87 protein-coding genes and 5 pseudogenes are annotated in these 109,863 nt (G+C 62.1%); 11 read left to right on the plus strand and 81 right to left on the minus strand.

From position 1 onward, the window contains the following. Nucleotides 1-332, plus strand: a 332-nt coding sequence (locus E4Q23_RS13200; RefSeq protein WP_169067061.1) for a transposase, incomplete at its 5' end; no start/stop codon positions are given. A gap of 111 nt (nt 333-443) precedes the next feature. On the opposite strand, the gene E4Q23_RS13205 is transcribed toward E4Q23_RS13200, so the two are convergent. The 11 genes and pseudogenes from E4Q23_RS13205 to E4Q23_RS13250 form a co-directional block, all read right to left on the minus strand. Further along, nucleotides 444-1,631, minus strand: coding sequence for a TIGR03088 family PEP-CTERM/XrtA system glycosyltransferase (locus E4Q23_RS13205; protein WP_169067062.1), 1,188 nt, complete (start codon nt 1,629-1,631; stop codon nt 444-446). Further along, on the minus strand, nt 1,628-3,181 hold the full coding sequence (xrtA, locus tag E4Q23_RS13210; RefSeq protein WP_169067063.1) for an exosortase A: 1,554 nt from the start codon (nt 3,179-3,181) through the stop codon (nt 1,628-1,630). The genes E4Q23_RS13205 and xrtA overlap by 4 nt, the downstream gene beginning before the upstream one ends. Nucleotides 3,182-3,303: 122 nt before the next feature. Then, a complete protein-coding gene (locus tag E4Q23_RS13215) occupies nt 3,304-4,389 on the minus strand; it encodes a FemAB family XrtA/PEP-CTERM system-associated protein (protein ID WP_169067064.1) in 1,086 nt (361 codons plus the stop codon). Continuing rightward, on the minus strand, nt 4,389-5,252 hold the full coding sequence (locus E4Q23_RS13220; RefSeq protein ID WP_169067065.1) for an XrtA system polysaccharide deacetylase: 864 nt from the start codon (nt 5,250-5,252) through the stop codon (nt 4,389-4,391). Before E4Q23_RS13220 ends, E4Q23_RS13215 begins: the two co-directional genes overlap by 1 nt. A 193-nt stretch (nt 5,253-5,445) precedes the next feature. Beyond that, nucleotides 5,446-5,793 (minus strand): annotated as a pseudogene (locus E4Q23_RS13225) (UDP-N-acetylglucosamine 2-epimerase); the annotation flags it as partial. Nucleotides 5,794-5,804: 11 nt separating this feature from the next. Next, a complete protein-coding gene (locus E4Q23_RS13230) occupies nt 5,805-6,899 on the minus strand; it encodes an XrtA/PEP-CTERM system-associated ATPase (protein ID WP_169067066.1) in 1,095 nt (364 codons plus the stop codon). Between the two features lie 9 nt (nt 6,900-6,908). Continuing rightward, the gene (locus tag E4Q23_RS13235; protein WP_169067067.1) at nt 6,909-8,528 is read right to left on the minus strand and encodes a TIGR03016 family PEP-CTERM system-associated outer membrane protein; all 1,620 of its coding nucleotides are present in this window, start codon (nt 8,526-8,528) and stop codon (nt 6,909-6,911) included. Next, on the minus strand, nt 8,509-9,480 hold the full coding sequence (locus tag E4Q23_RS13240) for an XrtA-associated tyrosine autokinase (RefSeq protein ID WP_169067068.1): 972 nt from the start codon (nt 9,478-9,480) through the stop codon (nt 8,509-8,511). Before E4Q23_RS13240 ends, E4Q23_RS13235 begins: the two co-directional genes overlap by 20 nt. Beyond that, nucleotides 9,467-10,474, minus strand: a complete 1,008-nt coding sequence (locus tag E4Q23_RS24870; RefSeq protein ID WP_336511686.1) for a GNVR domain-containing protein — start codon at nt 10,472-10,474, stop codon at nt 9,467-9,469. The genes E4Q23_RS13240 and E4Q23_RS24870 overlap by 14 nt, the downstream gene beginning before the upstream one ends. Continuing rightward, the gene (locus E4Q23_RS24875) at nt 10,374-11,054 is read right to left on the minus strand and encodes a Wzz/FepE/Etk N-terminal domain-containing protein (protein WP_336511687.1); all 681 of its coding nucleotides are present in this window, start codon (nt 11,052-11,054) and stop codon (nt 10,374-10,376) included. Before E4Q23_RS24875 ends, E4Q23_RS24870 begins: the two co-directional genes overlap by 101 nt. A gap of 112 nt (nt 11,055-11,166) precedes the next feature. After that, nucleotides 11,167-11,799 (minus strand): XrtA/PEP-CTERM system exopolysaccharide export protein, encoded by a 633-nt coding sequence (locus E4Q23_RS13250; protein WP_169067069.1) that lies wholly within the window; start codon nt 11,797-11,799, stop codon nt 11,167-11,169. 893 nt (nt 11,800-12,692) lie between these two features. Between E4Q23_RS13250 and E4Q23_RS13255 the strand changes: the two genes are divergently transcribed. Continuing rightward, nucleotides 12,693-13,526, plus strand: a complete 834-nt coding sequence (locus tag E4Q23_RS13255) for a CheR family methyltransferase (RefSeq protein ID WP_248595436.1) — start codon at nt 12,693-12,695, stop codon at nt 13,524-13,526. A 175-nt stretch (nt 13,527-13,701) separates the two neighbouring features. On the opposite strand, the gene E4Q23_RS13260 is transcribed toward E4Q23_RS13255, so the two are convergent. The 11 genes and pseudogenes from E4Q23_RS13260 to E4Q23_RS13305 all read right to left on the minus strand — a co-directional run bounded on the left by E4Q23_RS13260 (nt 13,702) and on the right by E4Q23_RS13305 (nt 27,439). Further along, nucleotides 13,702-14,469, minus strand: coding sequence for a 3',5'-cyclic-nucleotide phosphodiesterase (locus E4Q23_RS13260; protein WP_169067070.1), 768 nt, complete (start codon nt 14,467-14,469; stop codon nt 13,702-13,704). A 94-nt stretch (nt 14,470-14,563) separates the two neighbouring features. Continuing rightward, nucleotides 14,564-15,253, minus strand: a complete 690-nt coding sequence (locus E4Q23_RS13265; RefSeq protein WP_169067071.1) for an FHA domain-containing protein — start codon at nt 15,251-15,253, stop codon at nt 14,564-14,566. Nucleotides 15,254-15,267: 14 nt separating this feature from the next. Continuing rightward, a complete protein-coding gene (locus E4Q23_RS13270; protein ID WP_169067135.1) occupies nt 15,268-16,068 on the minus strand; it encodes a Stp1/IreP family PP2C-type Ser/Thr phosphatase in 801 nt (266 codons plus the stop codon). 149 nt (nt 16,069-16,217) lie between these two features. Continuing rightward, nucleotides 16,218-16,880, minus strand: a complete 663-nt coding sequence (locus tag E4Q23_RS13275; RefSeq protein WP_336511688.1) for an ornithine cyclodeaminase family protein — start codon at nt 16,878-16,880, stop codon at nt 16,218-16,220. Further along, on the minus strand, nt 16,877-17,176 hold the full coding sequence (locus E4Q23_RS24880; RefSeq protein ID WP_336511689.1) for a hypothetical protein: 300 nt from the start codon (nt 17,174-17,176) through the stop codon (nt 16,877-16,879). The genes E4Q23_RS13275 and E4Q23_RS24880 overlap by 4 nt, the downstream gene beginning before the upstream one ends. Before the next feature lie 208 nt (nt 17,177-17,384). After that, on the minus strand, nt 17,385-18,278 hold the full coding sequence (sucD, locus tag E4Q23_RS13280; RefSeq protein WP_169067072.1) for a succinate--CoA ligase subunit alpha: 894 nt from the start codon (nt 18,276-18,278) through the stop codon (nt 17,385-17,387). Between the two features lie 9 nt (nt 18,279-18,287). Then, nucleotides 18,288-19,449: pseudogene (sucC, locus tag E4Q23_RS13285) on the minus strand (ADP-forming succinate--CoA ligase subunit beta). An 84-nt stretch (nt 19,450-19,533) separates the two neighbouring features. Continuing rightward, entirely contained in the window at nt 19,534-20,085 is a 552-nt protein-coding gene (locus E4Q23_RS13290; RefSeq protein WP_169067073.1) for a DUF2889 domain-containing protein, read from the minus strand. A gap of 194 nt (nt 20,086-20,279) precedes the next feature. Further along, nucleotides 20,280-24,953: an NAD-glutamate dehydrogenase gene (locus tag E4Q23_RS13295; RefSeq protein ID WP_248595437.1), complete on the minus strand. Its 4,674-nt coding sequence runs from the start codon at nt 24,951-24,953 to the stop codon at nt 20,280-20,282. A 435-nt stretch (nt 24,954-25,388) separates the two neighbouring features. Continuing rightward, nucleotides 25,389-26,459 (minus strand): asparaginase, encoded by a 1,071-nt coding sequence (locus E4Q23_RS13300; RefSeq protein WP_169067074.1) that lies wholly within the window; start codon nt 26,457-26,459, stop codon nt 25,389-25,391. Between the two features lie 56 nt (nt 26,460-26,515). After that, on the minus strand, nt 26,516-27,439 hold the full coding sequence (locus E4Q23_RS13305; protein ID WP_248595438.1) for a glutamate/aspartate ABC transporter substrate-binding protein: 924 nt from the start codon (nt 27,437-27,439) through the stop codon (nt 26,516-26,518). A 318-nt stretch (nt 27,440-27,757) separates the two neighbouring features. Between E4Q23_RS13305 and E4Q23_RS13310 the strand changes: the two genes are divergently transcribed. Beyond that, nucleotides 27,758-29,803, plus strand: coding sequence for a M61 family metallopeptidase (locus tag E4Q23_RS13310; RefSeq protein WP_169067075.1), 2,046 nt, complete (start codon nt 27,758-27,760; stop codon nt 29,801-29,803). Further along, entirely contained in the window at nt 29,790-30,428 is a 639-nt protein-coding gene (pdxH, locus tag E4Q23_RS13315) for a pyridoxamine 5'-phosphate oxidase (protein WP_169067076.1), read from the plus strand. Before E4Q23_RS13310 ends, pdxH begins: the two co-directional genes overlap by 14 nt. A 93-nt stretch (nt 30,429-30,521) precedes the next feature. Here the strand turns inward: pdxH and E4Q23_RS13320 are convergent, their stop codons facing one another. From E4Q23_RS13320 to ompA, 8 genes are all read right to left on the minus strand, one after another. Then, complete coding sequence (locus E4Q23_RS13320; protein WP_169067077.1) at nt 30,522-30,917, minus strand: hypothetical protein; 396 nt, start codon at nt 30,915-30,917, stop codon at nt 30,522-30,524. A 238-nt stretch (nt 30,918-31,155) separates the two neighbouring features. Further along, the gene (tsaA, locus tag E4Q23_RS13325; protein WP_169067078.1) at nt 31,156-31,866 is read right to left on the minus strand and encodes a tRNA (N6-threonylcarbamoyladenosine(37)-N6)-methyltransferase TrmO; all 711 of its coding nucleotides are present in this window, start codon (nt 31,864-31,866) and stop codon (nt 31,156-31,158) included. Between the two features lie 88 nt (nt 31,867-31,954). Continuing rightward, nucleotides 31,955-32,329 carry a sirohydrochlorin chelatase gene (locus E4Q23_RS13330; RefSeq protein WP_169067079.1) on the minus strand — a complete coding sequence of 125 codons (375 nt, stop codon included), beginning with the start codon at nt 32,327-32,329 and terminating at the stop codon, nt 31,955-31,957. Between the two features lie 38 nt (nt 32,330-32,367). Further along, nucleotides 32,368-33,024, minus strand: coding sequence for an HAD-IA family hydrolase (locus tag E4Q23_RS13335; protein ID WP_169067080.1), 657 nt, complete (start codon nt 33,022-33,024; stop codon nt 32,368-32,370). After that, the gene (ubiG, locus tag E4Q23_RS13340; protein ID WP_169067081.1) at nt 33,017-33,715 is read right to left on the minus strand and encodes a bifunctional 2-polyprenyl-6-hydroxyphenol methylase/3-demethylubiquinol 3-O-methyltransferase UbiG; all 699 of its coding nucleotides are present in this window, start codon (nt 33,713-33,715) and stop codon (nt 33,017-33,019) included. Before ubiG ends, E4Q23_RS13335 begins: the two co-directional genes overlap by 8 nt. 143 nt (nt 33,716-33,858) lie before the next feature. Beyond that, on the minus strand, nt 33,859-34,527 hold the full coding sequence (locus tag E4Q23_RS13345) for an OmpA family protein (RefSeq protein WP_169067082.1): 669 nt from the start codon (nt 34,525-34,527) through the stop codon (nt 33,859-33,861). 76 nt (nt 34,528-34,603) lie between these two features. Further along, nucleotides 34,604-35,917 (minus strand): TRZ/ATZ family hydrolase, encoded by a 1,314-nt coding sequence (locus E4Q23_RS13350; RefSeq protein ID WP_169067083.1) that lies wholly within the window; start codon nt 35,915-35,917, stop codon nt 34,604-34,606. A gap of 83 nt (nt 35,918-36,000) precedes the next feature. Further along, complete coding sequence (gene ompA / locus E4Q23_RS13355) at nt 36,001-36,651, minus strand: outer membrane protein OmpA (RefSeq protein WP_169067084.1); 651 nt, start codon at nt 36,649-36,651, stop codon at nt 36,001-36,003. A 374-nt stretch (nt 36,652-37,025) separates the two neighbouring features. Between ompA and E4Q23_RS13360 the strand changes: the two genes are divergently transcribed. Next, entirely contained in the window at nt 37,026-37,466 is a 441-nt protein-coding gene (locus E4Q23_RS13360) for an SIR2 family NAD-dependent protein deacylase (protein WP_169067085.1), read from the plus strand. Here the strand turns inward: E4Q23_RS13360 and E4Q23_RS13365 are convergent. From E4Q23_RS13365 to E4Q23_RS13420, 12 genes are all read right to left on the minus strand, one after another. Beyond that, entirely contained in the window at nt 37,450-37,683 is a 234-nt protein-coding gene (locus E4Q23_RS13365) for a DUF1272 domain-containing protein (protein ID WP_169067086.1), read from the minus strand. The two genes, E4Q23_RS13360 and E4Q23_RS13365, sit on opposite strands and share 17 nt — an antisense overlap. Further along, a complete protein-coding gene (locus tag E4Q23_RS13370; protein ID WP_169067087.1) occupies nt 37,676-38,260 on the minus strand; it encodes a cysteine hydrolase family protein in 585 nt (194 codons plus the stop codon). Before E4Q23_RS13370 ends, E4Q23_RS13365 begins: the two co-directional genes overlap by 8 nt. A gap of 254 nt (nt 38,261-38,514) precedes the next feature. Continuing rightward, nucleotides 38,515-38,832 (minus strand): pyrimidine/purine nucleoside phosphorylase, encoded by a 318-nt coding sequence (locus E4Q23_RS13375; protein WP_169067088.1) that lies wholly within the window; start codon nt 38,830-38,832, stop codon nt 38,515-38,517. Beyond that, nucleotides 38,829-39,038, minus strand: coding sequence for a DUF2788 domain-containing protein (locus E4Q23_RS13380; RefSeq protein ID WP_169067089.1), 210 nt, complete (start codon nt 39,036-39,038; stop codon nt 38,829-38,831). Before E4Q23_RS13380 ends, E4Q23_RS13375 begins: the two co-directional genes overlap by 4 nt. Before the next feature lie 18 nt (nt 39,039-39,056). After that, entirely contained in the window at nt 39,057-40,286 is a 1,230-nt protein-coding gene (locus E4Q23_RS13385; protein WP_169067090.1) for an argininosuccinate synthase, read from the minus strand. 66 nt (nt 40,287-40,352) lie between these two features. Then, entirely contained in the window at nt 40,353-41,288 is a 936-nt protein-coding gene (gene argF / locus E4Q23_RS13390) for an ornithine carbamoyltransferase (protein WP_169067091.1), read from the minus strand. Nucleotides 41,289-41,300: 12 nt separating this feature from the next. After that, entirely contained in the window at nt 41,301-42,473 is a 1,173-nt protein-coding gene (locus E4Q23_RS13395; RefSeq protein ID WP_169067092.1) for an aspartate aminotransferase family protein, read from the minus strand. Nucleotides 42,474-42,817: 344 nt separating this feature from the next. Continuing rightward, nucleotides 42,818-43,618: a formylglycine-generating enzyme family protein gene (locus tag E4Q23_RS13400; protein WP_169067093.1), complete on the minus strand. Its 801-nt coding sequence runs from the start codon at nt 43,616-43,618 to the stop codon at nt 42,818-42,820. A 103-nt stretch (nt 43,619-43,721) separates the two neighbouring features. Continuing rightward, nucleotides 43,722-46,496, minus strand: coding sequence for a formylglycine-generating enzyme family protein (locus E4Q23_RS13405; protein WP_169067094.1), 2,775 nt, complete (start codon nt 46,494-46,496; stop codon nt 43,722-43,724). Then, nucleotides 46,493-47,554: an AAA family ATPase gene (locus tag E4Q23_RS13410; RefSeq protein WP_169067095.1), complete on the minus strand. Its 1,062-nt coding sequence runs from the start codon at nt 47,552-47,554 to the stop codon at nt 46,493-46,495. Before E4Q23_RS13410 ends, E4Q23_RS13405 begins: the two co-directional genes overlap by 4 nt. A gap of 35 nt (nt 47,555-47,589) precedes the next feature. Continuing rightward, the gene (locus E4Q23_RS13415) at nt 47,590-48,951 is read right to left on the minus strand and encodes a TIR domain-containing protein (protein WP_169067096.1); all 1,362 of its coding nucleotides are present in this window, start codon (nt 48,949-48,951) and stop codon (nt 47,590-47,592) included. Between the two features lie 42 nt (nt 48,952-48,993). Beyond that, the gene (locus tag E4Q23_RS13420; RefSeq protein ID WP_169067097.1) at nt 48,994-49,776 is read right to left on the minus strand and encodes a zf-TFIIB domain-containing protein; all 783 of its coding nucleotides are present in this window, start codon (nt 49,774-49,776) and stop codon (nt 48,994-48,996) included. A 530-nt stretch (nt 49,777-50,306) separates the two neighbouring features. On the opposite strand from E4Q23_RS13420, the gene E4Q23_RS13425 reads away from it, so the two are divergent. Continuing rightward, nucleotides 50,307-51,524 (plus strand): S8 family peptidase, encoded by a 1,218-nt coding sequence (locus tag E4Q23_RS13425; RefSeq protein WP_169067098.1) that lies wholly within the window; start codon nt 50,307-50,309, stop codon nt 51,522-51,524. 193 nt (nt 51,525-51,717) lie between these two features. Here E4Q23_RS13425 and E4Q23_RS13430 read toward each other — a convergent pair whose 3' ends face one another. The 28 genes and pseudogenes from E4Q23_RS13430 to gabT form a co-directional block, all read right to left on the minus strand. Continuing rightward, entirely contained in the window at nt 51,718-52,125 is a 408-nt protein-coding gene (locus tag E4Q23_RS13430) for a hypothetical protein (RefSeq protein ID WP_169067099.1), read from the minus strand. A 222-nt stretch (nt 52,126-52,347) separates the two neighbouring features. Then, entirely contained in the window at nt 52,348-52,581 is a 234-nt protein-coding gene (locus tag E4Q23_RS13435) for a DUF3567 family protein (RefSeq protein ID WP_169067100.1), read from the minus strand. A 41-nt stretch (nt 52,582-52,622) separates the two neighbouring features. After that, nucleotides 52,623-55,205 (minus strand): ATP-dependent chaperone ClpB, encoded by a 2,583-nt coding sequence (gene clpB, locus E4Q23_RS13440; RefSeq protein WP_169067101.1) that lies wholly within the window; start codon nt 55,203-55,205, stop codon nt 52,623-52,625. Nucleotides 55,206-55,446: 241 nt separating this feature from the next. Beyond that, nucleotides 55,447-55,911: a molybdopterin synthase catalytic subunit MoaE gene (gene moaE, locus E4Q23_RS13445; RefSeq protein WP_169067138.1), complete on the minus strand. Its 465-nt coding sequence runs from the start codon at nt 55,909-55,911 to the stop codon at nt 55,447-55,449. Nucleotide 55,912: 1 nt separating this feature from the next. After that, a complete protein-coding gene (gene moaD, locus E4Q23_RS13450) occupies nt 55,913-56,164 on the minus strand; it encodes a molybdopterin converting factor subunit 1 (RefSeq protein WP_169067102.1) in 252 nt (83 codons plus the stop codon). 31 nt (nt 56,165-56,195) lie between these two features. Then, nucleotides 56,196-57,401 (minus strand): gephyrin-like molybdotransferase Glp, encoded by a 1,206-nt coding sequence (glp, locus tag E4Q23_RS13455; RefSeq protein ID WP_169067103.1) that lies wholly within the window; start codon nt 57,399-57,401, stop codon nt 56,196-56,198. Between the two features lie 323 nt (nt 57,402-57,724). Next, a pseudogene (mobB, locus tag E4Q23_RS23910) lies at nt 57,725-58,225 on the minus strand (molybdopterin-guanine dinucleotide biosynthesis protein B); the annotation flags it as partial. Then, entirely contained in the window at nt 58,222-59,601 is a 1,380-nt protein-coding gene (locus tag E4Q23_RS13465; protein ID WP_248595440.1) for a tubulin--tyrosine ligase family protein, read from the minus strand. The gene E4Q23_RS13465 and the pseudogene mobB, both read right to left, overlap by 4 nt. 5 nt (nt 59,602-59,606) lie before the next feature. Beyond that, a complete protein-coding gene (locus tag E4Q23_RS13470; RefSeq protein ID WP_169067105.1) occupies nt 59,607-61,553 on the minus strand; it encodes an ATP-dependent DNA helicase in 1,947 nt (648 codons plus the stop codon). A gap of 89 nt (nt 61,554-61,642) precedes the next feature. After that, on the minus strand, nt 61,643-62,503 hold the full coding sequence (locus E4Q23_RS13475) for a S1C family serine protease (protein WP_169067106.1): 861 nt from the start codon (nt 62,501-62,503) through the stop codon (nt 61,643-61,645). 156 nt (nt 62,504-62,659) lie between these two features. After that, a complete protein-coding gene (locus E4Q23_RS13480; RefSeq protein WP_248595443.1) occupies nt 62,660-63,589 on the minus strand; it encodes a transglycosylase SLT domain-containing protein in 930 nt (309 codons plus the stop codon). After that, nucleotides 63,589-64,647: an SDR family oxidoreductase gene (locus E4Q23_RS13485; protein WP_169067107.1), complete on the minus strand. Its 1,059-nt coding sequence runs from the start codon at nt 64,645-64,647 to the stop codon at nt 63,589-63,591. The genes E4Q23_RS13480 and E4Q23_RS13485 overlap by 1 nt, the downstream gene beginning before the upstream one ends. Next, on the minus strand, nt 64,647-65,927 hold the full coding sequence (locus tag E4Q23_RS13490) for a nucleotide sugar dehydrogenase (protein ID WP_169067108.1): 1,281 nt from the start codon (nt 65,925-65,927) through the stop codon (nt 64,647-64,649). Before E4Q23_RS13490 ends, E4Q23_RS13485 begins: the two co-directional genes overlap by 1 nt. Before the next feature lie 45 nt (nt 65,928-65,972). Further along, nucleotides 65,973-68,771 (minus strand): XrtA/PEP-CTERM system TPR-repeat protein PrsT, encoded by a 2,799-nt coding sequence (gene prsT, locus E4Q23_RS13495; protein ID WP_169067109.1) that lies wholly within the window; start codon nt 68,769-68,771, stop codon nt 65,973-65,975. A 37-nt stretch (nt 68,772-68,808) separates the two neighbouring features. Continuing rightward, a complete protein-coding gene (gene prsR, locus E4Q23_RS13500) occupies nt 68,809-70,167 on the minus strand; it encodes a PEP-CTERM-box response regulator transcription factor (RefSeq protein ID WP_169067110.1) in 1,359 nt (452 codons plus the stop codon). Next, nucleotides 70,164-72,278, minus strand: coding sequence for an XrtA/PEP-CTERM system histidine kinase PrsK (gene prsK / locus E4Q23_RS13505; RefSeq protein WP_169067111.1), 2,115 nt, complete (start codon nt 72,276-72,278; stop codon nt 70,164-70,166). The genes prsR and prsK overlap by 4 nt, the downstream gene beginning before the upstream one ends. Before the next feature lie 61 nt (nt 72,279-72,339). Continuing rightward, nucleotides 72,340-73,722: a TIGR03013 family XrtA/PEP-CTERM system glycosyltransferase gene (locus E4Q23_RS13510; RefSeq protein WP_169067112.1), complete on the minus strand. Its 1,383-nt coding sequence runs from the start codon at nt 73,720-73,722 to the stop codon at nt 72,340-72,342. 299 nt (nt 73,723-74,021) lie between these two features. Further along, the gene (locus tag E4Q23_RS13515) at nt 74,022-76,025 is read right to left on the minus strand and encodes a hypothetical protein (protein ID WP_169067113.1); all 2,004 of its coding nucleotides are present in this window, start codon (nt 76,023-76,025) and stop codon (nt 74,022-74,024) included. Between the two features lie 126 nt (nt 76,026-76,151). Continuing rightward, a complete protein-coding gene (locus tag E4Q23_RS13520; protein WP_169067114.1) occupies nt 76,152-78,755 on the minus strand; it encodes a TRAP transporter permease in 2,604 nt (867 codons plus the stop codon). A gap of 120 nt (nt 78,756-78,875) precedes the next feature. Continuing rightward, a complete protein-coding gene (locus tag E4Q23_RS13525) occupies nt 78,876-79,841 on the minus strand; it encodes a TAXI family TRAP transporter solute-binding subunit (RefSeq protein ID WP_169067115.1) in 966 nt (321 codons plus the stop codon). A 302-nt stretch (nt 79,842-80,143) separates the two neighbouring features. After that, a complete protein-coding gene (locus tag E4Q23_RS13530; RefSeq protein WP_169067116.1) occupies nt 80,144-80,932 on the minus strand; it encodes an enoyl-CoA hydratase-related protein in 789 nt (262 codons plus the stop codon). Then, nucleotides 80,929-83,118: an acetate--CoA ligase family protein gene (locus E4Q23_RS13535; protein WP_169067117.1), complete on the minus strand. Its 2,190-nt coding sequence runs from the start codon at nt 83,116-83,118 to the stop codon at nt 80,929-80,931. The genes E4Q23_RS13530 and E4Q23_RS13535 overlap by 4 nt, the downstream gene beginning before the upstream one ends. A gap of 1 nt (nt 83,119) precedes the next feature. After that, on the minus strand, nt 83,120-83,902 hold the full coding sequence (locus E4Q23_RS13540) for an enoyl-CoA hydratase/isomerase family protein (protein ID WP_169067118.1): 783 nt from the start codon (nt 83,900-83,902) through the stop codon (nt 83,120-83,122). A gap of 78 nt (nt 83,903-83,980) precedes the next feature. Beyond that, nucleotides 83,981-86,747: pseudogene (locus tag E4Q23_RS25235) on the minus strand (aminotransferase class I/II-fold pyridoxal phosphate-dependent enzyme). A gap of 38 nt (nt 86,748-86,785) precedes the next feature. Next, nucleotides 86,786-87,790 (minus strand): C45 family autoproteolytic acyltransferase/hydolase, encoded by a 1,005-nt coding sequence (locus E4Q23_RS13550; RefSeq protein ID WP_169067119.1) that lies wholly within the window; start codon nt 87,788-87,790, stop codon nt 86,786-86,788. 16 nt (nt 87,791-87,806) lie between these two features. Continuing rightward, nucleotides 87,807-89,276 carry a biotin carboxylase gene (locus E4Q23_RS13555; protein WP_169067120.1) on the minus strand — a complete coding sequence of 490 codons (1,470 nt, stop codon included), beginning with the start codon at nt 89,274-89,276 and terminating at the stop codon, nt 87,807-87,809. A 262-nt stretch (nt 89,277-89,538) separates the two neighbouring features. Next, nucleotides 89,539-90,537, minus strand: a complete 999-nt coding sequence (locus E4Q23_RS13560) for a carbon-nitrogen hydrolase family protein (RefSeq protein ID WP_169067121.1) — start codon at nt 90,535-90,537, stop codon at nt 89,539-89,541. 186 nt (nt 90,538-90,723) lie between these two features. Next, a complete protein-coding gene (gabT, locus tag E4Q23_RS13565; protein ID WP_248595441.1) occupies nt 90,724-92,031 on the minus strand; it encodes a 4-aminobutyrate--2-oxoglutarate transaminase in 1,308 nt (435 codons plus the stop codon). A gap of 394 nt (nt 92,032-92,425) precedes the next feature. Between gabT and E4Q23_RS13570 the strand changes: the two genes are divergently transcribed. Further along, a complete protein-coding gene (locus E4Q23_RS13570; protein WP_169067122.1) occupies nt 92,426-93,934 on the plus strand; it encodes a PLP-dependent aminotransferase family protein in 1,509 nt (502 codons plus the stop codon). Nucleotides 93,935-94,270: 336 nt separating this feature from the next. Here E4Q23_RS13570 and E4Q23_RS13575 read toward each other — a convergent pair whose 3' ends face one another. From E4Q23_RS13575 to E4Q23_RS13585, 3 genes are read right to left on the minus strand one after another with little or no spacing between them, the layout of a single operon-like run. Then, entirely contained in the window at nt 94,271-95,539 is a 1,269-nt protein-coding gene (locus E4Q23_RS13575) for an ATP-binding protein (protein ID WP_169067123.1), read from the minus strand. 2 nt (nt 95,540-95,541) lie between these two features. Next, nucleotides 95,542-98,400, minus strand: a complete 2,859-nt coding sequence (locus tag E4Q23_RS13580; protein WP_169067142.1) for a TrlF family AAA-like ATPase — start codon at nt 98,398-98,400, stop codon at nt 95,542-95,544. After that, nucleotides 98,397-98,588 (minus strand): hypothetical protein, encoded by a 192-nt coding sequence (locus E4Q23_RS13585; protein WP_169067124.1) that lies wholly within the window; start codon nt 98,586-98,588, stop codon nt 98,397-98,399. Before E4Q23_RS13585 ends, E4Q23_RS13580 begins: the two co-directional genes overlap by 4 nt. Nucleotides 98,589-98,946: 358 nt before the next feature. Here E4Q23_RS13585 and E4Q23_RS13590 point away from each other — a divergent pair, with 358 nt between their 5' ends. The 3 genes from E4Q23_RS13590 to E4Q23_RS13600 are packed head-to-tail and all read left to right on the plus strand — an operon-like array spanning nt 98,947 to nt 100,450. Next, nucleotides 98,947-99,408 carry an NfeD family protein gene (locus E4Q23_RS13590; protein ID WP_169067125.1) on the plus strand — a complete coding sequence of 154 codons (462 nt, stop codon included), beginning with the start codon at nt 98,947-98,949 and terminating at the stop codon, nt 99,406-99,408. Nucleotides 99,409-99,416: 8 nt separating this feature from the next. Further along, on the plus strand, nt 99,417-100,286 hold the full coding sequence (locus E4Q23_RS13595; RefSeq protein WP_169067143.1) for an SPFH domain-containing protein: 870 nt from the start codon (nt 99,417-99,419) through the stop codon (nt 100,284-100,286). A 23-nt stretch (nt 100,287-100,309) separates the two neighbouring features. Further along, nucleotides 100,310-100,450 carry a hypothetical protein gene (locus E4Q23_RS13600; RefSeq protein ID WP_169067126.1) on the plus strand — a complete coding sequence of 47 codons (141 nt, stop codon included), beginning with the start codon at nt 100,310-100,312 and terminating at the stop codon, nt 100,448-100,450. Between the two features lie 264 nt (nt 100,451-100,714). On the opposite strand, the gene E4Q23_RS13605 is transcribed toward E4Q23_RS13600, so the two are convergent. From E4Q23_RS13605 to E4Q23_RS13620, 4 genes are all read right to left on the minus strand, one after another. After that, entirely contained in the window at nt 100,715-101,245 is a 531-nt protein-coding gene (locus E4Q23_RS13605) for a PEP-CTERM sorting domain-containing protein (RefSeq protein ID WP_169067127.1), read from the minus strand. A gap of 76 nt (nt 101,246-101,321) precedes the next feature. After that, nucleotides 101,322-102,116, minus strand: coding sequence for a hypothetical protein (locus E4Q23_RS13610; RefSeq protein WP_169067128.1), 795 nt, complete (start codon nt 102,114-102,116; stop codon nt 101,322-101,324). 868 nt (nt 102,117-102,984) lie between these two features. Continuing rightward, nucleotides 102,985-104,019: a phytanoyl-CoA dioxygenase family protein gene (locus tag E4Q23_RS13615; protein WP_169067129.1), complete on the minus strand. Its 1,035-nt coding sequence runs from the start codon at nt 104,017-104,019 to the stop codon at nt 102,985-102,987. Nucleotides 104,020-104,137: 118 nt separating this feature from the next. Next, complete coding sequence (locus E4Q23_RS13620) at nt 104,138-104,596, minus strand: HIT family protein (RefSeq protein ID WP_169067130.1); 459 nt, start codon at nt 104,594-104,596, stop codon at nt 104,138-104,140. 324 nt (nt 104,597-104,920) lie between these two features. On the opposite strand from E4Q23_RS13620, the gene E4Q23_RS13625 reads away from it, so the two are divergent. After that, entirely contained in the window at nt 104,921-105,889 is a 969-nt protein-coding gene (locus E4Q23_RS13625) for a patatin-like phospholipase family protein (RefSeq protein WP_169067131.1), read from the plus strand. Between the two features lie 23 nt (nt 105,890-105,912). Here the strand turns inward: E4Q23_RS13625 and E4Q23_RS13630 are convergent, their stop codons facing one another. From E4Q23_RS13630 to E4Q23_RS13645, 4 genes and pseudogenes are all read right to left on the minus strand, one after another. Then, nucleotides 105,913-106,824 (minus strand): DMT family transporter, encoded by a 912-nt coding sequence (locus E4Q23_RS13630; RefSeq protein ID WP_169067132.1) that lies wholly within the window; start codon nt 106,822-106,824, stop codon nt 105,913-105,915. A 311-nt stretch (nt 106,825-107,135) separates the two neighbouring features. Continuing rightward, entirely contained in the window at nt 107,136-108,647 is a 1,512-nt protein-coding gene (locus E4Q23_RS13635; protein ID WP_169067133.1) for an NAD(P)H-hydrate dehydratase, read from the minus strand. Nucleotides 108,648-108,994: 347 nt separating this feature from the next. Then, nucleotides 108,995-109,576, minus strand: a pseudogene (locus tag E4Q23_RS13640) (histone deacetylase family protein); the annotation flags it as partial. Nucleotides 109,577-109,579: 3 nt separating this feature from the next. After that, on the minus strand, nt 109,580-109,863 hold a 284-nt coding region (locus E4Q23_RS13645), incomplete at its 5' end, for a transposase (RefSeq protein WP_211203757.1).

Below are 109,863 nucleotides of genomic sequence, written 5' to 3' on the forward strand. Positions count from 1 at the left end.
CGCACCGAGCGGAAGGTCGAAAACAGCAGGACGAAGACCAGGCCAAGTGCGACGAGCACCACCCGGGCTGGCGGGAGCGCCACAGTGAGCCGGCGTCGTTGCCTGAGGGTGCCACACCCGTGCAGACCATGTCCCATCGGCTGAAGACCAAGGAAGGGCGAGCGCGTTACGCGCTACGCAAGCAGACCATCGAACCGGTGTTCGGGATCATCAAGTCGGTGATGGGATTTCGCCGCTTCTCACTGCGCGGTTTGAAGAAGGTCACCGGTGAGTGGACGCTGGTTTGCATGGCATGGAATTTGAAGCGCTTGGCCGTATTGCGTCCACAGTAGGAAAAATGAGGGGGAAACCCTCGGAAAAGCCGGCAAATCAAGGAAATCCGACTTTTTTTATTCCGCATAGTGAAATTCGCGGACTTGACCGGAGTCAAGTCCGACAGGCTGCTAGGGGTGAATCAAAGCCTTGCGGCCGGCCTTGCCGGCATTCACGCTCAGTAGTTGGTCGTAGAGACCCTGGTAACGCCCGCTCATCGCTTGCAGGCTGAAGTGCTGCTCGACCCTGGCCCGCCCCGCCGCCCCGGCGGCACGCGCCTGCTGCGGATCGTTCGCGTAACGGGCTATCTGCTGCGCCATCGCCGCTGGATCGGAAACCGCCACCAGTTCGCCCGAGCGGCCGGCTTCGATCAACTCGGCGTTGCCACCGACATCCGTCGCGATCACCGGCAGACCACTGGCCATCGCTTCGAGGATGGTGTTGGAGATGCCTTCGGCCAGCGAGGGCAGTACGAAACAGTCCAGACCACGCAGTATTTCGGGAATATCGTCACGCTGTCCCGGCAACCACGCCAAACCGGCTACGCCGGCCTCTGCGAGCATCGCCTGCGCGCGCGCGCGCAGCGGGCCGTCACCGATCATCACCAGTCGCAGACGGCTACGCAGCTCGGGAAACTCCGCCAGCACCCGGATGAAAGCCTGCGCCAATGTCGTCTGATCCTTGACCAGTTGCATACGCCCTACACTACCGACCAGCCAGCAGTCCGCATCGGTAAACGGGCAGCCGGCAATCGCCTGGCGTGAGCTGAGCGGATAGAAATGCTGCCCGTCGACGCCGTTATAAATCTGCGCAACACGGGTCGGCGACATACCGACCCGGCAAGTCAGATAATCTTCAAGATCACGCGACAGCGCTATGTAACGGCTGACGAACGGACTATAAAAGCGGCGCAGCCACTGGTTTTTCCGGTTCGAACCATCGAGGTCGCCCACATCACGACCATGCTCACCGTGGATACGCACGGGCACGCCAGCCGCCCAGGCCGGGATGGCGACTTCCAGTGCGGCCAGGTTGCGAGTGTGCACAATGGCCGGGCGCAAACGACGCAACAGTCGCCACAAGCGCGGATAGATCCAGAGCGCATGACCAGGCGGCTTTCCCAACGCAATGAAGCTGACGTCGTCACGAACGATGCGGCGCTTGAAGTCGGTGATCTCGGTCAGTGAAATGACCGCGTGACGATAAGCGGCGCGCGGCATGTGGTTGATCAGATTGACCACTCCGTTCTCGAGACCACCCACGTCAAAGCGGAACACCACATGGACCACCAGCGGACGCCGGTCCGCAGCGACCGTCATTGACCGTCCAGCGTCTGCCGCAGCGCGGCATTGATGGCTGGTCCGGCGGTACGCACGAAGTCTTCAAGTAGCGCCTCCCCGCTACCGCCGCCATCCAGCGGCGTGTAGAGGACGATCAGCGCCGAATCATCGCCTTTGCCGCTCAGGCGCGACAGCGCCATATAGGCTTTGGCCATGACCTCGCTGGCAGTCCAGCGCCCGTTGACCCAGTACCACTGCCAAACCAGCATCCGTAGCGGCGGCTGTCCGCGCAACACGACCGTGCGCACCTTGATTTCCTGTTCGTCAAACAGAATCGCGCGAGTTCCGCCAGCCACTTTCGCCCACAGCGGATCGTTGTTCCTGACCAGGGCATTGTTCGAACTGACCAGCTTGTGCTGTTCGTCCTGGTTCCGGTAGTAGGCGAGGAAGAGTCCCAAAGGGCGCCCGTCCTTCGCGAAGCTGGCCTGGCTACTCGCCGCGTAATTCTCGAAGCTTGGCTGCCACTCGTACAAGCGAGAATCGCTCGCCTGCCAGCCAGCAATCGGGCCGACGCGCGCCGCCTGAGCGATCTGCGGTGCACGATGGTCCTCGATCTGCAATTGCACGAAACTCCAGAAGCCGCCCACCAGGACGGTGGCGACGGCCGCGACCAGTGAACGCGAAGTCGCCGCAAGCGCGGGCGCCGCGGTGCGCGCCGTCGCCTGCGGCGGGTCCTCTAACTCGTCCTCCCGCCAGCGCGCACCGATCCAGAACATGGCCAGGATGACGATACCGAAGAAGAGCCAGCCGTAGATCAGATGGTCGACGCCGACCGCCAACTTGTTGCCCGACAGATGGCCGATCATGACGATCATGTAGGCACGGGCCCAGTTGGCGATAATCGGAACCAGGAAGGAAACGAGGACGAAAAGCAACCGCCGGGTCAACGAACGATAGGTGAGGTAGGCGAACAGCGTCCCGACGGTGACCGAAGCGATCAGGTAGCGAACACCGCTGCAGGCCTCGACCACTGACCAGCTGCCCGTTGGAATCACGAACCTCAGGCCTTCGGCATGCACCGGGATGCCGGAGAAACGCAAGCCAAGAATGGTGAAATGCGCGGTCCATTCCATCAGCTTGGGCATCGTGAAATCGCCGAATGGTACGGCGAAGAACAGGAAAAACAGCGGAAAGGCAATGTGCCGTGCGACTCCCCAGCCGAGGACCGCGGGGACGGCCAGTATCAGCATGGCCACCAGTGCAAACTGGGAAAGCGCATTGACCGCCGCTACCTCGCCGAGCAGCCAGGCAAAACCGACGCCGGCAATCAGGAACACCGCCAGAAAGCTGTAGCGGGGCGCCAGCACGGCGAGACTGGAACGAAGCCGCCAGATCAGCCACAAGGTGATCGGCGGCACGATAAAGCCGTGCGCATAGGTATCCGAGCGCTCCCAGACAGCGGCCATAGTCAACGCCGTCTCGCGAAAGAGGAGCAGGATAAGCAGCAAGGTCAAGACCAGCGTGGGAAGAGCGACACGCCAGGCCGGATCAGCGGCAAGCGAGGTCGGGCGGAGTACGGCTTGGTTCATGGCGTGGCTTTCAACAGGCGAAAACACTCAAGAGTCAGCGAAGGTAGTAAGGTTAGCGAGTTCATGTTTTCATCGATTCAAGCTTGCTCGCGCCTGGCGCAGCAGCGGCCTCCGCGCTACGCCTAACCGAGGTTGCGCACAATGAAAGGGCCAAGCCAGTTGGCGAGGCCAATCGGCAGCCGCCGCCAGGTCTTGATCAGCAACTGGTACTTGGCGTTGGCAGGGTTGTTTTGCGGGATCGAATCACGGCTGTACAGGCAATACTCGTAGAACAGGGGTTGCGGCTCGAAGCCCCAGTTTTTCTTGAAGGAATACGAGCCGGTACCCTGCTTGCTGCGACCGTAGTCAAAGATCTTCAGGCCGCGCTCGCAGGAGCGGCGCATCAACTCCCAGTACTTGAAATCGTTGGCCGCCAACTGGCGCGCCGAAACATCGTCACCGGCGTAGTAAGGCAGGACTTCGTCACGAAAATAAAAACTAAGCACAACACTCAGCGCCCGGCCATTGCCGTCCACCACGGTAAGCGCCTCGCAGTCGCTAGCGAAGACGCGCTGCAAGATCTCGAAATAGCGCCTGGGAAGTGCCGGCGTCCCATGCCGATGAACGTTGTCGGCGTAGAGCGCAAAAAAGCGGCTCAAATCCTTGTCGATCTCGCTGCGCAAGCCATTCTTGATCCCTTTGCGGACCATCGCTCGCTGCTTGCGTGGAATGGCCAGCATGTTGGCCTCGACCGTGGTTTCGAGTTCCTTGCGGAAGCGCACGTAGAGATCCTGCAGCGGCCACTCCGGATGACGATGCTGCAGGTTGCGCAGCTCCAGATGCTCGACACCGAGACGCGTAGCGATGGCCTGCGCTTCGCGCTCCAAGGCCTCGGCCGCGGCCGGGCTGCTTGCCGCGACCCCGCCATAGACGGCAAACGGCAAAGAGACCAGGGAATTTCCGAAAAGCACACTTTTCACCTGCGCCAACGGCAGGACACCCTCGATCGCCCCGGAACGCTCGGCATACAGGAAATGCGTGCGATGCCCGAAGGACTCTTTGAGAACTTGCTGCCAACCGGATTTGTGAAAAAAGGTCGCTTCCGGGCAGCCGTTGACGAAAGCATCCCAGCGGCGAACGGCAGGCCGGTCGGCGGGATCCAGTGTCTTGACGAGCAAGGGTGCACTCGCCGCAACCAGCCTGGCCACTTCCTCGATTGTCGTTTCCATCAATTCACCATTGGCGGCCGCAGCGCGGAAGCAAGGAATACCTCATCCATTCGTCCCCAGCTGAAGTCACCGAGCAAGCGCCTGATACGCGCCTCGGTGTACTGCAGATTTACGTAGTGACGAAAGCGGGTCTTGGTGCTGATGCCGGCGATGCGTGGCTGCTCGGCATCGATTTCCCAGGGATGGAAATAGAAGATCGCCGGCTGCTGATCACGCTGGTTGACTTTCCGCAACAACCAGCGCGACAGCGCGTAGGGCAGCAGGCGGAAGTAACCACCACCGCTGGCCGGCCAGTTGCGGTCGAAATAGCGCAGGGTGGTCACCGGTAGCTCGAGTAGTCCGTCGCGCACGTGATGCGCGAAACGCGGTGCATTGGGCATGCCGTAGTGGTCATGGCGAATCGGGTAGATGCTCGAACTGTAGCGATAGCCGGCGCGGGCGAGACAGTCAAAGGCCCAGAGATTCGCTTCGCCGATCGAAAAACTCGGCGCGCGGTAGCCCTTGACTTCCTCCCCGGAGATGTCTTCCAGCAACTTTTTGGCCGAGCTGATATCGGCCGAAAACTCGGCTTCGCTGAGATCGCTGGCACGCTGATGTCCGTAACCGTGACTCGCCAGCTCGTGTCCACCGGCGACGATACGACGGACGAGCTGCGGGTAGCGTTCAGCAACCCAGCCGAGCGTGAAGAAGGTCGCCCGTGTCTGCGCTTCGTCGAGCATCAGAAGAATTCGCTCGACATTGCGTTCGACGCGGCACTCGCGCGAATCCCACTGCTCGCGAGGAATATACGGGGCCAGCGCGGAGACCTGAAAATAGTCTTCGACGTCGATGGTCAGGGCGTTGGTTATCGGCAGGCCGGACATTTTCTGCTTGTTGTCCAATTGACCACGAGGGAAACGGTCATGCCGTCCATGATGATGTGGGTCGCAAGAGGTGACCAGCGTTACGCGGTACGCAGCGTGTGCCGCGCGAGCAGCCAGGTAGCGAGGTCGGCGACCATCCTCGGTGCCGCCTGGCCATCCCAGAACTCGGGGATGCGACCGCGTTTGCCGGCGCAAGCGAACCGGCGAGCGTCGAATTCACGTCACCGACGACCAGAACACAAGACGGCCGCTGGCTGTCCAGCACCGGCTCGAAACGCTTCATGACGTCGGCTGTTTGCACGGCGTGGGTCCCGGAACCGACTTCGAGGTTGATATCCGGATGGGGCAGACGCAAATCGACGAACAAACGGTCGCTCATATCATTGTCGTAGTGCTGGCCGGTGTGCACCAGAAGCGCCGGCACGGCCGGCTGGTGGGCACTCAAAGCGCGCAGGATCGGCGCCATCTTCATGAAATTCGGCCGCGCGCCAACCACACAGACGACAGGGCCGAGATCGGCAGACCACAGCTCGTCAGCCATCACACTCTCCCTCATTGTTTGGCCCGAACCGCATCGACCAGTTGTTGAATCAGCGAAAGAACCGCTGCATTGCTACGTTCAAGGCGAACAATGCTGCGCTCGATGCGGATCATCCGCTGGTCCGCCTGACCGCTTTTCAATTCGGCAATGGCGCGTGACGCGCGCTCCGCGATATTGGGCTCGAGTTCCAGACGCGAGAGGTCGATATCGAGGATCCCGCTCTCGGTCAGCTGTGCATGCACCGCACTCTCGCTGCCATCGCCGGGGCTGTTCGGCGCGACGACTGAAGGCGATTGTGTTTCTTCCTTGAGCTCGCTGGCCACTTCCTCGACGTCAGCACGCGTAAACTCGCTCTTGCCGGCCAGGAAGCCGGACAACAGCAGGCGATCACAATGCGCGTTGATGCGCCGCGGTATGCCACCACTAGCCTCGAAGATCGCCTCAAAAGCGCCGGCATCAAAACGCGGCGAACCCTGCGCTCCGGCACACTTCAGCCGATGCTCGATGTAAGCCTGTGTTTCGTCCTGAGCCATCGGGCCGATGTGACAGGCGGCGATCACTCGCTGACGCAACTGCTTCATTTGCGGGCTCTGCATGACCTTGCGAAACTCCGGCTGCCCGATCAGGAAACTCTGCAACAGCGCCTGCGTTCCAAACTGAAAATTCGACAGCATGCGCAGCTCCTCAACCGCACGCGGCGTCAGGTTTTGCGCTTCATCAACAATCAGCAAACAGCGCTTTCCCTGGCTCGTCACCTCGACCAGAAAAGCTTCCAGGGCCAGCAGCAGCTCCGACTTGCCAACGTTCTTGCCGCCGACGCCAAAGGCCGCCGCCACCATGCGTAGCGTGTCCTCGGCGTCGAGCTGGGTAGTGACCAGCTGCGCAGCGACCACCTTGTTTGAGTCGAGGTCACTGAGCAGACCGCGGACGATCGTCGTCTTGCCGGCACCAATCTCGCCGGTGACGACGATGAAACCTTCGTTCTGATTCAGGCCATACTCGAGGTAGGCCATGGCCCGCCGGTGCTGCTTGGAAGCGTAATAAAAACTGGGGTCAGGGTTCAGCTGGAAAGGCTTGCTGGTCAAGCCATAGAAGGATTCGTACATGACGGCCGATCAAAAACTATGGAGGAGTGCAGCGGTCAGCGCACTCTCCGTGTAACTGGTCACACCACTGGAAATCACCCGGCGCGCACCAACATTGGCGTTGGTATTCGGCCCAATGCGGGTAGAAAACAGCAGATTTGCGTACTGCGTTTCGGTTTCAGGCGAACCGGCCGTATAGCCCGTACTCCGTTGTTGGCTGAGAGAAAGGGACAAGGACGATAAACCTGTGAGCTTATGCCCCCAGGAAATGGAAACGCCTTGCTGAAGAACCCTGTCCGGAAGCGAAAAATCGTTGGTCACGCCGTTGACCAGGCCCAAAGGCTGTTGCTCACTGCGCGTCGCGGTCAGCGTGACCGTATTCCGAGCGCCCAGCATGGCGAATGAGAGCCGCTGCAACTCCTGTACTTGCTGGCGATCCGTCAGGTAACCATTGACCGCCGTACCATCCGCCGGCAGCCCTCTGCTTTGCAGAGCTTCGGTCACCTGCGCCTCGATCTCGCTGGGAGAGAGTTCGGGATTATTTGCCGCGATGAGCGCATAGCTGGCGTCGTAGTTACTGCCCATCCCAGTATTCGAGACCCCTGACGGCTGCGATGTAACATCCCTGCTGGCCAGAAAGGTCACCAGAGAGCGGCGCATGCGGTGACGGAAATTGACGTCGTAACCCGTTCCGAAGAAACGGTTGCGGACCTTCGCAGCGAGCTGGGTGCGCAAATCGGGTGTCCAGTCGACACCGAAACCGCGAGTGTAGTTGGTCTCCTGATCCAGAGTGACGTAATCGTTCGATTCCCGTCCGCCAAGCAGCGAGACCTGAAACTGCGGATTGAAGCGGTACGACAAGGTGATTCCATAGTGCGACCCATCGGTGTCGCGGCCACGCGAATAGGTGTTTTGCACGTGGCTCGCATCGAGCGCCCAGGTGATGCGACTCCAACGTGTCGAGCCATCGATAACGCCGGTCCACTCACTGGCGTCGTAGTCCGAGGCCAAGTTTGACTGCGAGCTGGTCGTGCTGCGACGGTAGCGTACGAGGTAATCCACCCACCCCAGCATTGTGCCCCGGACGTACGGCGACAGGGAGTAGTTCGAGGTCTCGGTTTGGTTGTTATTGACGTTGGCGGTGCTCGGCGAAACGGCACCGAAGGCTGAAAGATACTGCTGCGAGATGGTCCCCGTGGCGTCGATGAAGAAAAAGTCCTCAACGGCCTCAAGCGCGCCGATGGCTCTCAGGGAATTCTGTGAATTCCTCTGGTTGCTCTCCCTGAGATAGAGTTGCTCGGTATAACCATAGGCCAGACGAAGCTTGGCGCGACTTCCCTCGCCTTTGATTGAGATGCCAGGCGTAATGCCGGTCACCAGATCGCCCGTCTTGTCCGACGATGAAGAGAGGTAGAGGTTATCGGTCAAGGTCTCCCTGACCTGAATCGATGGCTGTATCGTCCAGTTCGCGGCCTGCACCGGTCCGGCGGCGCAGGCCAGGGCGATGACCAGCGGAGAAACGAAGCCCGGGCGCCGAAGCGCACGCCTGCCCCAGGCGAGTAAAGCGTCACCATCAAGAGCAAGCGTCTGTCGCCTCAGACCACGTGCGGCGCACGCGGCCGGGCCTTGATCAAGCACTGTCTGAACCATAACCATAGCCATACCCATAACCATAACCGTAGCCATAGCCGTATCCATCCTGACTACTAGTACGCGCCTGGTTGAGCAGCATCAGCTTTACCGGGCACGACTCAATGGCAGCCAGGGCGTGCTTGACGTCACGGCAAGCCGTGCTTTCTGCCTTCACGACCACCACCACCTGCCCCATGTGGGTAGCCAGCACTCGCGATTCGGTGGTCATCAACAGCGGTGGCGAGTCAAAGATGATGATCCGATCCGGATAGCGGTTAGCCATCTCATCCAGCAGGTCGACCATCCCGCCGCTGGCCAGGAGTTCGGTCGCCCGCGCGTGCTGCGTACCGCTCGGCAAAATAGTCAGTGTTTCGACATTGGTCTTCATCAACACCTGCGAGAGATCAACCGAGTCGTCGGTCAACACGTCGAGCAGGCCGCGCGATGGGGGCAAACCAAGCATCTTGAGCACCGAAGGCTTCGGCACGTCGGCATCAACCAACATCACGGTGTTGTCCATCTCCATGGCAATGCTCATCGCCAGATTGATCGCCGAAAAACTCTTGCCTTCACCGGCAACCGCGCTGGTGACCATGATCAGGTTGCCGCGCTTGACCGGTGCGGCACCCTTACCCATGGCGTTGGCAATCAAGGGCCGTTTGATCACCCGATACTGATCGGCAATCTGCGAGCGCGGCGCATCCGGGCTGATCATACCTCTGGTCGCCAGCGCATTCAGGTCGATTTCGACACGCCGCGAAGCCGGCACATTAGCTAGCGAAGGCTTGCTTGTCGACATCTCGGCACGCTGACGTTTGAGGTCCGCAACCGCTTCGACTCGCGCCACGGCCGCAAGCTCAGCCTGGACTGCCAAAGGCAATGGCTGGGCATCGGCGAAGGAGTCGCTGCTTTCCACACCCGCGTTGCGCAGCTGTGCCAGACGTTTCGCCGCTTGTTCAATGAGGCTCATCGCTTTTCCTTAGGCAGTACGGACGGAAAAAAAGGAACAAGGCAAGAAGCCCCGCAGCATAGGCACCGACCAGCGAAATACAGGCCGCAGAAAAACGGATCAGATCGCGGCGCTGGCTACGTTTCATTATTTCATCGGTGAGCAGGGACACCGTCCCCAGAAGAGGCAGGCTGCAGGCTTCTCGCAGGGTGCGCGAATCGAAGAACGCCGGCCGAAGCTGACTGGCAGCGAAGGTCACAGCCACGCCAGCAGCCAGCGCAATAAGCAAGGTCAGTGGCAGGAACAGGCTACGGTTCGGCGCGACCGGCTTCGGCGACACACGCGGCGGGTCGATCAGTCGGAAATCAACCCCGACGGTGTTAGTGATCTCGCTACCCATGTTGGCCGACTCACGACGTTGAACCAGTTGCTCGTAGTTTTTCTTGTTGATCTCGTAGTCACGGTTGAGTTGGGCAAACTCTGCTTCGATCTGCGGCATCAGTTTGACCGCCTCTTGCATGCGGTCGTAGCGCACCTGATACTCCGCGACGCGGGTCTGCAGGGCGGCAATGGTCGCCTCGGCCTCGGATACCGAAATTGCCAGTTGCTGGTGCACCGGATTGGTCGACATAGGCGTCGAGGGATTCGACGATGCCGCCAGGCGCCGGGCCTTGATCTGCTCCCGTTTCTGCTCTTCGAGTTCCGTGATCAGGCGGCGGACACTGAGCACATCCGGGTGCTTTTCTGTAAACCGCTGCAGCATGGCGTCGAGATTGCGCTGCATGGCGTCCAGTCGGCTGTCGATCTCAGGGATCGACACTCCGGAGATGTTCTCCTGCATTGGTGGGGCAGACAGGAGTGACGGCTCCTCGCCGAGGAGATGGCGAGTAAGCGCCTCGTGGGACTGTTCGGCCTCACGCAAAGCGAGTTTGCTCTGCTCGAGAAGCCTGCCGGCCTCGCTCATCTGAGTGAAGTGGTCCTTGCCCTCGATACTCTGGGTTTCCAGGTTGCGCAACTTGAACTCCTTGAGCCTGGCCTCCGCCTCTCGGAGCTTTTTTTTCGTAGGTCGTGATCTGTTCGTCGATGAATCGGCGCGCCGATTCCGAATCCTTGCGCGCATCACCGAGATTCGATTCGACAAAAATCGAGACCAGCGACTGCACCACGCGTTTTGCATTCTCTGGCTGCGTGTCGCGATAGTTGATGTTATAGATATTGTCGCGCGAGGTATTGGCAATCTTGAGCGACGCCATCAGCCTCTCTACCAGCGCGTCGCGCTCGGCCTTCGACTCGACTCCGAGGTCGAGATCTGCCATGCGGATCAGCTTTTCCACATTGGGCCGGGTGATCAGCGTGCGGCTCAGCATCATCACCTGCTGGTCGATATTGGGTTGCGTAACCAGCCCGGCCATCAGCGGCCGCAGGATCGACTGGGTATCGACAAAAATTCGCGCCGAAGCCTCGTACTTGTCGGGTATCGCCAGCACCGCCGCCACACTCGCCAGAGCAACGATCCAGGCGACGATGATCCCCAGCCAACGACGCTTCCACATGCCGAGCAGTATTGTTGTCGCTTGTCGAAGCAGTTCATCCATCGGATTCAGACTCTATCGGTATCGGTTCGAGGAGTGCCGGCGAGATGACGAAAATCACCGGCAGCGGAGGAAACATGTCAAGGCAGGCATCAAAAGAGATACCAGACCATCATCAGAACCAGCTCTGAGGAATGATCAGCACATCGCCAGGCTTGACATCGACGTTGGCCGATATATCGCCCCGGCGGATCAGATCCGTAAGGCGAACACCGTACTGTTTATTGTCGTCGGACGCGCGTAGCAAGGTCGCGCTGTTGCCATCGGCAAAATCGGTCAAGCCGCCAACCGCAATCATCACGTCAAGCAACGTCATCTTCTGGCGATAGGGGAGTGCCTGCGGCTTCGACGCTTCGCCAACGACGCGAATCTGCTCGCTCTGGCTGCCGACAAAACTAGTCACCACGACCGTCACCACCGGATCGCGGATGAAGACGCCGAGCGCCTTCTCCATATCACGCGCCAACGTCGTCGGCGTCTTGCCCATCGCCGGCATATCCTCGATCAAGGGACCGGCAATCATCCCGTCGGGACGTACGGGAACCGACATGGAAAGCTCGGGGTTGCGCCAGACGATGATATTCACGTTGTCGCCAGGCCCGATAAGGTAGCGATAATCCGGTGAAGCGGCGACCTCCGGGGCGGGCGGAAAGTCGGACGATGCGCAGCCAACGGCAAGTGCGCCGACGACGCCCAACACAAGCCAACGCAACGCAGCGCCAACGACATGATGCAAGCGTGAAACCATGACCCTCTCCTTTTGTAGCCGCCGGCCTGGAAGCGGAATGCGGCAAATCCCCACGACATTGCGCTGACGGGTATCGTAAAGCGCGCCACAGTATAGTTGAATTGTCCCGAGCCGCGAAAGCCTCGCGCCCGGCCAGCATTGCCTGTTGCTTCTGGTTCACGTTGGCGTGCCACAGCTCCTCGGTAACGCGGCGCAGAGCGCCGTAACGCCTCATGCCCAAATCATAACAACGATACGCAGGCGCTAGTGTTGCCTAGCGGCAGGCAGCGCTCAAGTGCTGTTGATCGTCGCAAGCCCCCTGTGAATGGAAGGAGAATACTTGCTTCAGTGCGCTCAACAAGAGGAATAACGCACAGTTCGCAGCATTTCTTTAGGGTCATCGCACACAAAAACATAGAAAACACTATAACACGCTGATATAGAAAGACAAAAAAATTGCCACACTTGGGTAGCACCAGCACCAAAAGGTCATCACATCTTGAGACAACACTGACCATGGAAGTCGCGCAGCCGACTTTCATGGTCAGTGCCGCCACACCAAAAAGAGTGGGCTTGCGACAAACGCCCTCATGGAGGAGCATTGACGTCGCTGAGCAGCGCCAGCCGCCGTCTTGGCGAGAAGCGTCCGTAAAGGCAGCAATCGGCGCCCGCCGAGAGGGGATCAGCGAGACGGGCAGCCCGGCCGTCTGGCGGCAATCGCCTGAACATGAAAGTCGCGCAGGCCACTCACGAATCTCCCCTCCCCCCCCTCGGTGGCCGGGCCGGCGGAGTGAGGCGGGGAATTCAGGGAGCCTGCTCCCTGCCCGTCGAACAATCCGGCGTGCGAGCCGAATGCACGCTGCAGGCACGGGCGACGGTCATGACTTTCATGATCTGGGGTATGTCGACATATCATGACCGTGAGCGAGGTATTGATGGAGCAAGCACCGATCACCGACCAAGAGTTCGCTCTTTTCCAGCGACTAATCTACAGGATTGCCGGCATCAATCTCGCGGACAGCAAGAAGATTCTTCTCGTTGGCCGCTTGCAGCGCCGCCTTCGGGAACGTCAACTCGCCAGTTTCGGCGACTACTATCGCCTGCTCAGCAACGGCCAGCACCCGGACGAGCAGCAGACAATGGTAGATCTGCTGACCACCAACGAGACCTACTTCTTCCGAGAATCGAGACACTTCGACTTCTTGCGCGACGACGTGCTTGGCAGCCGCGAACAACCCCGGAGCTTTCGCGTCTGGAGCGCCGCCAGTTCCAGCGGTGAAGAGGCCTACAGCGTGGCCATGGTACTTGCCGAAGCGCTTCCCAACAGCGCGTGGGAGGTTTTTGGGTCGGATATCAGCACGCAGGTGCTGGCCAAGGCGCGCACCGCCTGCTACCCGGTCAACCGCAACGAAGGCATCCCCGAAGCCTATCGGCGCAAATACTGCCTGCCCGGCGAGCGAGGCAACGACGAGACTTTCCAGATCGCGCCCCGAATCCGCCAGCAGGTACGCTTCGCACAGGTCAATCTGACGCTACCAATCAGCCCGGCGGTTGGCAGTTTCGATGTCATACTCGTACGCAATGTCATGATCTATTTCGATGCCGAGACCAAGCGTAAAGTGGTTGCCAATCTCCTACCGCGACTGCTTCCCGGCGGCTACTTCATCGTTGGCCATTCCGAATCGCTGAACGGCGTCAGCGACCAGTTGTCGGTCGTCAAACCGACAATCTACCGCAAGCCAGAGTGAGTGCGCCGAACGCGCAGCGCGCCGACCTCCGCCACGAGAAGCCCGCATTCACTGCCCATTACGCAGGCGCAAGAACCCCTTCTGCTTGACGATATCATCCCCACAGCCGCCCGCTTCACAGCAAGCCATTTGCCAGTCGCCGCCGGCGGTTGAAAAAAGTCAGAACGTCAGAACATCAGAATTCGAAAATCTGATTGTTCTGCAGCCTCGTTGGCCGGAAGTCGCTGGCGCAGGCTTGAATTTCAGCCATGGTCAATTCGGCCTGGCCTGGCTTGAGATGGCTAATATAAATCTCCGGCTTGATCGTCAGTTTGTGCAACTCGTCGGCGAGCATGCTCGGGCAAAGGTGTTTGGAAATCTCGGCCAGCCGCTGTTCGCGGTTTGCGAAGGCCGTTTCGATCAAAAGATAGCGTAGATTGGCAATGCGGTTGACCACCGGCCAAAAGGAATCATTGACCGTTGTATCACCGGTAAACACCAGACAGCCCGACCCCGAGTCAAGCTGATAACCCACCGCAGGAACCGTATGCTCGGCCGGCAACGCGGTAATCGTTCGCTCTCCGAGGCGGACCGAGCGCCCAAGATCGATAGTCTGGTACTGCATGACTGCGTTCTCACGACTCGGGATAACGCTGAAATCAGGCCAGATGGCCCAGTTGAAAATGTGCTTGGCAATGATCGCCAGGGTTGCCGCGGTCGCATAGACGCGCAGCGGCTTCTCGCGCAGATCGCTGACCGAATCGATCAGCAGGGGCAGCGAAGCGATGTGATCGAGATGCGAATGAGTCAAAAAAACATGGTCGATGCGGGCCAGCTGCGCGCGCGACAGGTCCGCGACCCCGGTTCCGGCATCAACGAGGATATCGTCGTCGACCAGCATTGACGTGGTTCGCAAATGGCAGCCGCCAATTCCACCGCTACAGCCCAGAATCCTGACTTTCATGAGCGCTCCGCTGCACCCTCCGTGCTCGCTTTCTGCCGCCTGGCTGCCATAGTGAGGGCGCCAGGCGCTCCACGCAAGCAGCAAACGAAACCCGTCAGGCCTTGATAAAGAATTCCATTCGCACGCCGGCAATTTCGATCACATCATGGTCTTCCAGACGATGCGCCTGTGCGCCAAGCGCCTGGCCGTTCACGGTCGGGAAGCTGGCGCCCTCGACGTGTGTCAGAAAGTAGCCATGCGGCCGCCTGGCAATCACGGCGACCTGCAAGCCAGGCTTGCCAAGCGTGGTCAGGGTCTTGGTCAGCAGCAGTTCGCGGCCAGCGTTGGAGCCGCTGAGCAACTGGATGGCGGCAGCAGGAGTGGTTGTGCCGGGCGCTGCAGCGCCCGGCCGCCCCGCGGCGGCAACCATCGGATCGCCGAGCGTAGCCACATCGGGCAGCGGCCCTGAGCGAAACAACATGCTTTTGTCGTAGTCTGCCGTTTCGCCCGGAGCCACCGCTGCGACCAGGTATTTCATCTTGTACTTGCCCAGTTCGATCACATCGCCGTCCTTCAGGAAATGCTTCTTGACCGACTGGCCATTGACCAATGTGCCGTTGGTACTGTTCAGATCCTCAAGGAAAGAGTCGTTGAGAATGGTCACCACCGCTGCATGTTCACCGCTGATCGCCATGTTGTCGATCTGGATGTCGTTGTGCGCCTTGCGGCCAATGCTCATGCGCTCCTTGAGCAGCGGGATTTCCTTGAGTACCAGACCATCCATGCTGAGAATGAGCTTTGCCATCGCCTGTTTCGTCCTTATTTAAACCACGACCAGAGCTTCGCCCAGCGCCCCGGGGCAGCTGGAAACTCGCGCAAGACCTTGATCACCACTACCGAGATATTGTCGTCCCCACCGTTGTCGTTGGCGAGCTGTAGCAACTGCGTGGCAGCGAGTTCAAGATTGGCGCCAAACCTCTCCAGCACGAGCTGAACCTCGCCTTTTTCGAGCATGTCGTAGAGGCCGTCGGAACACAGCAGGTAAACATCGCCCGGGTAAACCGAGTGCCAATGCAACTCGGCCTCCACCTCTGGATCAACGCCAACGGCACGCGTCACCAAATTGCGGTTGACCGAATAGCGCGCTTCTTCGGCCGATATTTCGCCACAGTCGAGTTGCTCCTGCAGCAAGGAGTGGTCGTGAGTCAAAGCGACGAACTGCTCGCCACGTAGTCGATACAGGCGCGAGTCACCGATATGCGCAACCACCATCAGGTCGTCGCAAAAGACAGCGGCAACCAAGGTAGTGCCCATGCCGCCGAAGCGCGACTGACCCTCAGCGGCACTATAGATGGCCGAGTTGACCACGGCGATCTGTTCAAGCAGCGCTCGCTCGGCAAACAATTGCCCGGTGTCAGGATCGGCGGTATGCGCCGCACAGGCCTTGAATGCTCGTGCTAGCCCGCTCGACAGGAGTTCCGTCGCCATGCTGCTGGCTACTTCACCAGCTTGGTAGCCACCCATGCCGTCGGCCAGGATTGCCAGGCCCAGCTCAGCGTCGGCAAATACCGAATCCTCGTTCTGTCCCCGCACCAGTCCGGGGTCGGTGCGCGTAACCATTTCCAGCACACCCAAGAGACTGTTTGTCACGTCTTCTCCCCCATAACCAATGCTCGGCATGCCAACGCGGCCACACTTCACTCACGGCTCACGTTGCGAGAAACGCCTCGAGCGCTCAGGCGCTCCCGGCCGCAGACATTGTGCCAACACTAGCCGCCAAAAGGCAATTCGAGACCCAGACCACGCTCACGTGCAAGCGCCTCGAGGCGGACGGCCAGCGCCAGATCCTGAACGGCCATGCCCTGTGATTCGAAGAGCGTGATCTCGGCAGCCGTCGAACGTCCCGGCTGCCGACCACAGATCACGTCCCCGAGTTCGACCAGGGAACGCGCCTGCAGGCGGCCTTTCTCGAACAAGGGCAAGAGGTCTCCGGCTTCACAAAGAGCCGTCTGAACACTGTCAACGATGATCGCCGAACAACGCTTCAGAACATCTTCGCCGATTTCGCGGCGAATCAGCGAATTGGAGCCGGCGCCATTGATGTGCGTTCCCGGCGATAGCCAGTCGGCATGGAACAGCGGCGTCGATGCGGTGGTGACGGTACTGACAATATCGCTACCGCGCACCACCTCTTCGGGCGACGTAGCCGCGACGACTTCGATACCGAGACGGTCTGCCATGCGCGTGCAAAATTCAGCCAGTCGATCAGCGCGACGGGCGTACACTTTGACGAGTCGCAACTGCCGTACGGCGGCAATTGCCTCAACATGCCCCTCCGCCTGCCAGCCGGCACCAAAGATACCCGCGACCTGCGCATCGGCTCGGGCCAGGAAGCGGGTGGCGACGCCGGCAGCGGCAGCGGTACGCATCATACCCAGGCGGTCAGCTCGATCACCGCCCGCAGGCGGCCGGTCGAGGCCTGGAACAGGTGGACCAGAAAGCGCACACCCGAGCGGTTGCTGGTATAGGCCTTGTAGCCAATGGCATCGAGCTGTGGCAATGCCCCCTGCAGGATATGCAGCGTCGTTTGCGGCAGGCGCGTCCTCTGCCGCGGCACATCGCAGGCCGCCGTGGTCGAAAGCTGGCGATGCGCAGCCTCGACCGCCGCCAACGCCAGCGGCATGGTCAACAGCTGCTCAACCTCTTTTTCAGTCAGGAACAGAGCCATTTTGTTCTCGCATCCGTAACACGCGTAATACTGGCGATTTGACGCTACGCAAACTTGCCTTGCCCGCAACATCAAACTCGCAGAAAGCCTGCATCGCCGATTCTACCGGGAAATGGCCTGCGCCAATCAGCACAAGGCAATGGCCAAGAAAAAAGGCAGACCGCAGTCTGCCTTTTTTCTTGGCTGGACTTCAGCCAGATCGCTGCGCCTAGATCAGCTTCTTGATCAGCTTGCCCATTTCCGACGGATCGCGAGTCACCGTGAAGCCGCACTCTTCCATGATCGCGAGCTTGGCGTCAGCGGTATCTGCGCCGCCGGAGATCAGCGCGCCAGCGTGGCCCATGCGCTTGCCTGCAGGAGCGGTAACGCCAGCGATGAAGCCAACGATCGGCTTCTTCATGTTCGCCTTGCACCACACAGCAGCATCGGCTTCGTCGGGACCGCCGATTTCACCGATCATGATCACCGCATCGGTATCAGGATCGTCGTTGAACAGACGCATGATGTCGATGTGCTTGAGACCGTTGATCGGGTCGCCACCCGTACCCACGGCGGTGGTCTGACCAAGACCGATTTCGGTCAGCTGGCCAACGGCCTCGTAGGTCAGAGTGCCGGAACGCGAAACCACGCCGATGCGACCCTTGCGGTGGATGTGACCGGGCATGATGCCGATCTTGACTTCATCCGGGGTGATTATGCCAGGGCAGTTCGGGCCAAGTAGCAGGGTCTTTTTGCCGCCGGCGGCTTCACGTTTCTTCATCCGGTTGCGAACCATCAGCATGTCGCGGACCGGAATGCCTTCGGTAATGCAAACCACCAGATCAAGGTCAGCTTCGACAGCTTCCCAGATCGCGGCAGCCGCACCTGGCGGCGGTACGTAGATCACCGAAACAGTGGCGCCAGTCTCGGCAGCAGCGTCCTTGACCGTGCCAAAGATCGGGATACCCATCAGGCTCTCGCCGGCTTTCTTGGGGTTGACGCCGGCAACGAAGCAATTCTTGCCGTTGGCGTACTCCTGGCACTTCTCGGTGTGGAACTGCCCGGTCTTGCCGGTCATGCCCTGGGTGATGATTTTGGTGTCTTTGTTGATCAGAATCGACATGTTGGCTCCTTACTTGACCGCAGCAACGATCTTGGTGGCGGCATCAGCCATTGAATCCGCAGTGATGATTGGCAGACCGGAATCGCTCAGGATCTTCTTGCCGATATCTTCGTTGGTTCCCTTCATACGCACCACCAGCGGGACCGCGATGTGTGTTTCCCTGGCTGCCGCAACAACGCCGGTGGCGATGGTGTCGCAGCGCATGATGCCACCGAAGATGTTGACCAGAATTCCCTTGACCTTGGGATTCTTGAGCATGATCTGGAACGCCGAGGTGACTTTTTCGGTGGTTGCGCCACCACCAACGTCGAGAAAGTTGGCTGGCTCGGCGCCGAAGAGCTTGATGGTATCCATGGTCGCCATGGCCAGACCCGCACCGTTCACCAGGCAGCCGATATTGCCGTCAAGCGAAATGTACGAAAGATCGTGCTTGGATGCCTCGAGCTCGTCAGGGTCCTCTTCGTCGAGGTCGCGGAAAGCCATGATCTCGGGCTGCCGATAGAGGGCATTGGAGTCGAAGTTGAATTTGGCGTCGATGGCCTTGATGTTGCCATCACCTTCAAGAATCAGCGGGTTGATCTCGGCCAGCGAGGCGTCGGTTTCCATGTAGCACTTGAAGAGCCCCTGCAGCGCGTTGACAGCGCTGTCGACCGATGCGGCGGGAACGCCAATGCCGGTAGCGAGTTCAGCTGCCTGCTTGGCGCTCAAACCTTCCTCGGGGTCGACGAAGACCTTGAGGATTTTCTCGGGGGGTATCGTGAGCGACCTTCTCGATATCCATACCGCCTTCGGAAGAGGCCATTATCGCCACCGTCTGCGTCGTACGATCGGTCAGCGCGGCAACGTAGTACTCCTTGCGGATATCGGCACCCTCTTCGATCAGCAGGCGGCGGACTTTCTGGCCAACCGGACCGGTCTGGTGCGTCACCAACTGCATGCCGAGAATCTGGCCGGCAAACTCGCGGACTTCGTCCAGCGACTTGGCGACCTTCACACCACCGCCTTTACCACGACCGCCAGCGTGAATCTGGGCTTTGACGACCCAGAGATTGCCTCCCAGGGATTCGGCTGCCTTGACCGCTTCATCGACGGATTGGCAGAAGACCCCGCGCGGAACGGCAACGCCGAATTTCTTCAGGAGTTGCTTACCCTGATATTCGTGAATTTTCATGCGCTTTCCTTGCTTGAGTTAAGGTTGCGAAGTGTAACCAGTGGAACGAGTGGAACGAAAGTAACGAACCGCAGGCAGAGTATCCTACCCGGGCTTCTGGCCACGGTACCAGCGCGGGTAATAGCGCCGAACCGCGTCCGAATGCGACTCCAGCGCGTGGCAACGATCAAGCTGATAGGGCTTGTGCCCGCTATCGTCGCTGTCGCGCACGTCACTGGCGAAGGTCTGCAGCGCCGCGGTCGGCAAGAAGCTCACCAACTCGCTGATATGCGAGCAACCACGCGTGCTGCGGAAGAGATTCTTGACTGCCGTCCGGAAGCCATGAAAGAGATTGAGGCCGATCAGCTGCGAGTAATCGGGAGCAATCTGATCGCAATATCCGCTGTACGGCATCGCGTCGATACAGGCCGACGCATCCAGAATATTCATCTGGGCATCAATGACCACCCGCACCGAGATGTCGTGCACCGCTTCACCTCGCTTGCGCAAGCCCGACGACAGCGGATAGTCGTGCTCCTTGAAGTCCACCAGTCGTGCCTCGATATCCCAACAACCATCATTACGCTTGTAGCCGCCGAGCTGGACGCTGCGGACGTGCATACGGGTGCGTTCGGCAGTGGGTGCGGGCAGCGGCATCAAGAATCCTGAGGGGATTTGCGAGCCTGTGAAAGCCTCGCAGCGGGCAAGCAATTCTACACCAAAACCCTTCCCGGGTCTCGGCGCAATTCATAATTATGGCTGCCAGAACGGCGCAAGGACCCGGCGACCTGGCACTCAAGGCACAGGCAGGAGATCCCGCCACATGAACGAGAGCTCCTGCCTCGGTCGCTTCAGGAGACCAACAGACGCCTGGCCTCTGCCAGACCCGCCGAGAGCATGGCCAGATCCTGCGGCACGTTGCTCTTCAGCTCGTCAATCACGGCACTGGCCTGCTCGGTAGGCTGCATGGAGCCGCCCAAGACCTGCTGCAAGAGCTGCTGGCGAAGACCGGTCAACTCGGCCGAGAGCTGGGCACGTGCTCGTGCCTGCCAGCGGTTGCCGGCTGGAAGTCGATTGATCGCCGCACCCAGCCAGTCCAGGTCGAGCTTCTCGGCCAATTCGCGGAGTGCGCCGGCAACCTGAACCAAGGGGAAGGCACAGGCACGCGCAAGATTCACCAACTCGAACGCGGCGACGATCTGCGCACGCGCTTCGAGCAGCGCTGTAAGCCCCTGCGCCCCGCTCCCAGCGACCCGAATACGGTCCATGCAGTCGACCACCGCGGGCCGGTACTCGGCGACCATTTCGCCAATCGAAGCACCGCCGACATGCTGTGTCACCAGCAGCCGAGTTGCCGCGCCGGTCATCGTCCGCAGCTCGACCATCAGGGCCATCTGCGCCACCGCGTCGATTGCCAGGTCCAGGGATTCGACATCGCGCCATAGTGATTCCGCATCGAGCACGCTGCTGGCGGCGTACCAGGCGCCGGCGACCTGCTCCGGTGAAGCGCCGGTCTCGTCGCTGACCTCCATGACGAAGATCGTCCCCATGCGGTTAACCAGACGATTGACCAGCTGGGTGGTGATGATGTCACGCTTCAAGGGGTGCGCTGGCAGCAAATCGCTGCACTGTCCGAGCACAGCGGCAGGGAAGTAGTTCACCAGCAACTCGTAAACGTCCTTGTTGTCGGGCAGCTGCGAAGCCAGAATGGCTTCCTTCAGGGTGATCTTGGCATAGGCCAGGAGAACCGAGAGCTCCGGTGCACTGAGGCCGCGCCCTTGCTGCGCACGCTCGGCCAGGCGCTTGTCGTCAGGCAATGACTCGATGGCGCGGCGCAAAGCACCTTTCGCTTCGAGAGTGCGGATGAAACGTCCGTGCGCTTCGATCAGCTCAACGCCCGCCGCCGCTTCAAGCGCAATCGCCTGCGTCTGCTGATAGTTGTCGGCCAGCACCAGGCGCCCGACCTCGTCGGTCATCGAGGCGAGCAGGGTGTCGCGCTGCTTGCCGGTCACGTCACCACGACTGATCAGGCCGGCGAGCAGGATCTTGATGTTGACCTCGTGGTCGGAGCAGTCCACCCCCGCCGAGTTGTCGATGGCGTCGGTGAAGATGCGGCCGCCGTGCAGCGCGAACTCAATACGGCCGGGCTGAGTCAGCCCGAGGTTGCCGCCTTCACCAATCACCCGCGCCTGCAGTTGACTGGCATCGACCCGCAAAACGTCGTTACCACGATCATTGGCTTCCTGATGACTCTCGCTACTGGCCTTGACGTAGGTCCCGATACCACCGTTGTAAAGCAGATCGACCGGTGCCTGCAGGATGATCTTGATCAACTCGTGCGGCGGCAGCTGGATCGCTGCAGTACCCAGCCACGAACGCACTTCTGGCGACAGTGGAATGGCCTTGGCGCTGCGCGACCAGATGCCGCCGCCCGTGGAAATCAGCGCCGGGTCGTAGTCCGCCCACGACGAACGCGGCAGCGCGAACAGCCGCTGCCTCTCGGCGTAGCTCGGTGCCGGATCCGGATTCGGATCGAGGAACAGGTGGCGGTGATCGAAAGCGGCGATCAGCCTGATTTGCGGCGAGAGCAGCATGCCATTGCCAAAGACGTCCCCCGACATGTCGCCAATGCCGACGACCGTGAAGGGCTGCGTTTGCGTATCCAGCCCCAGCTCCCGGAAATGCCGTTTGACCGCTTCCCAGGCGCCGCGGGCGGTGATACCCATTTTCTTGTGGTCGTAACCCACCGAACCGCCTGAGGCGAAAGCATCACCAAGCCAGAAGCCGTACTCGATGGCGATGCCGTTGGCGATGTCCGAAAAGGTCGCCGTCCCCTTGTCGGCGGCGACCACCAGATAGGCGTCATCACCGTCACGACGGCGCACGCCGGGTGGAGGAACGACCTGGCCGTCCACGAGGTTGTCGGTCAGATCGAGCAGACCGCGGATGAAAGTCGAATAACAGGCAACCCCTTCGGCCTGGAAAGCTTCCCGGTCGCTGACCGGTGGCGGCCGCTTGCAAACGAAGCCCCCTTTCGAACCCAGCGGAACGATCACCGCGTTCTTGACCATCTGGGCCTTGACCAGACCAAGCACCTCGGTACGGAAGTCTTCCATCCGGTCAGACCAGCGCAAACCGCCACGCGCCACCCGCGCACCGCGCAGGTGCACCCCTTCGACCCGATCGCTGTAGACAAAGATCTCGTAGAGCGGCTTCGGCTCGGGCAGGAAGGGGATATCGCGCGAGGAAAGCTTCAGTGACAGGTAGTCGCGTGCCTTTCCGTCAATGGCTGACTGGTAGGCATTGGTGCGCAGGGTGGCTTCGATCACCGTCTGCATGGCGGCGAGGATGCGGTCGTCGTTGGGATTGCTGACCTGCAGCAAGGCCGCGCTCAGTTCCTCGGAAATGGCTTTCGCACGCGCGTCGTCTGCCGCTGGCGAGAACAGCGCTTCGAAGAGGTCGACCAGAGCACGGGTAATGCTGAAATGGGTCGCCAGACATTGCTCGATGTAGGTCTGGCTGAAGGGCAGTCCAGCCTGCAGCAGATACCGGCGATAGGCGCGCAGAATGCCGATCTGCCGGCCGTTGAGACCAGCGAGCAGGACCAACCGGTTGAAACCGTCGTTCTCTGCTTCGTTGCGGAGCAGGCTTTCAAGCAATTCGACGAAGGCTCGCCGCGTGCTGTCGTCGTCGAGTGCCGCCGGGTCAGGGAGCTGGACAGCGAAATCAGCGAGGTGCAGATCACTCTGTGGCAACTTGAACGGTTGCTCCGAAAGTACCGTCAGCCCGAGGTTTTCGAGAATGGGCAGGATCGCCGACAGCGGTCGCGGGCGACCGCGGCGGAACAGTTTCACGTGCTGGTGCGAACCGTCATCACCTTGCGCGGCGCTAAGCTTCACTTCGACCCGGCCGCTGCTTTCGGCCGCTTCCAGACGCTCCAGGTCGGACACCGCAGAAGCGGGCGTGACACGCTCCTGATAGAACTGCGGCAATTCGGAACCGTAGCGGCGCAAGAGGGCATTGCCCCGTTCCTCGCCATAATGCCCGATGAGATTGTGTTTCAGTTCGTCGGCCCAGCCACGAACGATGCGCGCAACCTGCCTCTCGATGGCCTGTGCATCGTAGTCGTAGGTGGTGCCAAGCGGCGTGTGCACGATGAAGTGAATGCGCGCCAGCCGAGATTCGCCGAGCATGATAAAGAAATCGACACTTTCGGCAAGCAACGTTTCGTTAAGCAGCGCCGAAATTCGTTTGCGCAAGCGGGTATCGAAATGGTCGCGCGGCATGTACACCATCACCGAAACGTAGCGCCCCCAGGCGTCGTTACGCATGAAGACGCGCACCTGCTCGCGTTCGTGCAGCGAAACGATGCCATGTGCAGCGGCCATCAGGTCGCCCTGCGCGATCTCGATCAACTCATCGCGGGGATAGGTTTCGAGGACATTGAGCAGGGTTTTTTCGCGGTGACTGCGCGGGATAAAGCCGATGGCTTCCCTGACTGCAGAAATCTTACGCCGCAGGATCGGAATGTCGGTTGCCGCCACGTGATAGACATGCGCCGTGTACAGACCGACCAGAGCACGCAGGCCGATGACCTGGCCGCCAGCGTCATAACGCTTGACGCCGATGAAGTCGAGGTAGGCCGCACGGTGAACAGTCGAACGCGCGTCGGTCTTGACCAGGATCAGCGGCGAGGGATCTCCGGCCAACGCAGCAACGGCGCCCTGAAATCCGGCCAGGCAATGGCCAAAGCCTTGGTGGTCGGCGTGACGGAGGATACCGAGTCCGCTGTCCGCAACGCGCGCGAGCGTGCCGCTTTCCGGGCTGACGAGGTAGTCGGCATAACCGAGAAAGACGAAATTGTTGACCCCGATCCAGCGCAGATACGCCCCTGCTTCATCGCACTCTGGACCCGGAATGGTGATCATCTCGTCGTACGCTTGTTGCATGCAGCTCTGTATGGCGGCGACATCTTCGACCGCCGCGCGCACATCGAGGAGACCGCTGGCGATCTCCTGGCGCAGCCGTTCAAGCAGCTGTCCGTCGCCAACGCGGTCGATCTCGAGGTGGATCCAAGATTCCGGCTGGCTGCCGGTGGCACCGCGCGGCAAAGTGTGTTGCAACTGCCCCTCCACGTTTCGCTCGGTGGCCAGCAGAGGATGCAGCAAGCGATGGATGACCAGACCATGACGGTACACGACCATGGTGATCGAATCGACCAGAAAGGGCATGTCGTCGGTCACGACATCGATCACCGTGTGCGGCGAATGCCAACCGTGGCGGTCAAAATCCGGAGTGTACAGAGCGACAGCGGCTTTCCCCGGTGGCCGCGCGTCGCCCAGGCGAAAATGCTGGACAGCTGCACCGAGGAGCTCTTCCGGGCTGGCGTCACTGGAGTCGCTCAGTTCGCCATCACCGAAGTAGCATTCGAGGTACTCGTTGATGCGCGCGGGCAGATTCTGCTGCTCCGCGATCTCGCGCAGGTTGCGCCGCAGATTGAGGGTGGATTCATTGGTCAATACCATGCCGCTCTCCTAGTTTATTTATTCATCCAGTGCTACTCAGCCCGGCTTGACCGGTCTTCAGAAAAGGCAAGCCACGCCTGAACTGCAAGTCAGGCCGCGATCGGGTAAGCCCCCTCCCCGGCGTGGAAGCAAACGCCAGGGCAATTACGAGTCCCTCGGCTCGAGGCTCGGAGCGCATTTGCGCTGGCGAGGAATGCGACCGGTGGCGCGCCGACACGTCCTGGCTGCGCAACAGAACCGCGACCGCGGCCACGAAGGCAAGATGCCGCTTTTCGCTTGCCGTAGGCGGCCATGAGAGATATCGCCGCGCTTGCTGTCGAGAGGCGCAGAGAGAAGCGCCGATCGCAGGCGACGCGAGTCGGCGCTTCTCTCTGGCGGAGTGGCCGGTCGCGGCCGCCCCGCCCGCAGGCACGCGCAGAATCAGCGCATCAGTAATCAGTACTCCCAGAAGATGCGCTGCAGTTCCTTGCTATCCTGCGTCTGGGTCAAGGCCACCGCGGCAAGAATTTTTGCCTTCTGCGGATTGAGGTCGTGCGCCACCACCCAGTCGTACTTGTCGTCGGGTTGTTCGGCGTTGCGCAGCACGAAGCCACCCGCATTGACGTGCGACGAACGGATGATCTGGATGCCCTGAGCACGCATTTCCTGCAGCGCCGGCACAACGGCCTTGGCCACCGAACCATTGCCGGTCCCGGCATGGATGATCGCCTTGGCACCACTCGCCCCCAAGGCGCGGTAGGCGGTATCCGACACATTGCCCGCGCCATAGGCGATGCCCACCGATGGCAGCGAGTCGATCTTCTCAATATCGAACTCCGAGTTCATGGTGTGCCGCTTGACCGGCAGGCGGAACCAGTAGTTCTTGCCTTCGACAACCATGCCCAGGGGTCCCCAGGGGCTCTTGAATGCTTCTGTCTTGAGATTGATGACTTTGGCGACATCGCGGCCGCTATTGATCTCGTCGTTCATGGTCACCAACACGCCCTTGCCACGGGCGTCCTTGCTGGCTGCCACGCTGACCGCGTTGTACAAATTCAGGTTGCCGTCGGCCGACATCGCGGTACCCGGTCGCATCGAGCCGACCAGGACGATGGGTTTGTCCGTGTGCACCACCAGCGTCAGAAAGTAAGCGGTCTCTTCGAGCGTATCGGTGCCGTGCGTAATCACCACGCCATCGACGTCAGTCTGTTTGACGAGCGCCGCCACGCGCTTGCCGAGAGTCAGCAGATTGTCGTTGGTGAAGCTCTCCGACGCGATCTGGAAGACCTGCTCGCCGCGCACATTGGCAATCGTCTGCAACTGCGGAATGGCGGCCACGAGTTGGTCCACCGGCACCTTTGCGGCCTGATAGGTCGCGCTGTTGGTCACATCGGCACCGGCACCGGCGATAGTGCCGCCAGTGGCGAGGATGACGATGTTCGGCTTTTCGGCCGCGAGTGACGCAGCACTGAGAACCAGCAGCGAAGCGAAGGTTACCAGCCAGCGGTTGAGTGCTTTGTTGAACATGAGCTTCTCCTTCAGTTGCGATTCCGAAGACCGTGCGGACCCCGGGCGATGCGCCGTTAATCGAAGGCTTTGTCGTTTGGCGCCTTGTAAAGTTCCTTCATGGCATCGGACAGCGGAAAGTTGAGGTTCAGACCTTTCGGCGGAATCGGCTGCAGGAACCATCTGGCGTAAATCTTCTCTGCCTCGCCGGAGGTCATGGCCTTGGTCAGCGCGCGATCGACGACATCCTTGAAGGGCACGTCATCCTTGGGCAGAATACAGCCGTAGGCCTCGAACGATTGCGGCGTGCCGACCACTGCCCAGTCCTCGGGCTTCTTGGCTTTGGCCAATTCCCCGTAGAGCAGTGCGTCATCCATCATGAACGCGGCCGCGCGCCGCGTTTCGAGGATCAGGAACGCCTCACCGTGATCCTTGGCGGCAATGATACTCATGTTCATTTTCTTGCTGTCGTTCATCTCGCGCAGTAGACGTTCCGAGGTCGTTCCCTTGGTGGTGACCACGTTCTTGCCCGACAGCTCAGGGAAATCCAGGACCCCGGAGTCCTTCTTGGTCAGAAGACGCGTACCGATGATGAAAATCGTCGTCGAGAAGCTGACCTTTTTCTGGCGTTTGGTGTTGTTGGTGGTCGAACCACATTCGATGTCGACCAAGCCGTCCACGACCATTTCCAGGCGGTTCGACGAAGTAACAGGCACCAACTTGATTTCGATTGTGGCCATCTTCAGGTCCGCCTTGATCGCCTCGACCACCTTCAGCACCAGATCCTGTGAATAGCCGATGACCTGCCGCTCGCCGTCATAGTATGAGAAGGGAATCGAGGCTGCCCGATGGCCGAGCGAGATCACGCCGGTATCCTTGATTTTCTTCAGCACCCCCACCAGCTCGCGGGGCTGCGCCTGGGCCTTGGGCTGGGCCTTGTTGGACTTGCTCTGTGCCTGGGACTTGCTCTGCGCCTCGGCCATGGCGGGGGAAGACAGCAATACAGTCGCCAAAGCTACTGCGAAAAGTAGGCCGTTTGAATTTCCGATCACCTTCATGCCTCGCTCAAACCCCCTTCCGCTCTAGCCAAACAAATTTCTCTTCGGGCCTATTCCCGGTGAAATCATTGTGGCACGACTTGCGCCGGGATCCTAGCGTTGCTCAGGTCGTTGAAGCGTCAGCGGATTGACCGACAGGCGCGGCGTCGGCGTAGCGACACCTCCTCTGCTGCACCGCCGAGACGGCGACCACTGCCTGGCGAACAGTACAGAAGCCTTACAATTCCCACCGTGCCACCCTACGATAAGAGAAAACGCCCGATGAAGCCCGCGAGCATCTTCTACAGCATCCGCCCGAGCCACCCGGAGGCGCACATTTTCGAGGTGCGCTGCACGCTGGCTAACGCCGACCCAAGCGGCCAGCGCTTTTCCCTGCCCGCCTGGATCCCCGGCAGCTACCTGATTCGGGACTTCGCGCGCCACATCGTGTCGATCCGCGCCGAGTCTGTGGGCAAGCCAGTACGTCTCGACAAGATCGACAAGCACAGCTGGCAGGCCATGCCGATGGGCAAAAAACTGTCCGCGCTGACGGTGATCTGCGAAGTCTACGCCTGGGACCTTTCGGTACGCGGCGCGCACCTCGACCAGACACACGCTTTTTTCAACGGCAGCAGCGTTTTTCTGCGCGCCCTTGGTCACGAGCATCTACCCTGCCTGGTGGATATCCAGCGGCCGCTTGGCAAGCGCTATCGCGACTGGCGTGTGGCGACCGCGCTAGCGCCTGCCGAAGGCGAAAAAGGTGCCGCCGACCGGCACGGCTTCGGCGTCTACCGTGCTGCCAACTACGCGGAATTGATTGACCATCCGGTGGAGATGGGCGGCTTCACGCTGGCTACGTTCAGCGCTTGCGGAGTGCCGCAGGAGGTAGTCATCAGCGGGCGCCACGACTGCGACCTGGCACGGCTCACGGCCGATCTGACGCGCCTTTGTGAATGGCAGATCCGATTTTTCGGCGAGCCCGCACCAATGCCGCACTACCTGTTTCTGATCACCGTCATCGACGACGGCTACGGGGGTCTCGAACACCGCGCCTCGACGGCGCTGCTCTGCGCCCGCGACGACCTGCCCTACCCGGGCATGCAGGGAACGCCCGAGCGCTACCGCACTTTCCTGGGACTGTGCAGCCACGAGTACTTTCACAGCTGGAACATCAAGCGTATCCGCCCCGCCGCATTCACCGCCTGCGATCTCGATGCAGAGAACTACACCACACTGCTGTGGGCCTTCGAAGGCTTTACCTCGTACTATGACGATCTGGCGCTGCTGCGCTGCGGCTTGATCGAACTGGAGGAGTGGCTGGGATTGGTCGCGCGAACGATCGACAAGGTCCTCCGCGACCCGGGCCGCAAGCGGCAAACGCTGGCCGAGTCGAGTTTCGACGCCTGGACCAAGTTCTACCGACCGGACGAGAACACACCCAACGTGGTGGTCAGCTACTACGCCAAGGGCGCTTTGGTCGCCCTGGCTCTGGACCTCAGGCTGCGTGCCGGCACCAGGAACCGGGTATCTCTTGACGACGTCATGCGTGCGCTCTGGCTACGGCACGGCGAACGCACTGCTTACGGCGGCGTCGGTGTCGGTGACGATGACATCCGCTTGCTCGCCGAAGAGCTGTCCGGCCTCGACCTGGCGCAGTTTTTCGCCACGGCGATACACGGCACAAGCGAGCTCGCGCTGGCGCCACTGCTGAAACCGTTCGGTATCCAGCTGTTACGCCAAAAAGCGTCGACAACGCCGACGCTTGGCGCAAAAATCAGCACTGACGGCCGGGAAGTGCGCCTGGCGACGGTGTACGCAGGAAGCCCTGCTCAGACAGCCGGTCTCTCGGCCGGCGACCTGTTGATAGCCATCGACGGCCTGCGGGTTACGCCCGATTCTCTCGAACGCCTGTTGTGCCGGCGGCAAGCGGGCGAAAGCATCCGCGTACTCGCTTTCCGACGCGACGAACTGATGGACTTCTCGCTGCGCCTCGAATCGCCAGCCAGCGACAAGCACCAACTGGTCGTAAAAGAGAAGCGCAATGTCCTGCGCGAAGGCTGGCTAACGATCATGTCAGTCGAGATACCCCGGATGATGAAAGTCATGACCGTCCCCCCCCCTTCCCCCGGCCCTTCTCCCGCAGGGGGAGAAGGGAGGTTCGTGAGTCGCATACGCGACTTTCGCATTAAGGGTCATGGCATCTCGATATACCCCATGATCATTGGAGTCATGGCCGCCCTCCCGCATTTGCAGTGCGCATCCCGGTTGCGGGGCGCCAGCATTCTTCAACCCACCTATACCCCAGGCACCGACGATGACCCAACTTAGCGACCTTCGAAAAAGCTACGAGCGTGCCGAACTCAGCGAGGAGGCGTCGCATGCCGACCCCGGCGAGCAGTTTTCGAAATGGCTCGCCGAAGCGATTGCTGCACAAGTACCCGAGCCGAATGCGATGACCCTGGCCACGGTCGACAAGCGCATGCGCCCGTCCACACGGGTCGTCCTGATCAAGGGCTTCGATGCGCAGGGCATCACCTGGTTCAGTAACTATGAAAGCCGCAAAGGCCGCGAGTTGGCCGCCAATCCCTGGGCCGCGCTGCAGTTCCACTGGGTCGAACTGGAGCGCGTCGTGCGTATCGAAGGCCGGGTCGACAAGATCGGCGAAGCAGAAAGCGACGCCTACTTCGCCAGCCGCCCGCTCGACTCAAGAATCGGCGCCTGGGCCAGCCCGCAAAGCCAGGTTATTTCCAGCCGCGCGGTGCTGGTCGCCAACGCCGCTCGCTATGGCGCCAAGTTTCTGCTGCAGCCGCCGCGCCCGCCGCACTGGGGCGGCTACTGCCTGCAAGCGGATTGCTGGGAGTTCTGGCAAGGGCGCAAGAGCCGCCTACACGACCGCTTGCGCTACCGGCTTGGGAGTGATCAGCAATGGATTCGCGAGCGACTCGCTCCCTGACTACCGAGGCGCGGAAATTTAGTAAGCGCAGCGACTCCCGGCAAGCGCGCGCCGACGGTTGCGCCATCAGCCCTCACGGCAACCCGCCTCGGCCTATTCGGCACGCGGCGCAACCTGCTCCCAGGTGCCGGGACACTGGGTCACTACCGGATAGTAGGCAGCGAGTTCCCGGCAGTAATACCAATAGCCGGGCTCGAGCGCCTGGCCGCTCGCCGCTGCAGAGACCTGCTCCCTTTCGACGTAAACCACCGGAGGGGGAACGTTGATGACTGGCGGATAGACTGGCTGCGGATAGTAGACTGGCGGACCCCACGGCCAACCCCAGCCAAGGGGGGCGCCAAAATAGACCCCCACAGAGCCACCTCCATAGCCCCTGCCCCCGTACCCTCCCCCGGTATCCGCCGCGATAAGGGCCGCGATAGCCACCGCCACCACCGACGACCACAGCGCCGACCGCCGGATAGGCGCCACGCCCACGGCCATCGGCAAGAACGGTGTTCGGTTGCACGAAGGCCAGCAGCAACAGCGCGCCGATCACGGTTTTCATGGAATCGTCTCCAATTATGATGATTTTCCAGAGCGCTGGCCGGCAGTCGCAGGATTGCTTGCCGGCCCGATAGCGATGCCGGCCTGGAGAAGAGGCAACGCTTGGCTCTTGACGATGATTCGATAGTAACGCAGCAGCCGCGACACGGCTGACAGGCTGACCACCTTCCCCATCTTCAGATCACGAAGACACCTCGTCCTGCGGCCCAAGAACTGCCTCGACAATAGCTCGTGTCGCCGTACAGCGCCATTTTATTTCCAGATCGTAGAGACGAAAGCCGTACTGGCGCAGAGGATCTGCTGCGTATGCCGGACGCGGATCCTGTGCCAGGACCTCGCGCAACAGGGCCGCCAGATCCGGCCAGCGCCGCTCGTGGAGAGACACCTGGGCCGCCGCCTGCGCACTGAACTTGACGGCCAGTTGCTGCGGCGGCCCAGCGACGAAACCGGCGCGTGCGGCCGCTTGGCTCTCGGCGAAGGGGATGTACGGTTTGATATCGAGAACCGGAGTACCGTCGAGCAGATCGACGCCGCCGAACGTGAGCAGCACGCCGTCGCACGTATCGATCGCCAGCAACTCGACCAGCGACAAGCCCAGAGGGTTGGGGCGAAAAGGGCTACGACTGGCGAATACGCCGACCCGCGCATTGCCGCCAAGGCGCGGCGGACGAACCGTCGGGCTCCATTGATCGGCACTGCGGTGGAAAACGAAACTGAGCCAGACATGCGAGAACGCCTCCAGCCCACGCACCGCTTCCGCTCGATCATATGGGCGCAGCAAGCGCAACTGGCCGCGGGCATGGGGCGCCAGCTGCGCCTGCCGTGGAATGCCGAAACGATCGCGAAACGGCGTTGCTAGAAATCCGATCGGAGAAAAGCTGAACTCAGGCACCGCAAGGCTCCACGCCAGCCCTGGTAGCGCGCAGAAATCGAGAACGCGCGACGCGCGCCTGGCACGCGCTGCCGCTGGCCACTGTCGACTAGCTGTCGACCAGCGCCAGCGCGTGCCAGGCCATCGCCTGCACGACGCTCTCGGCTTCGCCGATCGCAGCGCCCAATTCAAAATGCGCCTGCGGATGGCTACACCGCAACTCGTCGAGCAGCAAGGGCACATCGCGTTTCAGATGTCCGCCGCGGGCGATGAACATCGGCAGCACGACGATCCGTTCGAAGCCCTCGGCGAGCAGCGACTCGGCACAGTCGCGCAACTCGGGCTTCATGAACTCCAGGAAAGCCAGTTCGACGCGCCGATGGGGAGCCTGTGCGCGAAGGACGGCGCAGACGCGGTGCATGGGATCGGCCCAGTCGGGGTCACGTGCGCCATGAGCAAAAAGGATCAGAGCGGTCTTGGGCATAGAGCTTGTCTCGAAGAGGTCACGAACGTCACGGGCGTTCAGTGTACACCGGCCAGGGCGGCAATTTGGTGAGCGTGATCGACAACATGATCGGCGCCCCAGTTCTCTATCGGGTCGCCATCTCCGAGATAACCATAGCGCACGGCCACGGTTACCATGCCCGCGGCACGGCCAGCCTGGATGTCACGCAGATCGTCACCGACGTAGAGGCAACTCTCGGGACGCCTGGCAAGCAGCGAGCACGCCAACTGCATCGGGTGTGCTGCCGGTTTGGCGCGGCGTGCCGAATCGCCGCTGACGACACAGGCTGCGCGTTTGGCGTAGCCAAGCCGGGCCAGGAGCGGCAGGGTGAAGCGCTGCGCCTTGTTGGTGACGATACCCCATGGCGAACAGCGCCCCTCAAGTCCGTCAAGGAGTTGCTCAATACCCGGAAAGAGCGTCGTTTCGACACAAATGTCCTGACTGTAGTAGTGCAGGAAGCGATCGTAGAATTCTACGTAGCGGGCATCACTCGGCAGCATCGCGAGCCCGCCCTTGAGCATGCCCCGTACGCCCTGCGAGGTCAAAGGGCGGAGTTGCCCTGGCGGCACCGGCGCCATCCCCAGATCGGCACGCAAACGGTTGAGGGCGGCGGCCAGGTCGGGCGCGGTATCGGCAAAAGTGCCGTCAAGATCGAACAATACCGCTTCAAACATTCTTCACGCTGTGCAGGAGGTAGTTCACGTCGGTGTCGCTGCCCAGCGCGTAATGCTTGCTAAAAGGATTGTAGGTCATCCCACGCAGCTCATCCGGATCGAGACCGACATTTCGCAGCCAGCGCGAGAGCTCTGACGGCTTGATGAATCTCGCATAGTCGTGGGTACCCTTGGGCAACATCTGCAGCACATACTCGGCGCCAATCACCGCAAACAGGTAGGCTTTCGGATTGCGGTTGATGGTCGAGAAAAAAACATGCCCGCCGGGTTTGACCAGAGCCGCGCAAGCGGCGACGGTGCTCGCCGGATCGGGGACATGCTCGAGCATTTCCATGCAGGTGACGACGTCAAAGCTGCTGCCCTGCCGGGCAGCCAGCTCTTCGGCAGAAATCTGCCGATAGTCGACCTGTCGACCACTTTCGAGCAAATGCAGTCGGGCCACGCTGAGCGCCTTGTCGGAAAGATCGATACCGGTCACCGTCGCGCCCTTCTCGCACATGCCTTCGGAAAGTAGTCCACCACCACAACCGACGTCGAGCACACTCTTGCCGGCGAGCTGGCAATGACCGTCGATCCACTCCAGGCGCAAGGGGTTGATGTCGTGCAAGGGCTTGAAATCGCTGTTCGGGTCCCACCAGCGATGGGCTAGCTGGCTAAATTTCTCGAGTTCGTTCGGGTCGGCGTTGATCATTGTGAAGCGGTTTCCCTAACAAAAGGCGGGCAGCAGGTTCTAGTGCGCGACCTTCGTGGCGCGCAAAAGCAAGTGCGCAGTGCCCGGGCGCAGCAACAAAAAAAGCCCTGCCGAAGCAGGGCTTCTTCCGTAACACAAGCGGATTACTTGGTGCCGATGAGTTCGATATCGACACGACGATCAGGCTGCAGGCAGGCGATGACTTTCGCGCTCTTGGCACCGGCGCACTGGCCAGGCTGAGTCACGGGCTGCTTCTCGCCCTTACCTTCGGTGTAGACGCGGTTGGCTTCGACACCCTTGCTGACCAGATAGCTCTTGACCGACGCGGCACGCCGCTCGGACAGTTTCTGGTTGTAAGCGTCGGAGCCGATACGATCGGTGTGACCAACGGCGATGATCACTTCCAGCTTGATCTGCTTGGACATGGCGACGACTTCGTCGAGCTTCGCCTTGCCGGCCGGGCGCAAGGTTGCCTTGTTGAAGTCGAACAGCGCGTCGGCAGCGACAGTCACCTTGTCACCAGACGGCTTCGGTCCGGCGGCTTTGGCCATCGGCGGCTCGCAGACTTCCTTCGGCAGCAGATCCTTGTCGCACTTGCAGCCAGCCGGGTCCTTGGCTGCGCCTGCAGGCGTCCAGAAGCCGGTCCGCCAGCAGAGGCCGGCACCGCTCATCGCGACTTCACCGCGGGAGTCGATCACATAGACACGATCCAGGGGAATCGAAGTCTGTGCTTGAGCCAGCGAGGCGCCGAAGCCGAGAGTGGCGGCAGCGAACGCGGCCACGATGGTGCTTGTTCTTACAATTCTTTTCATCTAGGTTTCCCTCGTTAATTTAAGGCTGCGGAGCAGGTCCACATAGCCTGTTATGCCTCGTTGTTCACTGAACTCGTCACGGACGGATTTTATTTTGCCACAAGAGCGCCAGTTTTATCAATCCAGTTTCGTTGCTTTCAATCAGTTGCCCATCCTCGACGCGTATCCGACCAGCGACCCACACGGCAGAAACATGCTCTCGGCCTACAGCATAGGTGAGGTGTGAAACGGGCTCGTAACAAGGCGCAAGCACGAGATCGTCGAGAGCGACAGCGCATAGATCCGCCGCCTTGCCGGGCGTGATCGAGCCGATCTGTGCCTCGAGGCCCAGTGCCCTGGCGCCAGCGAGCGTTGCCATGTGCAGTACTTGATGGGCATTCAAGGCGTCGGCGCGGCCACTCTGTTGCTTGGCCAGCAATGCCGCCAGCCGCATCTCCTGGAAAAGGTCGAGGCGGTTGTTGCTGGCCGCGCCGTCGGTACCTAGACCGATGTTGATCCCTTTCGCCACCAATTCGCTAATCGGAGCAATCCCGCTGGCAAGCTTGAGGTTGGAGCTGGGGCAGTGTGCGAGCGAACACCCGTGCTGGGCGAGCAGGTCGATTTCGTGCGCCTCGAGGTGCACCCCGTGCACCGCGATCAGCGCCGGGCTCAGCAATCCCAGGCGACGGATGCGCTCGATCGGTCGCACCCCGAAGCGCTGCACGCTTTCCTCAATTTCCTGGCCGGTTTCATGCAGATGCAGGTGTATCGGCAGCTCGATCTGCTCAGCAAGCGTCAGCACCTTGGCAAAGCCGGCGTCGCTGACGGTGTAGGGCGCATGGGGAGCCAGGCAGAAGGACAGCAGCGGCTGTTCCAGGCGTTGGTCGCGGATGGCCAGCCCCTTGGCCAGATAGTCGTCCGCATCGGTCGCGTAGCTACTCGGAAAGTCGACCGTGATCAGGCCTATTGCGGCGCGCATCCCCGAGGCCAACGCGGCGTCGGCCGCAGCGCCGGGGAAAAAATACATGTCATTGAAACAGGTAATCCCGCCGCGCAGCATTTCGGCACAAGCCAGCAGCGTACCGTCATAGACGAACTGCTCCGAGACATGCTCAGCCTCAGCCGGCCAGATGTGATGCTGCAGCCACTCCTTGAGCGGCAGGTCGTCGGCAAGACCGCGCAACAGGCTCATCGCGGCGTGAGTATGTAGATTGACCAGTCCCGGAATCAGCACATGCTGTTCCAGCCGCTTGTGGCTCTTGGCCGAAAAGCGGCTCGCAGCCTCATCCTGAGGAAGGACGGCAAGGATGCGACCATTATCGACCACGACGGCATGATTTTCGAGAACCACGCCGGCGGGGTCGACCGGAACTATCCAGCGCGCCTCGATGAGCAGATCGACAACTTTCATGGGCAGGGTCGCCGTATAAACAGGTTTGTACAAGCTGAAAAAAAAACCCCGCCGAGGCGGGGTTTTCTTAGGCCTTGCCTGAATTACTTGGTGCCGATGAGTTCGATATCGACACGACGGTCAGGCTGCAGGCAGGCGATGACCTTCGCGCTCTTGGCACCGGCGCACTGGCCAGGCTGAGTCACGGGCTGCTTCTCGCCCTTACCTTCGGTGTAGACGCGGTTGGCTTCGACACCCTTGCTGACCAGATAGCTCTTGACCGACGCGGCACGCCGCTCGGACAGTTTCTGGTTGTAAGCGTCGGAGCCGATACGATCGGTGTGACCAACGGCGATGATCACTTCCAGCTTGATCTGCTTGGACATGGCGACGACTTCGTCGAGCTTCGCCTTGCCGGCCGGGCGCAAGGTTGCCTTGTTGAAGTCGAACAGCGCGTCGGCAGCGACAGTCACCTTGTCACCAGACGGCTTCGGTCCGGCGGCTTTGGCCATCGGCGGCTCGCAGACCTCTTTCGGCAGCAGATCCTTGTCGCACTTGCAGCCAGCCGGGTCCTTGGCTGCGCCTGCAGGCGTCCAGAAGCCGGTCCGCCAGCAGAGGCCGGCGCCGCTCATCGCGACTTCACCGCGTGAGTCGATCACATAAACGCGATCAGCCGCAGTTTGCGCTTGTGCGACGCCAACTGCAGCAAAAAGGCCGATTGAGGCCAGTAGGGTAGTAATGATTTTCGATTTCAAGATATTCCTCCTCGATTAATCTCTGTTAGGTCCGAATGCGTGTCACGCGATGCGATTTTTGCGCAGTCGGCGGATTTAAGCATACAAACTTCAGCGGCTTCAAGCATTGGTTTGGCATTGTGTTGCTTTTATACAACGATTGAGGGTTAGCGATGCCCCGCGACGAGCACCGAAAGGCTTCCCACGACGCCGAGGCAGGCCCTGCGGACCAGCTCTCTGCCGCCCGCGGACAGCATTCGCCAGCGGTACGCTGGAGCCGCTGCGCACCGACTAGCCCCTTGCCAGCGAATCATCAGGCCAAGGACGGCCTCGAAGGCCAGTTCCCCGGCGGTCGTTTCTGGCAATCCACAGCGAGCACGGGAAAGGAGAGGAAGATGCAATCAAACAGCCTGGCGTCCGGCGCTTCCCTGCTCCGCACAGCGAAGGGAATCGTCGTCTTCTCGGGTGCCGGTCTTTCCGCCGATAGTGGGATTCCAGCTTTCCGCGACGGGGAAACCGGACTCTGGAACACGGTCGATCCTGACGAGGTCGCCAGAATTGAGGGCTTCCCGCGCCATCCGGCACGCGTCTGGAGCTGGCTGCTGGAGTTGAAGAAGTGGGTGGACGAACGGCAACCGAACGCCGCTCACCAGGCCCTCGCTCGATTACAGGAAACCTGCCGGGGAAAGCGACTGACAGTCATTACGCAGAATATCGATAACTACCATAGCCGTGCCGGGAACGCACCAGTGCTCGAAGTGCACCGCACCATCCACCACCGCCGCCGCTGCCAGCAGCATTGCGGCTTCACGACGAAGCTCAAGCAAGCGGCTTGAACACGCGCTGTGTCGAGGCTGGATGGCGCAGGAGTTGATCCGCCGGGCGAATCGGCCGCCGCACGAGTTCGCCGCCGCAATTAGGGCAACGACCGAGCAGTCGCCGCTCGACGCAAGCGGCGCAGAAGGTACATTCGAAGGAGCAGATCATCGCCTCCCGCGACTGCGGCGGCAGTTCGCCATTGCAGCATTCGCAATTCGGTCGCAATTCAAGCATGTACGGCTCCGAGGCTGGCCAGGCAGTCGTCGACGCTGGCGATGCGTGCGAAGCGCCCGGCCAGCACCAGTTCGGTATGCGCCTTGATCTCTTGCGACGAATACACCCGACTGCTGACGGGATGTGTCATCGAGAAAGTGAGCGTCGCTTCGCTGACGAAATCAACCTGATAGCCGATATCCGACGCCACCCGGGTGGTCGTCTCGCAGCATTGCTCTGTGCGGATACCGGCGATGATCAGCCGCTCGACGCCGTGGCGGCGAAGCCACAGGTCAAGGCCGGTGTCGGAAAAGGCGTTGTGCGTGTGTTTGACGAAGGACACGTCGGGCGAGCCCGGCAGCCAGTCGAGCCCACGCACTGCGCCCGATCCCTCACTGAACGGGCCGGCCTGGCCGACGTGGAAGATGTGCACTACCGGCACGCCGCGCGCGCGGCAGCCGTCGTCGAGGGCGAGCAGCGCCTCCTTGAAGGCGGGCACCTCGGTCTCTGACCAGAAAGGCATCTGACGGAAAGACTCCTGCACGTCGATGACGATGAGTGCGCAGCGGCTGACGTTTTCGATTTCGTTCGCGGACATTTCCGGTTCTCCTTTGTTGAGCGTGCGGCCATCGTAAGGTTTTTTCCCGAGCGGAACGATAGCCAAGGCGGAGCACAAGGGGGGGAGAAAGCACCATCGCCGTTGCGGCGAGCGGCGGCGGCCGCGCTGCCTAGTAGCCAGCGAGGGCCAGGCAAGCAGTACCAGCGCCCGGGTTCAGGCTCGGATTATTGCCAGATAGCCGGAGACACTCAGACACTCAGACACTCAGGGTCTCAAAGACCCGCAGACGCGAACTACTCGAAATGGCAGACGTAGTGAAAAGCGTCGTCGCAGACGATGTCGAACGACGAGTCGCCGGGAACGGCGAAGGACTGCCCGGCGGCGTAGGTAGTCCACTGCTCCTTGCCGTTGAGGCGCACGCGGCACGCGCCAGCAACGCATTCCATGACTTCCGGGGCGCCGGTGGTAAAGGTCAGCGACGAGGGCATGATGACGCCGATCGTCTTGCGGCTGCCGTCTGCCAGGAGCACGGTGTGGCTGACGCACCTGCCGTCGAAATAAACATTGGCCTGCTTGACCACACTGACGTTGTCGAACTGCGAGCTACTCATAATCCCCAGACTTTCTCCATAATCGTCTTGGCTATGAAGCCAAGCATCCCGAAGGACAGGACGAAGAACAGGACAATCGTTCCTGTCCTTCCGGCTTTCGCTTTCCACGCAATCTCGCCGATGATGAACAACATGAAGAGCATGAAGGCACCGATCCCGAAGGTCATGCCAAATTCCGCTATCTGCTCTTCCGTCAGCCCAAACATGGCGGGCTCATCTCCAGATTAATGTGGGCGTTGCGCCAGCTTTGCCGCGATACGCATGCGCAGGGCGTTGAGCTTGATGAAGCCTCCGGCGTCCTTCTGGTCGTAAGCGCCAGCGTCGTCCTCAAAGGTGGCGATGGTCGAATCGAACAGGGAGTTGGTTTTCGAATCGCGACCGACGACGATCACGTTGCCCTTGTAGAGCTTGACCCGTACCCAGCCATTGACCGGCTGCTGGGTGTGGTCGATCAGGGTCTGCAAGGCGAGCCGCTCGGGGCTCCACCAGTAGCCGTTGTAGATCAGGCTGGCGTAGCGCGCCATCAGGTCGTCCTTGAGATGGGCGACTTCGCGATCCATGGTGATCGACTCGATGGCTCGGTGCGCCGGCAGCAGGATGGTGCCGCCCGGGGTCTCGTAGCAACCGCGCGACTTCATGCCGACGTAGCGGTTCTCGACCAGGTCGATGCGACCGATGCCGTGCCTGCCGGCCAATTGATTGAGCAGCGCCAGCAGTTCGTGTGCCGGCATGCGCGTGCCGTTGATGGCCACCAGGTCGCCCTTCTCGAATTCGAGATCGAGGTACTCGGCCGCGTCGGGCGCTGCTTCCGGAGACACCGTCCAGCGCCACATCGACTCTTCGGCTTCGGCGGCCGGATCTTCCAGATGGCGGCCTTCGTAACTGATGTGCAGCAGGTTGGCGTCCATCGAGTAAGGCGAGCCGCCCTGGCGGTGCTTCATCTCGACCGGAATGCCATGTTTTTCGGCGTAGGCGAGCAGCTTCTCGCGCGACAGCAGGTCCCACTCGCGCCACGGCGCGATGATCCGGATGTCCGGCTTGAGCGCGTAGGCGCCGAGTTCGAAGCGCACCTGGTCGTTGCCCTTGCCGGTGGCCCCATGCACCACGGCGTCGGAACCGGTCATCTCGACGATCTCGACCATCCGTTTGGCGATCAAGGGCCGCGCGATCGATGTGCCGAGCAGGTACTCGCCCTCGTAGACAGTGTTCGCCCGAAACATCGGGAAGACGAAGTCGCGCACGAACTCTTCGCGCAGGTCGTCGATGTAGATGTTCTCCGGCTTGATACCGAACTGCAGCGCTTTCGGCCGCGCTGCCTCGAGCTCGTCGCCCTGGCCAACGTCGGCGGTAAAAGTCACCACCTCGCATTGATAGGTATCCTGCAACCACTTCAGGATCACCGAAGTATCGAGACCACCGGAATAGGCCAGTACCGCTTTCTTGACGTCACTCATGAGATTTCCCTGCTGATCTTGCTGATTGTTCTGGTTCTGCTGAGGATGCTGATCGTGTCGCTTCAGCTATTTGGATTTCGGCGCCTCGACCCGGCCCACGAGGAGGTACTCGAGGAGCGCCTTCTGGGTATGCATGCGATTCTCGGCCTCGTCCCAGACGACGCTCTGCGCACCGTCAATGACCGCGGCCTCGACTTCCTCGCCGCGATGCACCGGCAGGCAGTGCATGAACAGCGATTCGGGCCCGGCGGCGCGCATCATTTCGAGGTCAACCTGCCAGTCGGCGAAGTCCCGCCGGCGCTCGTCGTTCTCGGCTTCGAAACCCATCGAGGTCCACACGTCGGTGGTCACCAGGTCGGCGCCGCGTGCGGCTTCCATCGGATCGGCGTAGCTCTCGAAGTGGTCGGTGCCATACAGGCCGGCGCGTGCCGGCTCGACTTCGTAGCCCGGCGGCGTCGACACATGGACGTTGAAATCGAGCACTTCAGCGGCCTGCAACCAGGTATTGCAGACGTTGTTCGAATCGCCGATCCAGGCCACCGTCTTGCCCTGAATCGGACCGCGATGCTCGATGAAAGTGAAAATATCGGCGACGATCTGGCAGGGGTGATACTCGTTGGTCAGGCCATTGATCACCGGCACCCGCGAATTGGCGGCAAAGCGCTCGATCATCGCCTGCTCGAAAGTGCGGATCATGACCACGTCGCTCATCCGCGAAATCACCCGCGCCGCGTCCTCGACCGATTCGCCACGCTGCAACTGCGAATCGCGGCTGTTCAGGTAGATCGCCGAACCGCCGAGTTGCTGCATGCCGGCTTCGAAGGACAGGCGGGTGCGCGTGCTGGCCTTCTCGAAAATCATCACCAGCGTACGGTCGCTGAGCGGCCAGTATTTCTGGTAGGACTTGAACTGCCCCTTGATCCAGCGCGAGCGCTCGAAAAGGTGGTCGAACTCTGCACGCGTGAAGTCCTTGAACTGCAGGAAATGTTTGACGCTATCCATCACCGATCTCTATCAGGAGGCGAGAAAATCGCCAATCACTCCGCCCAGGCGGCTCACCAGTTCACGCGCCTCGTCGGCACTGAAGTTCAGCGGCGGCAGCAGGCGCACGACCTTGTCGGCAGTAACATTGATCAGCAGCCCGACATCGAGCGCGCGGGTCACTAGTTCGCCGCAGGGGCGATCAAGTTCGATGCCGATCATCAGGCCCTGGCCACGAATCTCGACCACGCCTTCGCAATCCGCCAGGGCCTGCGCCAGACCCTCACGGATCAGCCGACCGATGGCCACCGCACTGTCGATCAAGCCGTTCTCTTCGATGACCGCAATGGTCGTCAGCGCAGCGGTCGACGCCAGCTGGTTGCCACCGAAAGTCGACCCATGCTTGCCTGGTTTGAACAGGCCGACCGCCTTGCCGGCTGTCAGGCAGGCGCCGATCGGCACGCCGCCGCCCAGCCCCTTGGCTAGCGTCACCACGTCGGGGTGGATGGCCGCGTGCTGAAAGCCGAACCAGGTACCAGTGCGGCCGGTTCCGCACTGCACTTCGTCGCAGATCAGCAGCCAGTCGTTCTCGTCACAGAGCGCGCGCAGGCCGCGCTGGAAATCGACGTCTGCGATGTTGATGCCGCCCTCGCCCTGGACGATTTCAAGCATCACGGCGACGACGTTATGATTCGACTTGGCTACCGCCCGAATGGCTTCGAGATCGTTGTAGGGAACGCGCACGAAACCGGAGACCAGCGGTTCGAAGCCGGCCTGCGCCTTGCGGTTGCCAGTCGCCGAAAGCGTCGCCATGGTGCGGCCGTGGAAGGCGTTCTCCATGACCACGATCGCCGGCCGCTCGATATCCCGCTTGTGGCCGTAATAGCGCGCCAGCTTGATCGCTGCTTCGTTGGCTTCGCAACCCGAGTTGCAGAAGAAGACCTCGTCCATCTCCGCCAGCGCCGCCAGCTTGTCGGCCAACTGCGCCTGCTGCGGAATACTGTAGAGGTTCGACGAATGCAGCATGCGCCCGGCCTGTGCAGCAATCGCCGCGACCAGCGCCGGGTGGTTGTGCCCAAGCGTCGACACGGCAATTCCCGACAGCGCGTCGAGATAGACCTTGCCGTCGGTATCGGTCACCCAGCTGCCATCGCCATGGCTGAAGGCGATGGGCAAGCGAGCGTAGGTATTCATCAGGTGCGACATGGATCACCCATTGCAAAGCACTTGAAACTGAAACGGCGGCTCGCGCCGCCGAATTACGAGAAAAACGAGAAAAACGAAATGAACGAGATCCGCACAGGAACCAGCATCGGTCCGTTCCGGCATGCTTTAACAGGGGTTCACACACCGTCTTACAAGGGCATGGATTTTACGGGAAAAAGACTCTGCTGTATAGAAAAGGCGGGGGTTTTGAGGAGTGTGCACCGGGCTGGTGAGGCGGAGAGGTCGATAGGCGTGCATGCGGCACAGGGCGGCACGATTCAGGTGACTGCTGGCGCGGCGATGGTTTCGCGCGGCTCCCTCCGCCCTTCCGAAACGCTTCAGCGTCAGGATCGCATGAGGAAGCGAAAACCCGTGAACTGGTTCGCGCCGCCGGGCGCAACGACGAGGCGGTCTGCGGCGCGCACGTCCCTGGCGTTGCTTCCCCACGAGCCGCCGCGCTGCGCGCGCAGGGTTGCGCTCGGGTCAGCCGCGCCGATGCGCAGCGATTCCTGCTCGTCGAAACCGTCGGCGCACCACTCCCAGACGTTGCCGTGCATTTCGTAAAGGCCCCACGCGTTGGCGGGCAGGCTTTTCACTGCCACCGGCGCGGCGGGGTCGGAGCCGCTGCGAAAGTTCACCTGTGCCAGAGTGATCTCGTCGCCGAAGCTGTAGGCGGTGCGCGAGCTGGCGCGGCAGGCGTACTCCCACTCCGCTTCGCTGGGCAATTCGGGCGGCACGCCCTGGCTGAAACTCTGCAGCCGGGCGAGGAAACCGCTGCCGGGTGCCGTGATGTCGTTCCAGCTCACCTGTTCGACGGGATGTTGCGGGCTGCCCGGATGGGTCGTGTTGCTGGCGCTGAACTGGCTTGGGTTGCTGCCCGTCACCGCCTGCCACAGCGCCTGCGTGCAGGCGGTGTCGGCGAGCCAGAAACCGGCGGCGATGCGCGTCTCGATCTGCCGGTCCGGCTGCCGCTCGTCGCCCATCAGGAAACGCCCCGCTTCGATCCAGCGCAGGCGCTGCACGACGTCAGCGACCGCCAGGTCGGCCCAGAGTCCAAAGCGGTCGTCGCCCCAGGCGCTCGCCCAGCGCGGCGGGAAGGGAGCGGGGCCGCGCTGGCGCCATTCTTCAGGGGTGATGGCGTTCATCGCTTGCTTCGCTTGGGATTGGGAATCGGCCATGGTCTTGGTGTGCTACCCGGCTGGCGCACCAAAGGGGTAGCACGGGTCAGCACGTCGGCAACGCGCCGCCTTACTTCCATGCAGCCGCCCCCGGGGCATGGGCCACACGTCCAGCGACCCCAGCGGCGCCGTCCCGAGGGGCTGGCCCCTTCTTGGTCCCGGCCGAACTGCTTGACCGTAGGACGAACCGAAACCCGACGTGGTCGTCACAGTAGCTAGACTCTAGCCTGAGCCAGGCGGCGCAACGTGCGGCCCTGCCGAAGTTATACCACGAGCCGCCGCGCGAAACGCGGGAGCCTCTCTCATGCGTCCGAGGAAAAGTCTCGGCTCGTGCGGTATAGTCGGACAGCCCGGCGGCACACCACTCCCACACGTTGCCATGCATCTCGTACAGACCCCAAGCGTTGGAAGGCAGACTCCTGACCGGAACGGTCGCGGCTCGATACACAACGCTGCCGCGCTTGTCGTACGCTTCTCGACCGTCGTAATTCACTTCGTCGGTACTGATGCTGTCACCGAAAGCGAATGGCGTGCAAGTACCAGCGCGACACGCGTACTCCCACTCAGCTTCGCTCGGCAGACTGACAACAGCGCCGGATAGTACTTCTTCGAGCCGCTGCACGAAGCGTTGCACGTCGTCCCAGCTCACCTGCTCGACCGGATGCTGCGCTCCACCGCCTTTTCCGGCGCGGAAAGAGCTCGGGTTATTGCCCATCACCGCCTGCCACAGCGCCTGCGTACAGGTGCTGTCGGCGAGCCAGAACGCCTGCGTCAGGGTCACCTCGTGCTGCGGGCGTTCTTTCTCCGAGCGCATTCCTTCTGACAGCGGCGAGCCCATCAGGAAATGGCCGGCTTCGATATAGCGCATTCGGAAGAGGATCGCCGGCGGGCTGTCCGGCGCAGCGCGCGGTTCGACGGGCAGCAGCACGTCGGCGTAGAGCCCGAAGCCGTCGCGGCCGATTTCGTCCGCCCACTCGGGGCGCTCGATACGGCTGACGAGGTAGCGGTGACGGCCAGCGACCAACGTCAGCGCGCCTGCCGGGCCAGCGAAGGCCTCGGCCGTCGCAATCCGCTGCACGCCAGCGGCCGGGTCGAGCAGGCGCGTCGACTTGCCGCCTGCATCGCTGACCTGCAGCCGCTTGATCTGCAGCGGCGAGCCGAGCCGGGAATGGCCGGGTCCGGCCGGGCGCTCGGCACCCCAAAGCATCAGCCCCTCGTCGCTGACGCCGAGTTGGCAGTCGACTTCCGTTAGGTCCGTGCGGGCGGCGACCGCCTGCGCCAGGTGTTCAGCGCCCAGCGCCGGCGGCGACTGGCGCTCCCCGGTCGCCAGCCACAGCGGCGACAGCCACTGCGAGTTGGCCGCAACCCAGCGCTGATCGGCGCCGTTGCGGGCGAGCAGGTCGAGCGTGTATTGGCGCGTTTGCTGGTCCACTGAGCCAGTTCTGGTCGCGCGCTCGCTGAATGCGGCGAACCAGCGCTGCGCCTCGTCGATGCGGGGAGCACAGCCGTCTTGCGCCTCGGGGCGGGCGTGCGCTTGCCAGATGAGGACTTCGGCGGCTTCGGTCGCCCTGCCCCGCCAGGCGTGGATGTGCAGCGCCACTTCGAGCGCCGCAAGTTGTTCGGCGGCAGCCAGTTCGGCGAAAGCCTGGCGATAGGTCTCGACATATTCCGCCGAGACGGCACGCGAGACACTACTGTCCTGGACCACCGGCTGGCGCGCCCAGACCAGTGCTTCAAGCGCCGGTTCGGCGGCGTCGTCGGCGCTGACGCCGCGCAAGGCGCGCAGCAGCGCCGGTTCGGCCCGAACGCAGAAAGCCATGCGTGCCAGCAATTGCTCGCGCAGCGCTGCCAGCCGATTCCGTTCGAGTCGCCGCTGCTCGTCAGTGGCGATACGGCCACGCTGGCGACGCAGACCGCCGGCCGGCTGCAGGCAAAAGACGTCGGCCCAGCGCGTCAACTCGACCTCGATCTGTCGCGGCGCCAGCGGCGCCCAGACGACGGGCTGCGCGCCGTGCTGCGACAGGTGGCGGGCAAATTCGGCCCACGCGTGCATCGCCGGCTGCGCGCCTAGCGCGCCGACATCAGAGAGCAACAGCACCCGCGTTCCCGGCGCCGGCATGGCAATGGCCTCGGGCCGAGGCGCAGAAACCCGGCCGGCATGAGCGGGCTTCTCGGGCCAGCGCTGACGGACCTGCTGCGGACTGCCGTCGACCAGCCACAAGGTAAAGCCTCCGGCACCGCGTTGGCGCAGCAGGTCGGTGACGATGGCCTGGAAGTCTTCCTGGTAAGGCTGCAGGTGTGCGGCGCGATCCCAGACGACCAGCAGTTCGCCGCCCCACAGCGACTGGCGAAGGCGCGGCAAGCGTCGCAGCGGTCGGGCGTCGGACAGTTCGCGCAGCAGGCGCGGCATGTCGAGCCCGGCGTGGCGCGTTTCGACCGCCGAGCGCTTGAGCGCCGGCCACAGCCGCGCGTGACGAACCAGCGGAACGAAGGGCGCCGCTTCGCCGTCGCTGCGCCGGGGCGCGCATTGCGCGGGCGTCAAGGGCTGCGATCTGTCTTGTCGGGCGCGTTCAGCCGGCAGTTCGAGACGTTGGCAGGCGGTGATGGCGAAAAGTGGCGCGCGCAGAGGCTCTCTTGCTTCGACTTCGGCAGATGTTGCAGGCGCAGGACCGACCACGACACGAACTTGGCCTACGGGCGAAATGATGCCCGAGACGCTTGCAACCACCGGTTGCCGCTCGAAGGCAAGCAGGCCAGCGTAGCGACGCTGTCGCTCCTCGTCGTCGCCGGCAAGCGACAGCGCGCGCAACAGATCGGCCCGCGCCAACAAAGGCGAGCGGTTCATTGCGGCGGCGGCTCCCCTGCTCCGAGGGCTGCTCGCTGCTGCGACAACTGCGGACTGCCGTCGATGATTCCGTTCTTGAGGAAAGCGTACGGCGCCAGCCTCGCCAGCCACTCTTTCTGCTCGTCGCGCTTGCCGGGCGCCAACCGGCCGAGAGCGGTGAGCAGGTCAATGTATTCGGCCAGCCCCGGTGGCGAAACACCCGCCATGCGTGCGTTATGCCGATCAGCCTCGAGTTGCTCGGCGGCCATCCTGAGGATCGTTTCGTGCAAACGCCTAGCTGATGGTGCCGCGGTGCCGAAGTGCGCGAGCCCACGTTTGACGAGAAAGTCGGCATACGAATCGTCGGGCCCTAAGGTGAGTACCACGCAGCGGCGCAGGAAGGCCGCCGGCAATTCGCGCTCCTCGTTGGTGGTGATCACCACCAGCGGCAGGCCATCGCCGGGCTTGATCGGCTGCCGCGTCACCGGGTTGGGAAACTCGCGGCTGCCGAGAACTTCGAGCAGGCTGTTCGGCAGGTCGCTGTCGGCCTTGTCGATTTCGTCGATCAGGATGACGTGCCCGGCGGGTTTGGCGCCGGCGCTCGCTGGTGCGCCGGCTGAGTGGCTGCCCGGCGACGCTTCGCTGCCATCGCCGACGTACTGCTTCACGGCGGCGGACTGCGGTCCATACCCAAGCGCGTCATCCCAGGCAAAAGCCAGCCAGAACGGTCCGGGCAGCCAGTAGCAGTGATCAGGCTTGACGCCACCGCCGGCAACGCCGGCGGCCTGCGCATCTGCCAGTCGCTGCACGGCGTCGAAGCGGTAAAAGAGATCCTGCGCCTCGAAGCGAGGGCTGATCGTGACGCATTCCAGGCGCCAGTCCAGGGCCCTGGCCACCGCCAGCGCCAGCTGGGTCTTGCCGGTTCCCGGTTCGCCGCGCACCAGCAGCGGCCTTCCTGACGCCAGCGCCAGATGCAGGGCGTCGATTTCGTTCTGCGACCATTGATGAACGATGTCGTCGAAGCGCTCGACGGCGTCCGTTTTCAGGTTCTTCAGCAATTCTCTGACGTCAGTTTCCATTGGTTCGGCCTGTAATGTCGTGGCGTGGTTGATCTCTATGCCCGGGGCGGCATCTCTTCGAGGCGCGCGATGATGAGCGCGGCAGCCTTGGCGGGAGGATGCTTACGGCAGTCGGCAGCGAGGTCGATGGAAAACAGACCATCCACCGGTTCGTCGTCAAAACGGAAAGGCATGATGCGATCATCCTGACGCTTCTTGATCAGCTCACGCACGACGCGCCATTCAACGCCACCACACCATTCCTTTGCCTGGTAATCCCTGCCGAGAAAGACGACCACCAGATCGGCCTGCTCGTGATAGATCTTCTGCAAGAGGAGGTCTGCGTTCGGTCTTGCCAGCTGTGCCTCGAAGTTGGGGTAGTAGAAGACGGCGTCGCGTCCCAATTCCTCGACGAGGTCCGAGGCGACCTCATCAACATACTCGCGTTGTTCACCCGCGAGCGAAAGCGCCACCCGAAAGCGCATGTCCTGCAAACCGGACCGGGCCTGCGCCTTTGGTCCGGACAACCGCTCGAAAAGCGGCAACAGATAATCCATCAGGTCGGCCTGTAGATTTGCTCGCTTCCACGCCTGCCTGCCGGGTTCGTCCAGCCGATCCCCGATGGCCTCACCGTAGCGGAAAGTGGGCACGCCAAAGTACGTCGCGAACTCCTTGCGCAGAGCCTCTTCATCGAGCGGGTGAGCGCTGGCCGCGTTCAGGCCGAACATCAGCCGCGAATCGTTCTTGCGGGCGTAGCGCGTCAACTGGCTGAGCAGCGCGTCGTCGGAAACGACACCACGGGCCTTGACGTCCTGCAGAAGCGTCCGTCGATCGACCTTCCCCAGATCATCCAGCGGCGTCTTGACGATCGCCTGTAGCTCTGCCTTGACACATTCCCGTGCCCCCTGGAAATCCAGTTCCAGCGGCGGCACGTCGTGCAGGACATTGATCGCTTCGGCAGTTCGCGTCTGCTCGTCGAAACGGATGCGGACGCCGTTTTCGCACCACGCGGCCGCAATCACCGCGGCGGCCAGCTGCTCGCTGGCGGCGATCAGCATCTCGTCGGCTGCTCCGGCTCCAGCTTCGCCTCCTGGGCCGATGCCTTCGGCTGCGAACTTTTCTTGCACCCGCCGTTCGCAGGCGACCAGGCAAATGCCGATGGCCACCTGCTGCAGGGCTTCGGGCGTCCCGGCGCGACCGCCAGCGAGTTTGCCGAGCTTTGGCGCAAGGCCCAGGATGTTGCCCAGGACATCAAAGGCGCCCTGCCCCAGACAGTCTTCCAGGAGCGCCGCAGCGTCAGCCGGGACCCCGGTCTCGCACTCCACAGCCCAGGCTTTGGCGAAAGCCGACCACAGTTCTTCCTGCTCGTGAAGCTCCCCGAGCCGGTCGCGAAGGCTCTGCTGCAGGCGAGTGGTCATCGTTCGCCGCTCACGTAATCACGTAATCACGCCATCACCCGCTCAGCGCCGCAGCAGGTTCCAGACGGTTTCGATACCGCCCACGACCAGATCGGAAATGTCTGCCTCGAGCAAACCCTTGCGCGTTTCCCGAGTCGCCAGCGACTTCGCGCGCTCGTTGGCGAGCAGCGCATCGGCGACGGCGTGCGGGTTCACGTGCTCCTGCCGGCTGGCTTTTGCGCCAAAGTTGTCGAGCGCGTCCTGCACCGCGTCGGGATCAAGAATGACGATCGGCGAACGGCAATGCGTGCACACGTGATCGCGACGGATATCGACCGGTGCGCCACAACCCGAGCAGCGGATGGTCTGCACCTGCCGCGCCAGCTCGGCGACCTCGGCGCCGTTGAGTTGGCGAACGAAGCCTTTTTCGATCATGAACGCCGCGAAGGCGCTGTAGCGACCGTGGCGCTGCGGGCAGCGGCTGTAGGCGAAGCGGCCGTTGCGCGTGCTGTCGAGCCGGTGCATCAGGGGTTCGCGGCAGCGTGGGCATTGCAGCACGTCGCGCCAGGGTTGGCGCAGGTCGGCGTGGTGTTCGTGCAGCAGGCGGAAGAGTTCAAGAACGCCGGCCGGAGCGAGTTGCGCGCTCTCGAACTCGTCGAACCAGATACCCTGGCAAGGAAAGCAGATGTCGAGCGACACGACGCCGTTGAGCTGGCGCTTGAACTGCTGCACCGCCATCGGCGCGTGGCAGCTGGGACATGGGCCGCCGCTCGCCGAACGAGAGGGCTGAGCGGAATGATCGGAATGCGCGGCTTGCGCTGACTGCGGATCGCTGGTGTTGTTCATGGCATCGAATGCTTGAATGCTTGAATGCTTGCATGCTTGGATCACTGGAGGTGGGGCGTTTCTGCCACTCCCCACCTGCTGCTCCGCGCCCTGGCTGCTCACCGCAGCCAGAAGCGCACGTCGGCGAGTATAGCCGCCAGTCCTTCCACAAGCGAGCGCGGACCGGGGCGACTCGCCGTCGTCCACTTTTCTTGCCGCCTGTGCCGTGGGCACTGGTGCCCGTTCAGTAGGCATCCTGACGCGCGCGGCAGCGAATGCTCTCTAAGAGCACTCACATTTCCCAACGGAGTGATTCGGCCGATAGAATCAATCAATCGATCCAGGATTGCATTCTGTCGCTTGTGACCTAGAGTACTTATATCGTCCCCCATGCTCACTTAGCGGTCTTCCGCTACAGGGCCACTCGGCTGTCTTGTCCGGGCTGGCACCCCCCAGCGGGCACCAGGGCCGAAAGAGGCACTTTCCGCCGCAGCCACGGGCTGCACGAAAAGCGCCAGGAATCCGAGACAGGCAAAGTGGAAGGAAAAGCCATGAGCGAGAAGCGGAAATCGGTAATCATCACCTTCAAGGCAAAGGAAAAGCGTTCGGACAAGAGCGCGGACAAGGTGGACATCGTGCGCAGCGTATTGCCCAAAGGCATGCAGACGTACTTTTTTGACGCGACGAGCCTGGCGTCAGGAGCATCAGTGCCGGCGATGGACCAGGATCTGATCGCTTACGACGTCAATCAATACGAATCGCCGATCGTCACCGCGCGGCTGACCAAGGCGGAGATCGAGGAACTGTCGAAAAATGGCAACGTCGCCGAGGTAGAGGAAGACCAGGTGTGCTACGCGATCGGCAGTCAGTTCGGCCACCTGCAATTCGAGAACCAGCCGAGCATCCTGGCCGAAACCGTGCCGGCCGGCGTTGTGCAGATCAAGGCACCGCAAGGCTGGCCGTCGTCGCAGGGCGAAGGAATACGGGTGGCGGTGGTCGACACCGGTATCGACTACAACCACTCGGACCTCAAAGCCAACTACCGCGGCGGCGTCAGCTTCGTTGCCGGCGCGAGCACACCAATGGATGATCACGGCCACGGCACGCACTGCGCGGGCACGGTTGCCGCCGCAATCAACGGTGCCGGCGTCGTTGGCGTAGCGCCCAGCGCCTACCTGTACGCGGTCAAGGTTCTGGACAGCAGCGGTAGCGGCTCGTATAGCCAGATCATTTCGGGCATTGACTGGTGCATCCAGAACGGCATGCGCGTGGTCAGCATGAGCCTCGGCGGGTCAGGCGGGTCGACGGCCCTGCAGAACATCTGCAATACCGCTTGGAGCAAGGGTCTGCTGGTCGTCGCGGCGGCCGGAAACACCGGTGCCAGCGTCGGCTACCCGGCCAAGTACAAGAACGTGATCGCCGTATCGGCGATTGATTCGGCCAACGCCCTAGCAGGCTTTTCCAGCCGTGGGCCGGAAGTCGACATCTGCGCGCCGGGAGTTAACGTCCTGTCGACGACCAGGGGTGGTGCTTATGGGACGATGAGCGGTACCAGCATGGCCTGCCCGCACGTTGCCGGTGCAGCTGCCGCGGTGTGGGGCGCCCACCGCTTCGCCAGCAACGAGCAGATCTGGAACCTTCTGGCGTACTACGTCGATAATCTCGGCGCGCCGGGCTGGGACGCCAGCTTCGGTTATGGCCGGGTCAACGTCGACCGGGCAGCGTTGGCCTTGACGCCAGCACCGGTGATCGCCAAGAAAGGCATCTAGGATCGCTGCGCGCTGCGGGCCTTGGTGGTCAGGTCAGAGAGCACGGACCCGCTTCGCCAGCGAGGTTGTTCGCGCTGCGCGCCGCCTGTTGGATACTTCGGCAGAAAGGTTGTTGCTGCCGGCGGCAGCGCCGCTTGCCGATCAACGACCGTGAGCTGTTGGCGCCAGCCTGACGGAAAGCAATGAGCCCGCCTCAGCGTGGCCCGAGTGCTGCCGCCGGCTGATCAAGTTCTATCGACGTGACGTTGCCGGCAGCAGCCAGGGTCGCAATCTGGGCGGCAGTGACTGCTGCCGCGGCGGCGGCAATGCTCTGATAGACGGCTGTCGGCTCGACTCCCAAGTGGCGCAGCAATTCGACGCTGGCACTATCCTTGAACGAGACGATAACGGAGAACTTGCGCGAGTCGTCACGGTTTGCCCGCAATTCGTCGGCCAGCGACGTTTCGATCTTCATATGGCCTCCGGTGCGCCCTTTGCCGTTGGCCGCCTCGCCACCGCATGTGGGCGTTGGCGTGAAGACCAGCAAGTGCGCGAAAAGTACAATGATCGCCTTGGCACGCCCGCCTCGACAGCTGGCGTATTGCTTGTCGCTAGACATCATGGCCGACCCTCCGCTGCACTTGTGCGGCAGCCACCCGAGCCGCCGTCCGAGCGAGCAGCGCGCCGCCGTCCGCGGGTGCATCAACAGGGCTGCGAGCGTGTACAACGCACCTGTTCAGCATAGCTCATCCGGGGCCATCGCGCACGATGCGCCGCAAGCCAAGTCGCCATGCTCTCGACGCAACCCGAAGCGGACGTCAGCAGAGCCCGCACGACCAGCCCGTCAGTGCAGCACGATGGCGCGGGCGGCGCCCGCGCAGTAGGTGTCAAGCACGGCGTCGATCGATTCTTCGTCGCGCTCATTGTCGGGAATCTCGTCGAGCGTGCGGCGCAGGGCCCTGGCCACCGAGCCCTGGACGAAAAGGCTGCGGCTGGCCGCCTTGTCGACCAGCTCGAAGCCCTCCTGCACAGGATAAGCGACGATCGAGTAGTGCGCACTGTCATAGACGAGGTTCATATCGGTCGCTCCGTTTCGGCCCCGCGGGCCATGCCTGTATCTTAGACCTTGTCGAAGCGCATGATGCCGTTTTCGCAATACGCACGGATCGTATCGCCGGCGACGAAACGCCCTTCGAGAATCGACTTGGCGAGCGAGTCCTCGAGTTGCGACTGGATCGCGCGCTTCAGCGGACGCGCGCCAAAGACCGGATCGAAGCCGGCGGCGGCGATCTCCGACAGCGCGCTGTCGTCCACCTGCAGGCGCAGTTCGAGCAGCGCCAGGCGCTTTTCGAGATAGGCGAGCTGGATAGCGGCGATCGACTTGATATGCTGCTCGTCGAGCGCGTGGAAGACGACGACTTCGTCGATGCGATTGATGAACTCGGGCCGGAAATAGGACTTCACTTCGCCCATCACCGCCAGCTTGATTACCTGGTAGTCATCCCCGGCCATCTGCTGGATCATCTGGCTGCCGAGGTTCGAAGTCATGACCACCACGGTGTTCTTGAAGTCGACCGTTCGGCCATGGCCATCGGTCATGCGGCCGTCGTCGAGGACCTGCAGCAGGACATTGAAGACGTCCGGGTGCGCTTTCTCGACTTCATCGAGCAGAATCACCGAATAGGGCTTGCGCCGTACCGCTTCGGTCAGGTAGCCGCCCTCCTCGTAGCCGACATAGCCCGGCGGCGCGCCGATCAACCGTGACACCGAGTGTTTTTCCATGAACTCGCTCATGTCGATGCGAATCAGGTGCTCGTCGGAATCGAAGAGGAAGCCGGCCAGCGCCTTGCACAGCTCCGTCTTGCCGACCCCGGTCGGGCCGAGGAAGAGGAAGGATCCATAGGGACGGTTGGGATCGGCCAGGCCTGCACGCGAACGGCGGATGGCGTTGGCCACCAGGCGCACCGCCTCGTCCTGACCAACGACCCGCTTGTGCAGACGCTCTTCCATGAGGAGCAGCTTCTCGCGTTCCCCCTGCATCATTTTTGACACTGGAATGCCGGTGGCGCGGGAAACCACCTCGGCGATCTCCTCGGTACCGACTTCGGTACGCAGGAGCTTGTTGTGCTGGGCAGCGCCATCCGTGGATTTCTCGGCAACCAGCAATTGCGCCTCGAGCTCGCGCAGGCGGCCATACTCGATCTCGGCAACCTGCTCCCACTTGCTCTCGCGCTTCAGACCCGCCAGCTCAAGTTTCAGCCTGTCGATTTCTTCCTTGATGTGCGCGCTGCCCTGCACCTGCGCTTTTTCGGCCTTCCAGACTTCATCGAGGTCGTTGTACTCGCGCTCGAGCTTGCGCAGTTCCTCCTCGATCAGCTGCATGCGCTTCTTCGATGCTTCGTCGCGTTCCTTGCGCACCGCCTCACGCTCGATCTTGAGCTGGATCATGCGCCGGTCGAGCTTGTCCATGACCTCCGGTTTGGAGTCGATTTCCATCCTGATCCGCGCAGCCGCCTCGTCGATCAGATCGATCGCCTTGTCCGGCAGGAAGCGGTCGGTGATGTAGCGATGCGACAGCTCGGCCGCAGCGACAATCGCCGGATCGGTGATATCGACGCCGTGGTGTAACTCGTATCTGTCGCGCAGGCCACGCAGAATGGCGATGGTCGACTCGACGCTCGGCTCGTCGACCAGAACTTTCTGGAAGCGGCGCTCGAGCGCAGCGTCCTTCTCGACGTACTTGCGGTATTCGTCGAGCGTCGTCGCGCCGACGCAATGCAGTTCGCCGCGCGCCAGCGCCGGCTTCAGCATATTGCCCGCGTCGATCGCACCCTCGGCCTTGCCGGCGCCGACCATGGTGTGCAGTTCGTCGATAAAGACGATGATCTGGCCTTCTTCCTGGGCGATTTCCTTGAGCACGGCCTTCAGGCGTTCCTCGAACTCGCCGCGGTACTTGGCACCGGCCAGCAGAGCGGCCATGTCGAGGCTGAGCACCTTCTTGCCCTTGAGTGTCTCCGGAACCTCCTCATTGACGATCCGCTGCGCCAGGCCTTCGACGATCGCCGTCTTGCCGACGCCTGGCTCGCCGATCAGGACCGGGTTGTTCTTGGTGCGTCGCTGGAGAATCTGGATCGCGCGGCGAATCTCGTCGTCGCGGCCGATCACTGGATCGAGCTTGCCTTGACGGGCGCGTTCGGTGAGATCGATGCAGTACTTGGCCAGCGACTGGCGCTGCCCTTCGACGTCCTGACTATCGACACCCTGGCCGCCGCGCACCGAGGTCACTGCCTGTTCGAGGGATTTCTTGACCAGCCCGTGCTGCTTGGCCAGGCGAGCACACTCCCCCTTGTCATCGCACAGCGCGAGCAGGAGCATCTCCGAAGCAATGAACTGGTCGCCGCGTTTCTGCGCCTCCTTGTCGGCGACATTGAGCAGATTGCCGAGATCGCGACCGATCTGTACCTCACCGCCGTGCCCTTCTACTTTCGGCAGGCGACTGATCGCGTGCACGAGCGCCGCTTTCAGCGACGCCACATTGACGCCGGCGCGCGCCAGCAAGGGCGATGTCGCGCCGTCGTCCTGCTGCAACAGGGCCAGCAACAGGTGCTGTGGCTCGATCAGCTGGTTGTCGTGGCCGACCGCCAGACTCTGGGCATCGGCCAGCGCCTGCTGGAACTTGGTCGTCAGTTTGTCGAAACGCATGCCGCACTCCTTCGGAGGTTTATGTTCATGCGCTACAAGTGGGGGCATGCCGGGCTAAGTCAACGCCAAGACTGACTCGATGGCTTATTTCTTGCACGCGTTGCACGACTGTCAGGCTTGCTGAACCGCTCGTCGGGAGTGCGGTATGCAGCGGAAAACAGCGAGAGGATGAAACTGGATTGCCGCGTCGGCTGCGCCTCCTCGCAATGACGGCGGGTGAGGAACGCTGCGCGCTGCTCAGTCAGGCGGTGCCTGGCTCCTGCCAGCGTTCGGCCGCCTGGTCATCGGCGTCGCGGGCGTCTACCCAGCGCGCGCCGCTCGGTGTGACTTCGCGCTTCCAGAACGGTGCGCGCGTCTTGAGATAGTCCATGATGAACTCGCAGGCGGCAAAGGCTTCGCCGCGATGCCCGCCAGCCACCGCAACCAGGACGATCTGATCGCTCGGCAAGAGGCGACCGACGCGGTGAATCACCAGCGCATCGATAATCGCCCAGCGCCGGCAGGCCTCTTCGACGATCTCGCCAAGCGCTTTCTCGGTCATCCCCGGATAGTGCTCGAGGCTCATCTCGGAAACGCCGGCCCCGTCGTTGTTAGCGCGCACCAGGCCGACAAAGGAGGCCACGGCACCGATCTGCGGATTCCCCTGGCGCAGGGCAGCCAGCTCAACGCCGACGTCGAAATCGGCTTCCTGAACGCGGACGCGCAACTCAGCCACCGGTCACCGGCGGGAAGAAAGCAACCTCATCACCCGCCTGCACGGGCGAGTCGAGCCGTGCCATCTGCTGATTGACCGCATAGCGCAGGTTCCGCAGCGTCAGCAAGCTTTCCCAGGCGCCGCCGCGGGCGGCCAACAAGTCGCGCAAAGCCGCGACATCGCTCACCCCGGCCGGCAGCTCAAGTTCCTCGCTGCCCTGTCCAAGTCGCTCGCGCAGCCCGGCAAAGTAGAGAATTTTCAGCATGCTCGCCCTCTCCCCAGCCGCCTTGATTGGCTCAGCCGAGCAGTTCGGAAAACGGCAGGAAGCGCACCATCTCACCCCGTCGTATCGCCTGCTGCGGCGGGTTATCCACCAGGCCGTCGCCCCACACCGCCGAAGTCAGCACGCCCGAGCCCTGGTTGGCAAAGAGCGCCACCCCGCCATCGGCATTGATCCTGGCGCGCAGGAACTCGCGGCGCGCGTCGGGCCGTGGCCAGTCGCCGTCGGCACGCAGCCAGAAACTCAGCGGCTCCGTGCGGCGCACACCCTGCATCCGGAGCAGGAAGGGGCGCACCAGCATCAGAAAGGTAACGAAGCTGGACACCGGGTTTCCCGGCAGGCCGATGAAAGCCACCTCACGCCCAGGCGCGGCGATCTGACCGAAGGCCAGTGGCTTGCCCGGCTTGATGGCGATTTTCCACATCTCGAGCCGCCCTTCGGCTTCGACGGCGGCCTTGACGTGGTCCTCCTCGCCGACGGAAACGCCGCCCGAGGTGAGAATCAGATCGCTGTCCTGCGCCGCAGCACGCAAGGCCTGGCGTGTCGCGGCAAGATCGTCGGGCACTTGCCCATGGTCGCGCAGCTCGCAGCCCAGACGCTCCAGCAGAGCGCTCAACAAGAAACGATTGGCGTTGTAGATCGCCCCTGCCTGCAGCGCCTCGCCAGGCATGCGCAGTTCGTCGCCGGTAAAAAAGACGGCGACCCGCAAACGCCGCAAGACAGGCAAGGAAGCAATCCCCACCGACGCCGCCAGCGCGGTGTCCTGGGGCCGCAGGCGCTGCCCGGCGGCGAGTATCTCGCTGCCGGCGGCGATGTCGCTGCCGGCACGGCGGATGTGCTCGCCCACTTCCGGCCGATGATTGATCGTCACTTCCCCGGTCGCGTGTTCGCAAAGCTCCTGCATCACCACCGCGTCGGCGCCGGCCGGGATCGCTGCGCCGGTGAAAATCCGGGCGGCCGTTCCCGGTTGCAGCGGAGTACCGACGCTGCCGGCCGGGATACGCTGCGCCACCGGCAGACGCGCCGGCACGCTGCGAACATCGGCGACGGCGACGGCATAGCCGTCCATGGCCGAATTGTCGAGCGGCGGCGCATCGATCGGCGCCCGCTGCAGCTGCGCCAGCACGCGCCCGGCGGCGGCCAGTGTCGGCACGGAACTCGTTTCGGAAACAGCGCAGGCTTCCACCAGCAGCTGTGACAGCGCCTGATCAAAGGTCAGCATCGCGGGTTTCCCTCAGTGAAATGGACCTTAGGCGATTGCCGGAAAAGAACGTACCAGATTGTGCCGGATTTTCGGTCGGCTTCAAGGCGCGACAACAGGCGCATAGTCGAACTATGTAACTGTTGTCGCAACACAGAAGACGGGCGAAAAGACAAGCAAGATGGTATGTTCTTTGACAGAAATCGTCTTAGTGGAAGGGAACTCAGTTGAAGCGTCATGCCAGTCGAGATACTCCAGATCATGAAAGTCATGACCGTCCCCCTCTTCCCCCGGCCCTTCTCCCGCAAGGAGAAGGGAGGTTCGTGAGTCGCGTGCGCGACTTTTAGATTGAGGGTGTCGAAAATATAGCGGACGATGGCCGCGGTATCGTTCAAGTCCAGCGCCATCAGAGTGGCGGGAAAGTCCTTCGGCAGGGGCTCGTCGGAGGCCACGGCGACGATTTGGCGACGCTCCGGCCACAGCGGCGGCTTGCCGTTGGCCGGCCGGTAGACTTCCAGCGTCGGCACGACCTCGTCCTTGAAGCCCTCGACAAGCACCAGATCACAGGGCGAAAAACGGGCCAGATAGTCGGCCAATGACGGCTCGGGAGCGCCGCGCAACTCGTTCATCAGCACCCAGCGCGAAGCGCTTGCCAGCAGCACTTCGCCAGCCCCCGCCTGGCGGTGGCGAAAAGAGTCCTTGCCTGGACGATCGATATCGAAATTGTGGTGCGTATGCTTGATCACCGAGACCCGCAGGTCCTGCGCGATGATCGCCGGCAGCAGTTTCTCGAGCAGCGTCGTCTTGCCGGAACCGGAATAGCCGGCGACCCCGAAAACTTTCATCGACAGCCGCCTGAAGAATCCTGACAGGACACCGGCAGCACCGCCGCAAAGCCACCACCCGGCGTTCGGAAATTGGTCGTCTGACCCCGGTAGAGCCGCGCCGAGAGCAGTTGCACCTCGCCCCGGTAGACGTAGTTGCGCAGGTCCAGTTTGAAGTCCTGCCCGACGCCATCGACCAGCAGATGGCGCTCGGAGGGTACGACCAGTGCCTGGGCGACGTAGCCGCCACGCGCGATCTCGGCGAAGACGCGGCGGGTGATCTTGTCGCCACGGTAGGCCGCCTTGCTGCCAAAACCGGCTGCCGGCTTGAAGAACCACTGCTTGCGACTGTTCCAGAAGGTATCCGCCGCGGCCGGCAGCACTTCCTCGGTGCGCGGAATGTTGCTCGCCAGAAGCCGCCGATCCTGCTCGCCGACGCCAATCTGCGCCAGCCACTGCTGGTCACCGAGAGCCACCAGATTGCGCTTGTCGGCGTAGAGCGCGTGCATCTGCGGATGCGGAGTGAGTACCACCGCGTCGGCCACATAGGCGGCACGCAGGGCCGCATGCTGCGGCTCGGCGAGGGCGAAGTCGGTGAGCCGGTTGTAAACCAGGTCGACCGTCTCGCCACGACAAGTCAGGCGCTCGCCGTCGAATGCCAGCTCATCCGGGTCGGCCACCATCGCCGCAATGCCATGCGTTTCGAACAACTCGCGGAAGAGTTCAAACTCGGGCGCCAGAAACTGCTCGCCGGGCCGGCTATCGACAATCGCGATGCGCGTCAGCGGCTGCTCTTGAGTTTGTCCCTGGGCCACCCGCGCCAGCTGCGCGAGGCGCCACTCGTCGCGAAACATACGTACGAAAGCGGCCTCTAGCGCACGCGGCGCGGGCATCATTTTCGCCACCGGCGTGCAGCAAGCGCGCTGGGCGCGCAACAGGCGGGCGTTGAGCAACGCCCCGCCGGCATTCGAATTGATCTCGATCAGCTGCGGACCCTGCGGCCCGAGGTGGAAATCGTAACCCAGGAAAACGCCGGCGGCAGCAGGCGAATGGCGGGCGATTGCCGGGGCGTAGGCCAGCACCCGCTGGCGATACGCCGGCAGCACCAGCACCCGCTCCAGGGCGGCGATGGTCTGCGCCATGCGCAACAGATGCACTTCGCTGACAAAGACGACGCTGTCCGAAAAGAGGTGTGGCCGCGTCGCCAGGAGCTCGGCGTGTGAGACGCGTCCCTGGCCTTCTTCGAGTGCCTGCTTCAGCGACGGGTGATCGACGGAAACACAGGCGCAGCCGCGATTGAGCCACTCGGCTGCGGCGGCGCAGTCGGCCGGCATCAGTTCGGCAAGTGCCGGCGGCAGGGCTTCGGCCCTCTCGCCGCGAGCGGCCGTATCAATCATCGCCGTCATCCACGCCCCGGCGCGTTTGGCGCTGCGAAGAAAGCCAGCGCCTCCTCGACATCGCGACTGCGCTTCATCGGTGGCAGGCTGCGCCAGATGCGCTTGCCGTAGGGTTTGCTGATCAGCCGCGGGTCACAGATCATCAACACCCCGCGGTCACTCTCGTCACGAATCAGACGCCCGGCGCCCTGCTTGACATTGATCACCGTGCGCGGCAATTGATACTCCATGAAGGCATTGCGACCGGCGCTCCGCATGCGCTCGATACGCGCCGAGAGCACCGGATCGTCAGGGGGCGCGAAGGGCAGCTTGTCGATGACCACCAGCGACAAGGCTTCGCCGCGCACATCGACGCCTTCCCAGAAACTCTGGCTGGCGATCAGGATGGCGTTGCCAAGGCGGCGAAAACGTTCGAGCAGCTCATTCTTGCTGCGCTCACCCTGTAGCAGCAAGGGCAAATCGAGGCCGGCCCGCTCGAGCGCTTCGCCGAGCAGTTCGTGCGTGCGGCGCATCGCGCGCAGCGAGGTGCACAAAAAGAAGGCGCGGCCGTGGCTGGCCTTGAGCAAGGGAAAAGCAGCCTTCACCACCGCTTCGGTGTAGCCCTGGCTGTTCGGTTCGGGAAGTCCTTTCGGCACGTACAGCAAGGCCTGATTGGGATAGTCGAAAGGGCTCTCCCAACGCGCCGAGCTGGCGTCGACAAGCCCCATCTCGGCGCAGTAGTGGCCGAAATCCTCCTGCACGGCGAGCGTCGCCGAGGTGAAAATCCAGGCCCGTGGATGACCGCTCATCTGCTTCTGCATGATCTCGGCGATCACCAACGGCGTCGCGTTGAGCTGCAGGCTGTGGGTATGCGTCTCCCCCCAGCGCACGAAGTCGGCATTCGCACCGTTCTGCCAATTACGTAGGCGCAGGAGCAAGTCGCCGGCACGTCGCCAACAGCTGTCGAGGCCCTCCGAGCGCTGTGCCTGCGTTTCCAGCAAGCCGGCCAGCGCTTCAAGCTCGCTGAGCACGCTGCTGACGCCGCTCGCGAACCCCTCCCTTCCCTCGAGTTGCAAAAGCGCGAAACGCGCCGGCTCGACCGGTAGCGTCAGGCGCAGATCGCGCACGGCTTTTTCGAGGCTGGCACACAGCTTCGGCAGGTCTAGGCAATCGCGCGCCGACGCCAGCGCGGCGATCTGGGTATCGCGAAGCAGCTCGCCGAGCTGCGCCGTCGACACGCTCTCGCCGAAAAACAGGCTGGCGACTTCCGGTAATTGATGCGCTTCGTCGAAAATCACCGCGTTGCACGCTGGCAGCAGTTCAGCCGTCCCTTCGTCGCGCAACATCACGTCGGCAAAGAACAGGTGATGATTGACCACTACCAGATCGGCGGCCAGCGCTTCGCGGCGTGCCGCCAGAACAAAGCACTCCTTGTGCTGCGGGCAGTCCTGGCCGAGGCAGTTATCGCGCGTCGAGGTGACCATGCCCCACACCGAGGCGTTCTCCGGCACGTCGGCGCAATCGGCCTTGTCGCCAGTGCGCGTCTGCTTGGCGAAACGCGCGATATGTCGCGCGTAGGCGGCATCGTCGCGGGAAAGGAAACGACCGTCGGCCAGCGCGCGCTCGAGATGATAGTGACAGAGGTAGTTGGCGCGGCCCTTGAGCAGCGCCACCCGAACCGGCGCCTTGAGCACCTGGCGGATAGTCGGAATGTCGCGCGAGAAGAGCTGATCCTGCAGGTTCTTGGTGCCGGTCGAAACGATCACCTTACCACCCGAGAGCAGCGCCGGAACCAGATAGGCATACGTCTTGCCCGTGCCGGTGCCCGCTTCGGCGATCAGCACGCTGTTGTCGGCCATCGCGGCGGCAATGCGCTCGGCCAGTTCGAGCTGCTGAGTGCGCAGCCGATAGCCGGGAACACCGCTGGCCAGCGGGCCATTGGCAGAGAAAACTTCGGAAAGCAAGGCGGTCATGCGCGGATCATCGAAAGCAGCGCTGCATGCTACCAGAAGCTGGCACCCGCAGAGCGAATACTGAATACTGCTTCCTGACCACTCCCCGACTACAGATTCGCGTCGCGCATCAAGTCGCTCAGGTACTCAGAGGGAATGGCAAAGCTGATCCCGGATGGTTTGCTCAGCGTCGATTCCTTGCTCTCCTTGACGAAGACCATGTTGATGATCCCGACCACTTCGCCACGGCTCACCTCGTAGAGAGGGCCGCCGCTGTTGCCGGGATAGGCCGTAGCGTCGAGCTGGTAAATGTCGAAGCTGCCACTCCGCAAGCGGGCAATGACTTTGGCATTGAGATTGCGGGCGTTCGAGCTGGGCAGAACGATCGGTGTGATCGACGCAATGATGCCCCGGTGGGTCACCGGCGACAGTCCGAGCACGGCACCAATCGGAAAGCCGGTAAACGCCACGGACTGCCCCTCGCGCACCCGCGCGGAGTCGTGCACCGTCAGCGCCGGCATGCTCGGGCCGTCAACCCGCAGCAGAGCGAGATCGTGAGCGTGGTCGACCGCCACCGAGGTGGCTTCGCGCCGCTGCAGTGACGAGCCCGCCGGACGCGCCATGATCACCAGGCGCTCGCCTGCCGCCTCGTTGATCTTGTCCGGCAGGACGTGCGAATTGGTCGCGATATGACGGCCGTCGCCAACGACGAAACCGGTTCCACGCATCACGAACTGCGGGCTGCGCGTCAGCTGATAGGTGCCGACAACGACGATCGAAGGTTTTACGCGATCGATCACGTCGGGCAGGTCCGCCGCCACCGGCGCGGCGACGAGCAGCAAGCCGGCCAGCGACCCGGCACGGCAGCCGCGCAACAAGGGCGCCAGCGCCTGGCCTGCACGCTGCGGACTGCCCGGCAAGCTGCCGTAGCCCTTGCTCAGGAAAGAATGAATTCGGGACCAGAAGCTCATCTTGTTCCTTTGGCGAACATCAATCGCAGGGTGACGGAGGAAGTGATTCGGCTGACGGTCACGAGCTGTCGAGCTACCCGAGATCGTGAAAGTCATGACCGCCCCCCCACCACTTTCAGTGCGCAGCTTTTCGCCGCTACTTGGCGCGCCGCTTTCCTAGCTGCCCTGGGTCAGGCGGATCAGCGACAACGCTGGCGAAGGTGTCGTCACTCGGGCGTCGTAAGGATGCGCCTCGCGCTGAAAAAGGCCAATGATGCGCTTCACGTAGCCGCGCGTCTCGGCGTACGGAGGTACGCCGCGGTAACGATTGACCGCCCCCTCGCCGGCATTGTAGGCCGCCGCAACGAGGCTGACGTCGCCTTCAAAATAGGCCAGCAACCAGCGCAGATAGGCGAGACCGCCACGCAGGTTCTGCTCCGGATCGAAGGGTTGCTTGACGTTGAAGCGCGCCGAGGTATCGGGAATCAGCTGCATCAGGCCCTGTGCATTTTTGTTGGAGAGCGCCTGCGAATTGAAGTTGGACTCGGTACGGATCACGGCCAGGGCCAGGCGCGGACTGACGCCATACTCGGGCGCCAGCTGCCTGACCAGACCGAAAACGACTTCCTGAGCTTCGCTGCGGGCGACCAGGACATCACGGCCGTCGTCGGCAAGAACCGTCGGAAGCATACATTCGGGCAGCTTCGGACCGGGCTCTCCGACGAAACGCAACATCTTCTGCGACTGTGCATGCCCCTGCTTTGCCGCCAGCCCAAAAAAGTACGCTGCGCGCGTATCATCGCGCTCGACCCCGCGGCCATTGGCGTACATCCAGCCGAGATTGAACTGCGCCTCTGCGTCGCCGAGCAGCGCCGCTTGACAATACAGTCGCGCCGCTCGCAGCGGGTCTTTGGGCACCCCTTCACCGTGCTCGTAACTCAGCGCCTCGCTACGCATCGCCAGCCGCTGTGCGCTATCGGCCTTAGCTGCCTTATCTGCCGTCTCCGCCGCGGTCGCGGTCGCTGCCACGGCGAGCGCCAGCAGCGCGCAGGCGAAGGCCATGGCGCCACGGCGCAGCAGCGAAGAGAGGACAGCGAGGGCTTGCATCACGTGCCGCCTCCCGGCCGTGCGAAACGTGACACATACCACGGCATCGCCACTTGCACCCCCGCCAGCAGCGAGTGACTGGGCGAATAGCCGAGCAAGCGCCTGGCTTTGCCGATATCGGCCTGAGAATGGCGCACGTCGCCGGCTCTAAAATCCGTGTACACCGCTTGCACCTGGCGTACGTCTGGGCGAATGTCGGCAAGCGCATCGCGGAGGATTTCGAAGAGCCGATTCAGCGTCGTGCGATCATCGACGGCGACGTTATAGACCTGATTGAGGGCCGCCGGATCGTCGCTCATCGCGGCCAGCAGATTGGCCTGCACGGCGTTGTCCACGAAACAGAAATCGCGGCTGGTCTCCCCGTCACCATTGATCGTCACCAGTTCACCAAGCAGTAGGGCACGCGCCCAGCGGGGAATGACCGCTGCGTAGGCACCCTCCGGATCCTGGCGCGCACCGAAGACGTTGAAATAGCGCAGACCGACTGACGGGATACCGTAGCAGCGCCCGAAGACCTCCGCGTAGAGCTCATTGACCAACTTGGTGACCGCATACGGCGACAGCGGCCGCCCGATCGTGTCTTCCACTTTGGGCAGCGCCTGATGATCACCATAGGTCGAACTCGAGGCGGCATAGACAAAGCGCTTGACGCCCGCGTCGCGAGCGGCAACCAGCATGTTGAGAAAGCCGTCGATGTTGGTAGCGTTGGTGGCCTGCGGATTGGCCAGCGAGCGTGGGACCGAACCCAGCGCCGCCTGATGAAGAACATAGTCAACACCGCTGCATGCCTCGCGGCAGGCGTCGGAATCACAGATGTCGGCTTCGATGAAACGATGACCTTGCCACTGCTCGGGCGTAAGCAGCGACCGCACTTCATCGATGTTGCGACGATACCCGGTCGCAAAGTTATCGAGACCAACGACCGTCTGCCCGAGCCGAAGCAATGTCTCGACCAGGTGCGAGCCAATGAAACCAGCGCTACCGGTCACCAGCCAGCGCGCCGGCTGGGCCAGCAGGCGCTGCTCAAGTGCTGCCAGGGTGGTCGGTGAAGCAGACATCACAGGCGCCACACGGTCACCCCGTGGGCAACCAGTTCCGCCGCGCTGAACATGCTCTTGACATCCGTCAGGACACCACCTTTCTGCAGCTTGCCGGCAATCTCGGCCAGTGGCCGCTGCTTGAACTCGCGGTGCGCGACGGCAGCGACAATCGCCGCTGCTTTGGGCAATTGCTCCCAGGGCGTCAACTCGACACCGTACTCGTGACGCGCTTCATCGGCATCGGCAACCGGTTCGTGCACCAGCACCTGTGCCCCGTAGGACTCGAGCTCGCGGATGACATCAATGACGTGCGAGTTTCTCAGATCCGGGCAGTCCTCCTTGAAGGTCAGGCCCAGAACAATGATCGGCGCACCCTTGACCGGCAGGCCGTTGCGAATCATGTGCTTGATCGTCTGCTCGGCAATGAACTTGCCCATGCCGTCGTTGATGCGCCGCCCGGCGTTGATCACCTGCGGGTGATAACCGAGCATCTCGGCCTTATGCGTCAGGTAATAGGGATCGACACCGATACAGTGGCCGCCGACCAGACCAGGACGGAAAGGCAGGAAGTTCCACTTGCTGCCGGCCGCTTCAAGCACTTCCAGGGTATCGATGCCGACGCGATCGAAAATGATCGCCAGCTCGTTCATCAGGGCAATATTGAGATCGCGCTGGGTATTCTCGATGACCTTGGCAGCCTCGGCCACCTTGATGCTGGAGGCCGGAAAGACGCCCGCCGTGATGATTTCCGAATAGACCGCGGTGACCCGTTCAAGGGTTTCCGGCGTGTCGCCGGAAACTACCTTGACGATTTTCGTGAGCGTCCGCTCCTTGTCGCCGGGGTTGATCCGCTCGGGCGAATAGCCAACGAAGAAGTCTTCTTTCCACTTCATTCCGGAGAACTTCTCGATGATCGGAATGCAGACTTCCTCGGTCGCGCCGGGGTAGACGGTCGACTCGAAGACGACCGTCGCACCGCGCTTCAGGTTCCTGCCGACCGCTTCGGAAGAGCCGATCAAGGGCCCGAAATCCGGCCGATGGGCATCGTCCACCGGCGTCGGCACGGCGACAATCACGAAATCCGCATCCGCCAATGCCGCCGGATCGGTTCCCACTTCCAGGTGCGAAGCGGCCTTGAGATCGGCGGTGCTGACCTCGCCGGTCGGGTCAAAGTGCTGCCGATAATGGGCAATCTTGCTGACTGAGAGGTCGAAACCGATGGTTCGCCTCTTCTTGCCAAACTCGACGGCCAGCGGCAAACCCACATAACCCAAACCAACCACAGCAACAGTAGTCATTTACTTTTTGTCCTCTCGCTATTATTCATTGGCAAACGTTTGTGCTCAGAGCCCCTTGAGCAACGCAGTGACTTCGGCCTGCGCCGCAAATTTGTCGCCCAACTTGGCAAGCTCGTCAAGTTCGCTCCGGGCTTCGGTTTTCTGTCCGGTCTTGATCAGCGCCTTGGCATAGTTGAGACGAATCATGGCCTGCTGCGGGGCCAGTGCCACCGCCTCCTTGAGCAGCGCCAGCCCACGTGCCTGGTTACCCTGGTCACCCTGATCTACCAGCAAGACACCGAGAGTATCCATTACGGCGGGCTGGTTTGGTGCCAACTTGTTGGCTTTCTCGGCATATTCGATGGCTTTCGGATCCTTCAACTGACCTGCCACCCAGGCGAAGTTGTTGAGTAGCGCGGCGTTATCCGGCTGCGCCTCAAGCAAGGGCCGATAGAGCTTGGCCGCTGCGGCAAAGTCCTTGCGCGCGGTCGCACTCTCGGCCTGGTAAAGGCTGAAGCGGGCATCCTTGGGGTGATCCTTCAGCCAGGTCTGAGCAAAGCGGTCGGCTTCGGCAACATTGCCACTCACGGACAAGGTCGCGTACAGTTTGATGGCTAACTCGGTCGCCGCAGGGACCTGTTTGAGCCCGGCACGGTAGGCGGTTACAGCATCGGACCAGGAGCGCTTGGTGGCATGGAGATCGCCCTCGAAAACGTAGCCGACCGCCTCCTTTGGACGCTGCTTCTGGACTGCCCGTGCGACGGCGACCGCTTCCGTCACGCGACCGGCATCAAGTTCGAGCATGATGATTCCGCGCTGTGCATCGAGCGAATCGGGCATGACCTTCAACGCCTTGTGCAGGCTCTGCAAAGCCGCCTCCTTGTTCTTTGCCGCGACTTCGACCTCGGCCATGCGTAGATAGGGCAAGGGGAGATCGGGCTTGAGCGTAGCCAGCTTGCCGTAGGTGGCCAGCGCCTGGTTATACTCTCCGGCTGCCTGCTGGGCACGCCCGGCAGCGTCCAGAATCGCGGCCTCGTCCGGCATGGCTGCGACCGCTTCCTGGGCCGCGGAAAGCGCGCTTTTGGTGTCGTTCTTGCCAAGATACAGGCCGATCAACGCCAGCCGCGGAGTCGGCTCGCTCGGGTTGGCGGTCACCGCCCGGTTGATCAGGACGGCCACTTCCTCGGTCGTACCGCCTTCCTTGGCGCGTAGCTGGGCGAGCGCCAGGAGAGCCTGCATGCTCTTCGGATCGTTGGCCAGCAGGGTCTCGAAACGCTGCCTGGCGTCGGCAGGCTTTTTCTCGACGATATCCAGATTGGCCAGGTTGGCCGCCGCCGGATAATAGGTCGGGCTCAAAGCCAGTGCCTTCTCGAAACTCGCCCGCGCGCCAGAGAGATCGCGCTTGCCGAGTAGCGCCGTGCCGCGCAAATTATGCACCAGCGGGTCATCGGCCTGCTTCTTCTCCAGGCTGGCGACGGCCTGCAGCGCCGCGTCGAATTCACGACGCTGCAGGTGGGCGGCAATCAGCGCCAGGTCGGCGCGGTTGCCGGGGTCGGCGGCGGCGACCTTCTCGAGGTCGCGTAAAGCCACCTCGCTTTCACCTTTCGCCAGACTGACCATCGCCAGAGAGGTTCGCTTGCCAGCGTTCTGCGGGTCAAGGGCGGCAGCCTTCGCAAAGTACTCGCCCCCTTTCTCGATATCGCCGTTCTGAATGTAGACCTGGCCGGCCAGCGCCAGCATGTTCGAATCGTTTTCGATCTTGTCGAGCACCGGCGTGAGCACACTCAGCGCTTTGCCAGGCTGCGAGCTACGCAGGTAGCTAGCAATCAGGACGCGCCGTGCAATACCAAGCTCAGACGTGTTCGGAAGCGCCTTGAGCAGGTAGCTCTCGGCCTGCGGATAGGCCTTCAGCTCATATTCGATAAGGCCCGCCAGCTGCAAGCCAAGGGGGTTGTCCGGCGTACGCTTCAACAGCTCCAGAATGAATTCTCTGGCCGCCGGAAAGTCTTTCGTCTGGTAGGCCAGCAAGGCCTCCAGATAGATCGTCTGCGGCTGACCCGGAGCGATGCCCTTCATCACCGCCAATTGTTGGGCAGCCTCATCGAGCTTGCCCTCCGCCAGGAGTTGCCGGATGACCGCCGCATGCGCCGGCAGGTAGGTCGGACGCAATTCCATTGTCTTCCGATACGCCAGCATCGCAGCGGCTGCATCACCCTGGTTGGACAAGAGATCTCCCTTCAGCTGCCAGGCGTCATAGAGTTCCGGCGATGTCGCGATGGCCGCATCAACCAGCGCCATCGCCGCCGGCAGATCACCCTGGCTTGCTTTCAGCCTGGCCTGGCCGAGCAATGCCGGGGGGTAGCCCGCTTGCGCGGCCACGGCAGCCGCAAAAGCGGCCTCGGCCTGCGCCGGCTTGTTCTGCATCAGGTAAGCCATCGCCAGCGAAGTCTGCAGGTCGGCCTTGGCCTGCGCCGTGGACAGTTCGGCGCTGGCCATTTCGCTAGTCACTTTGTCCGCCTGCCCCAGCGCCAGCAAGCTGCGCGCGAGTAGCGGCGTCACCTCGTCGGCAGGGTATTTGTAGCCCTGCGCCTTGCGCAGCTCAACCTCGGCGCCGGTCGCATCACCGGCCTCAAGCAGCGCCTTGCCCAGCAGAAAACGCGCTTCGGCCAGATCCGGTTTTTGCTGCAAAGCATTCTTCAGCTGGATGGTGGCCGCCTTGGGGTCGTTCTTGGCGAGGTACTGCTTGGCCGATGCGAGCATGGCTTCCGGCTTCTCGCCTCCACAGCCGACCAGAAGGAGAGCGGCCAGCAAACCGGAGACGGCCACTTTGCGCAGCCGCTGCATTGATGAGTGACGGGTATTCATAGGTATCCCCATGGAGTAGTTAAAATTGACAACAAGGCTACTTGAGTCCAAATCGATGCATCAAGTCGTAAAGTGTCGGGCGGCTGACGCCGAGCAGTTCCGCGGCTTTGACCACGTTGCCGTCGGCCCGCGCCATGGCGGCGATGATGACCCGCCTTTCGGCGTCGTCGCGTGCCTGACGCAGGTCCAGCGGCACCGCATCCGGCGACTCTACACCGGACAAGCCGATATCGTCGGCGGTGATTTGATTGCCTTCGGCCATGATCACCGCGCGCTTGATGCAATTTTCGAGTTCGCGCACGTTGCCCGGCCAGAGGTGTGCTTCGATTGCCCGCACAGCATCTTCGCGCATGGTCATCGCGCCACGATTCTGCTCCTCGGCAAAGCGCCTGACAAAGGCATGCGCCAGTAAGGCGGGGTCACCGGAACGATCGCGCAGGGGAGGAATATTTACCACGATTTCAGCAAGGCGATAGTACAAATCCTCCCGAAACCCCCCTCCGGTGATCAGGGACTTGAGATTCTGGTGCGTCGCGCAGACGATGCGCACATTGACCGGAATCTCCTGGCGCCCGCCGATCCTCTCGACCACACGCTCCTGCAGGAAACGCAGCAGCTTGGCCTGCAGCGAATGCGGCAGGTCGCCAATCTCGTCGAGCATCAGGGTGCCGTTGTTGGCCGTCTCGATCTTGCCCGGCGTCATTCGCGCCGCGCCGGTAAAAGCACCCTTCTCATAACCAAAGAGCTCGCTTTCCAGCAAGTTCTCCGGAATCGCCGCGCAATTGATGGCCACGAAGCGCTCAGCGCGCCGCGCCGAGGACTCATGTACCGCACGCGCCAGGATCTCCTTGCCGGTACCGCTTTCGCCGAGTAGCAAGACCGTCGCATCGCTGACCGACACCCGTTCAATGGTGCGGCAAACACGCAGCAGCGCCGGGTCGCGAGTGAGCAGGCCGGACAGCACATCGGGCTGCTGCATCGACTGCAGTCGTTTGTTTTCCCGTTGTAGTTCATGCAGGCGGTAAGCGCGATCGACCGTCAAACCGAGCATCTCGATCTCGAAAGGCTTGGCGAAGAAGTCGTACGCGCCGAGGGCGATCGCCCGCAGAGCATTGCTGCGATCATTTTGACCGGTCAGAACGATAACCTTGGTGTCCGGCGCCAGGGTCAGGATTTCTTCGAGCAGTTTGAATCCCTCGGAGACGGAATCGGCGTCGGGCGGCAAGCCGAGGTCCATGGTCACCACCGGTGGCTGGAAACGGCGGATCTGTGCCAGCGCACTCTCGCGGTCGTCAGCGGTCAGGGTCTCGTACTGGTCGAAAGCCCAGCGCATCTGTTTCTGTAGCGCTCGATCGTCTTCGACGATGAGCAGATTAGGTAGCTTTTCGGAACTCATTCGGACTCCTCCGGTAAATCAGCGGAGTTCTTTGTCGAGCCCGCATCAAACAATGGCAACAACAGGGCCACCTTTGTACCGACATCGACAGCGCTATCGACCGACAGCTTGCCGCCCAATTCATGCACGTACTGGAAACTCTCGTAAGCACCAATCCCCATTCCCGTTGGCTTGGTAGTCTGAAAAGGCTTGAACAAGCGCTCGCGAACGAACTCCGGACTCATTCCGTGGCCGCTATCGCCGACCTCGACCAGGGCATTGCTCTCCTGCCGAGCCAAGCGGATCCACACCCGCCCACCGTGTTCTGTGGCCTCCAGCGCGTTCTGCACAAGATGACCAATGACGCGCTCGATGCGGTCTTCGTGGCCGCGAGCCACCAGTTTCTCCTCGATGTTCAATTCCACCTCACGTCCCAGGCCAGTCTTGGCAGTCTGGATGCGGCGCACCACGTCAGCCAGATCGATGCCGCGTGGACCGTCAAGTGGAGTTGCGCCCTCGCGTAGTTGCAACATCAACTGGCGCATGCGCTCAACCGAGTTTTCGACGGTCATCAGCATGTCTTTCTGGAACTCGGGGTTGTCGCGGTGGCGTTCAGCGTTCTTGATCATCAACGACAACTGCGCGACGATGTTCTTCAGGTCATGGACGACAAAAGCCGACATGCGGTTGAAGGAGTCGAACTTGCGCACTTCGAGCAGCGCTTCGCTGGCCTGCATCTGGCCAAGAAAGGCACCCGCCTGCCGAGCAGCGGTTTTCAGCAGGTCGTTGACCTCCCAGTTGACGTCGATCCGGGCCCGCGCGGTGGCCAGCACGACAAAGGCAATCAGCTCGTTGCCGGTGGTCAGGGGCACCACCAGCCATGCGTTCGGCACTTCGACCAGCCACGGTGGCAGGACGAGGCCATCATAACGCCGCGGCAGAGAGCGATATTCCTCGAGGTTGATCACCCAACCACTGTCGAGCAAAAAACGGCACAAGGGACTGCCATCATCCTCGGTGGCCGCCGACAGCGGCATGTTCCAGCACGCGGCTTGAGCGAAAAAGCGGCCCGACGGCTCCTTCAACCACAGCGCACCGCCGGGACTCTCGACCATGTCGGCCAGACCGCGCACGGCATGCCGTCCCATCCCCGAGAAGCCATCCTGCGAGGAAAGCGTCTGCGTGAAACGCAACCATTCCTCACGGTAGTCATAGCGGTAGCTAAAGAAGTGCTTGCCCACCTGGACCCGCAAACTCGCCCGCATGGAGCCCGAAAAGGTCAAGGCAACGAGAACCAGCAGGGCCGCAAAGAGCAGCGCCAACTGCAGAGCCCGCCCCCATTCGCCGCCGAACAAACGCACGTAGTAGCCGGCGGAAGCCATGAACAACAGATAGATACCGACAATAACCAGCGTTGCTGACTGCATGGCTGCGCGCTGCGACATCACCAGGCGGCGCTTCCAGTCGTGGCTGCGGATCGCTGACAAAGCGACCAGCGGCAAGCTTACCGCATGCGCGAAACCGCGGATGCTGAAAGCGTCGGAGTCGATCCGGTTGAACAGCAGCGCATCGGAGTAGAGGTACAGATCGAACAGGAAGGTACCGCCGAGCCCCAGACATAGCGGTTTGATACTCCAGCGAAAATCGGGCGAGACGTTGCGGAACAACTGCTCCAGCAGCACCAGACCGAAGACGCTCATCGCCAGCGATGAAAACAGGGAAAGACGCTGTGCCGGTAGCGCCAGGTCAATTCCCGTGGCCACCAGTAACTGCGAGCCGAAACCAAAGGCAAGGAGCAGCAAGGCGATGCCCCCCAACCAGCCAAAGCGCGCGCTCGCCGGCGCACCGTCAGCCGACTCCGGTTTCATCAGCAGGATCAGAAACAGATACCAGCCGCCGAAGCGCAAGGAATCGGCGACCATACTGGCGGCGAGGAAAAGCACGTTTTGGGTCAGCGCAAAAGCCATCCCCAGCAGTCCCCACAGGGCACACAGACTGACCGCCAGGAACATCGCGCGACTACGACCTCCGACCTTCCAGCCAGACGCCAGATAGAGCGCCAGAAAGGCCGCCAGCAGTCCGGTCAGCCCGTAACTCCAGCTAGAAATAATCGCCATATCATTGTCCATCATGATCGACAAAGCTCCCCAATTCGCACCCCTCCGCCCTCGGCCATGATCATCGCCAGAAAGCTCACTGAGCACCCTTGCCGGTCAACACCACGCCGACCGTCTGAAAGAGAATCACGATATCGAGGAACAGGCTGTGATTCTTGACGTAGAACAAATCGTACTGCAGCTTCTGAATTGAATCGTCGACCGTCGAACCGTAGTGATAACTGACCTGCGCCCAACCGGTCACCCCGGGCTTGACACTGTGGCGTACGGCGTAGAAGGGGATATCGCGCGTCAGCTGATCGACGAAATACGGGCGCTCGGGGCGTGGGCCGACCAGGCTCATGTCGCCGGTCAGCACACTGTACAGTTGCGGCAACTCGTCAATGCGGACCTTGCGGATGAACCTGCCGACACGGGTCACACGATCATCGTTGGCAGTCGCCCAGCGGGGTTGGCCATCGCTTTCCGCGTCCTTGCGCATACTGCGAAACTTGATGACATTGAACAAGCGGCCGTCGAGACCTACCCGCTCCTGCCGGTAAAAGACTGAAAACCCATCTTCGAGAACAATCAGCAACATGGTCAGCAGCATCACCGGTGCGGCGAGCAGCAAAAGGACCGCCGCGGCGATGATGTCGAACAGGCGCTTGACGCTGCTACGCCGCCAGCTCTGCCGAAACCCGTCGCCGAAGATCAGCCAGCTGACGCGCAACGAATCGATCCTGATCTGCCCGAGAGCACGTTCGAAGTAGCTCGCCAAGTCGAGGACCTTGACGCCGGACAGCTTGCAGTCAAGGAGTTCGCGCAGGGGAAGCGCCCCACCACGACGCTCGCGCACGGCAACAATGATCTCGTCCACCTTCAGCGCATGAGCGGTATCCGACAGCGACATGTCACGCGACAGGAGAACCTGCGCCGGGACAACGATGTCGACGTCGGTCGGACTGGGATAGAAACCAACGATTTCGATATCCGGATCCGACTTGCGCAACACGCGGCCGACATTTTCCGCCTCGTCGCCAGCGCCAAAAACCAGCACCCGGTGGCTGAGCAGCATGCCGGTCCGGCTGTGCGCCGAATGGACGCGGTGCAGCAGGGTCGCGAAAAGTGCCGCCAGGCCAGACAAGAGCATGAAGCCGCGATCGACCTCGGCCACCGACAGCAGGGAAAACACCACATAGGCCAATGGAATCGCCAGGTACAAGGACAGCACCGCACGCGCCCGCGTCTCTGCCCGAGTTCGGCTATGAACCCGCTGATAGATACCCAGCCAGGCGTTGAAGGCTATGCTCATCAACGCAAAAATCAGGGCATAGAAAGCGACCTTCTCAAGGGCGATCTCGCCGCCACGACCGACCCAAATGGCAACCAGGATCACGCAGATCACCGGGAACATCAGATCGATCGCCACCCGGGCAATGGTCGCCCGATAAAACCAATGATTGAAGACCTTGATCACGATAGCCCCCTTGCAAGCACGAATCCGACAAATTCTCGTTGATAACTGACCTGCCGAGCACCGCTCTGAGAGGCGGCAAGCTCGGCGAATCTCACGAAACAAAGGTTATCAGCGGGTCGCCGGCAAGACCGTGACGGAATCCACAAGCGGGAGGCAATACCCTGCGAAACATACCCTGCAACTCCCTGCGAATATCAAACCTGCACTTTCACAAAGCGCAGCAACCGTCTGATATGTTTAATTGTTATCCATTATTGTCGCGCAAACACAGCCAAGTAATCGACAAGCTGCGGCGTCTGTCAGGGCTCCTGAACGGGGGCAGGCGGTGCTGCACGAGGGTCGGCAACAACGGCGTGCCCGTTCAGGAACAGGGCAGAGCATAGCAGCAAGAAGAACAGGAAGGCAGCCCGCGGCATGTCCAGGAGGCTGGAAAAAACGCCGATCCCCATGAAGGCAGTCAATGCGGCCAGCAAATAGGGGGCAAAGTCATGCCTGCGCCCCGGACCGCGAAGCAGATTGACCCAGGCCAGGGCGAGCAGGGCGAGCAGCAGCAGCAGGCCGATGACCCCCTGGTCAATCAGCATTTCGAGGAACAGGTTGTCGATGTGCCAAGGCACGAAGTAGTGGCGACCGGCAAAGAACCAACGCGCCAGCCCGTCGGAAAAGTCGCCATTGTGCAGCAACTGCCGACCCGTGGCGTCAAAGAGGTGCAGCTTGTCGATGTCGATGGCGTCGCCCGACCCAGCCAGGAGGCGCAAGCTGAGAAAGCCGAAAGCCGGCGGCCATGCCCCAGCGGAGTCCGGCAGGGAAGCCGTGAATTGCAGCGAGAAATGGTGCCATTGGGGATCCCCGCCTGGCACGCTGACGACGCTCGAACTGCACGCAGCGTCGTAGAGCAAATGCCGCTGGCAAACAGCGACACGTAGCCTGGCTTGCTGCGGCGCGCGCAGGTCCATCATCAGCGTATAGCTCCCGTCGTGCAGCGGCAGCACGCGTTGCAGCAGTTCGAAGGCGCTGTCCCGATGGGCGCTGTGCGGCGGAGCGGAAAGCTGCAAGTAGGCGCCAGCTTCGCGCTCATCAATGACCCGCAGGCGACCCGGAATGGCGCGCTCGGCTACCGCTCGTGAATAGTTGGCGGGGAAACGACCCAGGCCCCTGCCGAGCAGGAGCTCTGATGGCGAACGCAGCAGGCCCAAGCCGGCCGACCAGTGCTGCAGGCGACTGCCCAGATCGCGCTCGCTGGCCGACAGCCGCCGGCTCATGAAATCACCGAGGCCGAAGACCGCGAGCGCTTCAAAGATCAGTACCGCCAGCAGCAAACGCCCTCCCCAGACACGCCAGGGCTCCGGCGGCGGCAACGGTGGAAGCGTCGGCTCGCTGGTCAGCAACAATGTTGGCCGTGCCCGCGACGGCCACGGCACCGACAGCCGCCAGGCCAGCAGCAGCAGGGAAAGCCCGACACCGAGATAGACGCCACGCGAGAAGCTGGTCAGGCAAGCATAGCCAACGCCCACCGCCAACAGCGCGGCGACACCCCAGCGCAAGCGATCTGGCGCACGCAACACGGCATAGACGGCAAACGGAACCGCCAGCGCAAGATAGCCGTCAAGCGCCGCGCCACCGACGTGCATTTCCCAGAACAAGGCGGTGCTGCGATAGGCAGTCGAAAAGTCGAAGAGCCCCGGATAAGCGCTGCGTTCGTAGATAATCGCCACAGTCACCAGGCCCAGTCCGGTCGCGACGCCCGCGGCAAGACGGGACGCCGCCAAGGCGGGTGAACGCGCCTGCAGGCGGTGCAGTGACGGCAAGAGGAGCAAGGCGAAAAACAAGCTCTTGCCGACGCGCAAGCTGTTCAAGGGCTCTTCGTAGCCTTGGAACCATCCTGCCAGGGAGGGACCGGCGTCGCCCAGACCGCGCAGCAGGGCCACTGCGTAGGAGACGGCTAGCGCGCCCAGCCCAAGTCGGGCCAGGCGAAAGCAGGCGTGCTCGGATCCGTCGCCGGGACCGTCATGAGATGTCCGGGCAGCCTTGACCACCAGCAGATGGGCGTGACAGCCGCTCACCGCTGCCAGCACCAGCAGGTCGAATTCCTCGATGCCAATCCAGCCCGTCCACGCAGAGAAACTGGCGACCGGCAACAGTGCCGGGAGCACGAACAGGAAGATCGACGGACGCCAGGCGACGGCGAGCCCCCAGGCGACGAAAACGACGCCGAGCATGTTCGGCCACAAGGGATGATGCACAGCGATAAACAGCGCGAGCACGCCAGCAATAGCCGCGATCGTTCCGTGCAGCCAGTTCACCGCCCGCCGCCCGAGCAGACACTCGCCACGCCAGCGTGACCGCCACTTCCGGTACCCATCCCTCCGCTCCTCCGCGCCCCCTCTCCCCCAGAAAAGCGCTGGCCATGGGCAAGCAGCGGTCGGTCGCTAACTGGCCGGCTTCAGCTCGGCAGCGGCAATCACCGCAGCGCGCCGCCGCTGGATGACGATGACCAGACCCATCAGCAGCAGAGCGGGAATGTAGAACCATTCCTTGGCCGGCCGTACCGTCGCCACTTCGAGTGCGGTGATGGTGAAACCCTGCTCGATACCGAGTTTCGCCGCACGGCTGCCAAACTTGACCCCCAGGATATCGACCTGATCACCCGAGGCCATCAGGCTCAGGCCGGCGCTGTTGAGACGCTGCAGCGCCGGTGCCTGCGCACCGAGCGGCAACAGGACGCCCTTGGAGATCTTCTTGCCATTGATGTCCTCGCCCTCGATCCAGACGCGCAGGCGGTCATCGGCGGGGGCTTGTTCGACGACCTCCATGATCTTGGTCGGCGGCAACTTGTCGTAAGGCGGATAGATGATGTCCATCCAGAAACCCGGGCGGAACAAGGTGAAGGTCACCAGCAGCAGGAGCACGGCTTCCCACCAGCGGTTGCGAGTCATGAACCAGCCCTGCGTCGCGGCGGCGAAAAGGAGATTGGCGATGATCGCCGTAGACACCGTCAGGAAGAGGTGTCCGATGCTATCGATGCCGATCAGCAACAACTGCGTATTGAAGATGAACATGAAGGGCAGGATCGCCGTTCGAATGCTGTAGCCGAAGGCCGTGACACCGACCTTGATCGGGTCGCAGCGCGCTATCCCGGCCGCGGCATACGACGCCAGGCCCACGGGCGGTGTCACGTCGGCCATCAGTCCGAAATAGAAGACGAACATGTGCACGGCGATCAGCGGCACCAGCAGACCGCTCTGCGCACCGAGTTCGACGACCACCGGCGCCATCAGCGTGGATACGACGATATAGTTGGCGGTCGTTGGCAGACCCATGCCGAGGATCAGGCAGATCACCGCGACCAGGCAGAGCATGATCATCAGGTTGCCGCCCGAGATCAGCTCGACCAGCTCGCTCATCACCAGTCCGATGCCGGTCAGCGTCACGGTACCGACGATGATGCCGGCGGCCGCCGTGGCGATACCGATGCCGATCATGTTGCGCGCGCCGGTAACCAGGCCGTCGAGCAGATCCTGAAAGCCCTGACGAATGGCCACGCCGGGATCGCCATGCTTGCGGAAGTGCGCAATGATCGGCCTTTGCGTGATCAGGATGAACATCAGGAACACCGTCGCCCAGAAGGCGGACAAGGCCGGCGAAAGTTCCTCGACCATCAGGTTCCAGATCAGCACCACCACCGGCAGCAGGAAGTGCAGACCCGATTTCAGCGTCGGGCCGGGGTCCGGCAAGTGCTCGATAGGCGCATCCGGGTCGTCCATGTGCAATTCTGGATAACGGGTACCGAACTTCAGCAGGCCGATGTAGGCCGCCATCATCACCACGCCGACAATATAGATCGAGGCATCACCGAAGACGTCCTTGAGCCAGCCAAAGCCGTAGTAAACGATGCCGGCAAGGATGACCATTCCGGAAACGGTCATCAGGAAGGAAATCATGCGCTGGCTCAAGCTGTCCTCGTGCACGTGCGGAATGCCACGGATGTCGGCCTTCATCGCTTCCAGGTGCACGATGTAGAACAGCGCGATGTAGGAGATCAGCGCCGGCAGGATGGCGTGCTTGAGCACCTGCGTGTAGGGAATGCCGACGTACTCGACCATCAGGAAAGCCGCAGCGCCCATCACCGGCGGCATGATCTGACCGTCGACCGAAGCCGCGACCTCGACGGCGGCGGCCTTGTCAGGACGATAGCCGACCCGCTTCATGAGCGGAATGGTGAAAGTTCCGGTGGTCACGACATTGGCGATCGACGACCCGGAAATCAGCCCGGTGCATGCCGAAGCAACGACTGCCGCCTTGGCCGGACCACCACGCAGGTGACCGAGCAGCGAGATGGCCGACTTGATGAAATAGTTGCCGGCACCGGCGGTTTCCAGAAGGGCGCCGAACAACACGAAGAGGAAGATGAAGCCCGATGAAACACCCAGCGCAACGCCAAAGACGCCTTCGGTGCTCAACCACAGGTGCGACATGCCCTTGCCGAGAGACGCTCCCTTGTGGGCGATAAGGTCCGGCATGTGCGGACCGAGAAAAATGTAGCCAATGAAGATCGCCGCCAGAATCACCATCGGCAGGCCCAGCGCGCGCCGTGCCGCTTCGAGCAGCAGGATTATGCCGGCGACCGAGGCGACCAGGTCGAGCGTCGTCGGCTGACCGGGTCGCGTGGACAACTCGGAGTAGAAGACGAAGAGATACGAGGCGCAGAAAACGCCGACCAGGGCCAGCACCCAGTCCACAGGCGGCACATAGGCCCGCGGTGAGCTCTTGAAGGCAGGGTAGGCGAGATAAGCGAGAAAGATGGCAAAAGCCAGATGGACCGAACGCGACTCGGTGTCATTGAGCACCAGGATGCCCAGCGAATACGGCAGCGGCGAAGCGATCCAGAGTTGGAACAGCGACCAGGCCAGGGCCGTAAACATGATCAGTTTGGCGACCGCGCCAGTCGGCTTGCGACCACCGGTGTCTGCTTCGGCAACCAGTTGTTTGAGTTGCTCGTCCGTCAGGACGGCCTCGGTTTCTTTTTCAGCCATGTGCTCAATCTCCGCAGACTTCAAAGTAAGACGGCCCCGTCGGGGCCGTCGGCGGGGCTACCGGGAACGGCTGACAATAACTACTCGACTGCGCGCCGCTCCCGCATGCTTCCGACCGCGTTACATCCAGCCCTTCTCCTTGTAGTACTTCACAGCGCCGTCGTGCAGGGGTGCGGCCAGGCCATTCTTGATCATTTCCTTCGGATCGAGGTGCGCGAAAGCCGGATGCAGCTTCTTGAAGTCGTCCAGGTTGTCGAAGACCGCTTTTACCATCGCATAGACCACGTCATTGGAAACCTTCGACGACGAGACAAAGGCCGCAACCACGCCGAAGGTGTTCGTCGGGTTCGGGTTGTGCGCGTACATTCCACCCGGGATGCTCACCGCCGCGTAGTAGGGATAGGTCTTGACCAGTTTGTCGACTGCCGGTCCGATGATATTGATCAGTTGTGCGTGGCAGGTGGTGGTCGGGTCCTGGATATTCGCCGACGGGTTGCCGACGACGTAGGCGAAGCCGTCGATCTTGTTGTCGCACAGCGCTGCGCCGTGTTCATCGGCCTTCATCTCGGACACCAGAGAGAAGTCGCTGGTTTTCATGCCCAACGCGGGCAGCAGGATATCCATGGTCGCGCGCTGTCCGGAACCCGGATTGCCGATGTTGAAGCGCTTGCCCTTGAAGTCGAGCAGCGATACGACCTTGGCGTCCTCGCGGGCGAGCACGACCAGCGGTTCGGGATGAATCGAGAAGACCGAACGCAAGTCGCCAAAGGCTGCCCCCTTGAACTGGTTTTCTCCCTTCAGCGCGTTGTACGCCACGTCGGACTGAGCAACGCCAAAGTCAAGCTCACCGGCCTTGATGGTATTGACGTTATAGACCGAGCCGCCGGTACTTTCGACCGAGCAGCGAATGCCGTGCGTCGCCCTTTCCTTGTTCATCAGGCGGCAGATCGCGCCGCCCGCCGCGTAGTACACGCCGGTCACGCCACCCGTACCGATGGTGACGAACTTCTGTTGGGCGAACGCCGTTGGGCTGGCGACGCTGGCGGCAATGGCAAGGGCTGCGGCAAGAGCGGTAAGTTTGTTCAAAGTTGTCTCCTTCAATATGTTTAAGCGACGGGAACGAGGCATCCCGCGACCAGGCAGGGTGGCAGTGTGATTATGGGAAAGTGAGAAAAACTTCGCCACCACCGCATCAACTCAGCGCCACTTTTTGAGCAGTCATCCGTCAGTCATGCCCGTTCCAGTCGGCACGCTGGCTGACATCAATCTACCGAAACATGGCGCCTCGTGCAAGCGACGAAAAGCAACGCGCTACGACTCTACACACAAAACGCGCTCACGCCCGGACCAATTCCAGGCAAATATTTGCTACCAATTCAGCGCCGCAGTCATTCCTTGAGCATCCTGTGCACCGCATCCAGATGCTCCACTTCGTTATGGCACATCCCCTGAAAAGCAGCGCAAATATCGAGAAAGTCTTTTAACTCCATGCGTTGCGCCATTTTCATCAATCGTTTGCTAAGGCGCAGCGCCTTCGGCGGTTGCGCCGCGATGCGCGCAGCGAGATCGAGCGCCGCAGGCACCAAGCGCTCCGGCTCGACGACGTCAAGCACGATCCCCAGCGCCTTGGCCTCCTCGGCGCCGACCAGGCGTCCGGTCAGCGTCAGCTCGAAAGCTTGCTGGTAGCCAATCAGCCGCTGCATGAACCAGGCACCGCCGTCGCCGGGAATAATGCCCAGATTGAGAAAAGTCTCGCCGAACTTGGCCCGCCGCGACGCCAGGCGGATATCGGCCATGTTGGCCAGATCGAAGCCAGCGCCGATCGCCGCACCGTTCACCGCCGCAATGATCGGAATCTCGACCTCGCTCAGTGCCAACGGGATGCGCTGGATGCCACGCCGATAGCGCTGCGCGACTTCGGCCACATCGCCCGCGAAATCACCGCTGCGTTTGGCCATGTCCTTGACGTTGCCACCGGCCGAGAAAGCGGCGCCAGCACCGGTAATCACCAGCACCGACACCTCGTCGCAGCGGTTGACCCAGTCAGCAACGCTGACGATGTCATCGATCAGCTGCGTTCCGGTAAGGGCGTTGCGGACGTCGTCGCGATTGAGGGTGAGAAGCGCCACACGGCCGTCGACTTCGAGCAGGGCATCGGTGACTTGCGGGATGCTCATGACGACATCTCCTTTGGCGCGACTGCTTCGCGGCTGACGATTATCCGCGCATCAACGATCGCATAACCATCGCTCAGGGCGATGACCGGGTTGAGGTCCAGTTCGACCAGTTCCGGATAAGCCTCGACGATGCTCGACACTTTCAGCAGCAAGTCGACCAGCGCCGCCTTGTCGACGGCCGCTTCGCCGCGCGCGCCGGCAAGAATCTTGCGCGACTTGATCTGTTCGAGCATTGACGACGCGTCATGCGGCGACAGCGGAATGGCACGGAAAGCAACATCCTCGAGGATCTCGACGAAAATGCCGCCCAGCCCGAACATCAATACCGGCCCGAAAATGGGATCGCGAATGACACCAATGATGACCTCGACCCCCTTGCGCGCCATCGGCGTCAGCAGCACGCCCTTGATCACCGCCTGCGGATCGTAGGCCCGGCTGGCGGCCATGATCTCGTCGAAAGCGCTGCGCATGCCGGCTTCGCCGCGCACATTGAGCTTGACGCCACCGGCATCCGACTTGTGCAGGATATCCTTGGAAACCACCTTCATGGCCAGCGGCTGATCGCCGAAGCGCGCCGCAAAACTGGCCAGATCGTCAGGCGAACTGGCCAGCAGCTCTTCCGGTACGGCAAGGCCGTGCGCGCGCAGCAGGTTCTTGGCTTCGAATTCGAAGAGGTCGCGGCCCTCGCTCCGAGCAGTGGCAAAAGCGAGCTGCCCTTGGCGGCTGGGCAGCACCGTCGGCAGGCTTTTCTGGCCGCTGCTCGCCGCCAGATAAATGCCGCGTTCGCCCAGGGCTGCCAGGACGCGCACGGCGTGTTCAATCGAACTGTAGACCGGCACACCGGCTTCGTGCAGTCGGCGCAAGGCCGGCGGATTGACCGGCGCGTAGAGGCTATAGACGATCAGCGGTTTAGCGCAGTTGCGCGCCAGTTCGATCATCGCTTCGGCGCCACGCATTTCGCTGCCGAGCAGGTCTTCAGCAAAACGCGTGTAATAGCCACCGAACATGCCGACCAGGAAAATGCTGTCGACATTGTCGTCCTCGGCGACGATTTCCAGGCAATCGGCGAGCAGTGCCGGGTTGGCGTCGCTACTGCCGGCGACGTCCACAGGATTGACCAGCGAGGCCTGCGGGAAAAGGATTTCGCCGAGGCGTCTTTGCGTTGCCGCGCTCAGCTCGGCCAGCTCAAGTCCGGCTTCGGCGAGGCGATCGCAGGCGATGGTCGCCTGACCGCCACCGTCGGCGACGACCACCACGCGCTTGCCACCCGCCTTCTGCAACAGCCCCAGACCTTCGGCGACCGGCAGAATTTCGTCCGAATGCTGCACCACGCTGACGCCGACCTGACGCAGGACGTCGACCGTCATCGCATAGCTGCCGGCCAGGGCGCCGGTGTGCGAACTGGCCGCCTTCCGACCCGCCGCTGTTGATCCAGACTTATACACCACCACCGGTTTCAGCGCCGTGATTTCGCGCGCCGCGTCAAGGAAGCGACGCCCGTCACGAAAGCCTTCGACGTATAGCGTCGCGACAAGCGTCTGCGAATCTTCGCCAAGGTAGCGCAGATAATCATTGAAGCCAATATCGGCCTGGTTACCCGGCCCGGCGTAGGTGCTGAAGCCAACGTGACCGTTGCGCTCGGCTTCCAGCACCAGCGACAACAGCATGTTGCCCGATTGCGAGATGAGGCCGATACCGCCGGCCTTGACATTGCTCAGCGCCAGCAGGTTCAGCTTCTTGTGCAGGTTGAACATCCCCGAGGTGTTCGGGCCAATGACCCGTACGCCGCTCTGGCGTGCGGCAGCCAGCATTTCCTGCTCCAGCTGTATACCTTCCGGGCGGCCCGTCTCGCGAAAGCCGCTGGCCAGGATCACCGCCCCCTTGACCCCCTTCTTGCCGCATTCGACCAGCAAAGCCGGAACCGAGGAAGCCGGCGTGCAAATCAGCGCCAGATCGGCGGTGCCCGGAATGTCTGCCAGAGACGGGTAGGCCTTGACGCCAAGAACCCGATCCACCCGCGGATTGATGGGGTAGATTTTGCCCGCGTAGCCGTCCTTGATCAGCCCGACCATGGCCTTGTAGCCACGCTTGGTGGGATCGGTCGAGGCGCCGATGATGGCGATCGAGTCGGGGGCGAGAAAATCGTGCAGCGGGCTGCGCGTGCTTGCCGGTTCGGTAGTCGTCATCTCAGCAGCCCTTGAAGACCGGCAGGCGCTTTTCGGCGAAGGCGTCGATGCCCTCCCGCCAGTCCTGCGTGCTGCCGACGAAAGTCATTCCCTCGAGCTCGGCGGTCAGTGCGGCGTCGAGCGTACGTTCCGCAGCCATGTTCAGCTGTTCCTTGGCCAGTTGCATCGACAAGGGCGCCTTGCCGGCGATCCGCGCTGCGAATTCACGCGCCGCGTCGAGAAAGCCGGCATCGGGCAGGACGCGATTGGCCAGGCCGATGCGTACCGCCTCTTCGCCCTTGATTCGTTCGCCGAGAAAGACCAGTTCGCGCGCCTTGGCCAGCCCGACCAGGCGCGGCAGCAGATAAGTGACGCCACCGCCGAGAAACGTGCCGATACTCACCTCGGGCAGGCCGATCTGCGCGCTCTCGGCCATCACAATGAAGTCCGAAGCGATCGCCATTTCGGCACCGGCGCCGAGCGCAAAACCATTGACCGCGGCAACGACCGGCTTCGACAACAACAGCAGCCGCTTGCAGACTCGCTGCTCGCCCAGCAGATACTGGCGTCGCTCGAAGGCCGTTCGGCCCGCCTTATGGGCCTTGAGGTCAGCGCCAACGCAGAAGGCCCGGCCCTCGCCGGTCAACAGCACCACCCGTACGTCGCGGTCGGCTTCGGCGACGCCAAGCGCGGCGTTGACTTCGTCGTAGAGTTGCTGCGTGACCGCGTTGAGCCGCTCGGGTCGGTTCAAACGGATTTCTGCGATCCCGTCGGCCGATCGATAAATGATCGTTTCGCTCTGCATCTCTAGCGCTCCTCTTCTCTCGGTAAGTGAACGAGTCGGCGCGACCCGAAGAGCGGCGAGCCGCGCCGCCGGCCGCTCTCAGGTCGGCAATTCCTGAATCGACGACGGTGATACCTCGAGCACCGCCAGCGCGTGCTCGGTAAACACGCGCAGGCCAAGTTCGGGCCGGTAGCCGTGAATCTCCTTGACGTCCAGAGCGCGCATGAAGGTAATGATTTCCTGACTGATCACCTGTCCCGGAACCAGAATCGGAAAACCTGGCGGGTACGGGATGACAAAAGTGGTCGACACCAGCTGCCGTCCGGCGGCGAGTTCCTTCTCGATGGCCCGACCGGCGATCGGCACGTATTCGCACTTGCTCTCGTCGTAAGCGAGGAAGAACGCCGAGCGGATGTCGCCCTCCGGCGTGCCTGCGCCCGAACTCAGGCGGAACGAATCGTGAAAGCAGCTGAAATCGGGCAGCGGCGGCAGATCCTCGCGCAAGGCCTTGACCTGGCGCGTGAAGATCTTGCGCTCGACGCTGCTGGCGTCGTCGAGGCGGTCATCCAGATCGCGCGCGATCTTGACCAGGACCTCGATCAGATAGGCCACCGACGAGCGCGTGGTGCCGATGTTGGTCATGAACAGCACCGTGTTGCGCGAGGTCTTGTTGATCTGGATACCGTGCTTGTTCATCAGGATTTCGTTCTTGAAGGTGTCTCCGTCCCAGCCCGAACCCGCCACCGACAGCGTGATCCGCGTCGCATCGAGGACGAATTCGTCCTCGCTCCAGGCGGCCATGATGTCGCTCCAGCCATGCTCCGGATCCCAGTAGCTCTTGATCCCCGACTTGCGATACTCGTCCGGAATCATTTCGGCAACGGTGAGGACGTGAAAATACTTGCTGATCAGCGGGTGGGTATTGATCACCTTGCGCAGCGACATCGCCTGCTCGACCTGGCGCTGGATGAACTCGAAGCCCTCGAGCTCGACCTGCCGCCGGCCGATATCCAGCGAAGCAATGATTTGATAGTTCGGCGAAGTGGAGGTGTGCGTCATGTAGGCCTCGTGGAAGGCCTGCTCGACTTCGTCCTTGAAGTCCTGATCGTGCACGTGGATCATCGACCCCTGACGCAGCGCGGTCAGCGTCTTGTGCGTCGATTGACAGGCGTAGGCACGCACCCGCACCTGCTCCGGGTCTGGCATCAGCCGAGTTTTGAGCAGCGTTTCGTCATCGGCACCGGCAATTTTTTTCCTGGTACTCGGCGTAGGCCGCACGGTACTCGGGCGAACGGTAACGCTCGCGCAGCAGGCCGGCGCAGTACATCGCCGTGCGCCGGCGGTAGGCGGGACCAAAACGGGCAAAGGCAAACCACGCCTCGTCCCACAGGAAGACCAGATCGGGCTTGATCGCCAGGCATTCCTCCATCACCCGCTCGACGTTGTAGACCACGCCATCGAACGTGCAGTTGGTCAGCAGCAACATGCGCACCCGGTCGAGTTTGCCTGCCGCCCGCAATTCCAACAGCCGGTGCTTGATTTCCTTGATCGGCACGGCGCCGTACATCGAGTAAGCGTTGAGCGGGTAGCTGTCGAGATAAACGACCTGCGCGCCGGCCAGGACCATGCCGTAGTGGTGTGACTTGTGGCAGTCGCGATCGACCAGCACGATGTCGCCCGGGCGGACGATCGCCTGCACGACGATCTTGTTGCAGGTCGAGGTGCCGTTGGTGGCGAAAAAAGTCTGTTTCGAGCCGAAGGCGCGGGCGGCCATCTCCTGCGCTTTCTTGATCGGACCGTGCGGCTCGAGCAGGCTGTCGAGGCCGCCCGAGGTGGCCGAGGTTTCTGCCAGGAAGATGTTCATCCCGTAGAAGTCGCCCATGTCCTTGATCCAGTGCGAGGCGGTAATCGACTTGCCGCGACTGATCGGCATGGCGTGAAAGACGCCGGTGGGGATGCGCGCGTACTGCGTCAGGGCGTTGAAGAAGGGCGCCTCGAAGCGCTCCGAAACGCCGCGCAGGATGTTCAGGTGCAGGTCCAGATGGTCTTCCTGATTGTAGAAGACCCGCCGGCAGTTGCCGAGCTTGGTACCGGCTATCTCTTCGACCGACTGATCGGTGAACAGGTAGACGTCGAGTTCGGGACGAAGCTTGGCAATCATCCGGCACAGTTCGGGACCGTACTCCTTTGGTTCCACCTCTTCCAGAACCGCCTCTTCGAGGCGCGAAAGGTAGCGATGCAGGAGTTCCAGCGTCTGTTCCGACTCGCGCTTCAGGTCGTTGCGAATAACCACCGCCTGCACGTTGTGGTTGAACATCACGCCGATCAGGGCATCGGTGAGGCTGGGTACGAACACCGGTTCATAGAGGAAGGGGTCTTCGGGGCGGCGCAGCGAACGCAGGGTGCGACGCAGATTCTCTTCCTGCATCGCCGAAAACTTGTCTACGAACAAGACCTCGAAGTAGAGCACATCCTTGGTCGCATTTTCGGTGGACTCGTCGTCCGGGCTGCCCTCGGTCAACTCCTCGACGTCGTGGTGATGCGGATTGCGTCGATAGCTGTTGCTCAGCAGCGCGTGACAGATGTTGCGCACGGTAATGGCCAGCACGTCAAAGCGACCCAGTGTGACCAGTTCGCCGAGCCGGCCGAAAGTGTCGTGCCCCGGGAAAGCCCAGTAGAGTTCGATCGGACGCAAGGCGTCGATCAACTCGACCACTTTTCGCTCGGCTTCGTTGCGCCGACGATCCGAGTTGCTCTGGACGAGTTGCTCGCAGGCGATTTTCAAGGCACTCCAGCGGTCGGTGCGCAGTTGCAGCGCGCTGTAATATTCACCCAGCGACTTCTTGCTCTTGCTTTCTGTCTTCATTGCTTGTCTCCTCACGCCGGTCAATGCCTGGCGTATCGTTAGGCGGTGGTGGGGGAACTGCCAAACTCGATGAGCCGCGCGCCAACCGTGAAATCGGCAAACGACTGTGACCAGCTATGGCCTGGCCAGAGAAAATCGGCACGCCCTTCGCCCGGCCAGTAGGCGGCCGAGTAGAGCGTGCCAAGACCACGGGCAAAAGCGTTCGAGTAGATCGGCGCTTGCAGGAAAGCGGCGATCAGCGCCTCGCTGGTGATCGCGCTGTCGTCCAGCATCAGCCGCAGCAAACGCAGGCGCTCGACCGTCGACGTGGCACGCGCATGTTGCTGCCACTCGACCTTCTGCTGGTGGTTGGTCGCCGCCGCAATGCGCTGGATATCGCCGTTCTTGCCCGGCGCCATATAGACCGTCGCAAAGTCGCCGTGCCGATCAAGCACGGTCACGTTGTAGCTCATGTGCACCGGCACCCGCGCCAAAGCGGCAGTCGCCGCAGCCGTTCGGCTGCAGGTTTCCAGGACGTAGCGCAGGACCAGCGGCACGCCGAATCCTTCCCCGACGTCCAGGCGGCCGCCAAACGACAGGGATACCGCCAGGCCGTCGTCGTTGATGCCGTCGAGCAAACCCCATACGCAGTCGCTGACGCCGATCACCTGGCGCCCGTTCCAGGCGGTCTTCAGGATCACGCCTTCGCACAACTGCGCCGGATAGTCGTAGTTGCGCAGCAGTAGCGGCTGCGCACCGGGCCAGGCGACCTGCGAACACGCGGTGACATACGGCGGCGGACAAAACAGCGACAGGAAGCGGGCCTCCAGATCGCCGCCACCAGCAAGCTCGGCCAGCCTTTCGTAGGTCGGCAGCAGCTCCGGCATGTGCTTTTTCAGCGCCCGAACGCAAGGAAGGTAGTAGGGGCGCGCCGTATTGCCGGCTTGCAGGTACCAGCGGCGATACGACGGCCAGAACTCCGCAAACAGCGCTTGCCAGATGGCGCCCGGTCGTGCCTCCTCGATGGCCCGGAAAAGCAGCGACTGGGTCTGAATGAGCGCCATCCAGCTCGGCCGATGCTCAGAGGATCTTGAACGCGCCGGCCGACGGCGCCGGTTCCTGAATGCCGGTATCCAGCGGCCGGCCCTTGTAGAAGCTCTGAATGCCGCTGATCCAGTTCTCCGCCCGCGGGTTGAGCTTGAACTCCTCGGTCATCGAACGGCCGCGGGTGATCAGAATCCCCAGATCGGCTCCTTCATAGCGGTAGTCACCGGGGCCGGTGATGCGCAGCCAGAACGCCTCATGCTCACCTTCGACCGCCAGGCGGTGATAATCGAAGCGGTGATAGCTGACCTTGCCGGCATCGTCCATGCGGTAGATCCCGGATTGTGGCGCCTGCTCGACGACATCCACCTCCTTGTCCGTGTACTTCATCACCAGTTGGCTCCAGCTGTCGATGTACTTCGGATTCTTCCAGCGTTCGTTCATCGCCGCCACGTCGAGCTTGAAGTCCGCACCGCTGAACTCGAGCAGGTGGAAGAAGAACAGCGGCGCGTCGGCATAGGAGAAAGCGGCGTGGTTGGTCATCGGGCTGGCACCGCAGACGCGCGGATTGAGTTCTCCCAGATAAACCTCCTCGCTGTCCTGATCAACCAGAAAATCGAGATCGAAGTAGCCGCGATAACCTTCCTCGAGCAGCTGGTTGCCGAAGGTATAGGCGTAGTCGCGCGCGGTGATTCGTGCCTTTTCGGGAAAGGCGCCCGGAAAGACCTCGTTGCCGCACCAGCCACCCTTGTACGGCGTCAACTCCTTGGCGCCGACGATTTCGGTCAACAGCGGTCCGACCACGGTGCCGCAACGGGTGACGCAAGCTTCGAGCGTGCCGCCGCGGCAGTTGATCCGCTTCATTACCTTGACCTCGGGATCCTTGACGATCTCGTCGGCGTACTTTTTCCACTCTTCTTCGTTCGAAATAAAGAAAGTGGTGTGACCCGAGTCGCCAAAAGCCGACTGAATCACCAGGTCGCTACCCAGGCCGTTTTCCTCGGTCAGCTTGATCAGCTGTTGGTAGCTTTCGACCTTCGCCAGCACGTTCGGCACCGACGGCACGCCGGCCTTGTTGCCGATGCGTACCGTTTCCATCTTGTTGTCGCAGCGCGTGCGCAGGGAGGCCGGCGGAAACCACAGCTCGATGCCCAGATCCTTGCACAACTCCTCGGTCTTCTCGTCGAACATCAGGAACACGGCGACCGGATCGCCGCCGCGCCCCTTGATGTAATCGATGACTTCCTTGTTCTGCAACAGATAGTTGTTGATGTCCTCGATGCCTTCGAACTCCGGATGCGGCTGCTCCTTGGGAACGAAGACGTTCGGGTGGCGACCGTCGTAGCAATCGATATAGTTGATGTGCTTGAAGTGTGGCACCCTTTCGTCCATGCCTGCCAGGTTGAAGTTGGTGGCACTGATGAAGTAGATGGGGCGCTTGTTGCGGTGGAAAAACAGGCGCAAGTCGGACATGCTGGTGATTGTTGACAACGGGGCTTGAGTCATTTCTTGTCTCCTCTGAGGTAGTGTATTTTTCTGAGGTGCTGCTTTGTTGCGGCGCTGCTGTAGCGCAAAAATCCCGAATCCGAGAAGGGAGCCGATGAGCAGCCCGACAATAATCAAACCGGTACTCACCAGGCCACCCGCTTTCGCCCGCTAACGGCCATGGAGGTCATGACCGCCCCCCCTCTTCTCCCAGCCCTTCGGCCGCAGGTGGCGAAGGGAGTTCCGTGCGTCGCGGGCGCGACTTTCACCTTAATCAAGCGACTCATGGACCAGCAAAGTACGGTGCTGGGTTCTCCGTCTCTGCGGCCGCGACGTCGATGTTCGTCTTCAGATCGGCCACCTTGACGTGCAATCCGTCCGGCCCGGCAACGACGCCGGCCGGCAGGGCAACAGGCTCTGAACGTGTTCCACGCGTCGGCTTGATCAGAGGACCCAGGCTATTCAGATAGTCCCCCGCATGGCCAAGATGTTTCTGGTACACCGGAAACTCGATCGGTCGGTCACGGAAACTCTTCAGCGTTTGCCCGAGGCCACGAATGCCCACCTCGCGCTCTCGACGAACACGCGATATATCGATTTCCACCGGCATGATTTCTTCGCCACCGCCTGCCTCATGGATGACGTAGCCGGAAGGGCCAACAATGATCGAACGGCCGGTGCCGCAGTCGCCCACACCATTCACATCGAAAAAATAGCACTGATTGATGGTTGCATTGGCGCGGGCGATTGGTAGTTCGACATCGCGGTCAATGGTGTCGGTCATGGTCGGATGGAGAATGCATTCCGCCCCCATCGAGACCAGCGTGCGGGTCGTTTCGGGAAACCACATGTCGTAGCAGATGGAGACACCGAAACGCCCGATGTTGGGGACGTCAAACACACAGAAATCGGTTCCGGGCTTGATACCCATTTCGTAGGGCAGAAAGGGGAACATCTTGCGGTAACGGGCGATCACCGTTCCGTTTGGATCGATCACCGGCGTGGTGTTGTAGATGTCATCGCCAATGCGTTCGAACATCGACCCGGGCAGCAACCAAAGGCCGTGCTTGGCGGCCATCTGGCAAAAAATCTGCTCGGCCGGCCCGCCGGTCGGCTGGGCGTGATAAGGCGCCGGCCCGAAGGCAGCCAGCTCGCTGAAGACGACCATCTGCACCCATGGAAAACGGGCCATGACGACATCCAGCTTGTGCCCCATCGCGGTGATGTTCTCACGCTCCATCGAGATGTTCATCTGGATACCGGCAATTGAAAAAGGAATCATGAAATGGGCTCTCCTGCCGCTTTAGGGGTGTATCGGTACAAAAATTTGTCGAATTGACAGCGAACTCCGGGGTAGCGAACTCAACCGGATCACCGCTGGCGGCAAGTGGCCGATGCGCAGCTCCTGAGCAATCCGGATTGCCGGCATGCCGCACTGTCGGACAGGCATTCCGACAGCGTCGCCAACTCAGGCGCCAATCGCCTGCAGTGAGGCCTCGATGATATCCAGGCCTTCGTCCAGAAGCGCCTCGGAAATGGTCAGCGGAATCATTACGCGCAGTACATTACCGTGCGATCCGCACAACAGCAACAGCAGGCCACGTTTCGCCGCTTCGTTCTTGAGCGCCGTGGCCAAGTCTGCAGCCGCTTGCTGCGGATCACCGTTGCGACAGAACTCGACCGCCGTCATCGCGCCGAGGCCACGCACGTCGGCAATGCTCGCATACTTCGCCTTCATCGCCGTGAAGCGAGTACGCATGCGCTCACCGAGGGCCATCGAACGACTGCAGAGCTGTTCTTCCTCGACAATGTCGAGCACCGCCAGCGCACCGGCGACGGCAATCGGACTGCCGGCGTAGGTGGAACCGAGACCGCCGACTTCTGCCGCATCCATGATCTCGGCTTTGCCGACGATGGCGGCAACCGGCAGGCCACCACCAAGACCCTTGGCCAGGGTAATGATGTCCGGCTCGACGTCGTAGTGTTCGCTGGCAAACAGCTTGCCGCAACGGGCAATGCCCGACTGCACTTCGTCGGCAACCAGCAGGATCCCGTGCTTATCGCACAAGGTCCGCAAGCGCCGCAGGAAACCGAGCGGTGCGGGCAGATAGCCGCCCTCGCCTTGTACCGGTTCGATAACGATGGCGCCGACATCGCTGGCTTCGATGCTGTAGGCGAAGAGACGTTCGATGGCGGCGATGGAGTCGTCTTCCGAGACGCCGTGCAGGGCATTCGGAAACGGCACGTGGAAGATGCCGCCAGGGAAGGGCCCGAACTTGACCTTGTACGGAGCCACCTTGCCGGTCAGCGCCAGACCGAACATGGTCCGACCATGGAAGCCGTCGCCGAAAGCGATGACGCCGCTCCGTCCGGTAGCCGCGCGGGCGATCTTCACCGCGTTCTCAACCGCTTCCGCGCCGGTATTGACCAGAAAGGATTTCTTCGGCGTGCTGCCCGGGGCAGCGGCATTGAGCCGCTCGCACAGCTCGACGTAGGACTCGTAGGCGACCACCTGGAAGCAGGTGTGCGTGAACGCCTCCAGTTGTTCGCGTGCCGCAGCGATCAGCCGCGGATGGCAGTGTCCGGTATTGACCACCGCGATACCGGCGCAGAAATCGATCCAGCGACGCCCCTCGACGTCCCAGATCTCGGCGCTCCGGGCACGTTCCGCGAACAGCGCGTGCGCCTGGCCGACACCTCTCGGCAAGGCTGCCTGGCGTCGGGCCATCAGCTCGGCGTTGGTTTGGGTGCTCGTCTTTTCGTTCGCTGCCGTCATTTCCTTCTCCTCTTCAATTCGCCCGCAGGCGCAGTTAAGGCGATTTCTGTCAAACAACCTACCATCTTGCCAAATTCTCGGTAGTGAACCAGGGCGATTGTCGAAAAGACGGAAGGCGGACGAAAAAACCGCCAAGATGGGTTGTCCCTTGACAGAAATCACCGAAGACGCCAGACCATACCCGGTATCGGTGACTATGGCCACCGCTTCAGCCGCGGCTTGAACGCAAAAACCGGCGCCACCGGCGCGAACACCTCCTCGCGTGCGCTGCGCATTGCGGAGGTTAAGAATTGACTGTACGCCCCAAAACGGTGCACAATCGAACCAATTGCCTGATAAGTTCTGATACCAATTCTGCCCGCCCTCATCAACGAATCCGTTCAGCCGTTCACCGATGGACAAGTCGCTGCACATAGAGCTCATTCGTGATCGATTCGAGAGCGAGCCGCGGGGATCGCGGACGCAAGCCGCCCTGCACCTTGTCCTGCGGCGCTTGATTCTCGACGGCGAATTACCTGCTGGCAGCCCGCTGCCGCCAACCCGACGCCTGGCCAGCGAACTCGGCGTCAGCCGCAGCACCCTGGTCAGGGTCTACGAGCAAATGCTCGTCGAGGGCTATCTGCAGAGTCGCGGCGGCTCAGGCACGCTGGTGTCGGAAGCGCTGCCCGCGGCCTTGCCCGCCTCCGCGCGCCGGACGCACCCGGCCACCAATCACTCGACGCAGGCCAGTCTGGCGACGAGTTTGTCGCAGCGCGGTCGCGAGATCGCGCAGCACGCCACCAGCAGCCGCATCCAGGGCGGCGCCTTCCTACCGGGAGCGCCCGACGTCGGTCTGTTTCCCTTCGCCACCTGGCGGCGCCTGCTGGCGAAGAACATTCGCTTCGAACAGCGCCACCTCGCGCGCTACAGCCACGGCGGCTACGGGCCCTTGAAGGCGGCGCTCGCCGACTACCTGCGCGCATCGCGCCGGATGAGCTGTTCGCCACGGCAAATCCTGATCCTCAACGGCTCGCACCAGGCCATCGATCTCTGCACACGCATGCTTTCTGACCACGGCGATCATGCCTGGATGGAGGACCCCGGCTACTGGGGCGCGAGCAACGTCCTGCGCGCCAATGGCCTGCAGATCGCGCCGATCCCGGTCGACGACGAAGGCCTCTCGCTACCGCCGCCGGGTGCGCCAGCAGCACCGCGCCTGATCTTCGTCTCCCCCTCGAGCCAGTACCCGACCGGGGTCGTGATGTCCCTCAGTCGCCGCATGCAGCTTCTCGAACTGGCCGAAACGAACGATGCCTGGGTAATCGAGGATGACTACGACAACGAAATTCGCTATCACCCCTACACCATCGGCTCGCTATTCGGTCAAGCGCGTTCGCAGCGCGTGATCTATCTCGGCACTTTCAGCAAGGCCATGTTCCCCGGCTTGCGCCTCGCCTATCTGGTCGTCCCCGAACAGCTCGCCGAAGCCTTTGCCATCGGCAACGCCGAGCTTTACCGGGAAGGGCGCATGTTCGAACAGGCCGCACTCGCCGAGTTCATCGACGCCGGCCACCTCGGCGCGCACCTGAAACGGGTGCGCAGCATCTATCAGGAACGCCGCAACGTGCTGCGCCGCGCCATCGAATCGCGGCTCGGCGACCTGGTGAGCACCACCGGAGGTCTGGCCGGCTTGCATCTTCCCTACTTCTTCACCCAGCCTCTCGACGATGTCGCACTGTCCAACGAGATGCTCGAAGCCGGCATCATCGTGCGACCGCTGTCCATGTACTACGCCGACGCTGCGAACTGCCGCTCCGGGATGGTCCTCGGCTTTGCCGCGATCGACGCCCAGACCATCGAGACCGCCGCCGCGCTGTTGTGCCGCGTGGTCGAGCGACGCTGCCGGCACGAACAAGTGTTGTAAGTGGTTCGGAACCCTGTTTCACGATGAATGTGAAAGTCGCGCAAGCGACTCACGAATCTCCCTTCTCCCCTCGCGGGAGAAGGGTCGGGGGTGAGACGGGGAATTCAGGGAGCATGCTCGCTGCTCGTCGAACGATTCCGGCGTGCAAGCCGGAATGCGCACTGCAAGTGGAGGGGGAGACGGTCATGACTTTCATGATTTGGGGTGTCTCCGCGTGTCCTGACCGTTAGCGAAAATCGGTGGTCTATCCTCTCTTCTCTGGCAAAAAAACGGTTTGGCCTGCGGCCAAGAGTAGCTCTGCCACTCGCCAGCTTGACCTGACCGTCAGCCATTACTTCATGCTTCCTCGCCAAGTAGCGAGGCAGCCGGGATCACCAGCAGCAATTCCGACTCATCAACCAATTGATAGAACGGACGCTGACCGGATAGGCGTTCACTGTTATCCAGGATAATCTGTACCCCTTCACCGCGTTTGTCCATCATTGCGCTGCGATCACTGAAAGGGCGATCTCCTTCGGGAACCGTGCATTTTGCTAACAGGCTCGTAATGGCTTCATTCCGGGCAGCCTGTCGGTAGGGCAGACTGTCCACGGTCATCGTGTTCGGAATGGCACCCGGCGAGTAGAGCTCCAGGCGGTCGGCAAACAGCCGTAAGCGAATCTTGGCGCCGTGGATGGAGTAATCACGATGGGCCACGGCATTCACCAAGGCCTCAAAGACAGCCGTCAGATCGAACTGGGGACTGTCATGCCGACCCTCTTTCTTGCTGGCTTCCACTCGCATGTTCTTGTTCACAAACCGACAGGCGGCCAACACCTGCTGATCCAGGGGCCCGGTGATATCTTGTGCGTCAAGCTGATAGACGCGGTCACCCCACGGCCGCACCTCAGTCCCACGATAGGAAACCGCCTGGATGAACGCATTGGGCAGCCAACGACGCGGATTCGGGCTAGCCATTAGCACCCCGGCTATCGTCGGGCGCACTGCGCCGTCGGTGTCCGGCCGGGCCATCGCGAGCTTCTCCAACAGAACTTCGCGGCGGTCCTTCCCCCTCGGGCTAGCGAAGCGCTGCCAGAGTTCCAGCGACAAATCATCAAGTACAGCACCGGGTATGGGCTGCTCGTCGAAGCGGATGATGCGTACCTGACTGCGTTGCTGGAACAGTCGTGCCAGGTAGTCGGGCGTCATCTCGCGCTTGGCACTTCCCACACGGTGCAAGTATCCGCCAGGGCTCTTGTGGACGAACAAGCTGCGTGGCACGTCGACCTTGAGAATCGCTACCATCTCACCCGTACTGCTCGGGAGGCGCTGACGTTCGATAACCGGCGCCAGAGGCGGCGTTATAACCGAAAGGCAAACCTCGCGGACAAGATCTTCGACGGCATTCAGTCGGTCGAGTGCAATACCAAGGACTTCCCGACTGTCGTCCACCCCCAGCACGCACACGCCACCACGGCTGTTGGCAAAGGCTGCCAGCTCATCGGCCAGGGAATGCCGGTGCGGAGCTGTCACCCTGTTGCCGGCGAAGCGGACCTCTTTAAGCTCCAGATAGGAGTCTTCGCCGAGGCGAATCTTCTCGATCAAATCGGCGGGGTTATCAAACACGGCTAGATCTCTCTTCCCAGGCGTTGGTAGCGACGTTCGAACGCATCTTTGCCTCCTTCCATTACCTTGCAGACCTCATCACGTACGGCCCGATCCTGCAATGAACCGCTTTGCATCCTCTTGACGTGGCACTGCTTGTTGAAATCAAGAACGTAGATCATCTCCGCATCGCCATTGACCACGATATTCGGGTTGTGGGTGACGATGATCAGTTGCCGACGTTGCTTGTTGGCACGAATCTGCTGGACGACCAGGTCGTAAATGAGGTGATTGTCCAGATCGTCTTCGGGTTGATCGAGAACCAGCGGCTCATCGCCGTGGGCGAGCAGGAACGCCAGCATGGCAGCAGCTCGTTGTCCCGCCGATGCCTGGCCGATGGACTGGAAGTCCCGACCATCCCCCTTGCGACTGTAGTCCACCTGTAAGCCGTCCTCGGGGAACCAGCACGCGATGTGATCAACAAACTCGGGGCGCTTCCCGGCCTCACCCGCGAGGTATTTGTTGAACCGGGCTCCAAACTCGTTTGAGCCATCGCACGCTCTTTCCAGACGTTCCTGAAGCCGCCGGATGCTTGCTTCGAATTGAGGCCTGTCAGGGCCACTTGCTTCTTCAACCAGAACCACGCTACGCAATAAATCGGCAACCAGGCCTTGGGCTTGTCCATCGCCCGGAGCTTCAACGTAGACATCCTCCTTGAACCTGTTGTCCGGAGTACCCAACAGTTCACGCAGCGAGCGCTCTATCGTCTGGGCGTCACGACCATAGGGGACCAAGTCCATCCGCACGAAATGATTGCTCGCCAATGTTTGCCGCAAGAACTCAGCTCTCTTGTTGCTCATCGCGCGCCGGGCTTGCTGGACATTTTCGAGCTCGGCCGTGGCTCGCAGCCTCTGCTGATCGAACTGCTTCTGTAAGGCATCGAGGCGCTTGCCTTCAAGCTCAACGCTTTGCTTTTCCTGGACAAGGCGCCCGTACTCGCTTGGGTCGTTCACCCCCTGTGCCTGCAGGCCGGTTTTCAGCACTTGATAGGCAACTCCTGCAGCGTCCACCTTGCTCTGCCAAACACTGTCTGCAAACTGTGCGCGCAGGGTCGAGCTTCGTTGGGCAAGAAGCGCGGCAATCTCCACCACCTGAGCACGCGCTTGTGCGATCGCCCGTGCAACACTCTGCACCGTCAGCAAAGCGTCGCCGTCTTCATCCGGGTCGAACAGGCCGTCAGGCAGATCTTCTGCGAGTAGGTCGTCGGCCAAGGCACGCAAGCGGGCAGCAAGCTCTGCGGCGCCAGCGAACTGTCTGTCCAACTCTCTCGTCTGGCGGCTGCTGCGCTGGTATGCTCTGAGAACCTGGGCATGGTGGGCAGCTTCGAAGCGCGCCAGCTTCCGCTGTACGTCCTGCAGGCTGAGATTGAGCGCTTCGCGCCCCTTCAACTTGCCGTCCAGCTCACGCTGTCGAGCGCGCGTGGCAAGAAAGCTTCGTTTGGCTTCCGCGAAGGCGGCTTGCTCGGTAGTCATCCCCGCGGCCTCGTCAATTACTTTCAGCAGAGCTTCCTGATTTTCCGCCAATGCGGCAATCTGTCCCTGACTGAACAGTCGCAACCGGAAGCGCTGCGCCGTAATGACTTGGCTGCTGGCCGTCTTCCACTGACTCGTGCCATCGTCCCATTCTTCAACAACAGAAGCTTGCTCATCCTGTGACCACAGCAAGCGATGACGAATACCGTCCCGGCTCACGATCAGTTCAATCCGCGTATCAGTGCGCAATCCCCCCTGCTCGCTCGGATTCTTGGCGACTTTGTTGAAACGTGCAAAGGTTTCTCTCGCTTCACTACCTTGCGCCGGCTCATGTTCACGTCGATACGCCAGCCGCAAAGCATGGATAACGGTGGATTTTCCCGTACCACGCCCACCAACCAAGGCATTAAAGCAAGGATTGAATTTGAGTTGCTCGCCGCCATTCTGGCGCCCCATCCAGCGAGCGTCAGCAATTCGAATAGACTCGATGAAGTGCTCGGGCCTCTCGAACGCAGAAAAAGGCTCAGCATCGTCGCTACGCCGTATTGAAACGTCTTGCCCATCAAGCAAGGCGAGTCGCAGCCCCTCCAGCGAGGGACGAGCCATTTTGATCCAGGTATAGCGCGAGCCAGGAACCGCCGTACCCTGGAAGGTATGGCAGTCCGAACCGACGACTTCAGCCCACTTCAACTTCGCTTGACTATACGACGACGGCTTTGAGGCCGCCGGGTTGACTACCTCCATGCACAGCACGCGGGCGTTACCGAGCACCTGCTGCAGAGTGGGGTGGTCAATGACCGACTTAAGCGAGTCTGTTGCCTGGAGTTGCAGCAGCCCCTTGCTTCCATCTGCATGAGCCGGGATCGGAAGGGCACCCGCTTCCAGCACTGCGTGCACGACGTCCGTCGCGCTCCGGCGCGTTACACCATCGCTAGCACCCTTGGTGCCGCTGTAGTCGACCCGCCCCAACAGAGAGTCAATTTCGCTGGTCGTGGCATTGGTTTCGAATATTGCCAGCAAATGAAAGCCACCATTGACGGAAATCTCCACGCCTGGAAACAAATACAGTTCACGAAAGCCCGGAGGTGGACGGTCCTGCATAGCGCCATAGGCAGCCTTCAACTTGTCGATCCATGCGCCACTGTTGTGGTCCGTAATCGCAACGCAATCAATTTCGGCGGCCATGTACTCGAGCAGCCATTGCTCCGGCATGAGCTCATCGGAGGTACCGATGGCTTGCTGCCAAGCCGCTGTGTCTTTGGAGGCCGGCGTGTGGGTATGGAAGTCGAACTTCCACCAACGCGCGCCAGGATAGTTCCAACTGGCTTCTTTTTTTTTCCGACATGTCAGGCTTCTCCGTTCGAAGGCGCGCGCGCGCGCAGCTCTGCCCGCAGGCCATGCCGGTCAGCATAATCAAGAATCAGCACCTCGACCATCGAGGCGATGGAGCGTCGTTCCCGCTCAGCAGCGACGCGAAGCAGTTGCTTGACCTCGGCAGAGGTCCGAATTGAGAGGGTTTCGTCTTTCAAGCGTGACATCTTGGCGTCCCATCTGAGGATGTGCTGCCAATGTACTGCCTTTTGCAGACACCAACCAGGGTTTTCCCACGGCAGGCAACTAAGCTGCCAGCGCCGTAAACTGCGATCACTGTCCGGAGAAAGCGCACCTCGTTCCGCGACGTCAAACGACCGCAGTGCGTAGTTCGGACCCGTGCAATCCCCTTGAACCCGCCGGACGGACATCCGCACACGGTGCCCGACTTGCCAGCCATCCCGTTCTGGCGTCTAATCCACAGGCTTCGCCGCGCGCGCGATCGACGCTTGCCAACGCCGCGCGCGCGCGCTGCCGGGCTCAATCGTGGCGGTGTACGCGGGCGAATTGACAGAGGAACACGACATGTTTGCGCCGGAATGGTGGCACTGGCTGGTACTCGGACTGCTCCTGACGATGGCCGAACTCGCCATTGTCTCGTTTTTCGTGGTCTGGTTCGGGATCGCAGCGGCCCTGGTCGGCTTGATCCTGCTGGCCGCGCCAGCCCTGGCGCTACCGCCCCCCGCGCTGCCGACCCAGCTCCTCCTCTGGGCGGGCCTCTCGGCCATGCTCGTGGGAATCTGGTTTCGCTACCTGCGGCCACGAACGATGACCACGGTCGGCACTTCGGCGGCAACGGTGGCCGGCGAAGTCGGCATCCTGGTCGCCGCCCTGACCCCCGATAGCCGCGGCCAGGTGCGTTTCCAGAAGCCGATCCTCGGCGCCGATGTCTGGGAGGCGTATTCCGACACGGCAATCGCCGCTGGCGAAAGAGTTCGCGTCGTCGCCGTCAACGGCAGCTATATCAAAGTGGAGAAAGCAAGATGAGCAATCTGATGAACGGCATGACCATCGTATCCCTGGTCATCCTCCTGTTCGTCGTGGTGACCGTCGCCAACGGCGTACGCATCATTCCCCAGGGCGAAGAGTGGATCGTGCAGCGCCTCGGCAAATACCGCACGACGCTGCTCCCCGGGCTGCGCTTCATCATTCCCTACGTTGACAACATCTCTTACAAGGTGACCACCAAGGACATCATTCTCGATGTCCAGGAGCAGGAGGTGATTACCCGCGACAACGCGGTGATCGTGGTCAATGCGATCTCCTTCATCAAGGTCACCGACCCGGTGAAAGCGGTTTACGGTGTCGAGGATTATTCCGAAGCGATTCGCAACATGATCATGACCACGCTGCGTTCGATCGTCGGCGACATGGAACTCGACGAAGCGCTGTCCTCACGCGACATGATCAAGGCACGCCTGAAGGCCGGCGTCGCCGACGAGGCGCTGGACTGGGGACTGACCGTCAAGTCGGTCGAGATCCAGGACATCAAGCCCTCGCAATCGATGCAGCGGGCGATGGAACTGCAGGCGTCGGCCGAACGCGAGCGCAAGGCGATGGTCACCCGTGCCGAAGGCGAAAAGCAGTCGATGATCCTCAGCGCCGAAGCGCGCCTGGAATCGGCCAAGCGTGACGCCGTGGCACAGATCACCCTTGCCGAAGCGTCGGCGCAGGCGATCAAGAAAGTCAACGCCGCCTTTGGCGACAACGAACTGCCGATGCTCTACCTGCTCGGCGAGAAGTACATCACCAGCATCACCAAGCTCGCCGAATCCGAGAACGCCAAAGTCGTGCTCCTGCCCGCCGATCTGCAAAGTACGCTGCGCGGCCTCTTCCAGCGCGTCAACAAGACCGGACAAGCCTGATTTGTTCCCCAAGGAGTGATGTCATGAGCGCAGGCTGGATCGTTTTTGGAATCTGTGTGGTATTCGTTATCGGCGGCGCGCTGCCGCTGATCAGCAAACGTGGCGCCAACACGCCGCCCTTGCCGCGCAAGGAGACGCTGCGCGACTGGCGCAACGAAAAGTAGCGTAGAGCTCGCGCGTCTTTCTTTGGGGGAAAGTCGCATCCGCGCCTGAGCATTCCCCCTTTTGGCTATGCGAGTTCCGGGAAAGAGACGGGGAACCTGGCGAACATAGGCGCAAAGGCAGGGTGAAGCAGCGGAACAGGCATTCGCTCGCCAGACGAGCCGCCAGAAATCGCTTTGCGGGCTGCCGGCCGCGACAAGCTTCTCACCCGCCGACGGAAAACGGAGAACCCCGCCGAAGCGGGGTCGCGGTTGGCTTGAAAACTGCTATTGCTTGCGCCGGCGCCAGACCAGCCCGGCGGCAGCGATTCCCAGCAGCGCCAGCGTTCCGGGTTGGGGAATCCGGGTAACATATACACCGGCCATGCTCGCGTCTTCGTTGGCCATGCTCGCCGAGATCCCCAGCCAGCCATTGCGGAAGCCATCGCGTTCGATTCCAAGCGCGGTGATCGGCATACCCGCCGCGTCCGCGTCGATCAAGCTTCCGTCTTCACCTTTTTCGGCAAGGGTCAGCAGCGGCTCGGAAAGGGCCTTCGCCAAATACAGGCCAAAACTGTCTCCCTTGCTGCCTTTGAATGCTACCATGCCGTCGTCGCCTGCGACAAACGAGGTGGACCGCCAGCGTGCCAGCTCCTCCGCATCTTCATCGCCGCCGCCAGTGCCGGGTGGGCGACCGGTAAAGCCCCAGTAGACAAAATCGGTGAACCCGTCGCTACCCCAGGTGCTGGCGACAAGGTCAAGAGATCCGTCCAGCGCATCGGCCAAATAGATCCCTTGATAGGTGGGCACGTTCGTCATGAAGCCACTCGGGTGCTGTTGGTTGCAATAGTCAATGACACTCTGGTTGCCATCGACCGGACAGGTCAGAGTCAAGTCAGTGAGCGCGCTGCCTACGCCCCCCCCAGAATGCGGTGAAGCGCCCGTCGAACGACAAGGCTTCGCCAAGACGCGTGAAGCGGTTATCTGTATTGACAGTGAAGCCTGGTGCCACAGCACCGATGCCGATAATCTTCGTAAGTGCAGGGTTGTTGTTGGTCAGCAGCGGTGCCTTGTAGATGCCACCCTTGCTCGGATTGTCCTCGTTGTCCACGGCGAGAAAAACGACCTGGCCATTTGCCGCGGTTGGTGGTGCGGTAGATCCGCCAGTGAAATCGGTCCCTGCCGTCGTGTTGTCGGCGATACGATACATTGCACTGTTGGCGTCTGCGGCATCTGTCCAATAGACGCCGGTACCTCCGGTGAAATTGCCTTTGAAGGCGATTTTGCTACCGTCGGCGACCGTTGGCGAGCCTGGAAACTGGTCAAACTTGGTACCCGCTGGCTGTCCGGGGACGAGATAGCGCTCGAAGCCCGGCTGATTGCCGAAGTTGCTGACCCCCGAGAGCAGCGTGCCACCGGGATTGGTGTAGATCGCGGCCGTACCGACGCTGGTCTTGTCGCCGCTGCTGTCGGTCGTGATTTCCATAACCGGTGGCGTCTGGCCGCGCGTCGCGACGGTGTTCGATCCTTGATCGATTCTGGGGATGGCCGGGAATTCGTTGAAGGTCGCGCCGGTTGGAGCGTAAGTGTAGCCGGCTTGTGGCACGTACGCCGGCAAGGGCGCAACGGTAGTACGCGTGGCAATAACATTGAGCGGGTTGCCAGGACCCGACATATCACGGGTCAGCACTCCGGTTGACGGCTCTCCCCCTGGTTGTCCGCCTTGCGTGCGGCCGCGAAACACAACCAGGCCGGCGTCGTTGACCGAAGGCTGGTTATAACTGTTAAAGGTTCGCGTATCATCTGGAAAGGTGACCGTGTTGTTGACCACCGTCTGCCAGCTGATCGGACCAGCGATCGCGGTTGGTGCGGAAACAAGCCCCCCCTGCGATTAGCGCGGAAGCCATGGCACACATGGAAAATCCTGTGCTACCTCGTTTCTTTTTTCACTGATGCTTACTCCCCATAAGAACTTTTGTTCCACATGATTGAGATCCGCCGCGCTCACGGCAAAATTCGGGAAGGCGCTGGCGCTTTAGCAGAGAAAGATGAGCTGCCCGGCAGATCACCTTTCTCTAAACATGGTTAAGCAATATCCGCGCCACAGTTTATTTGTTTTACTTAACAGCCACATATGAATTTTGCTCATCTTTTTTTCCATGGGACTGTAAAGAAATTCGACACCGCCTTGGCGTCAACGCGCGAGACACCACGTCCGTGCAGGGGTCAGGACACGGCACCGATGGTCGAAAGAAAGATCACGACGATGACGACAGGCCTGTCGTTACGGCAGCACGGCGAGGCGCAATCGCGGCATTGATCCGTGCCAGCGGCAGCACTCGCGCGTGACGGGGCTTGACCGCTCGGTCGGTGCCCCAATTGATCGTATGGCGCGACGTACGCCGTTTGATGCCGCTCAACGAGACGACTTGCGAAATGGAGAACAGGAGGCCGCCGTCCCCTCCCGGTTCCCAGAGATGGCATGCGCGAGTCAGCGTCAGGAGGGGAAAAGCGCCGGCAACTGAACAGCAGGCGCCGCTCAGCCCGACGTGAAAAACTCAGCCCACGCTGGCACTGTCCATCCGCCGCGCCGAGACCACCGGCCAACCCTTGCCGCCCAGCTTGAGGCGCCCCGCGAGCTCCTCCGCCTGATCGACCAGGTTCGTCCGCCGCGAACGGATTCCCGGCCAGGCCAGGGGGTCAAGCCCAAAACCGAGGCCATAGGGATTGCCGCGCAAGGTCCCATAGATTTCCATGCGCAGCGTCGGGCGCAGCGACGGCGTGCGCGCATGAAAACCATGGGTATCGGCAACGACCAGCGTATTGGCGGGTACAACGACCTTCAGCGCCGGCCCGAGGCCAAGCCGTCCGAGGTCCTCAGGCGGCATGCGAAACGAGCCGCGCGCGTGATATACGTTCTCCGAATGCGCCGCTTTTAGCGACTCCTCGTACTCCCAGGCGCGCATGGCATCGGTCAGGCGATGCGATCCGGGCACGTAGGAAAAAGGGCCGTCATCCTCGCCGACATCCTGCAGGAAGAGCCAGGCCTTGGCGATGGCATGGAAGGTATCGCGGTGCAGCACGGTCTGCGGATCCTGGTTGCCGCGGGCGGGATCGACGATGATCGTCTGCAGATACAGCAGCGGGACCGCGTCGTGGGCGCCGACATAACGCATCAGTTGATCGATGCGCGGATCGTTGGCCGCCGCCACACAAGCGGGCAAATTTGCCGCATCGACGCTATCGAGTGCGACCCGGCGGGTGACCGCAGGCCCCTGCCGCATCTCGCGTGCCGCGGCGACATGCGCCGGCGCCTCGGCCTGTAGCCGCGCAAACAGCTCGGCCGGCAGGAAGTCGCGCTTGACCACGAAGCCGTCACGCGCGTAGGCATCGCGCTCCTCGGCGGCCAGCACTTTTCCCAGCTGTCGGCGCCGCGCCCAGGCGCTACGGTCGGCCAAGTCCACACGCTGCCGGTGCAGCCCCCGTTCGTTGAGCCAGTGCGAGCCGATCAGCGGATTGGCAACGAAGGACTTGGTCTTGCCCGCCAGGGCCAGCGCGTGCAGCGGCAGCTTCAGGAGGTCGAGCGCTCGCATCAGCGACTCCCTGGCCGCAAGGCCCGCGGCGCGGCAGGCCGCCCAACACGGCCGTCGCACAAGCACAGCCAGCGTTGATCGCTCCCGGCTCTCCGCAGCGGAGCGGTCCGCCGACCGGCTAGCTGGCGCATGCCAGGCCGACCGCTTCCCGGATCGCCGACAGGACGCCCTCCTCCCCGGAGTGCTGGCTGACCGACAAGGCCGGCACCGCCGGCCAGCCGCTGTCAACCCATTCCAGCCCGGCAAACTGGCGTACGCCCTGGTATCGAGGGATGACGTGGAAGTGCACCTGCTTGTCGACCATCATCAGCATCAGGTAATTGATGACGTCGTAGTCGAAGACACATTTGAGCGCCCTTTCCAGCTGCGCGACGAGCACCGCCAACTCGGCCATTTCCGCGCCGCTGACGTCCGAGAAACTGGCCGCGTAGCGATTCAGGGACAAGATCCCGGCGCCCACTGTCGCCTGCGCCGGCCTGAGCGACCACGACCAGGCCGGCGTGCTCGCGATGAGCAGTTCCTCAACGCGAAACTTGGCGCGAAAATCGGCCAGCAGCTGCGCTTCATCCAGGTCCATGTCTGTTCTCCAACCGAGTCGAAAGAAAAGGCGCCCGTGTGCAAGTTCAACAAGGTCTGACTTCGCTCGTCCCGCCGTCACCCCGACCAGCGCCGTATTTTTCGGACGGTAGCACAAAAAGAACCTTTCCGACGACCGTCCCTGACTTCGCAGCAGCGGGCTCAGGCCGCGGGCTCAGGCCGCGTGTGGACTGCCCCCTCGCCGGCCCTTGCCCCCACTCGCGCCACTCGCGCCACTCCCATCACTCCCGTCCGCGCAACTGTGGCACAGTCGACCACGCGGCTGGCACTCGCTGGCACGCCACAAATAGAGGGGGATAAAAAGATGACCAGATACGGTTTCGTCGCCTCGGGCGGCGGTTATCGGAGCTTCTACACCGAAGGCGTGCTGGTGTGGCTGAAGAGAAACGAGGTGCCGGTGGTGCACATCACGTCGACCAGCTCGGGCAACAACATCGTCGTCGACTACCTGCTCTGGAACGTGCAAAGCGAGGAACTGCCGCCGGTGCTGACGCGCACGACGCGAATGAGCGCGAGCGACGTTTTCCATATCTTTTCCAACTTCCTCGGACTGCGTCCGCAGTTGCTGCCCACCGGCACGCACCTGTTCACGGTCAACAAGGACAAGTGCCGTAAATCGCTGCTCCTCGACGAGCCCGAACGACGAGCCCTGCTCGCCGAACATCTCGGAAGCGTGCGCTGGGACATCCGCGCGACCAACCTCAGCAAGCGGCAGGGGCACTTCTTCAAGGTCAACGAGATCCTGAAAACTGTCGACGACGCCAGTCTGGATGTCTTCATGGACGCCTTCCTCGCCGGCATCACCACCATCCCCTACTTCAAGGCGATCACCATCGACGGCGACTACTTCATTGAAGGCGGTTACCTGGACAACACGCCGCTGCGCACGCTGTTCGAAGACGACCAGGTCGACGAAATCATCGCCGTCGACTTCACCGACTACGACTATCACCGCGAACTCGACAAACTCTACAACGCGAGCACTTTCAGCCTGCCATTCACCAGCATCGATACCCATCTGCTGGTCAGCGACATGCAGCTCTCCTTGCCCAACGCCCGGGTATTCACGCAGGCCAGGCTGGTCAATGACATGCTCAAGGCGATGGGCAAGAAGAGCGTCGACATCGACGGCAAGCGCTACTACGCCAAACCCATCCATGTGCTGCGCCCGAAAGACCTCGAAAGCATGACCATTTCCCTGCAGGACAGCAGCGCCCAGAAGCGCTACTTCGAGCTCGGCCAGGAGGAAGCGGCGACGCTGTTTTCGGGCTGACGGGATAAGCGGCTGAGAACTACTCAGCGCCGCCAGCGAATCGCCAGGCTGAGTCCCGAGGCGCCGATTATCAGCATGCCGACGACGGTCAACAGGTCCGGAAAGTGGTCGAAGACCAGCCAGCCGAGCAGAGTCGCCCAGACCAGCTGGGTATAGATCAACGGCGCGAGCAGCGAGGCCGAAGTCGCGTGGAAAGCGCGGATCAGCAGGAAGTGGCCGATGCCGCCATAGAGGCCGAGCGAGATGATCAGCAGGCTCTGCAGCGGCGTCGGCCAGCTTCCATCCCAATAGACCGGCAGCACGGGCAGCATGGCCAACGTGCCGAGCAGCGCAGTGTAGAACAGCAGGCGCATCGGATGCTCGGTGGCGGCGAGCTTGCGGGTCAGGATCTGGTAGGCGGCATAGCTCAGCGCCGCACCCAGCGCGTAAGCGACGCCCGGGCCGAACAGGCTGCCGCCGGGCCGGGCGATGAGCAGCACGCCAACGAAGCCGGCGATGGTCGCCAGCCAGGTCCGCAAGCGCACCGTCTCGCCAAGCAGCGGCGCCGCGAGCAGGGCCACCAGCAGCGGTGCGACGAAGACCAGGGCCGTCGTTTCGGCCAGAGGCAGTGTCTTCAGCGCCAGTTGACCGAGCAGAGTGACGGCAACCAGCGTCAGGCCACGCAGGCTCATCAGCCACGGCCGCTCGGTGACGATCAGGCGGCGCCCCATGCTTGGCGCGACAGCGAACAGCATGATCACCAGGTGCACCAGGTAGCGCGCCCAGACCAGCAGGGGCACGGCGAAAAGGGCACTGAGATGTTTGGCGGTCGCGTCGAGCGCGGCAAAAAGGAGTAATGCGGTCAGGAACAGCAGGGCCGCGTGCAGGCGCAGCGGCGCGCCGTCCGAGTTGGCCAGGCTCGCCTGGTCAAGCTGAACATCCTGGCTAACGGCCATTGCAGTTGCGGCCGCCCCGGATCATGAAGGTCATGACCGCCCCCCTCTCACTTGCCGTGCGCATTCCGGCTTGCACGCCGGAATCGTTCGCCGGGCAGGGAGCAAGCTCCCTGAATTCCCCGCCTAACCCTGACCCTTCTCCCGCAAGCGGAGAAGGGAGTTTCGTGAGTCGCTGGCGCGACTTTCACATTAACGGTCATGACACGTGGAGACACCCCAAATCATGAAAGTCATGACCGTTTCCCTCTTCCCCTGCCCCTTCTCCCGCAAGGGAGAAGGGAGTTTCGTGAGTCGCTGGCGCGACTTTCACATTAACGGCCATGCGCGATCCAGTGGTTGAGACACAGGCGGGCGCTAGTGATGATCTCGCTGGCGGTCAGCCCAACCGGCCCGCAGCCACTGGCAACCCTTTCCTCGGCGGCGGCGCCGTGCAGGTGTACGCCCGCCAGCGAGGCCTCCAGCGCCGGCCAGCCCTGCGCGAGTAGCGCGACGATCATGCCGCTGAGAACGTCACCGGTGCCCGCGCTGGCCAGCGCCGGGTGGCCGGTGGTGTTCACGAACCAGCGCCCGTCAGGCGCGGCAACAATCGTCCCGCAGCCCTTCAAGACCAGCACGGCGTGGTAACGGCTGGCGAGTTCGAGCGCCGCGCCGGCACGGTCGGCCTGCACCTCTGCCGTGTCGCGGGCGAGCAGGCGCGCGGCCTCGGTCGGATGCGGCGTGAGCAGCGTCGCGACGCCGCGCTGCGCCCGCTCGCTCAGCGCTTCCTGCAGGCGCTCGTCGCTGGCCAACAGGTTCAGCGCGTCGGCGTCGAGCAGCAGCGGCAGCTCCAGGGCGCAGGCGCGCAGCAGCAGCGCGCGCGCTTCCTCGCTGCCACCCATTCCCGGGCCGCAGGCGAGCGCGCTCAGCGCCGTGCCCAGCAGTGCCTCGGGGCGGCGCAACATCAGCTCCGGCTGCAGCGGATCGAAGGTCGGCGCCTGCGCATCGAGCAGGCCGAGATAAACGCGACCGCTGCCCAGCTTCAGCGCCGCGCGTCCGGCGAGAAAAACCGCCCCGACCATGCTGCTCGCACCGCCGAGCACGCCAGCGCTGCCGAAGCTGCCCTTGTGGGTGTTCTTGGCGCGTGGGCGCAGCCAGGCGGCAAACAGATCGCTGCCGATGGTGCGCGCACTGGGCGGCGCCAGGCGCTCGGCATGCAGGTCGAGCGCGGCATGGGTGATGCTGCCGCAGTATTCCGGGCCGTCACCAGTGAGCAGACCCGGTTTCCCGGCGATGAAGGTGATGGTGTGGCTGGCGCGAATCGTCTCGCCACAGCGCTGGCCGGTATCGGCATCGAGGCCGCTCGGACAGTCGAGCGCCAGCAAGGGACAATGGTGGTGCAGCGCGAGGGTATTGGCGGCCTGAACCAGCTCGGCGTAGCGACCAGCGATCGCCCGCTGCAGGCCGATGCCGAACAGGCCATCAATGATCAGCGACCAGCGCGAGCCGGAGGGGATGGCCTGCAGCGTCGTGCCGCCATCGGCGTCGAAATGCCGATACGCGGCGGCGGCATCTTTCGGCAAACGGCTGATCTCACCGACAAAAACAACGCTCACCGCGAAGCCGCGCAGGCGCAGATGGCGAGCAGCGACGAAAGCATCGCCGCCATTGTTGCCGGGTCCGGCGAGCACCAGCACCGCGCCACCTTCGAGACGCGAGAGCGAAATAGCCAGGTCGGCGGCAGCCTCGCCGGCACGTTCCATCAGTGGTTGCGCGGCGGCCGCCGCCTCGATACGCCGCAAGTCGGCGGCGCGATAAAGCGCTTCGGATCGGATCGGAGTGGTCATTGCCGGATACTAGTGTAGTGTTGCACGCAGTATGGAACCTGTAAATTCCCGCTACCCTGTGGGTTTCGCGCCGCTGTCATGCTTGCTGAAGGCCGCGTCGGGAATGGTGAATGGTGGATGGTGAATGGTGAACGCGGCACCACACCAACCCCCGCGTCATTGCGAGGAGGCGCAGCCGACGCGGCAATCCAGTTCCATCCTCTCACTATGTCCCGCCGCATCGACACATTGACATCGTGACCACACGAAAAGCCAAACCTCTGGACTGCCGCGTCGGCTGCGCCTCCTCGCAATGACAGAGGGTGGTAGATGCTTGCCGAACGTCTCATCAAGAACGCAACACTACACTAGCCCAGAAGAGGATTGAAAATTTGCCGCGCCGTGAGCACCGTTCGGCAGTGGATGCTGACCGTGTCGTCGATGTCGCGCGCGTAGCCGCCGGCCATGCTGATGGCCACCGGGACGGCCCGCTGGCGGCAGGCAGCGAGCACCATCTCGTCGCGCGCCGCGAGGCCAGCGAAGCTCAGCGCCAGGCGCCCGAGTCGATCGTCGTGGTAAGGATCGGCGCCCGCCAGGTAGATCACCAGTTCGGGCCGGGCCAGCGTGAAGACGCGTTCGAGCGCCACCGCCAGTTGCTGCAGATACGGCGCATCGCCGCTCGCGTCGGGCAATTCGATGTCCAGGTCGCTGCTCGCTTTGCGGACAGGAAAATTGCGCGCGCCGTGCATCGAAAAAGTGAAGATCGCCTCGTCATCGGCGCAGATGCTCGCCGTGCCGTTACCCTGATGGACGTCGAGGTCGATCACCGCGACGCGCTGCAGCAGACCCTCGGCCTGCAGCACACGAGCAGCCACCGCGGTGTCGTTGAAGACGCAGAAACCCTCGCCGTGGGCGGCATGCGCATGGTGCGTCCCACCCGCCAGATTGAGGGTTTAGGTCGTTTCCTGTGGAACGGGCAAGAACGGGGCGAAGGGCGAGGCGGGCAAATGAGTGAGCTTCCCAGCGATAAGGTAGGCCATGGCGATGAAGTTTTCGACGCGGCGATAGCCGCGCGCCCGTGCGCGCGCCTCCTGGAGCGATCGATTCATCGCTTCGACGCGGCCGTTGTGTTTGCCGGCGTTAAAACCGTTGAGTACGCCAGGAAGATGCTTGCTGATCGTCCTGCCGAGGCGCTTGAATGGTTCGAGTCGGCAGCGGCTGGCCCAGCTGAGCCAGC

This window comes from Candidatus Accumulibacter phosphatis (assembly GCF_012939955.1).
Classification (GTDB): Bacteria; Pseudomonadota; Gammaproteobacteria; order Burkholderiales; family Rhodocyclaceae; genus Accumulibacter; species Accumulibacter delftensis.

What these genes read in the sequence shown, in the direction of transcription:
- E4Q23_RS13595 (WP_169067143.1), top strand. Translation starts at nt 99,417, where the DNA reads ATGAACGGCATGACCATCGTATCCCTGGTCATCCTCCTGTTCGTCGTG.
- E4Q23_RS13235 (WP_169067067.1), bottom strand. Translation starts at nt 8,528, where the DNA reads ATGGTTCAGACAGTGCTTGATCAAGGCCCGGCCGCGTGCGCCGCACGT.
- E4Q23_RS13215 (WP_169067064.1), bottom strand. Translation starts at nt 4,389, where the DNA reads ATGGAAACGACAATCGAGGAAGTGGCCAGGCTGGTTGCGGCGAGTGCA.
- E4Q23_RS13635 (WP_169067133.1), bottom strand. Translation starts at nt 108,647, where the DNA reads ATGACCACTCCGATCCGATCCGAAGCGCTTTATCGCGCCGCCGACTTG.
- E4Q23_RS13630 (WP_169067132.1), bottom strand. Translation starts at nt 106,824, where the DNA reads ATGGCCGTTAGCCAGGATGTTCAGCTTGACCAGGCGAGCCTGGCCAAC.
- E4Q23_RS13230 (WP_169067066.1), bottom strand. Translation starts at nt 6,899, where the DNA reads ATGTACGAATCCTTCTATGGCTTGACCAGCAAGCCTTTCCAGCTGAAC.
- E4Q23_RS13330 (WP_169067079.1), bottom strand. Translation starts at nt 32,329, where the DNA reads ATGCCCAAGACCGCTCTGATCCTTTTTGCTCATGGCGCACGTGACCCC.
- E4Q23_RS13365 (WP_169067086.1), bottom strand. Translation starts at nt 37,683, where the DNA reads ATGCTTGAATTGCGACCGAATTGCGAATGCTGCAATGGCGAACTGCCG.
- E4Q23_RS13590 (WP_169067125.1), top strand. Translation starts at nt 98,947, where the DNA reads ATGTTTGCGCCGGAATGGTGGCACTGGCTGGTACTCGGACTGCTCCTG.
- E4Q23_RS13550 (WP_169067119.1), bottom strand. Translation starts at nt 87,790, where the DNA reads ATGGCGCTCATTCAGACCCAGTCGCTGCTTTTCCGGGCCATCGAGGAG.
- E4Q23_RS13375 (WP_169067088.1), bottom strand. Translation starts at nt 38,832, where the DNA reads ATGAGTAGCTCGCAGTTCGACAACGTCAGTGTGGTCAAGCAGGCCAAT.
- E4Q23_RS13520 (WP_169067114.1), bottom strand. Translation starts at nt 78,755, where the DNA reads ATGGCTGAAAAAGAAACCGAGGCCGTCCTGACGGACGAGCAACTCAAA.
- E4Q23_RS13530 (WP_169067116.1), bottom strand. Translation starts at nt 80,932, where the DNA reads ATGAGCATCCCGCAAGTCACCGATGCCCTGCTCGAAGTCGACGGCCGT.
- E4Q23_RS13265 (WP_169067071.1), bottom strand. Translation starts at nt 15,253, where the DNA reads ATGGCAAAGCTCATTCTCAGCATGGATGGTCTGGTACTCAAGGAAATC.
- E4Q23_RS13480 (WP_248595443.1), bottom strand. Translation starts at nt 63,589, where the DNA reads ATGCAAGCCCTCGCTGTCCTCTCTTCGCTGCTGCGCCGTGGCGCCATG.
- E4Q23_RS13400 (WP_169067093.1), bottom strand. Translation starts at nt 43,618, where the DNA reads ATGAACGCCATCACCCCTGAAGAATGGCGCCAGCGCGGCCCCGCTCCC.
- E4Q23_RS13605 (WP_169067127.1), bottom strand. Translation starts at nt 101,245, where the DNA reads ATGACGAACGTGCCCACCTATCAAGGGATCTATTTGGCCGATGCGCTG.
- E4Q23_RS13385 (WP_169067090.1), bottom strand. Translation starts at nt 40,286, where the DNA reads ATGAGTGACGTCAAGAAAGCGGTACTGGCCTATTCCGGTGGTCTCGAT.
- clpB (WP_169067101.1), bottom strand. Translation starts at nt 55,205, where the DNA reads ATGCGTTTCGACAAACTGACGACCAAGTTCCAGCAGGCGCTGGCCGAT.
- prsR (WP_169067110.1), bottom strand. Translation starts at nt 70,167, where the DNA reads ATGAGTTCCGAAAAGCTACCTAATCTGCTCATCGTCGAAGACGATCGA.
- E4Q23_RS13270 (WP_169067135.1), bottom strand. Translation starts at nt 16,068, where the DNA reads ATGGTTACGCGCACCGACCCCGGACTGGTGCGGGGACAGAACGAGGAT.
- prsK (WP_169067111.1), bottom strand. Translation starts at nt 72,278, where the DNA reads ATGATGGACAATGATATGGCGATTATTTCTAGCTGGAGTTACGGGCTG.
- E4Q23_RS13295 (WP_248595437.1), bottom strand. Translation starts at nt 24,953, where the DNA reads ATGGTATTGACCAATGAATCCACCCTCAATCTGCGGCGCAACCTGCGC.
- E4Q23_RS13300 (WP_169067074.1), bottom strand. Translation starts at nt 26,459, where the DNA reads ATGTTCAACAAAGCACTCAACCGCTGGCTGGTAACCTTCGCTTCGCTG.
- E4Q23_RS13260 (WP_169067070.1), bottom strand. Translation starts at nt 14,469, where the DNA reads ATGAAAGTCAGGATTCTGGGCTGTAGCGGTGGAATTGGCGGCTGCCAT.
- E4Q23_RS13335 (WP_169067080.1), bottom strand. Translation starts at nt 33,024, where the DNA reads ATGTTTGAAGCGGTATTGTTCGATCTTGACGGCACTTTTGCCGATACC.
- E4Q23_RS13435 (WP_169067100.1), bottom strand. Translation starts at nt 52,581, where the DNA reads ATGAACCTCGTCTATGACAGTGCGCACTACTCGATCGTCGCTTATCCT.
- E4Q23_RS13555 (WP_169067120.1), bottom strand. Translation starts at nt 89,276, where the DNA reads ATGACTCAAGCCCCGTTGTCAACAATCACCAGCATGTCCGACTTGCGC.
- E4Q23_RS13470 (WP_169067105.1), bottom strand. Translation starts at nt 61,553, where the DNA reads ATGACCGCCTTGCTTTCCGAAGTTTTCTCTGCCAATGGCCCGCTGGCC.
- E4Q23_RS13395 (WP_169067092.1), bottom strand. Translation starts at nt 42,473, where the DNA reads ATGTCGCACCTGATGAATACCTACGCTCGCTTGCCCATCGCCTTCAGC.
- E4Q23_RS13585 (WP_169067124.1), bottom strand. Translation starts at nt 98,588, where the DNA reads ATGTCACGCTTGAAAGACGAAACCCTCTCAATTCGGACCTCTGCCGAG.
- E4Q23_RS13410 (WP_169067095.1), bottom strand. Translation starts at nt 47,554, where the DNA reads ATGGAAACTGACGTCAGAGAATTGCTGAAGAACCTGAAAACGGACGCC.
- gabT (WP_248595441.1), bottom strand. Translation starts at nt 92,031, where the DNA reads ATGACGGCAGCGAACGAAAAGACGAGCACCCAAACCAACGCCGAGCTG.
- sucD (WP_169067072.1), bottom strand. Translation starts at nt 18,278, where the DNA reads ATGTCGATTCTGATCAACAAAGACACCAAAATCATCACCCAGGGCATG.
- E4Q23_RS13345 (WP_169067082.1), bottom strand. Translation starts at nt 34,527, where the DNA reads ATGAAAAGAATTGTAAGAACAAGCACCATCGTGGCCGCGTTCGCTGCC.
- E4Q23_RS13425 (WP_169067098.1), top strand. Translation starts at nt 50,307, where the DNA reads ATGAGCGAGAAGCGGAAATCGGTAATCATCACCTTCAAGGCAAAGGAA.
- E4Q23_RS13310 (WP_169067075.1), top strand. Translation starts at nt 27,758, where the DNA reads ATGAAGCCCGCGAGCATCTTCTACAGCATCCGCCCGAGCCACCCGGAG.
- E4Q23_RS13250 (WP_169067069.1), bottom strand. Translation starts at nt 11,799, where the DNA reads ATGGTTTCACGCTTGCATCATGTCGTTGGCGCTGCGTTGCGTTGGCTT.
- E4Q23_RS13465 (WP_248595440.1), bottom strand. Translation starts at nt 59,601, where the DNA reads ATGATTGATACGGCCGCTCGCGGCGAGAGGGCCGAAGCCCTGCCGCCG.
- E4Q23_RS13615 (WP_169067129.1), bottom strand. Translation starts at nt 104,019, where the DNA reads ATGCGAGCGCTCGACCTCCTGAAGCTGCCGCTGCACGCGCTGGCCCTG.
- E4Q23_RS13485 (WP_169067107.1), bottom strand. Translation starts at nt 64,647, where the DNA reads ATGTCTGCTTCACCGACCACCCTGGCAGCACTTGAGCAGCGCCTGCTG.
- E4Q23_RS13540 (WP_169067118.1), bottom strand. Translation starts at nt 83,902, where the DNA reads ATGCAGAGCGAAACGATCATTTATCGATCGGCCGACGGGATCGCAGAA.
- E4Q23_RS13275 (WP_336511688.1), bottom strand. Translation starts at nt 16,880, where the DNA reads ATGATGCGTACCGCTGCCGCTGCCGGCGTCGCCACCCGCTTCCTGGCC.
- ubiG (WP_169067081.1), bottom strand. Translation starts at nt 33,715, where the DNA reads ATGATCAACGCCGACCCGAACGAACTCGAGAAATTTAGCCAGCTAGCC.
- E4Q23_RS13350 (WP_169067083.1), bottom strand. Translation starts at nt 35,917, where the DNA reads ATGAAAGTTGTCGATCTGCTCATCGAGGCGCGCTGGATAGTTCCGGTC.
- prsT (WP_169067109.1), bottom strand. Translation starts at nt 68,771, where the DNA reads ATGAATACCCGTCACTCATCAATGCAGCGGCTGCGCAAAGTGGCCGTC.
- E4Q23_RS13600 (WP_169067126.1), top strand. Translation starts at nt 100,310, where the DNA reads ATGAGCGCAGGCTGGATCGTTTTTGGAATCTGTGTGGTATTCGTTATC.
- E4Q23_RS13370 (WP_169067087.1), bottom strand. Translation starts at nt 38,260, where the DNA reads ATGTCCGCGAACGAAATCGAAAACGTCAGCCGCTGCGCACTCATCGTC.
- E4Q23_RS13430 (WP_169067099.1), bottom strand. Translation starts at nt 52,125, where the DNA reads ATGATGTCTAGCGACAAGCAATACGCCAGCTGTCGAGGCGGGCGTGCC.
- E4Q23_RS13535 (WP_169067117.1), bottom strand. Translation starts at nt 83,118, where the DNA reads ATGACGACTACCGAACCGGCAAGCACGCGCAGCCCGCTGCACGATTTT.
- E4Q23_RS13475 (WP_169067106.1), bottom strand. Translation starts at nt 62,503, where the DNA reads ATGAGCTTCTGGTCCCGAATTCATTCTTTCCTGAGCAAGGGCTACGGC.
- pdxH (WP_169067076.1), top strand. Translation starts at nt 29,790, where the DNA reads ATGACCCAACTTAGCGACCTTCGAAAAAGCTACGAGCGTGCCGAACTC.
- moaD (WP_169067102.1), bottom strand. Translation starts at nt 56,164, where the DNA reads ATGCTGAAAATTCTCTACTTTGCCGGGCTGCGCGAGCGACTTGGACAG.
- E4Q23_RS13380 (WP_169067089.1), bottom strand. Translation starts at nt 39,038, where the DNA reads ATGTTTGGGCTGACGGAAGAGCAGATAGCGGAATTTGGCATGACCTTC.
- E4Q23_RS24880 (WP_336511689.1), bottom strand. Translation starts at nt 17,176, where the DNA reads ATGGCTCTGTTCCTGACTGAAAAAGAGGTTGAGCAGCTGTTGACCATG.
- E4Q23_RS13620 (WP_169067130.1), bottom strand. Translation starts at nt 104,596, where the DNA reads ATGGACCTGGATGAAGCGCAGCTGCTGGCCGATTTTCGCGCCAAGTTT.
- E4Q23_RS13490 (WP_169067108.1), bottom strand. Translation starts at nt 65,927, where the DNA reads ATGACTACTGTTGCTGTGGTTGGTTTGGGTTATGTGGGTTTGCCGCTG.
- E4Q23_RS13290 (WP_169067073.1), bottom strand. Translation starts at nt 20,085, where the DNA reads ATGCCGCTGCCCGCACCCACTGCCGAACGCACCCGTATGCACGTCCGC.
- E4Q23_RS13360 (WP_169067085.1), top strand. Translation starts at nt 37,026, where the DNA reads ATGCAATCAAACAGCCTGGCGTCCGGCGCTTCCCTGCTCCGCACAGCG.
- E4Q23_RS13205 (WP_169067062.1), bottom strand. Translation starts at nt 1,631, where the DNA reads ATGACGGTCGCTGCGGACCGGCGTCCGCTGGTGGTCCATGTGGTGTTC.
- glp (WP_169067103.1), bottom strand. Translation starts at nt 57,401, where the DNA reads ATGCTGACCTTTGATCAGGCGCTGTCACAGCTGCTGGTGGAAGCCTGC.
- E4Q23_RS13570 (WP_169067122.1), top strand. Translation starts at nt 92,426, where the DNA reads ATGGACAAGTCGCTGCACATAGAGCTCATTCGTGATCGATTCGAGAGC.
- E4Q23_RS13560 (WP_169067121.1), bottom strand. Translation starts at nt 90,537, where the DNA reads ATGATTCCTTTTTCAATTGCCGGTATCCAGATGAACATCTCGATGGAG.
- E4Q23_RS13415 (WP_169067096.1), bottom strand. Translation starts at nt 48,951, where the DNA reads ATGACCACTCGCCTGCAGCAGAGCCTTCGCGACCGGCTCGGGGAGCTT.
- E4Q23_RS13255 (WP_248595436.1), top strand. Translation starts at nt 12,693, where the DNA reads ATGACCGTGAGCGAGGTATTGATGGAGCAAGCACCGATCACCGACCAA.
- E4Q23_RS13420 (WP_169067097.1), bottom strand. Translation starts at nt 49,776, where the DNA reads ATGAACAACACCAGCGATCCGCAGTCAGCGCAAGCCGCGCATTCCGAT.
- E4Q23_RS24875 (WP_336511687.1), bottom strand. Translation starts at nt 11,054, where the DNA reads ATGGATGAACTGCTTCGACAAGCGACAACAATACTGCTCGGCATGTGG.
- E4Q23_RS13405 (WP_169067094.1), bottom strand. Translation starts at nt 46,496, where the DNA reads ATGAACCGCTCGCCTTTGTTGGCGCGGGCCGATCTGTTGCGCGCGCTG.
- E4Q23_RS13240 (WP_169067068.1), bottom strand. Translation starts at nt 9,480, where the DNA reads ATGAGCCTCATTGAACAAGCGGCGAAACGTCTGGCACAGCTGCGCAAC.
- E4Q23_RS13625 (WP_169067131.1), top strand. Translation starts at nt 104,921, where the DNA reads ATGACCAGATACGGTTTCGTCGCCTCGGGCGGCGGTTATCGGAGCTTC.
- E4Q23_RS13220 (WP_169067065.1), bottom strand. Translation starts at nt 5,252, where the DNA reads ATGTCCGGCCTGCCGATAACCAACGCCCTGACCATCGACGTCGAAGAC.
- xrtA (WP_169067063.1), bottom strand. Translation starts at nt 3,181, where the DNA reads ATGAACCAAGCCGTACTCCGCCCGACCTCGCTTGCCGCTGATCCGGCC.
- argF (WP_169067091.1), bottom strand. Translation starts at nt 41,288, where the DNA reads ATGGATAGCGTCAAACATTTCCTGCAGTTCAAGGACTTCACGCGTGCA.